81 protein-coding genes, 1 pseudogene and 2 riboswitches are annotated in these 89613 nt (G+C 33.0%); of the genes and pseudogenes, 21 read left to right on the plus strand and 61 right to left on the minus strand.

The window, feature by feature from the left end; translation table 11 throughout:
- Window positions 1–251 precede the first annotated feature (251 nt).
- The 3 genes from CN925_RS01125 to CN925_RS01145 form a co-directional block, all read right to left on the minus strand.
- Entirely contained in the window at window positions 252–746 is a 495-nt protein-coding gene (locus CN925_RS01125; RefSeq protein WP_098843929.1) for a hypothetical protein, read from the minus strand.
- Window positions 743–1330, minus strand: coding sequence for an ATP-binding cassette domain-containing protein (locus CN925_RS01130; protein WP_180232778.1), 588 nt, complete (start codon window positions 1328–1330; stop codon window positions 743–745). The genes CN925_RS01125 and CN925_RS01130 overlap by 4 nt, the downstream gene beginning before the upstream one ends.
- A 1506-nt stretch (window positions 1331–2836) precedes the next feature.
- A complete protein-coding gene (locus CN925_RS01145) occupies window positions 2837–3118 on the minus strand; it encodes an uberolysin/carnocyclin family circular bacteriocin (protein WP_218937211.1) in 282 nt (93 codons plus the stop codon).
- Window positions 3119–4615: 1497 nt separating this feature from the next.
- Between CN925_RS01145 and CN925_RS01155 the strand changes: the two genes are divergently transcribed.
- The 3 genes from CN925_RS01155 (at window position 4616) to CN925_RS01160 (ending at window position 6818) form a co-directional block, all read left to right on the plus strand.
- A complete protein-coding gene (locus tag CN925_RS01155; RefSeq protein WP_098843934.1) occupies window positions 4616–5509 on the plus strand; it encodes a hypothetical protein in 894 nt (297 codons plus the stop codon).
- Window positions 5510–5528: 19 nt separating this feature from the next.
- Window positions 5529–5699: a hypothetical protein gene (locus CN925_RS21140; protein ID WP_180232779.1), complete on the plus strand. Its 171-nt coding sequence runs from the start codon at window positions 5529–5531 to the stop codon at window positions 5697–5699.
- Between the two features lie 870 nt (window positions 5700–6569).
- On the plus strand, window positions 6570–6818 hold the full coding sequence (locus CN925_RS01160) for a hypothetical protein (protein ID WP_098843935.1): 249 nt from the start codon (window positions 6570–6572) through the stop codon (window positions 6816–6818).
- 216 nt (window positions 6819–7034) lie between these two features.
- Here the strand turns inward: CN925_RS01160 and CN925_RS01165 are convergent, their stop codons facing one another.
- Both CN925_RS01165 and CN925_RS01170 read right to left on the minus strand, forming a co-directional pair.
- Window positions 7035–7511, minus strand: a complete 477-nt coding sequence (locus tag CN925_RS01165) for a GNAT family N-acetyltransferase (RefSeq protein ID WP_098843936.1) — start codon at window positions 7509–7511, stop codon at window positions 7035–7037.
- Window positions 7512–7566: 55 nt separating this feature from the next.
- Entirely contained in the window at window positions 7567–7914 is a 348-nt protein-coding gene (locus tag CN925_RS01170) for a DUF6054 family protein (RefSeq protein ID WP_098843937.1), read from the minus strand.
- Between the two features lie 184 nt (window positions 7915–8098).
- Here CN925_RS01170 and CN925_RS01175 point away from each other — a divergent pair, with 184 nt between their 5' ends.
- On the plus strand, window positions 8099–8827 hold the full coding sequence (locus CN925_RS01175) for a YwaF family protein (RefSeq protein WP_098843938.1): 729 nt from the start codon (window positions 8099–8101) through the stop codon (window positions 8825–8827).
- A gap of 96 nt (window positions 8828–8923) precedes the next feature.
- Here CN925_RS01175 and CN925_RS01180 read toward each other — a convergent pair whose 3' ends face one another.
- The 6 genes from CN925_RS01180 to CN925_RS01205 form a co-directional block, all read right to left on the minus strand.
- Window positions 8924–9091 carry a Fur-regulated basic protein FbpA gene (locus CN925_RS01180; protein ID WP_483295154.1) on the minus strand — a complete coding sequence of 56 codons (168 nt, stop codon included), beginning with the start codon at window positions 9089–9091 and terminating at the stop codon, window positions 8924–8926.
- 96 nt (window positions 9092–9187) lie between these two features.
- Window positions 9188–10807: a peptide ABC transporter substrate-binding protein gene (locus CN925_RS01185; protein ID WP_098843940.1), complete on the minus strand. Its 1620-nt coding sequence runs from the start codon at window positions 10805–10807 to the stop codon at window positions 9188–9190.
- Between the two features lie 20 nt (window positions 10808–10827).
- On the minus strand, window positions 10828–11781 hold the full coding sequence (locus CN925_RS01190) for an ABC transporter ATP-binding protein (RefSeq protein WP_098843941.1): 954 nt from the start codon (window positions 11779–11781) through the stop codon (window positions 10828–10830).
- Entirely contained in the window at window positions 11774–12796 is a 1023-nt protein-coding gene (locus CN925_RS01195) for an ABC transporter ATP-binding protein (RefSeq protein ID WP_098843942.1), read from the minus strand. Before CN925_RS01195 ends, CN925_RS01190 begins: the two co-directional genes overlap by 8 nt.
- 13 nt (window positions 12797–12809) lie before the next feature.
- Window positions 12810–13757 (minus strand): ABC transporter permease, encoded by a 948-nt coding sequence (locus CN925_RS01200; protein WP_098843943.1) that lies wholly within the window; start codon window positions 13755–13757, stop codon window positions 12810–12812.
- Window positions 13757–14689, minus strand: coding sequence for an ABC transporter permease (locus CN925_RS01205; protein WP_098843944.1), 933 nt, complete (start codon window positions 14687–14689; stop codon window positions 13757–13759). The genes CN925_RS01200 and CN925_RS01205 overlap by 1 nt, the downstream gene beginning before the upstream one ends.
- Window positions 14690–14905: 216 nt before the next feature.
- Window positions 14906–15004: riboswitch (SAM riboswitch) on the minus strand.
- Window positions 15005–15074: 70 nt separating this feature from the next.
- Window positions 15075–15181: riboswitch (SAM riboswitch) on the minus strand.
- Between the two features lie 499 nt (window positions 15182–15680).
- Between CN925_RS01205 and CN925_RS01210 the strand changes: the two genes are divergently transcribed.
- Window positions 15681–16166 carry a DUF2975 domain-containing protein gene (locus CN925_RS01210; protein ID WP_098843945.1) on the plus strand — a complete coding sequence of 162 codons (486 nt, stop codon included), beginning with the start codon at window positions 15681–15683 and terminating at the stop codon, window positions 16164–16166.
- Window positions 16167–16176: 10 nt separating this feature from the next.
- On the plus strand, window positions 16177–16395 hold the full coding sequence (locus CN925_RS01215) for a helix-turn-helix domain-containing protein (RefSeq protein ID WP_098843946.1): 219 nt from the start codon (window positions 16177–16179) through the stop codon (window positions 16393–16395).
- Window positions 16396–16461: 66 nt separating this feature from the next.
- Here the strand turns inward: CN925_RS01215 and CN925_RS01220 are convergent, their stop codons facing one another.
- The 4 genes from CN925_RS01220 to CN925_RS01240 form a co-directional block, all read right to left on the minus strand.
- A complete protein-coding gene (locus CN925_RS01220) occupies window positions 16462–16911 on the minus strand; it encodes a GNAT family N-acetyltransferase (RefSeq protein WP_098843947.1) in 450 nt (149 codons plus the stop codon).
- A 138-nt stretch (window positions 16912–17049) separates the two neighbouring features.
- The gene (locus CN925_RS01225) at window positions 17050–17946 is read right to left on the minus strand and encodes a LysR family transcriptional regulator (protein ID WP_098843948.1); all 897 of its coding nucleotides are present in this window, start codon (window positions 17944–17946) and stop codon (window positions 17050–17052) included.
- Between the two features lie 323 nt (window positions 17947–18269).
- Window positions 18270–18482: a hypothetical protein gene (locus tag CN925_RS01235; RefSeq protein WP_098843949.1), complete on the minus strand. Its 213-nt coding sequence runs from the start codon at window positions 18480–18482 to the stop codon at window positions 18270–18272.
- Between the two features lie 126 nt (window positions 18483–18608).
- On the minus strand, window positions 18609–19415 hold the full coding sequence (locus CN925_RS01240) for a protein phosphatase 2C domain-containing protein (protein ID WP_098843950.1): 807 nt from the start codon (window positions 19413–19415) through the stop codon (window positions 18609–18611).
- 238 nt (window positions 19416–19653) lie between these two features.
- Here CN925_RS01240 and CN925_RS01245 point away from each other — a divergent pair, with 238 nt between their 5' ends.
- Both CN925_RS01245 and CN925_RS01250 read left to right on the plus strand, forming a co-directional pair.
- Window positions 19654–20766 carry a zinc dependent phospholipase C family protein gene (locus CN925_RS01245; protein WP_098843951.1) on the plus strand — a complete coding sequence of 371 codons (1113 nt, stop codon included), beginning with the start codon at window positions 19654–19656 and terminating at the stop codon, window positions 20764–20766.
- A gap of 310 nt (window positions 20767–21076) precedes the next feature.
- Window positions 21077–21619 (plus strand): DUF1003 domain-containing protein, encoded by a 543-nt coding sequence (locus tag CN925_RS01250; RefSeq protein WP_098843952.1) that lies wholly within the window; start codon window positions 21077–21079, stop codon window positions 21617–21619.
- Window positions 21620–21967: 348 nt separating this feature from the next.
- On the opposite strand, the gene CN925_RS01255 is transcribed toward CN925_RS01250, so the two are convergent.
- The 4 genes from CN925_RS01255 to CN925_RS01270 are packed head-to-tail and all read right to left on the minus strand — an operon-like array spanning window position 21968 to window position 26627.
- Window positions 21968–23548, minus strand: coding sequence for a hydantoinase/oxoprolinase N-terminal domain-containing protein (locus CN925_RS01255; protein WP_098843953.1), 1581 nt, complete (start codon window positions 23546–23548; stop codon window positions 21968–21970).
- Window positions 23548–24642: an S-methyl thiohydantoin desulfurase family protein gene (locus CN925_RS01260; protein ID WP_098843954.1), complete on the minus strand. Its 1095-nt coding sequence runs from the start codon at window positions 24640–24642 to the stop codon at window positions 23548–23550. Before CN925_RS01260 ends, CN925_RS01255 begins: the two co-directional genes overlap by 1 nt.
- Window positions 24643–24671: 29 nt before the next feature.
- Window positions 24672–25991: a purine-cytosine permease family protein gene (locus CN925_RS01265; protein ID WP_098843955.1), complete on the minus strand. Its 1320-nt coding sequence runs from the start codon at window positions 25989–25991 to the stop codon at window positions 24672–24674.
- 45 nt (window positions 25992–26036) lie between these two features.
- Window positions 26037–26627 carry a TetR/AcrR family transcriptional regulator gene (locus CN925_RS01270; protein WP_098843956.1) on the minus strand — a complete coding sequence of 197 codons (591 nt, stop codon included), beginning with the start codon at window positions 26625–26627 and terminating at the stop codon, window positions 26037–26039.
- 479 nt (window positions 26628–27106) lie between these two features.
- Here CN925_RS01270 and CN925_RS01275 point away from each other — a divergent pair, with 479 nt between their 5' ends.
- Complete coding sequence (locus tag CN925_RS01275) at window positions 27107–27289, plus strand: hypothetical protein (RefSeq protein WP_098843957.1); 183 nt, start codon at window positions 27107–27109, stop codon at window positions 27287–27289.
- Window positions 27290–27396: 107 nt separating this feature from the next.
- Here the strand turns inward: CN925_RS01275 and CN925_RS01280 are convergent, their stop codons facing one another.
- Window positions 27397–31158: a S8 family serine peptidase gene (locus tag CN925_RS01280; protein WP_098843958.1), complete on the minus strand. Its 3762-nt coding sequence runs from the start codon at window positions 31156–31158 to the stop codon at window positions 27397–27399.
- Window positions 31159–31204: 46 nt separating this feature from the next.
- On the opposite strand from CN925_RS01280, the gene CN925_RS21145 reads away from it, so the two are divergent.
- A complete protein-coding gene (locus tag CN925_RS21145) occupies window positions 31205–31342 on the plus strand; it encodes a hypothetical protein (protein WP_180232780.1) in 138 nt (45 codons plus the stop codon).
- 175 nt (window positions 31343–31517) lie between these two features.
- On the opposite strand, the gene CN925_RS01285 is transcribed toward CN925_RS21145, so the two are convergent.
- The 5 genes from CN925_RS01285 to CN925_RS01305 all read right to left on the minus strand — a co-directional run bounded on the left by CN925_RS01285 (window position 31518) and on the right by CN925_RS01305 (window position 35544).
- Window positions 31518–32054 (minus strand): hypothetical protein, encoded by a 537-nt coding sequence (locus CN925_RS01285; protein ID WP_098843959.1) that lies wholly within the window; start codon window positions 32052–32054, stop codon window positions 31518–31520.
- A gap of 197 nt (window positions 32055–32251) precedes the next feature.
- Window positions 32252–32995, minus strand: a complete 744-nt coding sequence (locus CN925_RS01290) for an AlbA family DNA-binding domain-containing protein (RefSeq protein WP_180232781.1) — start codon at window positions 32993–32995, stop codon at window positions 32252–32254.
- Window positions 32996–33180: 185 nt separating this feature from the next.
- Window positions 33181–34137, minus strand: coding sequence for a nucleotidyltransferase family protein (locus tag CN925_RS01295; RefSeq protein WP_180232783.1), 957 nt, complete (start codon window positions 34135–34137; stop codon window positions 33181–33183).
- Window positions 34138–34621: 484 nt separating this feature from the next.
- The gene (locus CN925_RS01300; protein ID WP_286138232.1) at window positions 34622–35053 is read right to left on the minus strand and encodes an AbrB/MazE/SpoVT family DNA-binding domain-containing protein; all 432 of its coding nucleotides are present in this window, start codon (window positions 35051–35053) and stop codon (window positions 34622–34624) included.
- A 290-nt stretch (window positions 35054–35343) separates the two neighbouring features.
- Window positions 35344–35544 (minus strand): alpha/beta-type small acid-soluble spore protein, encoded by a 201-nt coding sequence (locus tag CN925_RS01305; RefSeq protein WP_098843962.1) that lies wholly within the window; start codon window positions 35542–35544, stop codon window positions 35344–35346.
- Between the two features lie 306 nt (window positions 35545–35850).
- Here CN925_RS01305 and CN925_RS01310 point away from each other — a divergent pair, with 306 nt between their 5' ends.
- Window positions 35851–36789: a patatin-like phospholipase family protein gene (locus CN925_RS01310; protein WP_098844008.1), complete on the plus strand. Its 939-nt coding sequence runs from the start codon at window positions 35851–35853 to the stop codon at window positions 36787–36789.
- A gap of 555 nt (window positions 36790–37344) precedes the next feature.
- On the opposite strand, the gene CN925_RS01315 is transcribed toward CN925_RS01310, so the two are convergent.
- The 3 genes and pseudogenes from CN925_RS01315 to ftsZ all read right to left on the minus strand — a co-directional run.
- Complete coding sequence (locus CN925_RS01315; protein WP_098843963.1) at window positions 37345–37815, minus strand: hypothetical protein; 471 nt, start codon at window positions 37813–37815, stop codon at window positions 37345–37347.
- A gap of 966 nt (window positions 37816–38781) precedes the next feature.
- Entirely contained in the window at window positions 38782–38931 is a 150-nt protein-coding gene (locus CN925_RS21155; protein ID WP_098843965.1) for a hypothetical protein, read from the minus strand.
- A 559-nt stretch (window positions 38932–39490) separates the two neighbouring features.
- Window positions 39491–40474: pseudogene (gene ftsZ / locus CN925_RS01330) on the minus strand (cell division protein FtsZ); the annotation flags it as partial.
- 608 nt (window positions 40475–41082) lie between these two features.
- On the opposite strand from ftsZ, the gene CN925_RS01335 reads away from it, so the two are divergent.
- Window positions 41083–41316, plus strand: coding sequence for a hypothetical protein (locus CN925_RS01335; RefSeq protein WP_180232785.1), 234 nt, complete (start codon window positions 41083–41085; stop codon window positions 41314–41316).
- 65 nt (window positions 41317–41381) lie between these two features.
- On the opposite strand, the gene CN925_RS01340 is transcribed toward CN925_RS01335, so the two are convergent.
- The 3 genes from CN925_RS01340 to CN925_RS01350 all read right to left on the minus strand — a co-directional run bounded on the left by CN925_RS01340 (window position 41382) and on the right by CN925_RS01350 (window position 45076).
- Window positions 41382–42365, minus strand: a complete 984-nt coding sequence (locus CN925_RS01340; protein ID WP_098843967.1) for a cation diffusion facilitator family transporter — start codon at window positions 42363–42365, stop codon at window positions 41382–41384.
- Between the two features lie 584 nt (window positions 42366–42949).
- The gene (pbp4b, locus tag CN925_RS01345) at window positions 42950–44323 is read right to left on the minus strand and encodes a penicillin binding protein PBP4B (RefSeq protein ID WP_483295155.1); all 1374 of its coding nucleotides are present in this window, start codon (window positions 44321–44323) and stop codon (window positions 42950–42952) included.
- Window positions 44324–44665: 342 nt separating this feature from the next.
- Window positions 44666–45076, minus strand: a complete 411-nt coding sequence (locus tag CN925_RS01350) for a MarR family winged helix-turn-helix transcriptional regulator (RefSeq protein ID WP_098844010.1) — start codon at window positions 45074–45076, stop codon at window positions 44666–44668.
- A gap of 188 nt (window positions 45077–45264) precedes the next feature.
- Here CN925_RS01350 and CN925_RS01355 point away from each other — a divergent pair, with 188 nt between their 5' ends.
- Both CN925_RS01355 and CN925_RS01360 read left to right on the plus strand, forming a co-directional pair.
- Window positions 45265–45876 carry a DUF3238 domain-containing protein gene (locus tag CN925_RS01355; protein WP_098843968.1) on the plus strand — a complete coding sequence of 204 codons (612 nt, stop codon included), beginning with the start codon at window positions 45265–45267 and terminating at the stop codon, window positions 45874–45876.
- Window positions 45876–46502 carry an FMN-dependent NADH-azoreductase gene (locus CN925_RS01360; RefSeq protein ID WP_098843969.1) on the plus strand — a complete coding sequence of 209 codons (627 nt, stop codon included), beginning with the start codon at window positions 45876–45878 and terminating at the stop codon, window positions 46500–46502. The genes CN925_RS01355 and CN925_RS01360 overlap by 1 nt, the downstream gene beginning before the upstream one ends.
- A 223-nt stretch (window positions 46503–46725) precedes the next feature.
- Here CN925_RS01360 and CN925_RS01365 read toward each other — a convergent pair whose 3' ends face one another.
- The 7 genes from CN925_RS01365 to hutU all read right to left on the minus strand — a co-directional run bounded on the left by CN925_RS01365 (window position 46726) and on the right by hutU (window position 54129).
- Window positions 46726–48108 (minus strand): L-cystine transporter, encoded by a 1383-nt coding sequence (locus CN925_RS01365; RefSeq protein ID WP_098843970.1) that lies wholly within the window; start codon window positions 48106–48108, stop codon window positions 46726–46728.
- 141 nt (window positions 48109–48249) lie between these two features.
- Window positions 48250–48717, minus strand: coding sequence for a DUF3291 domain-containing protein (locus CN925_RS01370; RefSeq protein WP_098843971.1), 468 nt, complete (start codon window positions 48715–48717; stop codon window positions 48250–48252).
- 206 nt (window positions 48718–48923) lie between these two features.
- A complete protein-coding gene (locus CN925_RS01375; RefSeq protein ID WP_098843972.1) occupies window positions 48924–49382 on the minus strand; it encodes an SRPBCC family protein in 459 nt (152 codons plus the stop codon).
- On the minus strand, window positions 49375–49692 hold the full coding sequence (locus CN925_RS01380) for an ArsR/SmtB family transcription factor (protein ID WP_098843973.1): 318 nt from the start codon (window positions 49690–49692) through the stop codon (window positions 49375–49377). The genes CN925_RS01375 and CN925_RS01380 overlap by 8 nt, the downstream gene beginning before the upstream one ends.
- 126 nt (window positions 49693–49818) lie before the next feature.
- Window positions 49819–51126: an MFS transporter gene (locus CN925_RS01385; protein WP_098843974.1), complete on the minus strand. Its 1308-nt coding sequence runs from the start codon at window positions 51124–51126 to the stop codon at window positions 49819–49821.
- 70 nt (window positions 51127–51196) lie between these two features.
- Entirely contained in the window at window positions 51197–52453 is a 1257-nt protein-coding gene (hutI, locus tag CN925_RS01390) for an imidazolonepropionase (protein ID WP_098843975.1), read from the minus strand.
- A complete protein-coding gene (hutU, locus tag CN925_RS01395) occupies window positions 52453–54129 on the minus strand; it encodes a urocanate hydratase (protein ID WP_098843976.1) in 1677 nt (558 codons plus the stop codon). The genes hutI and hutU overlap by 1 nt, the downstream gene beginning before the upstream one ends.
- Window positions 54130–54343: 214 nt before the next feature.
- On the opposite strand from hutU, the gene CN925_RS01400 reads away from it, so the two are divergent.
- Entirely contained in the window at window positions 54344–54757 is a 414-nt protein-coding gene (locus tag CN925_RS01400; RefSeq protein ID WP_286138233.1) for a VOC family protein, read from the plus strand.
- A gap of 58 nt (window positions 54758–54815) precedes the next feature.
- Here the strand turns inward: CN925_RS01400 and CN925_RS01405 are convergent, their stop codons facing one another.
- The 6 genes from CN925_RS01405 to CN925_RS01430 all read right to left on the minus strand — a co-directional run bounded on the left by CN925_RS01405 (window position 54816) and on the right by CN925_RS01430 (window position 59017).
- Window positions 54816–55343, minus strand: a complete 528-nt coding sequence (locus tag CN925_RS01405; protein ID WP_098843977.1) for a DinB family protein — start codon at window positions 55341–55343, stop codon at window positions 54816–54818.
- 59 nt (window positions 55344–55402) lie between these two features.
- A complete protein-coding gene (locus tag CN925_RS01410) occupies window positions 55403–55819 on the minus strand; it encodes a tetratricopeptide repeat protein (RefSeq protein WP_098843978.1) in 417 nt (138 codons plus the stop codon).
- A 119-nt stretch (window positions 55820–55938) separates the two neighbouring features.
- Window positions 55939–57408, minus strand: a complete 1470-nt coding sequence (locus tag CN925_RS01415; RefSeq protein WP_098843979.1) for a helix-turn-helix transcriptional regulator — start codon at window positions 57406–57408, stop codon at window positions 55939–55941.
- A gap of 322 nt (window positions 57409–57730) precedes the next feature.
- Entirely contained in the window at window positions 57731–58237 is a 507-nt protein-coding gene (locus CN925_RS01420; RefSeq protein WP_098843980.1) for a protease inhibitor I9 family protein, read from the minus strand.
- Between the two features lie 128 nt (window positions 58238–58365).
- Entirely contained in the window at window positions 58366–58596 is a 231-nt protein-coding gene (locus tag CN925_RS01425) for a hypothetical protein (protein ID WP_098843981.1), read from the minus strand.
- Between the two features lie 238 nt (window positions 58597–58834).
- A complete protein-coding gene (locus CN925_RS01430; protein WP_098843982.1) occupies window positions 58835–59017 on the minus strand; it encodes a hypothetical protein in 183 nt (60 codons plus the stop codon).
- Window positions 59018–59516: 499 nt separating this feature from the next.
- Between CN925_RS01430 and CN925_RS01435 the strand changes: the two genes are divergently transcribed.
- Complete coding sequence (locus tag CN925_RS01435; RefSeq protein ID WP_098843983.1) at window positions 59517–61154, plus strand: M4 family metallopeptidase; 1638 nt, start codon at window positions 59517–59519, stop codon at window positions 61152–61154.
- A gap of 83 nt (window positions 61155–61237) precedes the next feature.
- On the opposite strand, the gene CN925_RS01440 is transcribed toward CN925_RS01435, so the two are convergent.
- The 7 genes from CN925_RS01440 to CN925_RS01470 form a co-directional block, all read right to left on the minus strand.
- Window positions 61238–65338: a S8 family serine peptidase gene (locus tag CN925_RS01440; RefSeq protein ID WP_098843984.1), complete on the minus strand. Its 4101-nt coding sequence runs from the start codon at window positions 65336–65338 to the stop codon at window positions 61238–61240.
- 281 nt (window positions 65339–65619) lie between these two features.
- A complete protein-coding gene (locus CN925_RS01445) occupies window positions 65620–66615 on the minus strand; it encodes an alpha/beta hydrolase (protein ID WP_098843985.1) in 996 nt (331 codons plus the stop codon).
- Window positions 66616–66768: 153 nt separating this feature from the next.
- A complete protein-coding gene (locus CN925_RS01450) occupies window positions 66769–67539 on the minus strand; it encodes a Cof-type HAD-IIB family hydrolase (protein WP_098843986.1) in 771 nt (256 codons plus the stop codon).
- A 41-nt stretch (window positions 67540–67580) separates the two neighbouring features.
- The gene (locus tag CN925_RS01455) at window positions 67581–68528 is read right to left on the minus strand and encodes a LacI family DNA-binding transcriptional regulator (RefSeq protein ID WP_098843987.1); all 948 of its coding nucleotides are present in this window, start codon (window positions 68526–68528) and stop codon (window positions 67581–67583) included.
- A gap of 367 nt (window positions 68529–68895) precedes the next feature.
- Entirely contained in the window at window positions 68896–70614 is a 1719-nt protein-coding gene (locus tag CN925_RS01460; RefSeq protein WP_098843988.1) for an alpha-keto acid decarboxylase family protein, read from the minus strand.
- A gap of 204 nt (window positions 70615–70818) precedes the next feature.
- Window positions 70819–72477 (minus strand): FAD-binding dehydrogenase, encoded by a 1659-nt coding sequence (locus CN925_RS01465; protein WP_098843989.1) that lies wholly within the window; start codon window positions 72475–72477, stop codon window positions 70819–70821.
- Window positions 72478–72661: 184 nt separating this feature from the next.
- Window positions 72662–73540, minus strand: coding sequence for a YitT family protein (locus CN925_RS01470; protein ID WP_098843990.1), 879 nt, complete (start codon window positions 73538–73540; stop codon window positions 72662–72664).
- 173 nt (window positions 73541–73713) lie between these two features.
- On the opposite strand from CN925_RS01470, the gene CN925_RS01475 reads away from it, so the two are divergent.
- Together CN925_RS01475 and CN925_RS01480 are read left to right on the plus strand one after the other, a co-directional pair.
- Window positions 73714–74157 carry a MarR family winged helix-turn-helix transcriptional regulator gene (locus CN925_RS01475; RefSeq protein WP_098843991.1) on the plus strand — a complete coding sequence of 148 codons (444 nt, stop codon included), beginning with the start codon at window positions 73714–73716 and terminating at the stop codon, window positions 74155–74157.
- Window positions 74158–74159: 2 nt separating this feature from the next.
- Window positions 74160–75344: an MFS transporter gene (locus tag CN925_RS01480; RefSeq protein ID WP_098843992.1), complete on the plus strand. Its 1185-nt coding sequence runs from the start codon at window positions 74160–74162 to the stop codon at window positions 75342–75344.
- 36 nt (window positions 75345–75380) lie between these two features.
- Here CN925_RS01480 and CN925_RS01485 read toward each other — a convergent pair whose 3' ends face one another.
- The 3 genes from CN925_RS01485 to CN925_RS01495 are packed head-to-tail and all read right to left on the minus strand — an operon-like array spanning window position 75381 to window position 79073.
- Window positions 75381–76502, minus strand: coding sequence for a Ger(x)C family spore germination protein (locus CN925_RS01485; RefSeq protein WP_098843993.1), 1122 nt, complete (start codon window positions 76500–76502; stop codon window positions 75381–75383).
- The gene (locus CN925_RS01490; RefSeq protein WP_098843994.1) at window positions 76499–77596 is read right to left on the minus strand and encodes a GerAB/ArcD/ProY family transporter; all 1098 of its coding nucleotides are present in this window, start codon (window positions 77594–77596) and stop codon (window positions 76499–76501) included. Before CN925_RS01490 ends, CN925_RS01485 begins: the two co-directional genes overlap by 4 nt.
- A 22-nt stretch (window positions 77597–77618) precedes the next feature.
- Window positions 77619–79073: a spore germination protein gene (locus tag CN925_RS01495; RefSeq protein ID WP_098843995.1), complete on the minus strand. Its 1455-nt coding sequence runs from the start codon at window positions 79071–79073 to the stop codon at window positions 77619–77621.
- A 163-nt stretch (window positions 79074–79236) separates the two neighbouring features.
- Here CN925_RS01495 and CN925_RS01500 point away from each other — a divergent pair, with 163 nt between their 5' ends.
- Window positions 79237–79980: a hypothetical protein gene (locus tag CN925_RS01500; protein ID WP_098843996.1), complete on the plus strand. Its 744-nt coding sequence runs from the start codon at window positions 79237–79239 to the stop codon at window positions 79978–79980.
- A gap of 19 nt (window positions 79981–79999) precedes the next feature.
- The gene (locus CN925_RS01505; protein WP_098843997.1) at window positions 80000–80347 is read left to right on the plus strand and encodes a DUF952 domain-containing protein; all 348 of its coding nucleotides are present in this window, start codon (window positions 80000–80002) and stop codon (window positions 80345–80347) included.
- Between the two features lie 42 nt (window positions 80348–80389).
- Here the strand turns inward: CN925_RS01505 and CN925_RS01510 are convergent, their stop codons facing one another.
- Together CN925_RS01510 and CN925_RS01515 are read right to left on the minus strand one after the other, a co-directional pair.
- The gene (locus CN925_RS01510) at window positions 80390–81118 is read right to left on the minus strand and encodes an AAA family ATPase (RefSeq protein WP_098843998.1); all 729 of its coding nucleotides are present in this window, start codon (window positions 81116–81118) and stop codon (window positions 80390–80392) included.
- Between the two features lie 171 nt (window positions 81119–81289).
- On the minus strand, window positions 81290–81625 hold the full coding sequence (locus CN925_RS01515) for a hypothetical protein (protein ID WP_098843999.1): 336 nt from the start codon (window positions 81623–81625) through the stop codon (window positions 81290–81292).
- A gap of 222 nt (window positions 81626–81847) precedes the next feature.
- Here CN925_RS01515 and CN925_RS01520 point away from each other — a divergent pair, with 222 nt between their 5' ends.
- Entirely contained in the window at window positions 81848–82900 is a 1053-nt protein-coding gene (locus CN925_RS01520; protein ID WP_353616058.1) for a GIY-YIG nuclease family protein, read from the plus strand.
- A 35-nt stretch (window positions 82901–82935) separates the two neighbouring features.
- On the opposite strand, the gene CN925_RS01525 is transcribed toward CN925_RS01520, so the two are convergent.
- From CN925_RS01525 to CN925_RS01545, 5 genes are all read right to left on the minus strand, one after another.
- Window positions 82936–84231, minus strand: coding sequence for a uracil/xanthine transporter (locus tag CN925_RS01525; protein ID WP_098844001.1), 1296 nt, complete (start codon window positions 84229–84231; stop codon window positions 82936–82938).
- A gap of 19 nt (window positions 84232–84250) precedes the next feature.
- Window positions 84251–85156, minus strand: a complete 906-nt coding sequence (locus tag CN925_RS01530) for a DMT family transporter (RefSeq protein WP_098844002.1) — start codon at window positions 85154–85156, stop codon at window positions 84251–84253.
- 305 nt (window positions 85157–85461) lie between these two features.
- Complete coding sequence (locus tag CN925_RS01535) at window positions 85462–86706, minus strand: amidohydrolase (RefSeq protein WP_098844003.1); 1245 nt, start codon at window positions 86704–86706, stop codon at window positions 85462–85464.
- A gap of 33 nt (window positions 86707–86739) precedes the next feature.
- On the minus strand, window positions 86740–87981 hold the full coding sequence (locus tag CN925_RS01540; RefSeq protein WP_098844004.1) for an amidohydrolase: 1242 nt from the start codon (window positions 87979–87981) through the stop codon (window positions 86740–86742).
- Window positions 87982–88004: 23 nt separating this feature from the next.
- Complete coding sequence (locus CN925_RS01545; protein WP_483295153.1) at window positions 88005–89276, minus strand: amidohydrolase family protein; 1272 nt, start codon at window positions 89274–89276, stop codon at window positions 88005–88007.
- Window positions 89277–89613 lie beyond the last annotated feature (337 nt).

The raw sequence follows: 89613 nt of genomic DNA on the forward strand, positions 1-89613 counted from the left end.
TTAATAAAGGGATAGAAGCACTTTCGGAATACTTTTGGAACATATGACTATAGGACAAGATTTTACTTCTATGAACAATGCTTCCAACAATATCTATTCTCATTTTTCACATCACATTTTATATCTTCTATAAAATAAAAAAGCACTGAATAATCAGTACTTTAAGCTTTGATTCATCTTTGAACATTTATTTATTTAATCAAAATTTTTATTTCCACTTATGATTATTATCAACCATAATAATAATTCAATTAAAAGGATTTGATTACTACTAGGAAAAGTTTCTGGGAAATCAAAAGAAAAATATTTGCCGAGATTATCCCGACATTGAAATAAATTATATCTTTAATTTTTAATCCCAATAGAACAGAAAATAATATTGAAAAAATAATAGGTGTAATATATTTATAATCTTGTAATGTAAAGAATAATTGATTATTAAATAGTAATAAAAGATATGTTGTTAAAAATAAGATTTGATTAACTAAGAAAATAGTAATTAAAACTTTTTCTTGATTTTTTTTATAATCTATATTAAACGATGTAAATCTATCTAAAATAAAGTTAAACAAAATATTAATAAAAAGAATACATATTAGCATGACAAATAATATAGCAAATATAGCTATTATTATATTTGATTGTGACCATTGAATTTTATAAAAGTTCTTAATTTCTATAAATACTAGAAAAATGATCCCAAATAAAAGAGAAAAGTTTATAAAAAACATTGATTTTGGATTCATAATACTAACCTCTCAATGTCAGATATTCCACTTAATAAATGTTCTTTGTGATTTATAATAAACACAAAAGATTCGACATTAAAAATTCTGTCCTTAACCAGTTTACATGTAGCCATGTCTAAATGCTCAAAAGGTTCATCCAAGAACAAATATTCCCAAGGATAGTCAGTAAATAAAGCTGAAATGATAATTTTTTGCTTAGTTCCTTTAGATAAGTCTTTGCAAGGAGTATGTCGGTTACTCTCTAGTCCTAGTTGTTTTATTAATTCATCAAGATTGATAAATCGCTTTGGAATTTTCAACATTTTATTAAGGTAAAAATGTAGAAAGTCTTCTAAAAGCATATAGGGTTCGTAAAATGGGGTTGATGGAACAAAAAGGGTTTTACTTTTATTGTAATTTAAATTGCAATCCCCTTCCTTGATCTTGTTAATTCCCAATATAATATTTAATAGCGTAGTTTTTCCTGATCCATTTTTACCTTGTAACCAGTATTTTTTATTATCTAAGAGGGTTAAACTAAAATCTTTAAAGATATAGTTTTCCTCTTGATAGAAAAAATCAATATTTTTTAGTTCAATCAAAAAAAACACCTCTCAGTAGCTTCAATTGTTGCAGATAATAATAAAAGAATAATAGAAAAAAAGATTAATTTAATATAATTAGTATAATTTAATTCTTTTTCTATAAAAATATCTCTGAAAAGAACCCATGACATATATACCCATATTGTCATAGCATATAATTCAAATAAAAAATGGGGAAAAAATAAAAATAATATATTTTCAAAATTATTATGTAGTATGTAGATTTTTAATGATTCCACTGTAATATATAAGTCTATTAATAATTTTCCAACTCCTAGTATTGGTATGATATAAAAGATAACAGCCAATAAATTGTTGGAAAATATTTTAAAAACATTTTCAGGTTTACATGCAATATTCTTATAGACTGAATCAGAATTTATATTAGATGGGACATCCACTAAAATAAAAAATAGAATGAATAAGCAAATTACACATAAAAAATATATATTTAATCTTTTAATAAAAATCACCCAATGTAAATTATGTTAAATGCAATAAAACCAAAAAACAATTCCATGAAAAAAAAGTAAAAGAAATAATTTTTTTGCCCTTTAAATGATTCATACATAACTATTTTATATGTAAATAGTAATAAAAGATAAAAAGCGAAGGCATTTACTGCAATAAAAGTTAAAACGTGTATATGATCAAATCCTTTATTTATTAACAAAAGAATAATTAATATATTCATGCCTATAAAAGAATGGAAAGTATTCTTGTATAAAATTGTTTTCCCATAAATCTTTATAAAAGGAACTCTTAAATATTTGAATTGCATAAACAGTTGTCTGTAGTTAGCATTTGCATATATTAATTCCGAGTAAATAAATAAATTGGCACATAAATAAAACAATGGAATATTTATTACTACGTATAAAGGTATACGTCCAAAGCCAAACAAATTAAAAGTAATAAATATGAGAAACATCCCAAATACAAATAATAAGAAGAAGAGTTTTAAAACTTTCATAAAGTTCATTTGATTTTTATTCTTTATATATACAAGGTACAGTATGTTTAATGTGATAAATAGTAATATAGATACAAGTGAGATTAAAAAACTAGTTAGAGAAATGTAAGAGAAAACGTAGCTTAAAAAAACAAAAATAAGGACAATAATCCCCAAAATAAATACCATAATTTTCTCTTTTAAATAAAAAAATAAAAATAAATATCTATCTCCGTAAAACTTATAGAAATCATATTGTAAAGTTGAAATAATATTCTTGTTCCCGCTAATCATTGTCACCAATGTAAACAAAAATAGTATATTAATATCCAATGATATAAAAATGACATTAAATCTATTAAAAAGATACAATAGCTCAACTGGATAACAAATAATAAGAAAAACACATAGGAATAGTAAAACTATTCCTATGGATTTAACTAATAATTTATTTATTTCAGATTTTATTAACAAGCTATTAAAAATAGTTTTAACCTCTTCAATTTTTAACTTAAAAATAGCTTTTAACATATATCTCTATTTAGCTACTTTTACCAAGTAGTCGCATAACCTTTTCCATATTTTGAGATAATTTTTTTAGCGGAAATAACAAGTGCAGTTGAAATAACTCCATATCCAACAATAATCGCAACAAGACTAATAATCGTTGTAATTGTACTAAATGTATCAATAATAGTTATAACTTTGCCAGCTACTGTAGTCGAGACACCTAAGTTAGCTGCAAGATATGGCAAAGAAATAGTTAAAGTTGAAAGCAATACAGCCATTCCTAATACATATAAAATTGTTTTTTTATTCATCACTAAAGACATGATAATTCCCCCTTTTTTAATTGTTAGAGCCTAATACCCTTGCTAGTAAAGTTGATTCATGTGTAAAAGACTACGTTATCAACTTCACAATTGACAAAATGTGTTCTAAACGAGTTTACTTCTAACCTAAATAGTTAGTTTAAATTTACTTTTCTTATTAAAGAACGATATTTGACCGGTCAATAAGACTAGTAGAAAGATTGAAACAATAATTAATAAAATAATAAATAATATTTTTCTACTATTCATGTGCGTTATTTAAATATATCTTTTATTTTTTAGTAAACGTTTACGAAATTATCTTAACATCTAACTTAACATAATAAAAGGAAAATTTTACTAAATTCAATTGACTAAATTATGATAATTTTCACACTCATCGATCCTACTTCTACTATTACAATTTCTTTGATCAGAAGCTTATAAAAACTCTTCGAAACTATGATTCCATTAACGATATTATTGATACTAAAAACTATATGAATATGGTATATACTTTAGTAAAAACATGTGAAGATTTACTAAAAGTTTCAAAAAATTTCCACTAAATTCATTCACAAGATCACTATAATTAAAGAAATTAATTACATAAAGAGGTGATCAACTTGATAGATTAGGTTTTCTAGTATAGGAATAACACAGAAATTTTTAAAATTTAGGATACAGTATAAGTATTATTTAATTAATAATTATGTTTATAAATCAAACTAAAAAAGGAGTAATTGAAGATTATGGATGAGAAAGATTTTCCTTTCTACAGAATACTTTCTATTTCATCAGGGATGCAGTCTTTACTTTTTATGTTAAATACACGTTTTATGATAGAAAGTATCATAAATATAGTTGTAACATGTTTATTTTTATTAAGTTACTTACTAATATTTATTAAAATGCCTCGAACTAAACGAAATTATCAATATATTATTTTTAGTTTTTTAATATTTATCTGTATATCAATATTTGTTAATAAATACAATAGCGGAGGTCAGCATTGAAGAATTTGATGCTGACCTCCGCTATTTTAATATGTTTCAGTCTAGTAAGATTTTATTAATTTTGTACGCGCTGAATCGCTATATATATTGTGTCTAAGAACTCTTGTTTTTCCAGAGTAATAGAATTATGAACGCTTTCACAATTATTGATTCTACACTACAATTACTTCGATCAAAAGCCTATAAAAACGCATAGAAACTATGATTCCATTAGAATGTTCACTATGGTACTTTCTTTTGTAAAAACATGTAATGATTTATTAAAATTTTCACAAAAATTTCACTGAATATATTCTCCAGATAACTACAATTAAAGACATAAATAAATTATTTTCATAAGAGGTGATAGTTATGGTAGATAATCTAGTAAATTAGTTTTCTAATAAATTTTAAAAAATAAATAGGAAGGAAATTTACTATTCGGTTTTTAAACTTTACTCATTACTTAATTAAAAAATAAAATTATAAATCTTGTAATTTTTTTAAAAAATCGGAGGTCAATATGGTTATCAAACGAAGTAACAAACACAGTTTTTTTTTAGTATTAAGCACACTTTTTTTTGTTGGAGGACTTTCAAATGGCTTTGCTAATGCTGAAGAAATTCAAAATACACCCACCGAAGAAATACATATTTTATCTGAAGAACTAGTAAGTCCAGTTCAATTTAATACTTTAGAGAGAATAAAATTACAAAATTTAGGTTTTTCAACTGAGGAAATTAATAGTATGACAGTTGAAGAATATAATGATTTCAAAGATTTATACGGATCAAATTTAGCTTTAGATGAAAATTACTATAAACTAACACAAGATATCCCTTACTCTGATCCTGCTGTTGAAGAAATCTCAAAAGCTCAAGCAATTAATGAAATTAATACAACAAAGTTAGGTCGAGGTACTAATTCTAAAACAACCGGTTATTTAAAAATGACTACATCCTCTTCAAAGTTAAGTAATGGAAATACTCTAATAAAAAACTCGTTTACATGGCTAAAAACCCCAAATATGAAATTAACTGATGTAGTCGCTATTACCCATTCTACAAGTTCTGTAAAAATACCAAATACCGATAAGTTTAGTTATAAATACACAGATGGTAAAGGGATACATTCAGTTGGAGCAAAAAGTACAACAAAAAATAACAAAGGGATCGCAAAAAAATTCAATTTAAAAGATTTGGGGATTAATATGGCCCCATATAATCACAACGGTTATCTTTCAGTTGAAGTAACTAAAGGTAATAAATATGATATAACTGCTAATGCTTTTGGTCACTACACACATATTACTGCTGGTGTAATATATTCTCTAGACATTAAAACGGGAAGTATAGGAGTCGGGGTAGCTGGTATAAAAAATACTATGGAAAATACTATGATAAAATTTAATTATTAGTATTATAGAGGTTAATTAAATGAAAAATATTCTTATTTTTGCAATCGCTTCACCTATTGTATTTTATTTTTTATCAGTATTATTCATTTTACTTAATTTTGATGAATTAAACTCGTTCTATATTACTCTATCGATCTATTTAGGCGTAATAATAGGACTTTTATACAAAATTTATAAAAACGTGAAATAATTTTCCTTCTATTAAAATTCTAAAAGGACGCAAAATGCGTCCTTTTAAAGTAAATATTCTTTATAAATTATTATCTTACTGTCTCTAATTTAGTATAACTCAAATTTTTCCCAAAAAATTCTTTCAACTCCCCAACCAATTCGTGGAACACAGGGTGCTCATGATACATAAAGTCATTATACTTACCGTAAATGATGTAAAGTTCTTTTGGCTCCGCTGCCTAGAAAAGTAAAAAAGATTGTCCAATAATTAGACAATCTTAAGCACACTATTTAGTACTTCAATATACTAAACTATAAAATAACTCTTTTTTTAAACATTTAATAAAAATGATCCTCTACTATTTTACCATTTTCTTTCACATGGAATTGGTAGTCTTGTCCTTTTAATTTTACTCGAACAATGCACTTGCCTCCGTCTTTTAGAAAATTATAAAATGGCTGAATTTCCTCAATGTTGTTTTTGTTAATACCTTTCGTTTCAATTATAAAAGCTTTTACTTCTTTTTTAGTAATTACAGCTTTAACTTTAAATATGTATAGGGTACTGTAAAAATTATTATGACTATTAATAACTTTATTAATAATTTTTTCATATTTACCTCCACATTTTTATGTTCCTTTATTAAATTAATTAATTTATGTTACTTAAGCGTAATTCTTTTTTATAGCCAAAATCCCCCTAAAAAAAGGCTTTTGGTAAAAAATTAAAACCTTATACTTTATTATCATAGCTTATCAAATGTGGTATATATTTTGGTTATAAAAATTTTGGATAATTCGTGGTATTTTTAAATTAATAGCACAGTATCGTTAAAACATCCTAGACGAAAGTATTGGTTACTTCAAAATAATAAAAGAGGTGAATTAAATGTTAAAAGAAGAAACTAAAAAATCAAATGAAAGAAATAGAAAAAGTTCTAGTAGAGTTAGCGCTTATACAAATAGTTCAACGGGTACTGTAACAGTAACAATTGGTCATCAAACTATTGTTGCAAAAGATAATTCACTAGAAAGTATTATTGGCGAAGTTCGAAAACAACGTCATAATCGATTGGCGCAAAGTAGAATTCAAACAGCAAGATTTATGGAAAAATTAAATAGGATTGGCTGCAAATAGGAGCAATTCTAAAAATTCAATAAGCAAGAAAGCCTGAATCCACGATTATCAAGTAATCAAAGACACAGGCTTTTATTTTTTTACTGAGAAATGATTGTATCATTTTGAGTAAAACATTAATTCCTTCAATAGTACGGTATTTTATGCAGTATTATTCTGCCTTAATAGATAAAAAGAGCCAATTATTAGGCTCTATGTTATGTATATCTCTTTTACTTAACTTAATCGAAACTCCATTTTTCTATTTTTTGTTCCCATTCCAATTGACTCATAAAAATGGATCGCATTTTGATTACTCTCTGAAACTCCTAATTCAATACTATCAACCTTCAATTCTTTCGCGAAGTCAATAACAGATTGCATGAGTTTTCTTCCAATCCCCTTTTTTCTACTTGCAACATCAACACATAAACTATTTACAAGTAAGATTTTCCTTGCATTAACAAAGGAGTTTTCATGTATTTCTTCTTCCTTTAATACTGTTACGCCTACTATTTCAGTATCTAGAGTTGCCACTAGAATATGTTGTGTCTCATCTTTTAATTGGTTATTAAAATCCTCTTTTTTAACTGGAGTTGAGTTCTCTTTGTATAGGTCTGGTCTTTCAAAAACGTGTAAATCGTGAACTTGTCTAAATAATGGTAATAATGATTTGTAGTCTTTTTGATTGGCATTTCGGATTAAAATCTTCATGCAATTTCACCTCGTTCGTTGTTTTAACTTTGTGAGTTAGACTCTCGTACAAATATTAATGATCCTCAATTATTTCCAATATATTAGCTGCCAACCTTAGTCTGATTGGTTTTATAAAACTTTTTCCTGCTCCCCAACCAATATCAAACATTCCTTCCCCATTACCTGAGGAAATGCACTTAACATAGGTAACACCATTAAAGTTATCAATTGTGACTGTCAATGTGGCTGTACTATTATTTCTAAGAAAGAATTTTTGAAATACGAGGATGACAATTTCTTTTTCTTCAGCAACTTTATAATCTTGAAAAATCAAATTAGACTTTAATTCAGTCTCTTCTATAATCATTTGAGATACTTGAACTGGCTTTATGTTAACAGTGAATTCTAAGTAATGTTTCATCCTTATCCTCCTTTAAATGAGATAATTGAATTTATTTCTCTCTAATTTCATATTACTGTAAATGAAATACAATTAACTACTATATTTGCTAGATGAAATGTTAACTCCTGTATAGAACTGCCAGAATTTGCCCTAAACTAACAATACTCAATCCTAAATATAAATCAGATAATGGGGTAATACGTTGGAAAGATTTTTTCAATTTCATTCAAAATTAGGAGCGTTTCGCCTTTTTTCAAAAGACCATCTATTAACAATCGGAATACTATTGATTCTCTGTGTACTTCTATTTGTCTTTAGAAAGCAGATTCAGAGGTCGTGGAAAAAGCGGCTTTTTCGTTTCTCTGTAGCATTTCTCTTATTGGCTTCTGAGATTTTATATCATATATGGCTTGTGTATGAGAATGCTTGGTCGCTTAAAAATGGTTTACCACTTGAACTTAGTGATCTTACTGTCATTTTAGGAATTATAATGCTTCTGACAAATAGTTATAGAATGTTTCAATTCATGTATTTTGCTGGTTTAGCCAGTTCCATTCAAGCGATCATGACACCTGATCTTGGCCATTATTCGTTTTTGCATTTTCGATATTTTGAATTTTTTGTTTCGCACGGAGGAGTGGTTCTTGCCTGTTTAGTTATGGTGGTGGCCAGTAAATTTCGACCGACCATCCCATCGATGTGGGTGACCGTTCTCATTGTTAACCTTTATGCAGCTTGCGTATTTTTCATTAATAAGGCGTTGAACTCTAACTTTATGTATCTTATGAAAAAGCCAGAAAATGCTTCTATTTTAGATTATTTAGGACCTTGGCCATGGTATCTTCTATCGGCAGAAATAGTGATGATTGTAACCTTTTACATTTTGTATAGTCCGTTTTGGATAAAAAGGAAAATAGAAAGAAATCGATAATTGGTGTCACCTGAGTTAAATGAAATAAAAAATAGCCTTATATCATTAGTTACTTGGTATTCTATGATAAAGGCTTTGTTTATTTAATAATATAGGTTAACTTAATTTTTTACTTTTTTTCATACTTATTACACGATTAAATTCATCTTCAAGTTCAGTTAACGTTAAAACAAATAAATGAGAGGACTCTTTTTTATATACTCCAACTTTAATAAGTTTGTTAATGAGATATTGCTTTCTAGTTTCTACCGCTTTTCTCAACATATTTTCCACTTTATTCACCCCTTTGTTCAACTCAATTTTTAAGGATTAATATACTCTCCTTATTAAAAGAAATAATAAAGAGAGCATCCTATTTTCTTACTTTGTTACTTTTGCAAATCGGAAGTCTGGATTGTTCAATGGATCAAAGCGAATACCTTTAATATTTTTCTTCACTAAAGAATTCTGTGATGAGAAGTAAATTGGAATAATTGGCATATCTCCCATTAATACATCCTCTGCTTCATGCAATAACTTATATCGTTTTTCTTCATCTTGTTCAATTAACGATTTCTCCAATAATTGATCAAATTTTAGGTTGCTCCAATTTGTAAAATTACTTGAACTGTTCTTACTATAAAGATTTAAAACAGGATATGGATCAAGGAAATCTCCGCCCCAACCCATTCGGGCAAGTTGGAAATTCTTTTGCTTAAATGTATCAATATAAGTTTTCCATTCTTGATTTTCTAATTTTACTTTTACACCAAGGTTTTCTTTAAACATTTCTTGAAGTGCTTCGGCAATTTTTTTATGGTTTCCTTCTGAATTATATTTGAGTGTTACTTCTGGTAATTTGCTCCATCCCTCTTCCTTCAAACCTTCTGAAAGTAATTTCTTTGCTTCTTCTTTATCAAACTGATAGTATTTATTTGCTTCATTTCTAAAATCCTTTCCTGAAGGAGACTTTACGCCAAAAGGTACATACCCGTAAGCTGGCTCTTCTCCACCTTTAGAAATGTTTTTTGTAATTGCTTCACGATCAATTGCCTCAGCAAATGCTCTTCTAATTTTTGAATTTGTAAAAGGCTTCTCATTTACATTAAAAGAGTATGTATAAACACTAAATTGCTTTGAATTAACATATTCTGGACTATTTTTTTCTTGCTCAATTGCTTCTGTTTGTAGGTTCTTTACGAAATCAAGTTCATTTGATTTTAACATTTGGTACTCAGTTGTTGCATCAGCAACCATTTTAAATTGAACTTTATTAATTGATATATTTTTTCGATCCCAATAAGCATTACTTTTTTCAATTGTTAATTGGTTATTATGCTTCCAGCTTGATAATGTATAAGCACCATTTGTTACAATGGTTTTGGCTTCAGCCGCCCAATTCTTATTACCTTCTACTACATTTTGGTTAACCGGTAAAAATGCTTGTCCAAGTAATACTTTAGGAAAGAATTCGATTGGTGTTTTTAACTCGATTACTAGTGTTTTAGAATCAGTTGCTTTAATACCAACGCTTTCAATTGATCCCTTTCCAGTGTTGTATTCCTCAGCACCTTTAATGTAATAAAAGCTTGAAGGATCATAAGCCGCAGTTTTTGGATTTAAAACTCTTTTCCATGCATATTCAAAATCATTCGCTGTTAAATCATCACCATTAGACCATTTAAGTCCGTCTCGGATTGTAAAAGTATATGTTTTTCCATCTTTGGAAACATCCACGTTACTCGCTACACCTTTTACTACATTGCCTTTCTTATCATAGCGATACAAACCTTCGTATAAGTTATCAATAACCCAGAAAGACGTTGTATCAGATGCAAAGGCAGGGTCTAACGTATAAGGTTCACCTGCTAGGTTCGTTACGATTTCTTGTTTAATATCGTTTCCTTTTTCCTCTGTACTACTAGTAGAATTGCTACCACATCCAGCTAATCCTAGTATAAATATCAATATTGAAATAAGAATGAATGCATTTTTCTTCAATTAGATAACCTCCAATTTGTTTAAAATAAATGACATGAAACCCAATGGTTTTTGCTAGCTTCTTTCCACTCAGGTACTTTATCAGCACAAATATCCATTGCCATTGGACATCTAGTTCTAAAAGGGCATCCTGTAGGGGGATTTAATGGGCTCGGTGGGTCTCCAGAAAGGACGATGCGTTCTTTTGTCCCCCTTAATTTTGGTTCAGACACTGGAATCGCCGATAAAAGTGCTTTAGTGTACGGATGAAGCGGTTCCCTAAATAATGCCGTACTTTCTGCCAATTCCATCATTTTTCCTAAATAGATCACACCGATTCGATCACTAATGTGCTTAACCATTGCAAGATCATGTGCAATAAATAAGTAAGTTAATTGCTCGTGTTTTTGTAAATCCTTAAGTAAATTAATAACTTGAGCTTGAACTGATACATCTAATGCAGAAATGGCTTCATCAGCAACGATAAACGATGGTTTTAGAGCCAATGCTCTAGCGATTCCAATTCTTTGTCGTTGACCTCCACTAAATTCATGTGGATACCGATCTGCATGCTCCCTATGTAAACCAACCTGTTCAAGCAGTTCATATACTCTTTCTTTTCTCTCTTTTCCTTTTAATAATTTATAAGCATCAATCCCTTCTGCGATTATATCTACAACCTTCATCCTTGGGTTAAGAGAACTATTCGGATCTTGAAAAATCATTTGAACTTGTCTGTTAAACTCTTTTTTACCTTTAGAATCCAATTCTGATAGTTTTTTTCCTTCAAACAAGACATTGCCTGTAGTTGCTTCATATAGACCGACAACAGTCCGTCCGAGTGTGGATTTACCACTTCCACTTTCTCCAACAAGCCCAAGCGTTTCTCCCTTTTTTATTCCAAATGATATTCCATCAACCGATTTAACGGTTTTCTTTGGCCCTACTTTAAAATGTTTTTTAATATCACATACCTCTAGTACATACTCAGACAATATTTTCACTCCTTACACCAGTGAGTTCTTTCTGTTTAAATGCTCTTGGATCGTTTAACCAACAACTGACATGATGAGACCCTGTAATTGATTCAGTTTTTGGCATATGTTCCACACAAACTTCCATTGTATAAGGACATCTCTGGGCAAAAGGACATCCTTTTGGCGGTGAAAATAAATCCGGAGGTGCTCCCTCAATTGGTACTAGCCTTTCTGTTTCTTCTATTTCAAGTCTAGGAACAGATTGGAGTAAGCCTAATGTGTATGGATGTATTGGTTTTTCAAAAATCTCATTTACTGTTCCACTTTCAATCACTTTTCCTGCATACATCACTGCAACTCGGTCTGCTACTTCTGCAACTACACCCAAATCATGGGTTATGAGAATAATAGAAGTGTTCCTCTTTGTTTGGATGGTCTTTAACATATCTAAAATTTGTGCCTGTATCGTTACATCAAGTGCGGTCGTCGGTTCATCTGCAATGATTAATTCAGGATCACAAGCTAAAGCCATAGCGATTACTACACGCTGCCTCATACCACCACTAAACTCATGTGGATACTCGGAATAACGGTTAAACGGATCTGGAATACCAACTTGTTGTAGCAACTCGATCGTTTTTTGTTTGGCCTCCTTTTTCGATAGATTTTTATGCTTTATTAACACTTCGTCTATTTGTCTACCAATCTTCATTGTTGGATTTAATGCAGACATAGGGTCCTGAAAAATCATCCCTATTTCAGATCCTCTTATTCTTTGATATTCCTTTTTTGAAAAATTGATTAAGTCTTTTCCTTTAAAGGAAATTTCGCCTTCTTTTATGCTTCCAGCAGTTTTTGGAATCATCCCCATAACAGATTGTGCTGTTACACTTTTTCCACATCCACTTTCACCTACAAGGGCTAAAATTTCTCCACGATCGACATGGAATGAAACACCTCTTACAGCTTTAATCTCTCCACCATTTGTACGAAAAGAGACATGTAAATCATTAACCTTTAATAAATAATTCACTGTTTATCCCTCCTTACTTATTCGACTTAGGATCCAATGCATCTTGTAATCCATCACCAAAAGCATTAAAAGCAAACATCGTTAATGAAATCATTAAACCTGGGAAAAACAATCTCCACCACTGTCCACTTAAAATAACTCCCAATGAATCGTTTGCCATTGTACCCCAGCTTGCTGACGGGGCCTGTACCCCTAATCCTAGAAAACTTAAAAAAGATTCAGCAAATATAGCGTGAGGAATCGTAAAGGTTAAATTTACAATAATAATTCCCATCATATTCGGAATAAGATGTTTTAAAATTATATTCCAATGTGATGTACCAAGCTTTTGTGCAGCGAGTATAAATTCTTGTTGTTTTAATTGTAGGACCTGTCCTCTAACGATTCTTGCCATTCCTACCCAGCCTGTGATTGATAACGCTAAAATTATCGTACCTAGTCCTGGCTTCATAATAACCATTAAGAGGATTACAACTAGTAAATACGGTATCCCATAAAGAATTTCCACAATTCTCATTAAAACACTATCGATTCGATCTCCTATTTTACCTCTGCCAACCATATAGCCTGAAATTCCCCCTACAAATACTCCAATCAATAAATCGATTAAAGCTGCAGAGAATCCGATAATGAGTGATATTCTAGCACCAGCCCAAGTTCTTGCCCAAACATCCCTACCTAAATCATCCGTTCCAAACCAATGTTTGCTTGATAAAGATAAATTGCCTTGAGTTAAAGATTGTTTACTTGGACTATACGGAACCATATGTGGTCCTACAATTGAAAGGATAATAATGAGTGTAAGTAAAATAAATCCAACTACTGCAAGTTTATTTTTAGCTATCTTTCTAAAAATCTCATTCGCATAGGTTTCCTGGGGTCTTGAAATATTTTGTTTCTGTATAGTCGACCGATCGATCTTGCGAAAGAGAGTGTCGAGATTCGTTTCGGGTTGATTCATTATAATTCATCTCCCTTTCCAAATTTTATTCGTGGATCAATCAAACGATAGGATAAATCGATTACAAATAACGTACCGATCAATATAAAACTATAAAAAATAGTAGTACCTAATATAACTGGGTAATCTCGATTGAAAATGCTATCTACAAAATATTTACCAAGACCTGGGATGGCAAATATCTTCTCAATTACAAAAGTTCCAGTAATGACAGCTGCAAATAAGGGACCAATAAAAGAAATAACTGGAATTAACGCGTTTCGTATACCATGCTTTATGACAATCTCAAATGTTGAAAGACCCTTAGCTTCTGCAGTTTTAATGAAATTCTGACTTAAAATCTCGATCATACTAGTACGGACAAATCTAGTAATTATTGCGATTGGACCTACCGTTAAAGCGATTGTCGGTAAGATAGAATGACTCCAGGTCCCCCAAGATGCTACTGGTAAGAGTCCCCATTGAACACTAATATATTTTATTAATAATGGAGCTAATATAAAGCTAGGAACCGAAATTCCAATGATTGCTATAAACATTGATAAATAATCAAGTAACCTATTATGCCTTAACGCTGCAATCGTTCCTAATCCAATACCAACCACGCAAGCTATTAACAATGCTTGAATTCCTAACAATGCTGATGGTCCAAATCCCTCTGCAATTAATGTGTTTACCCCTCTCGATTTCGATTGAATAGATGGACCAAAATCAAAATGTAATAAATCTTTAAGATATAGTAAGTATTGAACATATAGCGGTTCATCTAAATTGTATTTAGCCCGCATATTCCTAACAATTTCCTCAGGTAATGATTTTGCATCCGATGCAAATGGATCACCAGGAATAAGATGCATAATGATAAAAGTAAGCGTGATAATAATCCAAATCGTGAGGATCATAGTTGTTAATCTTTTAAATAAAAATCTCATTTTCAGTATCTTCCCCCTTTTAAAAACTGGTTTATATGTAGAACACCTAATTTGGTGGCAACAACAAATGAAAATATAAAAACCATATTAAACACATAAGAATACTTGGTTATATAATCAAAAAATTTCCAACACTTCTTCTTTAAGCTCCACATTCATAAGATTTATTCTTAAAAACCTCTCAACACAGACAAGTTGAGAGGTTTTTACTAACTCTACTTATCTTTGGGATCTCCCTTGGAATTGGCACGGTATTACAAAGAACCCGCTGCCGAGGTTTCATAGGGCCAGTCCCTCCACCTCTCTGGATAAGAAATTTTATTTTGTTTTAAAGATGAAAAAAATCCCCTTCTAAGATAGAAGAGGACTTGTTTTTCATCTACTCTTCTTATCTTTTCAGGGCTATACCCTGATGGAATTAGCACAGTGTTCATATAGAACCCGCTGCTGAGGTATCATAGGGCCAAGTCCCTCCACCTCTCTGGATAAGAATTATTTGGTATGTACTTTATAAATTGATTGAACCAAGATTAACCGATATAAAAATTCGCGTCAACCCATTTGCTAAATGTTCGATTTTTCAGTATTTTTTGGGAATTAATTCCAAATTATTGTAGAAAACCTTGTTACTCCAAACAATATAATTTATTATCAAATCTAACAAGTAACAATACTTTAGCCATTTACCTTATATATTTATCTTGATTCTTTCTATTAAAACCTTAAATACAACAAATTAACGATTAAAACCAAATCGGTAATTATTATATTAAAAAATTAATTTTGTTTTTTAATTGTTGTAAAAAAACAATTAAATCAATTCACCTATTCTCTTTCATATTCCATTTCAATCTACTCTTTTAATTTATTCTCAGTATTTTTGCGCTTTTATATAACATTCTAAATAAAATAAAAAACAACATATTTTTATTGTTAATCGATAAATAATATGATAAATTCATCTTGTTATTAAAAAAGTGAGGTATATAATATGAATGGTAAAAGAGGTTCAACTACATTCTTAAAAGCAATTATTTTTCTTGTTGGAATTGCAGTGCTTGCTTTATGTATATTTTTGGTCCCAAATATTGCGAATTTCGTATCTAAATTGTATCCAAATATGACTGCAATAAAATATCTCGTTTTCCTCGTAATGTATGGAGCTGCTGTACCTTTTTATTTTGCTCTCTATCAGGCTTTCAATCTTTTACGCTATATTGACGACAACACAGCATTCTCCGAAATTTCTGTAAAGGCGTTAAAGAACATAAAGTACTGTGCGATTGCAATTAGTAGTATCTATTTATTAGGAATGCCACTCATTCATTTTATAGGGAGAAAAGTTGACCCTCCCATCGGTTTATTGGGACTAATTATCATATTTGCTTCGTTAGTTATCGCCGTTTTTGCTGCGATCCTCCAACAGCTTCTACAAGAAGCGATTAACATAAAATCAGAAAATGATTTAACGGTCTGAGGTGGATGGTATGGCAATAATTATTAATATTGATGTGATGTTAGCAAAACGCAAAATGAGCGTAACAGAACTTTCAGAAAGAGTTGGAATTACGATGGCGAATCTTTCCATTCTGAAAAATGGTAAAGCAAAAGCGGTTCGTTTCTCAACATTAGAAGCAATCTGTAAGACATTGGATTGTCAACCAGGTGATATTTTAGAGTACAAAGTTGACGAAGATACTCCGTAAAAGTAGACAATAATTTAGGGATAGCTTACTTGCTATCCCTTCTTTCTTTAGGAACATTCAAAGATGCTATATTTCTATTCTTACTGCTATTTCTTTACCAAATCGATCGCCATGATCAATAAATCCAAGACTTGAATATAAATTATGTGCTCCTAAGTTTTCAGGATGATATCCTACAACAATTCTTTTGGCATTTGTTAGTTTAATCATTTCCTCGATCATTAACTGAGTTGCAATTTTACCAAGTCCTTTTTGTTGAAAATTCTTATCTATCATTATTCTATAAATCCAATATCCATCTAGCTCTTCTTTAGTAGTATTAAACATTAAAAATCCAACCGCCCTACCTTCAAAATAAATAGCATATGGCTTTAGTGAAGTTTCAAATTTCGATTGAGCAATCGAGATTGCATTCGGCTCGATGTGACTTTTTTGATTTTCAGATACCTCTAAGAGACAGCATTCATACCAATTTTCTGCATTTAGTTCCACAAGTTCTACATTTCTTTCCTGCATAGTTTCTCCTTTGTTAAAATCATTTGAGCTTATTTGCCCTATCAATAATTTTAACAAATTTTACCAATATTAATTTAGGCCGTTTATCCTAATTCGACCATTCAATTTATAGATAATAGACAAAAAAATAACCTCTCATCATTGAGTGGCTATTTCTTTCACGATTTCGATAAATTTTTTACTTATAATTGAAAGCTTTTTGTTTTTTGGATAGATTACCCATAAATCCTTCAAAACGTGTTCATTATTTTCTATGTAAGGAATAGATTTTAAGATTCCACTTCGAATGTATGGATGTAATTTAGCGCCTGACTCAGTAGAATAGACAAATACATTATGCTCTTTAACAGTCTCTGTAAGAATATTCATACTGTTTGTTGTTAATCTAATTTTATTTTTATTTTCTTTAATTAACTTAGAATAATAATAATCAGAATAGATTGAATAGCATGCTGTATCCATTTCGAATACATCAGCTTTGGTTACGTAGTCAAGATGATAGAGTGGGGAGTTTTTTCCTACAACAACGTGAATACAATCAGTCCGGATTAATTCATAGTTAATATTTTTTTCACCTTTTAGTATCTCTAAATCTTGAGGGAAAAAGCAAAAATCATATTCAGTATGTTTTATTGTTTCCATTATTTGCGGTGGATCTTTTTCTACGATTTCAATCGTTACATTGGCATGTTCTTCTTTAATTCTGTTCAATGCTCTTTGAAGTACATCTGCAAAAGTAGGCGCAGCGACTATTTTCAAATGAATCTTTTTATTATTTTTGTAATCATATATCTCTTCATTTAACTTACTAATAATTTCTAACACTTCACTAGCTCTATTTATTAAAATCTTTCCTTCTTCTGTTGGAAATGTTCCTTTTCTAGAACGGTTAAAAATACATATTCCCATTTCATGCTCTAATTGGGAAATCGATTGACTTAGTCCTGAACTTGTAATATGCAATTTTTCCGCAGCTTTAATGATTGATTTCTCGCTTGCAACTTTCACGATGTATTCCATTTGCTCGAAATTCATAACTTCTCCTCAAATAAGAGTGTACACACTTATATTTTCTTGTAATTGAATATAGTATTCATTCTATCACGAAAAAGTAGTGCAATTCAAAACGTATCATTTGTGTACTTCAAGTGTAGGATTATTATGACTTACTAAAAAAAGGGATGAGCGACTAATCCCCCTTCATTGGTCAACTAAAGCACTGCTGCGATGTTCACTACCTGATATTCGTACATTATTTTGCTTATACTTACCAGCGTTTTTATTATCTATGTTTTTTAATACAAGGCTGTGAATGTTTTTCAGTGTATAATGACTTAATTCTTCTTTTCTTTACTACATTAAAACCATTTATCAAATTTAGATTCAAAGTATTTCCTTTCTTCATTAGTCATTATCAAAGGGGATATAACCATATAACCCAAGATTGCTGCTGTAATAGAAAAAAAGAAATTCGCCATTAATTCCATATCTTTTTGCCAAAGAAATAAAAATCCGAATACAATCACTCCTATTAAAACACTTAAAATGCCTTTTAAAATACTTTTATTCAATGTAACGCCTCCCCATGTAATAATTCAATTATACTATGCATGTTAAAATCTTCCATTTTTTTTATAAAAGTTTTTCTTTTAACTGATTGCGACAATATCCTCTACATATTCAATCGCATCCACAGTCTAAAAACGAATCATGATCCCAGTCTTATCATCAGAATAAAACTTACTTTTCAACTCTTCCATTTCTAATCGTTTTGAATATTCTTCCAATCCTATCTCTTTCATTACTTTAAAAGTATAGATCAAATCAAATTTCGGATGAAATAATCCATCACTAATTAGTAATATTGATTTTAAATTGTTTAAATCAATAGATCCTAATTGAATATAGTTTCCAACAGCTTCGGTTCCATTTGCAACTGTATACCCATTAACTGTATTCGCCATGCTTCGATTATAGATAAGTTGATTTTTAATAGACTGATAGTATGATTCATCTGGTAAAATCAGCCCTTTCTTCCGATCCTTTTCTCGCCTTATTTTTGCTCTACTACTAATATCCTTTACGGTATCTTTCGTTAGAATTTTAATTTCCCCATTATGGTATTCTGCTAAAATCATACAATCTCCAAGTTGAGCAAATGATAAACTATTTTTTTCAATTTTTATAATGGCAACACATGTTGACCACAGTTCTTCAGGGCGATTTATGTCTATGTTATTTAACTTCATTTCTTCCATCAGTCTTCTATTTGCTAGAATAATTCCTTCTGATAGAGGCATTTCAGCCCTAAAATGATTTTTAAAATACTTACTAAATAAATTCGAAGCAATATATGCACCATTCATACCATCAGCATTCTTAAATGGAGAGATTGGAGTTGCTCCATCAAAAACTCCATATACATTTATTTCACTGTTTACTACCATTGCATCCTCGGATACTTTTTTTGATAGAGATACTCTCGCACTAGTATGAATCTCCATATTTTTCACCTCCGAAAAGATTCACGAATGGGTTTTCAGGTCTTTAAATGAATATGGAATACAAAAAGGATTATGTACTTTTTCTATTTTAATTGTCTAACTAATCACTTCCATGATCAGTAAACAATTACCAAATTTTAACAAATTATCATATAACAGAAATATTTCTTTAACAAAATCTTATTATACTTAATTATTGTTGCTTATATGACAACAAATACAAAAAAGAAGGTGTCTTATGAAAAAACGTATTCAATCAAAAAAGCTATTATCAGTAGTTGCTGGAAGTGCACTTGCAATCACTTCATTATTTTTAAATGATCAGAAAGCATTCGCGTGGTCTGATGAGGACGTTCACAATCAAGCTCATAGCACACATCATTTTATCGTAAATGGCAGTGTCAAACTTATAGCCGATAATACGAACCCTGCAATAAACAAGCCTTCCACATTACTTAATCAGTTTCGCGATCGTTGGGAACAGGGCTTATACGATGCGGATCACATTAATCCTTTTTATGATACGGGTACATTTATGTCTCACTTTTATGATCCAGACACACAAACAAATTATACGGGCGTTTCTTATCCAACGGCTCGTCAATCAGGTTCGAAGTATTTTAATCTAGCATCTGACTACTATAAAAAAGGCGATTTTTACAATGCATTCTATTATTTAGGAGTATCTTTGCATTACTTTACCGATGTAACACAGCCTCTACATGCTTCAAATATTTCCAATCTAGATCATCACGCACCCGGCTATCATTCAAAGTTTGAAACGTATGCCGAAAGTATTCAAAGTCAAATGACGGTGCCCGATTCAGGTCTATATAATTGGATCTCTTCGACTGATCCTGAAGCATGGATTCATCAAGCTGCGATACAAGCAAAATCTGTTTTACCTCAAGTTTGGAATGATACGATTATTAATTTGTTCTGGCAAGCAGCATACAGTAATTATTATTCTGCTATGTGGAAGAACGAGGTGACAAATCCAACACTTGCTCAGTTGAATCAAGCAGAAAGAGAGACTGCTGGATTCATAGATATGTTTTTTCGCGTAAACGGTGTAGAAATGCCTGTGACGGTATATAACGAAAATGATTTTGGCGGTGCATCTGAAATACTAGGTTCTGGTAATTATGATTATGATCAACTTGTAAAAGGTATTGGCAATGATACCATCTCTTCTATTCATATTGCACCAGGATATCAAGTCACTTTATTTTTCGATGCAAATTATAAAGGAGCGTCGATTGTACTTACAAACGATGTAAATGACTTAGGTAACTTTAATGATCAAGTATCAAGCTTAAAAATCTTGAAGACCTCAGCAATTTCTAAGTAATCTCGGACTCTGATTTTTTAACGAAATTGGAAAGATACATAAGATTATATAGAGGAAAAAATGAAATTATTTCAAAATAGTATAGTCCTATCGGATAAGTCATCATATAATAGTAAGGTATAATTTATACAAATAAAGTGAGGTGGAACATTTTTATGGGTAGTCCCAGTATAGGTGAGTCGGATAATTTACCGACAACATCAGAGGAAGTCATACAATTGAATATCCGAGAAGGATTACATCATAAAAATGTAATCCAACTTTTATAAGCTTTTGAAGGCTTCCTCTAGAAAAGAGGAGGTTTAAAAACATGGTACACAACATTTGGAAGCAAATTTATATTAAAAAACAAGTAGAGAAACCAAAAAAAATTCAAGGGTTTGATATTGATTTAAACCAAGAAAATTTATCACGAATTGACCGTTTAGTGGATCGATATGAGTCAGAGATTCTACATCATTTAGATAGTGATTACACTCAAAAAACAAAATGGTCTGATCGAATCGCAGATAAAATTGCGCAATTTGGTGGCAGTTGGAAATTTATTATATGGTTTAGTGGTATACTCGCAGCCTGGATGATTTGGAATAGCTTATCATTCACGAAAGCCTTTCATTTTGACTCAGCTCCTTTTATCTTGTTGAACTTATGTCTATCTTTTATTGCCGCATTTCAAGCACCAGTCATTATGATGAGTCAAAACCGTCAAGCAGTACGTGATAAGCACGAATCCGTTATCGATTTCGCAATCAATTACAAAGCCGAACAAGAGATTGATGACATGCAAAATCGTCTAAACAATATAGAAAAACAATTAGCAGAGATTAAAGATTTACTTAAGCAAAGAAATTAAAGAGATTAAAGAGATTAAAGAAATAGTGTGTATCCCCTTTTAGGAGACAGTCAAAAAAGATTGTTCTGTCCTATGGAGGGGATTTTTTAATGGCAAAATTGGTTTCATTAATATATAAGTGAAATTTCCAATGGATAAATGAGTCGAATAATACCATAACTGGTATGAGAACTTTTTTAATATATTTGCAGTTCACCTCTTATTTGCACAGATGGGCTTTCTTTTTGTAGTACAAACTCTCTATAGCGCTATCTGTACCTTTCACAGCTGGTTTTCAATAAAGTTCACTCTCACTCCAATATTTTCAACACGCAAAAAAAGCACCTCCAAAATGGAAGTGCCTCAAACTTAAACTAATTCATTAACTTCAACCTGCGCCAAATCCCCAGCAGCCTTTACTCTTACACGAGTCGCATTACCAGGCAAATAAGCCAATGGTACATCTTCAATATCAACAATTACAAGATTAGTAGGATCAGCACCCGCTTTAATTGCTTCTTGTTTAGCCTCATCCTTTGCCATTTCCAATGCTTGATCACGGGTTAATTCTACTAATTTATAAATTCGTTCTACTTGACCGCTTACTTGAGAAATAGCTGCACCAATTGCGTTGGCCACTCCTGAATGTTGTGGACGAATAACTTCTGATGCTCCTTTTAAATCTTCAGGAAGAAGAATGCTACCGCCACCGACTAGAATTACTGGCACATCTTCTGCACTTGTTTTCATCTTGTCAATTGCTTCTTCAACTAACTCAACCATTTTCACATAAACTTTATTTAATAAATTTTTATCTAGATGAGCTACCTTTGATGCATCACCTAGCTCGACTTTCCCAAGGGCAACTGCTACGTCTGTCGTCGTTAATGTATCTCCACCGAAAATCAAGCTCTTTTCTGGTAGGCGATACCCTACGCTATCAGGTCCTATTGTGAATTCTCCATTATCCCTGATACGAACAATCGTTCCTCCACCAAGTCCAATTGAAATTAGGTCGGGCATACGGAAGTTTGTTCGCGCTCCACCAATTTCTACTGCAAGGGAGGATTCACGTGGGAATGATTGAATTAAAACGCCAACATCTGAAGTTGTGCCGCCTACGTCGACTACGATCGCATCTGAACTTTTAGTTAAGTATGATGCTCCACGTAAAGAGTTTGTTGGACCGCAAGCGATTGTAAAAATAGGATATTTCACGGCATAATCTACAGACATTAATGTACCATCATTTTGTCCGAAAAAAACTTTTGCTTCAATTCCTTCGTTTTTTAAGGCATTAATGAATCCATCAGCCGCTGTTTTTGCAACATTCACAACTGCAGCATTGATAATCGTAGCATTCTCTCTTTCTAGTAAACCTACTGAACCGATTTCTGATGAAAGTGAAATCGCTACTTCATCACCTAGAACTTCCTTCATAATTTCACTTGCTCTTTCTTCATGCTCCTTCGAAACTGGTGAAAATACAGAAGTAATCGCTACCGAATCAACTTTCCCTTCGATTTCATTTGCAATTTGGTATAAATGTGCTTCATCTAAAGAAACAATCTCTCTTCCATCAAATTCGTGACCACCGCGCACTAAATAGACATATTTTCCAAGCGCTTCACGAAGATCATCAGGTACACCGACTAGAGGTTTCACCGCTAATGTGGCTGGAGCTCCGATTCTAATGGCTGCTATTTTATTTAATCTCTTTCTCTCAACAATTGCATTTGTACAATGTGTAGTTCCTAGCATTGCATATTTAATTTGTTCTCTTGGTACATTCGCATCGCCAATAATTTTCTTCAATGCTGTATAAATTCCTGTCGCAACATCCTCTGTTGTAGGTGTTTTAGTTTCAGACACTACTTGATTATTTTCACCTAAAAGAACTGCATCAGTATGCGTTCCACCAACGTCAATACCAATTCTATATGTACTCATTATAATGTCACTCCTTTTTTAACAAGTTCTTCTACTGGAATATAGTCAACATCGTAGCCAAAGTATTTTGGTCCTACTGTTTCAATTCCTTTTTCTGTTCTCCATTTTGGATGACATGGGATTCCGACTACCACGCATCTTGCACCATATCGAATACCTTCTGTAGTAATTGGAAGTCCTGTTTCTGCATCAAGTACAGCAATTAAATCCGGTGTGACACAAAGTAAACGCTGATCTGTTTGTGCTAGTAAGTGTTCATTTTGGAAACGAACTTCTAATGTTTCCCCTTTATATTCATTAATGCCCTCAAATGTTGCGATCCCTTTTGCAAATCCACTTTCAGTTTTTCTGTTAATATCTGTTACTTTTCCATGGAATAGTTCAAAGCCCTTCGCACATTTTAATGCTTCTTTAACTGGATCTGCATTGTTTTCTTTTGCAAGTCTGATCGCTTTTCCTAACTCTTCTTCGAATTGAAGAATATTACAGATTCCGCTATCTTTTAAATTTTTTCCTGTCATCGGGTAAATGGCAGTCATGACAGAACCACCCATTTCAATTGTTGCTGCACGGGCAATCCGTTCAGTCCAAAGATTGTTAATGGTTGATAGGACAGAATTATTCCCTTTCTCATCGGCAAGAACCATTGGTGTTGCTGAAATGTTGTCTAAGTAAAATGTAACCATTTGTAATTCTGGAAAAGCCCTTCCCATGCCGTCTACATCAACAACAGGTAAACCTAGCTTTGCTGCAAGAGCAAGAGGAATCATCGAATTCAGACCACCAGCCTCGATTGGCATCGTTGCATAAATTTTCTTTCCTAAATACGACTCTAGGTTTTGAAATGCACTAAACATCTCTTCACCACTTGGAACTTTTTCAAGCAATACAGTTGGAGCACCCATCATCGCTGATGGAACAATTAATGCATCATCCGGCACTTCATCTACATCTAATAAAGTAATTTCTCCATATTCTTCAATCGCTTGTAAAGCCATTAGTTTACCTATGTAAGGGTCTCCCCCTCCTCCTGTACCTAGTAAAGCAGCACCTACAGCAATATCTTCAATTTCCTGTTTCCCTATTTTTCTCATTTTTAGAATACCTCCAATATTCAGAAATCTTATACGGTAATTTTTTCATCCACTAATTGCTTATTTTTAATTGCCTTTAAAATTAAAACACCGAAGTAATAAACAATTCCACTTAATACAAGTGAGTTAATTGATGGAATACCAAATTTAACAAAATAACCAGCTGCAAATCCTGCTGCCCATGCAATTAATGTCACTGGATTAATCTTTTCTGGTTCAGCCGGTAAAGTTCCCTTCTCCTTACTTTCATCCAACGCTTTTCGATATGTTTTTAATACAAAGTAATCAATGACCATAATTCCCGCAATTGGTGGAATCATGACACCAAGGAAAACTAGAAAATCTACAAAACGGTCAAGAATACCTAGAATGGATAATAATGAACCGATTAATCCAATTACAAGTGTTACGATTCCACGATTCACTTTAACTTTAAAAATCGTATCGATGATATTCGTAAATCCTAGAGAAGAAGAATATAAGTTCAAGTTATTGATTTTTACAGTAGAGAAAACAACAACTGCTGCGCCAATCCAACCAGATGTTTGTAGCATAATACTCACAACATCATTCGTTTTTGCCGCGTGTGACATCAATACGGCGATCATACTAACACCTAATTCACCCACAAGAGTACCAATTGTAGTCATCCAAAAAACATCTTTACCATTTCTGGCAAATCGACTAAAGTCTGGTGTAATAACAGCACCAATCATAAAACCTCCGGCAACCATTGTTGCACCAACTCCAATTGAAAGTGACTGACCTGGAGGCGGAGTTCCTATTAAACTAATAATCGAATGATCACTAAGAACTTTATAAACCCCGAATCCTACTACAATCAGAAAAGCAGGAACTGCAATTTTTGCTGTTAGGCTTAATAGTTTAAATCCAAAAATAACTAAAATAGTTACGCCTATTCCAGTAATCGCAGCAGCAACAGGAAGAATCAATTTACCATTAGTTGCCTCGACTAAACCATTTGCAAAAACAGAGTTCTGTACGCCAAACCAACCAATACAACATATGGAAACAACAAAGCCAATAATACTGGAACCATATCTACCAAACCCAGTCCAACGGGATAATAGACTAGTAGAAAGACCTTCACGAGCCCCTGCATAACCTAATAGAAAACTTACAATTTGCAACAAAATACTTCCAAACATCGTCGCCCAAAATGCCTGCCAAAAAGTCATGCCATAACCTAATGAAGCACCCAGCATAAACTGAGATAATGTTGCCAAAGCACCCACACGCACAAGCATAATATCCCACATCGGTAGTCTAGCCGATTGCGGAACCCTAGATAGTGAATAATCATCTCCAATATTTGACTTAGTTCCCATTAATCTGACCTCCCAATTATTTTTCATCAGTTAATAAACCTTTATTTATTTAGAAATACCATTCCAAAACTGATTAAATGTTAGATCCAATCTTGTATAAATCTCTTCTTCACTATGTCGATGCATTTGCCAAAATAACCCGTCCATTATGCATTGGAACGACAATGCTAACGCATGGCAATCACTATCCCTAATTTCCCCTTTCTCAATCCCTAGTCTAAAAATTTCAGCAAGAATTTTATACTCATTTTGCTCCATTGTGCCAAATCGATTCATAATATCTTCTTTAATGAACTCTGGTGGAGATGTCATCAGACGTACTAAAATTTTAGCTTTAAGATCCTCTTTATATTGAAAATCAATAGCTGATTTTAAAATAGAATAGAGTTGAACTTTAGTAGACTGATTACTTTTAAACTGCGACTCTACGATTGATAAATGACCATCTAACGTTTCCTTATATACAGCTAGAAAAATATCATCCTTACCTTCAAAAAAAGCATATACAGAAGGTGCCTTAATTCCAACTTCATTTGCAATTTCTCTAAGTGTCATTCCAGAATATCCTTTTTTTGCGAATAACTTTGTTGCTGCTTCTTTAATATTTTCTTTTGTTGATTTTGTTTTAATAATCATCCTTTATACAAATCCCCCTAATTTACCTAACTAATATTTGTTAGGTAATGAGCTAAAAAAAATTATAAAACCTACCTTACACTCGTTAGGTAAATAGATAAAAAAATAATACTTTTTCTAACCTACCTAACACATGTAAGGTAACGAGCTAAAAAAAATATGACCCCCACTTTTACTATTTTTTGAATCCCTCCATTCACTAAAAAATATATTGTAGCTATATTATCACCTCAAAACACAGAATACAATGATTTTTCAGAAAATATTTTAATTAAATATAAAAAAATCACAGGTCATATTTAATGGTTTGTTTCTAATTAAGAAACTCGCTTCTTCTTTCGTACCTATGAGTTGATTCTTCAAACTATTTTATTGCAAATTTTGTGTAATCCTACTTCTTTCACAATGAAATTTGATTTATTTTTCCATATTAGTGATATACTTAAATTATTAAATCCCTATTATAGGAGGAATGCAAAATGAACGAACAAGAATTAAAAGAATATCGTGCAAATGTCATTTCATCACTAGAGGAAGAAATCGCTCACTACCAAAACTTAATCAAACTAACAAGACATAGCAGACTGAAAGAAAGCCATACATATAATCTTAAATTCATGCAAGAATTATTGGAAGCTGAAAAAGCAGATCAAAATAGTTAATCATTAAAAGGTGCCTTCAAATGGAAGGTGCCTTTTCTGTTTTTAAGTCAAATTGTTATTTATAAATTAAGAGGCACCTCCCAAAAGGAAGGTGCCCCATCATTCTTTTACTTCAATCCAAAAGCTTTAATAATATCTTGATTAATACTATTACCTGCATCATCCCAAGCACTTGCTCTTAATGAAACAGAAGTTGCCTTTTTACGGTTTTCAATTCTAGCTTTCCAGCCGTCTTTTTCACGAGTTAAATCGACTAGTTCCCAAGACTTGCCTTCATCATATGAAACTTCTAATGTTGCACCTTTCATTTTACCGTTTCCTGGTGCACCAGCTACTTGGATTGCTTTCATTTCTAGATCGATCCAATGACCTGATTTTGCATTACCATTCATGTCAGTTTCTACATTGTAATCAAGTGAGATTAATGGAAGTTCTGTTTTATCTTCTTCTTGCTCTTTAGACCAGAATGTAAACTCTGTATGTGTTTTTACAGAATTATCGAAGCGTTGTGGATCGCGCCATGCATCAGTCACTACTTTATACTGCGTATTTGCAGTTGGGTATTCGTTAAATGAGTAGATTGCTTGTCCTTGCGCTTCTTTTACTAGTTTTGATCCTTGGTAAAGTTTTATTGTTTGCGAACCTGGATAATTAGTTTCCGAACCTGTGCTTCCTACTCCAGAATCAGCCCATGCAGGAATGTTGATGACTAAGTTGTTACCTGTACGATAAGGTTTCCAGAAACCATCACCTAAACGAGGACGAGCAATTGGTGAGAACCACTCTTCATCTAATGTTTGTCCTGGTTTGTATGTTGCTTTTGGTTGGCGTACTTCCCAAGCAGCATCTAGCATACTAGCTTGATGATACCAAGAAGTGCCTTTTTGTGCAGAAACCCATTCAGTTCGAACTGATGGTAGATTTAATTTAAATTGGAAACCTACGCCATTTGGTCGGTATGATGGAATATCCCAACGGAATTCACCACCTGCTTGAGGCTGGTCTGATTTATATTCAGCATTAATTTTTACAAGCTCGCTTGCTTTAGGTGAATACGTTAAGTCTTTTGGAATTCCATTTTCATGGTTGTCAACAAGATCATAAACGTATTTCGTATTAGGAGTACCTTTTACGTCAAGTTTTGCCTTATTGGACTTCGCAGCTTCAATCAGTTTTTCACCTTCTGTTTGACTGATCGCTACAACTGCGATTGGAGAATCTGAAAGTGACCAATCTTCATTTTCAATTCCAACATATTCACTAATCTCTTCTGGTCCATCATTTACAGTAATAACTAGTTTTGCACCTGCTGCATATGCTGCTGCTGAGCGTTCCATACCAGTTACTTCATCACTTCGATCAACGATAACCGCCTTACCTTTAACATTTAATCCTTTATAATCTGCTTGCGCACCTTTACCTACATAAACTGCGTCTAGTTTGTATTTTCCATCTAGTAATGTGCTTCCAGCTTGTGGGATATCATCTAATTCGGTGCCTTTGAAATTAATTGTCATGAATGGTTCCATCAATCTCCAACGAGTATTAAATGCAAATTTTCCATTTTTCACGTTCTTAATTGGCTCAGCATACATCTTATCAACTGTAACCGGCATCACATAGATGTCACTAACATTGTTGCCATCAATTTCACGGTAATATTCCATTTTTCTAAAACTTGCTTCTGTTTTATTTGGTACGTTTGCTGTAATCTCATTGGCTTTACGTGCATCCAATGTAACAGTTTGTGGACCATTTAAATTAATTTCAGGATTTCCTACAAGTGCAACACCAACGTGGTCAGTATCTGTATCGACATCCATCATTGACACTGCAGAATAAGTTCCTGGCTTTAGACGCAATTCTGTTGTACCGTTAACAGCAATAAATTCAGGAATGCCATCTGGACCGAGTAGATTGATATACGCTAAAGTAGGATTACCATCTCGTCCAATTGCTTTTAGCGTTAATGGATATCTTTCCTCTTCTTTAATCATCGCTAATGCAGTATGCACAACTGTTTTCCCATCAATATTTGCAGAAATCTGACCTTGATAGCGTTGGCCATTAGCACCAACGTTTGGATCAAGTGTAACAGTAACTTTTGCACTACCTTTTGCTGGTACAGTTACCTTGTTCGATGAAAGTTTAAATAAACCTGCAGGTACATCTGCATCATTATTATCAGTAATTTTCGCTGATAGATCTAACGTCACAGGCTGATCACTGTCGTTAGTGTACGTAATTGTTTTCTCTTTCAATCCATCATTTTCATGTGGCCAAGCATAGAAACCAAAATCAAGTGAACCAGTCGCACGCAAATCTCCAAGAGTTGCTGCTACAACATCAAGTCGTCCAGTTCCACCTTCTAACGGCTTAATATCATCTAATTTTTTAGTTGTACTCATTAATGCATCTTTCAGCTGTGCGCCTGTCCAATCAGGATGGCGTTGTGAAAGGATTGCAGCCGCTCCGGCTACATGCGGCGTAGCCATCGACGTACCACTCATCGAAAGATAAGAACCGCTACCTTGCGTTGAATATTGAGAACGTGCGGCTGTAATATTTACACCTGGTGCTGTCAGATCAGGCTTTAATCCTTCACTACCAAAACGTGGTCCTTTTGATGAGAAGTAAGCAAGATAATCTGATTTGTCAACTGCACCAACTGTAAGTGCCGCATCCGCTGACCCAGGAGAACCGATTCCTTCACCCCCTGTATTACCAGCCGCAATAACGAACAGCGAGCCAGTCTCTTCACTTAAATTATTAACTGCTTGTGCCATCGGATCTGTGCCATCACTTGACTCATCGCTTCCTAAACTCATGCTTACAATTTTGGCATTATGTGCAGCCCATTCCATCCCATCAATAATCCACGAATCAAGTCCAAAACCATCATTACTTAACACTTTTCCTACTAATAGACTTGCTCCTGGAGCTACACCTTTATATTTTCCATCTGATGCTGCCCCCGTTCCGAGTACAGTAGATGCAACATGGGTACCGTGTGCATGGTAGTCACGTACATCTTCACCAGGAACAAAGCTTTTTGTTTCTTTTATTTGACCAGCTACATCTGGATGTTCAGCATCGATTCCAGTGTCAAGAACTGCTACTTTTACGCCACTTCCGTTGTAACCAGCATTCCAAGCAGTAGGTGCCCCAATTTGTGGAACACTTTGCTCAAGCGTTGCTTTAACACGTCCATCTAACCAAATTTTTTCTATTCCAGGTGTAACGAATGACTTTGTAGATTTTGTAGAATCTGCAGATTTTATATTTTTCTTAACATCTTGCCAAAACTCTTTTGTATCCTTCTTATCTGCAGAAAGCGCAGCACCATTAATACTTTCAAGTTCATGTGTTTTCGTTGAAGCTTTTAATGCCGGTTTCACGCTTGAGCGAGTTTTTGACTCTGAATATTGTACGATTACAGGTAATGTCTTTTGAGAAGCATCATCATATCCATCTGCAATTAGTGCAGTGATATTGAATAAATCTCGATCTAATGTACCAGAAGCTAAATAAGGCATCGCTTGTTTTGGAATAACATATGTATCCTTATTCACAGTCATGATATGCGAACCACCATCAGCTTTATCCGCTGGCTCGACACTGATCACACTTTGTCCATCCGCAAACTCTGTAACAGTAACTACATCACCTGTAATAAGAGTAATCACATGCTTCCCTGTGCTTGCTTTTGCGTTAATCCCTTGAAGATTCGTTTCTACAGCATTACTATTTGTTAAATTTGAAACATTATTGCCTGTCCCAGCAGCTAACGCTTGAAAAGTTGGAACAGCAATAAGAGCTGTCGTCATCATCGCAGTAACATACTTATTTAACCTAGGCTTTCCTGTCATCTTACACTCCCCTATTCTGATAAAATAAAAAAAAGCGACTTCTCATATGAATCTATTAAAATCGATTTTAATCGTTCATATTCAAACCACTTTAAAAACGCACTCTACATTATCAAAATATAAAGAATATTCAATCATCGGTCAATTGGGTTATTCAAGCCCTGATTTATCAACTTTTTATTAAAACCGACAAATTTTTCAATTATTTTCGAATGATATTAACCCACCTTATTTCACAAAACAAATGGATAGTTGTTTTCTTTTCAAAATCCTTTCTAGTTAGATAAACCTATCAATAAATACTAGAAAAATAGAAAAAATAGAATAAAATACCTATAAGTGCTTTGCTTTCTAGCGAACTACTTTCTTTTATAGCCAAATCCTGTAGTTATTAAACAAGAAAGAAATGCAACGATAGAGACTATTAATCCTAGCATTAATCCCAAATCCCGCATAAACAAATCTTCACCTGGATAAGATGCTTCTAGAGTTAATCTCCAATATAGAAACAAAATTGATAAAAAAACATAAAAACTACTTCCTATGATACTCATTTTAATCCGGTTTACATTCGTACCTTGCCATGCTTTACTGACGATTATCCATAAAAAGAAACTTGCAAAGACAGCCAAAACCATTACCAGCAAATGGAGATATGGGATTTGTAGATCTGTTAATAGATAAAAATAAAGGACTAGACAAGTAGTAAAAAACAGCATTGCATTCATAATAAACAAGAAAATTCCTGACATCAAATGATTTTGAAACCAACTAGCACTTTGCAATTTAAAAACAAGTTTATTATGATCATCAAGCATGAATGATACTTTATCTCTTTTAAATAGAATGGTACAAACTACAATAAAAACGAGCAATAAAAATAAAGTCAATGGCATAATACCTCCACATTCTAAGTCTACTAATTATTATAAAAGAAATATCTTCCAGGAGAGTAACAAATTATGTAATTTATATGAAAAAAGCAATAGAGAAGCCTTGCTAATTAAAATAAAAAAGAATGAAAGATAAACTGATATTCCAGATTTTATCCTCATTCCTATAATTTCTGAATTTTATTCCCGCTTCAAACCAATCACTCAATATTACTGACCTCCAAAACAATTTCAATCTTCCGCTTTTTCTTCTCAATCATTCTAGCAATAAATTCACTAAAATCATCTTTTTGGCTTTTTTGATTTTTATTTGTATCACCGCTAATTGCAGCTATTCGATACAGGATCTTCAATTGTTCCATATGCTCATTTAGACTCATATTTGATAAGTCCTCATACTGTTCAATGAGTCTTTTTCTAAAAATTATTTCTAAGTCATCGTTTGTGGCTGTTTCGTTTGAAGTATTTTTTCGAATATAAATTTTATCTGTAAATAATTTATCGGAGCCTCTTTTAGCAATAAATGGGATATATCGATTTTGCTCGGGGATATAGATGATGAAGAAGGTTTTACCACTAAAATATCCATACATTTCATTCTCGTCGTAATCAATTTGTTGGAGATGATAAGTTAGAATAGAAGGTAAATAGCCATTTAATTTTCTTTGAAAATCGGTTGGATCCTTTAACTCTTCTTTCAGAATTCCGACTGGGTGATTATCATCATTTACGCCAAAAATAATTGACCCTCCACCAGAATTCGCCATTGCAATTATTAATTTTGCAATTTGGTCTTCTCTAACGAAAGTTTCTTTAAAATCCAATGCATTATTTTCGCCAAAAGATTGTTCAATCAGATTTTTAAGAGAAGCAATATCAAAATTCTTGTCTGCATAATTAAATGTATTTAGAAATTCCTGCTTATAAATCGGCCTTTTAACCATAATTCCACCTAGTTTCATATTTTTTATAATCTAAACTAGATCTTGTTATTACATATAATGTTAGGAAAAAAGAAATGGCACCTAAAAAATCGCAGAAATTTTTCTGGTAAAAAACTACAAATTTATCCTTTCTTAATTTGCAAAAAAAGCCAAAGCATAATGCCTTGGCCTCTTTTAACAATTATCTAAAAGTCGCTAGGAAATATTCTTCGTTTAAAGTGATATTCAACTGAGCGATTATTAAAAAGATTACTATAATTTACTTTAATCTTTTTAACTTCTAATTGCTTAATTTTCTCTTCTAACGACTTCTTATCCCCATCAGTTAATTTTCCATCCCCTGACAAACTAGAAATTTCATCTAATAATTCCTGAATCCTTTCATCACGAAATTCTTTTTCTTCGTTTTGTTGATAGATTGTCATCTTTGTATGAAGAATTGAATTGACCAATTCGTCAGCCCCACCAGAAAGCCTATTTAAGATTAAAAGCTGTTCATTTAAAATCTCATTATCTAAATCATAAGGATACCTTAGTTGATGATCAATTTCGCTCCAGCCTTCTTCAAATATTGTTCTCACTTGAATTTCAGCTAAATAATTTACTTTTGTCATTTGCGATTTAATGACATAATGCCATGATCGATATCCGGCATCATGAACTAAAAACTGAAACTTTTCCTCTTCAATATGCTGTTCGCTTGTCATATCACCGAGGCGATGATAAATAGTCGCTTTTTCATGTAGATTCCAATTTTGTCTAATTGTTTTGTCTATATCTGCAGCTTGGTATTTATACAAATGTAATGCTCTTATTCCAATTAGATCCGTGATTTCTGTTTTATAATTCGAAACATTTATTTCATATGATGAGTCTGATTTTTTACCTTTAATCGTCTTTCGAATAATCTTTTCTATTAAATGGTCAGGATATTTTATTCGCGATTTCACAGTATGAATTTCAGGATTTTTACGGAGTATTTCCGAAATAAAGGTAGCTACCGTTTCAAGATTCGGTATTTCTGAAATGTATTCATTATAAATTTCTATATATTTTGACCAGTCTAAACAGTACTTTTCAAAATCCTGTTCATCAATTTTATATTTTTCAAAGAAGTACTTCTGATTCTTTATAAGGCCCATGCGTTTTCTCCTTCTAACTTTTCCATAACCATATCCTACCATATTTTAGGAAGAAACATACTTTTTCAGCACTTTAATCTATTCAAAATATATATTTGTGAGGCACCCCTCAAAACACGAACAAACGACCTGATTATACGTTCGTAAAAAATCCATTTTTTTCAAAAAAACTACTTCCATAAGAACGGGTGTTCGTGTATAATAAAATCATTCAAACAGAACAGAACATACAATCTTAAAAAAAGAACAATTATCGCCTAAAAAAAGTTAAAAAATAGAACAAAGAGGAGATGTAAAAAATGGAAATTATTATTTTATGTAGCGTCTTATTATCATGGTGTATTTTAGAAGGTTTCAACAAATTTGTTGTAAATCGTTAATAACTTTAATGAAATTTTTTATTTTATGATACAAATGACAAACTTTTATAAATAAAAAAGTGCTCTTCTACTTTGAAAAAATAGTGAGCACTTTTTAGAGATTATTATTTAGCTATGTATTCTTGCAATTCCTTAATCAGTATTTCTGCTCCGCTTTTACTTACTACAATCTTTCCACTATCAAATGAGAAATTATTTTCATCAATAACTCCTGTTACCATACAAGCATTATTAGAAACATATTGTTTAAGGATAATCCTTTGTTCCTCAATAAATACTTCAAATGGTTCATATTTATTTAGATTTAACATTTTTCTTAATTCCTTTGGTAAAACAATTCTTCCTAAGTCATCTAGTTTTCTAACAATTCCACTTAGACCGGAATTTTCATCATATTTTGTAAGAATAATCATACCTTCTTCAAAATGAATTTCAAATGGAGCATTGTTCTCTAAATTCATTGTATTTCTTAGTTCTTTCGGTAGAACAATTCTTCCAAGATCGTCTAGTTTTCTAATAATTCCAGTTGATTTCATACTTGCAACTCCCCATGTATTTCAATATCTTTATATACTCAATATAATTCTCTCTATATCTACATTGAGTTTAATTTAATAATACCAAATTATTTTAATTTTCTCTCTACTTATATCGACTCATTTTTAAATATATTAATACAAATTATAAAAATTTTTTTCATACTTCTAAATTAACATTATATTTACTCAATTTGTTTTAGTAAATTATGGAAATAAATCAAAAAAGAGATGAGTTAATCAAATGGTAACGAATTACCTAGAAAAACTCATCTCTTAAAATTAATCTTTTATCTTGAATAACCACCGAGACTTTGTTCAGCCATTTGAACTAAACGTTTAGTAATCTCTCCACCTACTGAACCATTTGCACGAGACGTTGAATCTGGACCTAAGTGTACTCCAAATTCTGTTGCAATTTCATACTTCATCTGTTCGATTGCAGATTCAGCATTTGGTGAAACATATTGATTTGAAGATCTGTTTGCCATGATATGTAGCCCCTTTTAATAAAATTTTCTGATATGAACTATCAGATTGCTGTTAGTATTTCATATTGAATTTAAAATATTCATCATATAAATATTTCTATAACTTTTTTCATAATTCATCCGCAATTTTATAGCAAATAAAGTTTTTCTAGACAACGTTAAATTATACTGCAATAATTGTCATATTATTTCCCAAAAAATTAATTAATTGATAAATATGAATTAACCAATGCTATTCACACTTAAGGAGAACCTCCATATATTATATTGATATAATTCATTTTTTTGAAAGGTAGGTGTATCAAAATAAGAGTAGATGGTATCTTTGAAGGAGGAGGAGTTCGAGGAATCGGACATGTTGGAGCTATTTGTGCTTTAGAAGAAGAAGGTTATGAATGGGCACGTTTGGCAGGTACTTCTGCTGGAGCTATTGTTGCTACTCTTCTAGCATGTGGTTATACAGGTAAAGAATTAAAGGAAATTATGGATCGTCTAGATTATAAAAATTTTATTACAAAAACATGGTTGCACTATATTCCTTTAATCGGATTGGGATTAAATATCTTATTTAAAAATGGGTTATATAAAAATGACTTTGAAGAAGAATGGTTAGAGTCTTTATTATCAAAAAAAGGCATTCGCTATTTCGATGATTTAGAAGAAGGAAAATTGAAAATCATTATTTCTGATATTAGTAATGGAAAAATGGTCGTTTTACCTGATGATTTACCTGATTACGGCTTGTCAGCAAAAGATATAACCATTGCACAAGCAGTAAGAATGAGTGGTACAATACCCTTTTTCTTTCAACCAATTAAACTTAAAACTCCTAATTATAATTATCCAATATTAATTGTTGATGGTGGAATTTTAAGTAATTTTCCAATTTGGATTTTCGATGACCATAAAGAATGGCCGACTTTTGGTTTTCGCTTAATTGATGAAGAAATTAATGCAAAGCCGCTGGATGCTCATAACCCAATCTCATTTTACAAATCAATATTTATAACGATGAGACAAGCACACGACATTCGACATCTTACTACAGAAGTGAATGAACGAACAATAAAAATCCCAACTGGTGAAATATCAAGCACTGATTTCTATTTAACTAAAAAAGAAAAAGAAGCACTTTTCACAAATGGATACCAAGCCGCAAAAAAGTTTCTAGGAACTTGGGATTTTGAAAAGTATAAACATAACTATCCACCTGTACCGAACTGTCATAAAGTGCATAGTCTGTAGTAGCTAAAAAACGCAATCTTTTCTAGCTATTCATAGAAAAGATTGCGCTTTTTTGTTTTGTCTACTTCAGGTTCGTAAGGTTAATTCATTTAACCCTTATTTTAGCATCTCCTTGAATATAAGAAGGATAAAATGACAACTTAAGCTTTAATGGATTAACGTAATCTTTAGTAGAAATTGTTATTCCTACTATTTGCTTACCACCATCATGATATTCAGTTGATTCTGCACTAGTTTCAACTTCTTTGCCATTAGCATCAAAAATTGATTCAACTAATGAGTTAATGACAATTTATGCTCATGCATAATTGACAGAAATGCTTGCTCATCTCCTTTGATAGCCTTTTTCACTATACTATGATCCTGAATGTCAATCCCTCCATCTCGATGTTCTATATATTAGACTTCTGAGAGCCAAAAAAGTTTTAATAATTTCTAATTTTCCTCATAAAAAATCCCCTATTTAATAGACAGTACAGCACCCTTCATTTAACTGTCTACTTTATGGGGATTATTAAAACTTATTGGACATCCTCTATTAACTTTATTTTTTATTTATATCGTTTCTTGCCAATAGGATTTTATCAATTTTATCCTACTAGAATCTGAATAAACATAAACATTATGGCGAATTACTCTGGTTTTTCCAGTATATCTTACTTGCATAATATCTTTTGTATAAAGAATAGGTCTGGATTTTGAAAGAAATGATATAGGAGTAGCAGCAACACCTGCGAATCCTGCTGGAGCAAAATATACTCCTAGTGATATGGATGCGACTGAAGCAATTTGTATAGAAAAATCCACTCCTGATTGGTTTTGTATTTTTCCATAGGCAGTTCCAACATAACTATATTGTGTTCCACCTGTTTCAATAGCAACACTTCGACTAGATTTAGGAGATATTTCTTGTTCAATAGGTGTAATTTGAATGGTGTCACTTGTAGCAGTGGACTCTGCAAATGATGCACTTGCTGAGCTAAGTGTAATAGCAGTTGCTAAAGTTGAAATTAAAAGTTTTTTCATAAGTAACACTCCTTATCTTTTACGGCTTGTTTTTCTTGTTTTAGAAAAAAATTGTTAATTAAATTGCAACTATCCATCTCTTGACCATAAAGAAGATTAACAATCACTTGAATCCCCTTCTAAATTTTTTTGATTGATTCAAAAATAACTTTTTATCTACAAAAACTATCACCTCTTTACATCTATATTAATATCTTAATTATAGTAATCTGAAGAATGAATTCAGTGGAATTTTTGTGAATGTTTTAGTAAAACTTTACAAATTTTTACGTATAAAAGAACTTAGTTGTTTTCAAAAAATATTAGAAGAAGACTTGTTAATAGAATCATAGTTTGTTACTTTTTCATAATTCCATATAGCGTTAAATCCTAATGTCCAAAAAATGAAAAAAAGTTCACAATAAAGACAATGAATTTTAGTGTATCTAACTTTTTAAATGTTAAGATAGTTTCGTAAACGTTTACTAAAAAAGTTAAGAGATAGTTATAAAATTTTAATTTAAATTTAACTTCTACGTGAAATGGTGAGGGAGTGTCACCTATCCTATAAAATTTGACAAATATTTAAATAACTAGTGCTATTAATTTTAGTGTCGTAATAACAACCAATTTGAAACAGGAGGTATATTATGAAATTAGCAAGAAATATCTTAATTATATTTTCCTACATAATGTTTACGTTATTGATCATATTTGGACCCGAATTTCGTGAGTATAAATTGTATGTTTTTTTGTTACAGTTATTATTTTTTTGTACTGGTCCATTTTTATTAATATTTTTAGACTGGAAGAAAAAAAGAAATAAAAAAGGTTCAAAAATCTTTGATAATTCGGAGTGAAAATGGAATGGTTAACGATCATAAATCCATTTCATTCTTATAACCATTCATCGTGTGCTAAGATTTTTTAATTCATTTAAATAAAAAAACATAGGGAGATTTTAGACTTCCTATGTTTTCATTCATATTATTTATCTGTTTGTTTTTGTTTCTTTTTCAAATACTCCGCACGCAATTTTTCAAGTTGCTGCTTTTTATCAAATTTGGCAGGCGTCTGTTTTTCATGAAACTTTGCCACAGCTTGCTGACCTTTAGTATCCAGTTGATATTTTCCCACTTTGTTCACCTACTTTTCTTGTCTTAAAAAAGAACCTATTCAACAAATATAATATACCTTATTTACGAAAGTAAACCTTATAATCAAAAAAGACATGAGCATTAATACTCATGTCCCTTTTACATATCTATCTATTTCTATTTTTTCGATTACGTAAGAATGCCGGTATATATGAAGTTGAATCTTCCTTCTCATTGAAGCGGCCATATTCTTGTTGCTCATTGTAACGTCCGTAATCTTGTTGTTCTGTGAAACGATTATGCTCTTTTTGTTCTGTGAAACGATTATGATCTTGTCGTTCTTGGTAACGGTTATAATCCTGCTGTTCATTATATCGTCCATAATCATTTTGTTCATTGTATCGAGTGAAATCTTGTTGCTCATTATAGCGATTATGCTCTTTTTGTTCATTGTAACGGCCATAATTTGGCTGTTCCGTGTAACGACCGGTTTCTTGATGATCATTATAGCGAGCGTAGTCTTGCTGTTGGTCTACGCGATATCTCTGTTCTTGTTGGAAACGTTGCTCTCTATTATATAAGCTAGGTGCTTCTTCTATTGGTCTAGAAGGAGTTCTTACCATTTTCTCCTCTTTATCCGCAAAACCTGTAGCAATTACCGTTACAATAATTTCATCTTTTAAGTTTTCGTCGATTACTGAACCGAAAATCATATTTAATTCTTCATGCGATGCAGAAGCAACGATATCTGCAGCTTCTTGTACTTCAAACAGACTTAAGTTACGTCCGCCTGTAATATTCATAATGACACCATGCGCTCCATTAATAGAAGTTTCAAGTAACGGAGAATTTAATGCCTTCTGAGCAGCGATCGTAGCGCGGTCTTTACCTTTTGCAATACCGATTCCCATAAGGGCTGTCCCTTTATGAGACATGACTGTTTTAACATCAGCAAAGTCTAGATTGATTAATCCTGGAACTGCGATCAAGTCGGAAATCCCTTGAACCCCTTGTCGAAGTACATTATCCGCTTCACGGAACGCTTCAAGCATCGGTGTTTTTTTGTCAACTAGCTCTAATAAACGATCGTTTGGAATGATAATTAATGTGTCAACTGCTTCTCTAAGTTCCTTAATTCCACCTTCAGCATTTGTTGCACGCTTTTTCCCTTCAAATTTAAAGGGGCGAGTTACAACTCCAATCGTTAAAGCACCAAGCTTACGAGCAATTTTCGCAACTTCAGGTGCTGCCCCAGTTCCTGTTCCGCCGCCCATTCCAGCTGTAACGAATACCATGTCCGCTCCTTGTAGTACTTCCTCAATTTGCGATTTACTTTCTTCTACAGCTCTTTTTCCAATTTCAGGATTTGCACCTGCTCCTAAACCACGCGTCAACGTTGCACCAATTTGCATTGTTATTTCAGCTTTTGATTGTTTTAGCGCTTGCGCATCGGTATTAAAAGCAATGAATTCAACGCCCTCTACTCCATCTTCAATCATTCGATTAACGGCGTTATTTCCTCCACCACCAACTCCAATAACTTTTATTCTTGCAAACTGTTCTATATTTTCAAATTCAAACATGATTATTCCTCCTCGTCATACCGATTACATAATTTCACGTTTTTCAAAGAACCATTATTTTCATTCTAAGATTTATCTTTTTATGTACGTATTAGTAGATTAGAATTATCCAATTCACTTAAAGACATAGAATCGTCCTAATTCCCCTAACACTACTATACAAGAAAACTACTTATTATCTTTTTGATAATTTTCCCTTAATATACCTTTAACTAAAACATTTATTTTAACATCTTAATGTAATATCTCTATCAACTTCGTAACAAACGTTAGAAAAGTATGTACAAATATATAATTCTTTCCTTTTTGGTTGAATCCTTTAAGAATCTATATCGTTTCAAAGAAATCATTACCCAAAATACGATAAAATGTGATACCGTTCACAATTTTTCCACTATATTATCATCCCTACGTATTTTCTACTGGTAATATATTAATATATTAGGATTTTCTTAATAAATAAATTCTGAATTGGAGAGATCATGAAAATATTACTTAAAGGTTTAATTTTTAAAATTTGTTTCTTCATTAGCTTTTCTCTTTTCATCTTTTATTCGCAAAATTTATGTATTCATAATAAAGATACGTCCTTTAAAGTAATAAAAGATATGAAAAGAATTGAAAGTGATACTGATCTAAAAAACTCTACATTTTTCACTAATCAGTTAAAATATCAATCCAATGAAAAAGAAGAATTTGCCAAAGTAAGTATTTTCCTTTTTGGAAACTTTGATCGTCTTGAGGAATTAATGAAAGATTATTCCAATTTAGTCGTAATGGGTACTGTAAAATCCACCGAACCGTATATCATAATGAAAAATGGCGGAATTGAAAAACAATAATGATTTTGTTACAAATTATCAAAATGAAAAAAAAACGACAAACATAGTAGTTGTCGTTTCACGCGTTACTTTTTTTCAATTAATTCTGTTTTGTTATCTTCAATCCAATTTTGAATTCCATCATCTTCGTCCAACTCGATGATGACGTCTGTAACACCTTTTTCTTTCATGATTTTTTCTTCTAATCGGTCTTTTATGTCGTCAGCTTGAGCTACTGTTAAATTTGGATCTAGTTCAATTTCTAATTCAACATGTAAATCTTCACCCTCTTTGACAACTGTAAGAACTTGAATATCTTTGACATCTGGATCTTCCATTACGATTTCGCCGATCTTGTCTTCCATTTCTTCATCGGATTCACCAATTACACCTGCAGCATTATCAAGAAATACTTTTCCAACAACAAAAAACATCAAAATTCCAATGATGACAGAAGCAACACCTTCAGCTTGGTGAAAAGGTGTAAAGTAAGCAATGATTACAGCAATCATCGCTAATAATCCACCTAGAGTTGCTACTGTATCTTCTAAGAAAACTAATTTCGTAGCTGGTTTCGCTTTTCCTAAATTCGAAATTGCCTCGGTAACCACTCCGAAACCACTTGTAGCTATTCCTAATTCATGACTAATTTCTTTCATTGCTTTGAAAAGTACAAATGCTTCAAGGACTACCGAAGCACCTAAAATAGTAAGAGTAATAGTCAGTCCTGAAGATTGGGTTGGATGTGCAATATGATGGATTCCTTCTACAATCGTTTCATACGCCATAATTCCTACAATTAATACTGCTCCAAGTAAAACTAAATTTACAAGTCGACCAAATCCATTTGGAAAGCGATCTGTTGGGGCTTTTTTACTTAAAGCTGAACCGCTAAAAACAAAAAGTTGGTTTGCAGTATCGGCCGCACTATGCATCATTTCTGCAAAAAGTGCAACACTTCCTGTCATACCAAAACCTATTCCTTTTATGATTGCTATTACAGCGTTAACAATCGCTGCTAATAATGCAGATTTATTACCTTTTTTTAAAAGCAAAAAAAACTCTTTCATCCTATACTCCTCTTCACTAGTATTTTTATATTATGTATTTTTTTAATTATTATTAGCTGTTACTCATTTGGAAATATATGTAATTTAATTTTACCATAAGTTTTCTTGATTCTTTTGTCTGTTCAAAAAAATATTTTTGATCAGCAAAATATAAACTCTTCCTAAGTAAAAGAAGGTGCTTCTAAAGATGAAAAAACAAATAGAAATCTAAAAGATAAATCGTGATAATCAAGATGGTTATTCCCAATAAGAAGTAAAGTATCTTCTTTAATAGAAAAATTTTTTTATTGAAAATTGAAACCCATAAACAAAAGAATGATAATAATAAAATTGGTATCGTTAGTAACACAATCAACATCAACTTTCACATCCTTTAAATGATAGATGCAATTTTTTTTAACTTAAAAAAGCTATCTAAAAAAGACAGCTCTTACTAATTTATATTCGGTTGTTGAAATGGACTAGTTCTAATTTTATTTTTTTAAAACATATTTTACTTTTTTTGTTTATTCTGAGCTTTTCATTAATGATAAAAAAAGAGAAAAATCATCCTATCTAGAAGATTTTTCTCTTTCCTTATACTATTACTTTATCAATGCTTCATAAACAGCAGTTGCCACGGCTTTATATTGTCCAGTCGCAAAGTCATCTCCAATAAATTTGTTCGGATTAATTAGTGGATTAATGACAGGTGAATGTTTTTTATTGGTTAATAAGACAATCCCTAAATTATGATCTGGATCAATGATGGTTAGAGTGCCTACCCAACCAGTATGTCCAATCGCATTTGGACTTGCATATAATCCAAATGTAGACGACATACTTAAAGAGCCATTTCTTCTCCAGCCTAAGCCATATGTTGGGTTTAGATCGGAAGGTGCTGAAAACTGATCAATCGTTTTTTGATCAAATAGTTTTACTTTGCCATACCCACCGCCGTTTAACATTACTTGTAATAGAACCGCTAAATCGCTTGTCGTTGAAAAAAGGCCCGCATGGCCAGATACGCCACCCATCGAGTAATATGCCTTTTCATCGTGCACTTCTCCTTGAATTGTGTATGTACGGATATTCGGAAAGGATACCATACCGTCTCGGGAATTCCCCATTAACTCGGTTGCTGCGAAATCTTTTGGTTTGAATCCTTTTTGCAAAGGATTAAACATCGTATGTTTAAGACCTAATGGCTTATAAATTGTATTTTCTACATAGTCGTCTAACCGTTTTCCAGTTACTTTCTCGATAATAAAACCAAGGATCATATAGTCTACGTCACTATAAATGTTTTTTGTACCTGGTACGTATTCTAATGGTGTTTCAGCGATTTTCTCAAATGTTTCATTACGGTTTTGTGTATACAAGGAACCTGCTATTGTAGGATTGTGATATTGTGGATCTGCAGGAAAACCAGCAGTGTGGTGTAAAATATCAATTAAACGCAGGGTATCCTTCCCTTTAATCATATCAGTTGATTTATCTTTAAAATTTGGAAAGTATGATTGTACAGTGGAATTCAAGTCTATTTTCCCTATACTAACAAGATGTTGCAAAGCGAAGTTAACTGCATACATTTTAGTGTTTGATGCCAAATCAAACATTGTATTAGTCTTCATTTTCTGAGGATGTTTAAGTGCTGTCAGCCCATCGTATTTTTTTGAGTACCCATAAGCAGTGTTTTTTACAATTTTCCCATCTTTGATAATCATTAGAACTGCACCTGGAAAACCATTATTTACGTCTTGCTGGATTAATTCATCTACAGCTTTTAGTTTTTCAGATGAAAAGCCAACCTCTTCAGGATGTTTTACTTTACCTAAAAGAGGGTAGTTTTCACTATGTTTGTTTTGTTTCATTGTATTCACCTCAGATTGGAGTGAGGTTTTCTCCGATGTTGATTGTGCATAGCTGACTGAACCTGTTGTAGTAACTAAAGCAATTGATAAGGATGATGATACGATACTACGAATCATTCTAGTCAATTATGTTCGCCTCCCATTAAAATAAGCTATCCAAATAATCAATGAACTATTTGTAAAAAGTTTGATTCACTTGATTGAAAATTAATTTCAAAAACTACTTATTTTAAATTGAAATAATATTCCAACTATTATAAGTATAAAATTGTTTTGTACAGTTTGTAAAGATTGAAAATTCAATAAATTAATTGAAGTACCGAAAAAGTTAAACAATTTACTATTTAATTAAGTTAATAATCTCCTATTCAAAACCTTTCATTCTTCTTAGTAAATCATTAAAAGCATAAAAAAAGAAAGCCCTGTAGCTTTCTATTCAGATCTTATTTACCAAACAGGTCTAATTCTTGCAGTCGGTTTCTGTTCATCAGCTATTTCAACAACTTTTCTCAAATCTTCTTTAAGATTATCCATTCGTTTGGAACCAATTTTTTGAATGAAGCTTTTTTCTAGTTCAGCTACAATTTCCTCCTTCTCCTTTATAGCAAGCTGACCTCTTTCACTTATAACAATCGTTTTTCCACGCTTGTCGGTTGGATGAGAGTGTCGCTTTACGTAACCTCTTTCTTCAAGATAGTCAACCATTTTACTGACAGCTTGTTTAGTAATCCCTAATTTATCAGCTAATTCATTACCAGTTGCCCCATTTGGCAAAATACACTTAAACAAAAATCCATGAGTAGGTTTTAGATCATCAAATCCTCTTTCACTTAATTTTTGATGTAGTTCAGTTAACATTGTATTTAGGGCAATTGATAAAAGTGAAGTAAGATCAGTCTCTTGTTGTATTTTCAATATTTAACCTCCTTTTAAAGTCAATTAAGTTGACTATATATATTTTACATTGTACATTATGATATATGGTCAATCAAATTGACTAAATACCCATTGCTTAGATTCAATAATTCGATTTAAGGGGGATCGAAATGGTTAAACTCGTTAAGATTAGAGCAAGTGTATTTATTCCAATGCCTTGGACTGAACCTAGGTTAGATAATGAATCAGGAAATATCATTGAATTTGAAGGTGACTCACGTGAGTTTACACCTTTTGCCGTAAACACTATGCGCTCTAGAATTGAACAAGAAGTAATTGTGGATTTTTATAAAAAGAAAATTTTCACATATGCAAATACTGGTATCACAACAATGAGAGTTACAGCATCAAACGGTTCTATTTCTAAAGCAACTGGCAAAGCAAGTTCAGAGCAGATTTTATGTAAAAATATTAAATGGAGTAACGATGAAGTTAGTTTCCAAATGAGTGCAAGTGCTAGTAACCCTTTGAATGTAAATGCACCGACTGCAGACTTTCTTTTAAATGTACAAGCAAAAAGCGATGGTAGTCTTACAATTCAAGGAGAGCATGATGGATTTCCATGTTACGAGTTTTATAAACAAGTAGATTTTGGACCATTTGAGGATATTTACCTGCATGACTTTAGACGATCAGGTGATACGGCTGAAGCTCTCGGAGGAGAAATGGAGTATTCATTTACTAAAACTTATAAAAAAATGAAACAGTTGGAGGAAAAATAATGTCAACAGTACTATTTATAAAAGCGAATAACCGCCCAGCGGAACAATCAGTAAGTGTGAAACTATATGAAACGTTTTTAACAAGTTATAAAGCATCTCACCCACATGATCATGTAATCGAACTAGATTTATACGAAGAAAATTTACCTTATGTTGGCGTTGACATGATTAATGGTACTTTTAAGTCAAGTAAAGGGATGAAGTTAACTGAAGAAGAAGCAAAAGCTGTAGAAATTGCAGACAAATACTTAAATCAATTTCTTGAAGCTGATAAAGTAGTCTTTGCATTCCCATTATGGAACTTAACGGTACCCGCTGTACTTCACACATATATTGATTACTTAAATCGAGCAGGTAAAACATTTAAATACACACCTGAGGGACCAGTTGGATTAATTGGTGATAAAAAAATCGTCTTGTTAAACGCACGTGGTGGTGTCTATTCTGAAGGACCTGCTGCTAATGTAGAGATGGCTGTTAAATTTGTTTCAAGTATGATGCACTTCTTTGGTGCAAAAGATATTGAGACAGTTGTGATTGAAGGACATAACCAATTCCCAGAACAAGCAGAAGAAATCATTACAAAGGGTCTTGAAAAAGCTGATCAATTAGCCCTTTCATTTTAACTTACTAACTGCAATAGATTAAAAAACAAGTCCTAACGTTAATGATTAGGACTTGTTTTTTATCTCCTTTTCTATTAGACTAGCCACTATAGTTTTCCCATTCTCAGTTGATTTTGGGTTAGTTTGATGAGCAACAGTTTGTAGATAATGTTTCATTAGTTTGATAAAAAAAGAGTCCCTAGTAAATAATTTTATTAGGGACTCTTTTTATTAGACTTTTAAATTATGCCTCTACAACATCCGCTTGCTGATAAACTTCTTTTTCGAATTCTCCAGTTGCTTTACTTGTTAGGATACCTGATGTCATTGCTCCACTAACGTTTAGAGCTGTACGGCCCATGTCGATTAGAGGTTCAACTGAAATTAGTAATCCAACGATCGCGATTGGAAGATTCATAACTGAAAGGACGATAAGAGCTGCAAAAGTTGCTCCTCCACCGACACCAGCTACACCGAATGAACTGATTGCTACGATTAGAATTAGAGAGATAATAAATGATACACTTGTTGGATCTATACCAGCTGATGGAGCTACCATTACAGCTAACATTGCTGGGTAAATACCAGCACATCCATTTTGACCGATTGAAAGTCCAAACGAACCAGCGAAGTTTGCAATACCTTCTGAAACACCAAAATCTTTTGTTTGTGTTTTGATTGTCATTGGTAATGTTCCCGCACTTGTACGTGATGTAAATGCAAATGTTAAAGTTGGTAAGGCTTTTTTCACATAACTTACTGGGCTTAGTTTTGCAAATGATAATAATAATAAATGCACAATAAACATTAAGATTAAAGCCACATAGGATGCAATTACAAACTTACCTAATTTTACGATTGCATCATAATCACTTGTTGCTGCTACTTTTGTAATGATTGCTAAGATTCCATATGGTGTTAAACGAAGAATTAATGATACGACTCTCATCGTAATTGAATATAGTGTATCAATTATTTTAGCAAAAAACTCTGCAGTTTCAGGCTCTTTTCGTTTTACTCCTAAGTATGCAATTCCCACAATAGCTGCAAAAATAACAACTGCAATTGTTGAAGTTGCACGTGCACCAGTTAAATCTAAAAATGGATTACTTGGAAATAATTCAAGGATTTGTTTAGGGATTGTCAACGATTCTACAGTTGGCACTCGACCTTGTAATTCTGTAATTCTAGCAGTCTCTTGAGCACCTTCTGATAGTTTGATTCCATCAAGTCCAAATCCTAAAGCGGAACCAATTCCGATAGCTGCTGAAATAGCTGTTGTACCAAGAAGGATCCCAATAACAAGGACACTAATTTTACCGATATTCTTTGTTAATTTTAATTTTGTAAACGCACCGACAATTGAAACGAATACTAGTGGCATGACAATCATTTGTAATAGTTTTACATAACCACTACCAACAATGCTAAACCAGTCGATTGTTCCAACTGTAACATCATGTTCAGTTCCATAGATTAAATGAATAATATAACCAAAAATAAGACCTAAACCTAAACCTGCGAATACACGCTTTGAAAAAGATACATGCTTTTTTTGCAAAAGATACAATCCATACATAAGTACTAATAAGATCGCAACATTTACGCAGATAAGAAATGTATTCATTTTTCTCCCCCTTTTCTTTTAATAATTTAATTTACGAAAATATTAATACAAGTATTCCTATAAATCAAGTAGGAATTGTTTGTTTTTCGAAAAATTCCTACTTATTCCTCATTATGATGCAATCTATCTAGAAACCTATTACTACTTAATGAATAGCAATTCACCATATTGATCAAATGCATGCTTAAAATCAAAAGCAGTAGGAGTCGGTCCATTTTGAATATAATAGTCATATCTTTTAAAGGCCTCTTCCCACGAAACATCACTTTGTTTCTCGGTCCACCATATAACATATGAAAGATGCTTCTCCTTATAAGATTCCATCCATTTACCTCGATCTTTCAATGCTTGTTTATGGTGTCCGGAGTACGTAAAACGATATAGGGATTCTAAGTTCTTCCAAACGGTTAGTGTAAGTATAGGAGCGCCTTCCCCCTTATTAGCTTCTTTAGGGAGAGAAATTCCATCAGATGAAAACGCATCAATCATATGTCCTGATTTTATAGCCTGACGAAAGACATCATTTCCTACAGAAAAAAATTGACGAGAGGCAGAGTGGTCATATGGGTGTTTTAGCCTACCAACTGTATAAATTGCAACAAAAGCCATAAATAGTCCTCCGTAGACAGGTTTTATTAAATTTATATTCAAGTACGCTTTTATTTCATAACTAATTCTTTTTTTCAATATTTTTATATTTTGTAGATAATTGGGTTAAGTTGGACATTTTGTGGACGGTATAGAAATTAAATGTAGATAAAAAAAGAGACCTCCCTTTGTCAGTTATCCTGACTTACGGAATAGCCTCTTTTAAATTATGAAATAGAAATAGGTGGCAATGTCTTACCTGTTTCTAGCAAACTCTTTAAGTTACTTAATATCGCTGGCCAGCCATTGTTTAATCCTTCAAACGTATCATCACGATCCACAAAATCAGTCGTTTCAAGATTTTCATGTTTCAGCGTTAATCTAACAGTCGATTCTAATTCTTTTAACACAAATGTGACGATTGATGGTTCTTTACGATTCGTCGGATCATTTGTATGATTCCATGTAAACGAAAGTAAACGATATGGCTCACATTTTAAAATCGTTCCATAATCTGTCACTTCACCATTTCGTAAATAAGAAACCGTTGAGCCTACTTGCCAATCAGATTCAATGGCAGTACCGAAAAAGTATTTTTCAGTAAATTGAGTACTCGTTAATGCTTCCCATAGTTTTTCGGGTGTTGTTGCGATATATGTAACATAAACAAATTGTGGTTTATTCATTGTTGAAATCCTCCTCAAGTTTATTTAATTCACTTAATGCATCTAAACGATTATGTTCGTACTTGTTGATCCATCGCTTTGAAATTTCGCTAATCGGTACAGGATTAAGATAGTGAAGTTTATTTCGACCATGCCATTCTATGACAACTAGGTTTGCTTCTTCTAAAATCATTAGGTGTTTAGTTACTGCTTGTCTACTCATATCAAGATGTTGACATAATTCAGATAATGTTTGACCGTTATATACAAATAATTCATCAAGCAATTTTCTACGATTTGAATCGGCAAGTGCTTTAAAAACTTTATCGATTGCTTTCGCCTCCTCATTGCTTACATATTAAGCAACCAATTAGTTGCATGTCAAGTTAAATTATGCTCTATTTGAAGATAGGAAAAAAAAAAGAAATTGCCGAAACAATTTCTCTTTTTCATATGATTAACCCGCAAGATTATTTGAAGGTCTAGCCGTTTTTTCACGTTTTCCTGGTTTCACAAAGATCATAGCAACCATCCCTAACGTTACAGCAATTGATGCTGCAATAAACATTGCACTGTAACCGTGTTTTGCTACTAAGCTACCAGTTAAGGTTGGCGCAATGATTGTAGCTAGGTTTGCGATGAAATGTGTTACTCCCCCAAATGTTCCAGCTTTTTTAGGTTCCGTATCCAATACTACTGTCCAATAAATCGAGTTTGGTAAATAGTTAAATGCATTACCTATACACATTAAAATCAAGACTGCAGTTGCACTTTGAACGGTTGGAATTAGCATGAAACAAATTGCTGTAAAGAATAATGAAATGACTGTGAACCAAGATCTAGCAATACGTAAATTGCCTGTTTTTCTAAGAAGTGAATCTGATATTTTACCTCCTAGTAAACCAGTAAAAATAGCTCCAATCCATGGAATCATTCCAACAAATCCTAGTGATGCTAATGAAAATCCAAATTCATCTTGTAAATATTTTGGCGTCCAAGTAAGCAATAATATATTTACATATAAAAAGGCAAAATAACCAATTGCATTCATTACTAGAGTAGGATTTTTGAAAAAATAGTACCATGGTGTAGATTCTTGCTCACTTTTTCCGCTAATCGGATTATTTAATCGGATTAACTCAAGTTCTTGTTTTGTGACTTTTGGATTATCTTCTGGCAAGTTTGTAAATACTTTAGACCAAATAAATGCCCAAATTAAACCTACTACCCCTAGAATAATAAATGTTACTTTCCAACTTGCAACTGATAATAAAGCAACTACGATTGGTGCAGTGATCAATGCTCCTACTGGTGTACCTACTAAACCAAGCGCAACTGCAAACCCTCTTTCTTTTGGAGAAACCCAGTTAGCCATTGTTTTATTCATTGTTGAGAATGTAGGTCCTTCTGCAAGTCCAAATAATACGCGGAAAACTGCAAATCCAGCTAAAGCTGAGCCACCAAATAAGGTCGCACCTAAATTACCTGCAAATATAGTGCCTAATTCAAAAATTGACCAGGCAGTTGCGGCAAGTAACCACATAAATTTTGGACCTTTTTTGTCAGCGAAAGCCCCTCCAAATAATGCTCCAAATATATAGCCGTATCCAAAGTAACCTAAAATTTCACCCCAACTTACTGGACTTAATCCAAACTCTTTAATAATCTCTGCCTGTGCATATGCAATTGCACCTCGATCGATATAATTAACAATCGTGATGATGATGATCATAAAAATGATAAAGAATCGATAATTATTTTTCATTAAAGATTGTTCCTCCTATATAATTTTTATCAGAAGGGACCCCCATATATTTATCATTATCTGTTGCTAATTACACAATCTTTATACCCTTTTTCCAAACGGATTTCACATGGTTAACGCCAAATAAATATTGTAATTCTTGATAGTTTTTAACATTCCACAATACGATATCTGCTTGTTTTCCAACTTCAAGTGATCCAATTTGATCTTGGCGATTAATTGCACACGCAGCGTTGTATGTTGCTGCCGTTAAGCTTTCAGCTGGAGTAAGTCGCATTGATATACAAGCTAAATTCATTACAAGCGGCATCGACGTAGTCGGTGAAGAACCCGGATTACAGTCAGTTGAAATTGCCACAGCTACTCCTTCATCAATCATTTTTCTTCCTTTTGCAGCATCTTCACGTAAATAAAGTGCAGTTGCAGGTAGAAGACAAGCAATTGTTCCTGATTTTGCCATTGCAGAAATACCTTCATCAGAAGCTTTTAATAAATGCTCAGCTGAAATAGCACCAATTTTTGCTGCTAATTCCGCTCCACCATAAGGTTCAATTTCATCAGCATGAATTTTTGGGATTAAATCATATTTTTTACCTGCTTCTAAAATTCTCTCTGATTGTTCTGGTGTAAATACACCTTTTTCACAGAATACGTCATTAAATTCAGCTAATTTTTCTTCTGCGATAATTGGTAGCATGTCGTTAATTAAGTGATCAACAAATTCATCTTCTCGTCCTTTAAACTCTTTCGGCACTGCATGAGCACCCATAAAAGTAGGAACTAATTCAACTGCATGCATGTATTTTAATTTTTTCATAACTCTTAACTGCTTTAGCTCGGTTTCTAAATCCATACCATAACCGCTTTTACTTTCTACAGTCGTCACGCCATGTGCAATAAAAGAATCTAGACGTCGCATCGTTTGTGCCATCAATTCTTCTTCAGTTGCTTCACGAGTCATGCCGGCAGTCGCATGAATTCCGCCACCCGCATTCATAATATCCATATATGTTGCAACTTCAAGACGCATTTCAAATTCACGCTCACGGCTTCCACCATACACAACATGTGTATGTGGATCCACTAGACCAGGAGTAACAAGTTGATTTGATGCATCAACTACTTGTGCTTCATGAATTTTTTTTGCATAGCGATCTTGAATTTCTTTTGTTGTTCCAACAGCTTGGATCACTCCATCTTCAATCCATAAGCTACCGTCTTCAATTAAACCAAGCTCTGACATTGCTTCCTTTGAGCGAGGTCCTTTCACGTTTGAAGCAAGCGTTGCTAATTGAGCAGCATTTTTAATCCAAATTGGTTTAGTCATTACTTATCAGTCCCTTTATCAAGCATTGGAATATTTACTCCTCTTTCACGAGCAGTTTGTTTAGCTAGCTCATAACCTGCATCAGCGTGACGAACTACACCCATTCCAGGGTCTGTTGTTAATACGCGCTCAATACGTGCTTCTGCTTCTTTTGTACCATCTGCAACAATTACGACACCAGCGTGTAAAGAGTAACCCATTCCTACTCCACCACCGTGATGGACTGATACCCAAGTTGCTCCACCAACTGCGTTAATCATTGCATTTAAGATTGGCCAGTCTGCTACTGCATCTGATCCATCCATCATGCTTTCAGTTTCACGATTTGGAGATGCTACAGAACCTGAATCTAAGTGGTCTCTTCCAATTACGATTGGAGCTTTTAATTCACCACTTGCAACCATGTCATTTAAAATTTTACCGAAACGAGCGCGCTCGCCGTATCCTAACCAGCAAATACGAGAAGGTAGACCTTGGAATTCTACTTTTTCACCGGCCATACGAATCCAGTTACATAAATGCTCATTATCAGCAAATTCACGTAAAATAGCTTGGTCAGTTTTGTAAATATCCTCAGGATCACCTGATAATGCTACCCAACGGAAAGGTCCTTTCCCTTCACAGAATTGTGGGCGGATATATGCTGGAACGAATCCTGGGAAATCAAATGCATTCTCTACGCCTTCATCCTTCGCAACTTGACGAATGTTATTACCGTAATCAAATGTGACAGAACCTTTTTCCATCATTTCAAGCATTGCTTTAACATGAGTTGCCATTGAAGCTTTTGAACGAGCAACATAAAGTTCTGGGTTTGAAGCTCTTAATTCTGCAGCTTCTTCTAATGACATTCCAGATGGAGTATAACCGTTTAATGGATCGTGCGCAGATGTTTGGTCAGTTAATACTTCTGGAATAAAGTTTCTAGCAATCATTTCTGGTAAAATTTCAGATGCATTTCCGATTAGGCCGATTGATAATGCTTTACCTTCTTTTTTCGCTTCCTCAGCAAGACGAATTGCCTCATCTAAAGAATCTGTTTTTACATCCGTATATCTAGTTTCGATACGACGATCGATTCTAGTTTCATCTACATCGATCCCAATGCATACTCCACCATTCATTGTAACAGCTAGTGGTTGAGCTCCACCCATTCCACCAAGACCAGCTGTAACAGTAATTGTACCTTGAAGTGTGCCATTGAAATGTTGTTTTGCTAATTCAGCAAATGTTTCGTATGTTCCTTGAACAATACCTTGAGAACCAATATAGATCCAGCTACCAGCTGTCATTTGTCCGTACATCATTAAACCTTTTTTATCTAATTCGTGGAAAGTATCCCAATTAGCAAAAGCAGGTACTAGATTTGAGTTAGCAATTAAAACACGTGGTGCATCCGTATGAGATTTAAAAATCGCAACTGGTTTACCAGATTGAACTAATAATGTTTCATCATTTTCTAAATTCTTTAATGATTCAACAATCGCATCGAAGCACTCCCAGTTACGAGCTGCTTTACCAATTCCACCATATACAACAAGATCCTCTGGACGCTCTGCTACATCTGGATCTAAATTATTCATTAACATACGAAGAACTGCTTCTTGTTGCCAACCTTTTGTATTTAATTCCGTACCTCTATATCTAACTACTTTATCAACTGTAACCGTATTCATAATTTAATACCCCCTAGATTTGATGTTTTCAGTCTAACACGAATTTTTAGAAATTTTATTATAAAATGATGATTATTTTATAATACATTTCACTATACTTATCTTTTAATTATATTTTTATAATCTATCTCAAAATCTATTAATTAATTAGACTATTTTAAAAAATACGATGAAAATAATAGAGGTTTATCATCATTCACGTTGAAATCATATATTGATTAAATCGAAGGGTGGAATCATTATCAAATCAATCATTTCTCCAATTACAAACAAAGTTAACTACGTTTTTATTCACGTTAAGGAACTAAAAAAGTCAGTTGAATGGTATTGTAAACTCCTTGGCATTACAACCGATCTTAGTCAAATAGAATCCCCTGTATTTAATATCCCTGTAACAGGTACAACTGGATTAACTTTAGACGACCACACTTTTGATCCGGATTACAAATTTCAACCTTCAAAAAATGTGTTATTTAATTTCTACTCAGATGACATAGACCAAGCTTACCTATTTATGAAAGAAAATCATATTACGATCGTAAAAGAGATTGAACGCATTGGAGAATTTGCTTATTTTAACTTTGAGGATTTGGATGGAAATGTACTAATGATTTGTAATAGTAAATAAAAAAACAAAATTTAAGCCTGTATCATCGATTACCATTAATCTTAGATACAGGCCATTTTTAACTATTTTTATACAATTTACGAATCATTCTTATTTGACCACGATGATTGATTTCATCCTCAAACACATGAAACCATTTAAAGTAGTTTGTAGCTTTTGTATTTCCAAATTCAGTCTGCTCATGTAACCACTCATCTGAAAGTGTATTAAATTTTGTATATGTATCTTCTCGAATCGAATTTAAGAGATTAATATAATAGTTTGCATCATTACCTTTAATACGTTCCCTAGCTGCTTCATCTAAATCTAAACCTGGTAACCATTTCTTTTCTTCTTCTGAATTTAAATCTCGATTTTCAAATGTATTAAGTTGATACCAATACTCAACCCCTGCCATGTGAGTAAGTAGCATCCCAATCGAATTGCTTGCTTTAGAATGCAAATAATCTAGTTCCTCTACTGTAATATCTTTAATTGCTTCTAGAGTTGTATATCTTACATAATTCATCATTGAAATTAATGTATTAAAATCTCCTTTTACACCATCTTGTTCTCCGACTAAAAATAATTTATTCCATTCGTTCATAGTTGTAACTCCTTTTATTAACTCACAATCATTTTCACAGACAATATCTATTCTTTCTCCTAAATTATCGCAAGTATGAGTTTTAAATATTTTGGATCTTCCTCTTTAAAAATCTCCCCAGCCTTCAACAAATATGCTCTCAATAAATATTCCTTTGCTTTTTCTTCATCATGTGTTTCAAATAAAACCTGCCCCAATCTCAATAATATATATGGGTTGTTCAATCCCCCAGGACAATTAAATGCATCGTAAAAATAATTCTTTGCTTTAGAATAATCGTTTAAATAAAAATAAACGTCTCCGATTGATGTTAGAATCCAAGCACTAGCTTCCCACGTAAATTTAGGCTTAGGTATTAATTCTAAAGCCTCTTTATACTTTTTAATGGCGCCATCAAAATTTTGTGCTTCAAATAAAGCATTAGCTTCCTCAGAAAGTTCTACGATATGTTCATAAGTTACTTCTTTAAGTTCCATAAGCTCTCCTTTATTTTTGTATTATAGTTTGATGGTCGTTGATTACAGTTTTCCTAAAAGAAATACTATAACAATCTAGCGTTTTCCCCTTACTGCTTCTAATAAAAGACTTTCTAGTCCTACAAACCAGATCGATAAACTAAAGGTGTACATCCTTCTAGCATTTTGAACTTTGCATTAAAATATGATTGGTGAGAATAGCCACTTAATCTTGAAATCTCATCTAATGGCAGGTCCGTTTCATCTAATAATCGTTTAGCTTCTCTTATTCGTACTTCATGGAGAGTGGCTCTAAACGATTGATTTGATTCAGCTGCAAATCGACGACTTAGTGTACTTTTATTGATTCGAAGTGTATCCGCGCAATCTGTTAAACTCCATCCCGCATCCCAGTAATTCGATTCAATTAACTCCCTTGTTTTTTCGACTAGTGTACGGTGGCCTTCTTGTAAAGCATCATGCCCCTGTAATAATAGACTTGTTGTAAAATCTAACAATTCTTGAACAATTTGATAAATGATTGGGCCATGAACAATTTTTTGGAAAATATCATAATAAATTCCTTCCCATGATGCATTTTGGAGATTATTCGATTTCATATATCTTCTTATTTGTGCAAGTACGCTTGTTAATCTGATTCGAACAATTTCCGGATCTGGATAAGGCTGTTGAATTGTTAAAAATTCTCGTTCCATCCAATCTCGAATTGCTTTTGCGTCTCTTTTTTCTAACATTTCAATCCAATGACGTTGCTCTAATGGTGTAAGGAATGGGTCCTTTTCTTGAAAGGGCATCGGATCATTTTCCGCCAAAATAATATCATAACCTTCAAAGAAGATTCTTCGTGTTAGCTGAAGTGTTTGTTCGTATATATTTTTTAATGTTTCCTCCGGAGCACCAACTTTCATAACGATTGCGAGTGGCTCATCCATCATTTCCTTCCACCGAGTAAGAAATGCATTATATTCGTCCTGTAATAACACTTCTTCATCAGCTTCATGCACACTTAATATAAATCCTGATAATACGAATATACGATTTTTCCCCGTAAATGGATTTCGTTCCAATGCTTTATACACAAGTGGAAGTGTTCCTGAGTTTGGTGTCAAAAAAGCAACCATAGTAATTGGGCCATCGTACTTTCGATCATTCAGAAAAAGGTCCGGATAATCTATGTTAAATGAGTTAATTTCTTCGTTAATATTTCTAGTAAAGGATCTTTCTTTATTACGAATTTGATAACGTAATTGTTGTATATGCTTAATTAAATCAGTAGGCGAAAAAGGACGAAATAATACATCCTCTGCTCGATACTGTAATGCAAGATAGGCAGTTTGAAAGATTCGTTCAGATGAGATGCCTAACCAGCGAATAGAAAATTTTTGAATTAAATCCCCAAATCTTTCACTTTCATTTTTCCAATTGTCCATATCAAATATGACCAGTTCGGGCTGCTGTTTTTGAATAGCCTTTTCAAATTCTCCCATTGTTTTCCATGAAACAAGGGTAATACCAGTAAAGTGCGATTCCACGACCCATCGAATCCCTGAAGCCTCTAGCTCATCTTTTGCAACTAAATGAATTTCCATCGTGTTTTTCACCTTCACTTTTAGCTTTTTTCTAACATAATAGCAAATTTATTTTGTTTTTGCAGAACAAAAACTATTAAAAATTCAAAATTTTTTTAAATATATTCTAGGTAGTTTTTTTGAGTTTATAAAAAAATAGACTATACACATGGTAATAGTCTACAAGCATTAAACAAACTGATTTACGATTAGCTTCCATGTAAAACCAAAACATTCCCATACAACCAAAACCAATCTCAGAAACGAATGAACCATTTTGTCCAACTTTCCTTTTTTAATAACTCTCCTCCAAAACTCTCTTTTTCTATACTTATCATTAAATTTATTTTTGATTATTTGGTGTAACTGGAGGCATAATATGCACTTTTTTATTCGGATAAATTCTTGCAATTACAGTCGATTTGGATAATCTTTTAATATCTTTTCCCGGTAATTCCATAGACACTCCATTCAGTGCTGACTTATAAACATGCCTAATCATATATGGTACATGTTGGTCCTCCAGGAGAGTTTTTAATTCCTCTTGAAATTTCGCATGGCTTTCCTCTACTTGCTTAGTCGCTTCTTCTAAAGTAAGTTCTTTTCCAGCTGCCTCTGCTTCCTTAACAGCTACTACAGCAGGCTTTGTTTTGAACTCAATAATAATTGAAGTCATTGCATTCGTTGTAAAATCAATTGATGGATCCACATAAAAAGAAGGGTTCATTGTTTCCTCTGCCACCTTTGTCTCATCTTTATTTTTAGTCGTATTAATTGCATTCCCATTACATCCAGCCATGATAAAAAGCATGACAAGAAAGAAAATACTTCCTCTATAAAAATTCTTCATGTTTACTACATCCCCTTCAAATACTGAATAATAAAAAAAGACAATCTATCAGGATTCTATCCTTTAGAGTGCCCTTTCAAACATTACTTTGTGCAGCTAAACTAAACTTAGAAGAATTCAACATTTCTTTACATCCTATAATGATCGTTCAAAAATTCAATATGATAATTAATCGTCCTTAAATATTGTTTTGTTGTATCTTTTGAAAGACTTTTAATCCTCTTTAACATATGAACGCTTAATACTTTTTCATTGTTATATATTCTATATTTTTTTAAAGTTGATAGTCTATGATTATATTGACTCGCTTTTACTTCATTAAGATTTTTTACATTTATTAGATAATCTGTAAAGTTCATAATTGCCCCTCCTACTTATATAGAACAACGATTTTTCGTAAAAAGAACTAGTCCTATTTATTAAACCTACTAAAGGACTAGTTCTTTTTATCATTCTATTTAGCATGTCTATTAATTATACCTTTAAGGTTTTATTTGTTTGATCCAATAAATAAATTTCAGTTTTTTATATGGTTCCATCTATTTTTAGGACAAAACAAAAGACCTTTCCAAAATGGACAGGTCTTTTGTTAATACACTAATTTAATTCATTCATCGTCACAGAAAAGACATAACTCTGATACTTATCACAGCCTTCATAACTAAATCTTTTTCCGTCTTTTTTAAATGCTCTACCATCTTCCTTAAAACCTAAATCGTGTAAAACGTCTTTAATTGAACCATTTTCGTAATCCTTTCCGACCTCGAATTCGATACTCAAATTAATCATCCTTTTGTTAGTGTTATTATTATTTTGGTAATTTTAGGGTGTTTTTATACTGGGTTACGACTGTATACGGGAATATGAAGTAATAAGTGAAAAACGCTTCCAGAGACTATTAAGAACAGGAAAGTAGGATTATATTTTCTGCTTTTTTTGGATTTCTTATTTTATCTTCTAATTTAAATAAGAAATAATTATTCACAAATAATTATTTTCATACTTTTTCTCTCTTTATACATCGTTTTCTCGAGTTAATTTTAACCAAAAATATACATATTCTTAATAAAATTCGATTTTTTATTTACCAGTTTTTAACTTAAAATGATTCTTTTTAACTATTTTAAAGATTCTGAATTATTTTTACCTCGATATTTCCGCTTATTTTTACATCATAAAACGCAAGAATTGTCGATTTTTGTAGTTTGATAAACCAGTTTTTCAGGTGATACGATGAATTCCTCAATACCACATTGTTAACCAAGGGGAGGAATTTTTAATGAACAAAAAAGTTTTAGCGGTTGGATTATCTGTAGGATTGGCGGCAAGTAGTTTAGCAGTAACTAATACATATGCTGCACCAAAAAATGTAATGTCGAATTACAAGTACAACAAATCAGTGGGATCTCCTGAATTCATTTCTGGCCATCTGACAAAACCATCATCTAAAAATGCTGAAGATGTTGTAAAAGCTTATGTAAACTCTAATAAGGACAAGTTCAAACTTGGTTCGAAGTCTGCAAAAGATTCATTCATTGTTGAGTCTAGTAAAAAAGATATTTACGGTACTTCACTTCACTTGCAACAAGTTTATAACGGTGTTCCTGTATGGGGTTCAACTCAAACGGCAGTAGTTGGAGATAATGGAGAGCTAACTGTTTTCTCTGGTACTGTAATTCCAAACTTAGATACTAAAAAAGGGCTAAAATCGACTAAAAAAGTTAACGCTAATAAATCAATCAAAATCGCAGAAGCAGACCTAGGATATACTCCTGACTATGAAAAAGACCCAACAGCTCAACTAGTAGTTTATACAAATGGTGATGATGCAACGTATGCTTATCTAGTAAACTTAAACTTCCTTTCTCCAAAACCTGGAAACTATAATTATTTCATCGAAGCCTCAACTGGTAAAATTTTAAATAGCTATAATAGTATTGATTCAGCTGCTAGCAAACCTACTGTTACTGGGACAAACGTAACTGCAACAGGTAAAGGTGTACTTGGTGATACAAAAACCTTTAATATGACTCAATCTGGTTCAACATATTATTTACAAGACAATACTAGAGGAAATGGTATTTTCACATATAATGCAAGTAATCGTACAAGCCTACCAGGTACGCTTTTGTCAAGTGCTGACACACTTCTAAATAGTACAGCTGAAGCTGCAGCAGTTGATGCTCATTATTATGCTGGAAAAACATTTGACTATTATAAAACTGTGTTTGGACGCAATTCATATGATAATAAAGGTGCTGCTTTAAAATCAACTGTCCATTATAGCCGCAACTATAACAATGCATTCTGGAACGGTTCACAAATGGTTTATGGTGATGGTGATGGAACAACATTCACTTACTTATCGGGTGGACTTGACGTAGTAGCGCATGAGTTAACTCACGCTGTTACAGAAAGAAGTTCGAACTTAATCTATCAAAATGAGTCTGGTGCATTAAACGAAGCTATTTCGGATATTTTTGGAACTGTTATTGAGTTCTATACTAATAACAATCCAGATTACGAGATTGGTGAAGATATCTACACACCAAATGTTGCTGGTGACTCACTTCGTTCAATGAGTAATCCAGCTAAATATGGCGATCCAGATCACTACTCAAAACGTTACACTGGGACTAGTGATAATGGAGGCGTTCATACAAATAGCGGTATCATCAATAAAGCTGCTTACTTAATTGCTGTAGGTGGAACTCATTACGGTGTATCTGTTACAGGCATCGGTAATGATAAATTAGCGAAAATTTTCTATCGCGCAAATACTGTTTACTTAACTTCTTCAGCAACATTTAGTCAAGCTCGTGCAGCACTTGCACAATCTGCTGCTGACCTATACGGTGCAGGCTCTGCTGAAGTAACGACTGTTAATAAAGCATTTGATGCAGTTGGTGTATATTAATTTTATTTACAGTTTAAGTTAGATAAAAAGCCGATTTCCTTAATAGAAGGAAATCGGTTTTTATAATTTTCAAGACTAGTAGATTATAATCCTAACTCACTCTTTACAATCTCTAAAGTCTTCATTTTATATTTACTTTTTGGTTTTGGCGCATTTTCAACAGAAGGATTTTGCATTAAATAGTTCTTTTCTACGAATGCAAGGTCTTTTACATCAACGTTTCCATCTATATTAATATCTGCACTTCGTTTGTTTGTTCCCCAATATGTTTGAATAAATAATGCATCCAATACGTCAATTACATCGTCACCGTTTACATCTCCACCAAGTAGTAAAGGTAGATCGATTTTTTTAAATTGACCGATCAATTCACCTTTTTCATTTAGCATACCAATTTTGAAATTATAATGACTTCTAAAATGTCCTGGAAGTTTTATAGTCATTTGGAGTGGTTGATCAGTAAGTGCTAAATGTGAAGCTTCAATTTTTCCAAACTGATTAAAGATTTGATTATATCGATTTCCTTTGGCATCTTGTATTAATACATCTGCACCAACTTTACTGTAATCCCTTCTACTATCAAACGCCCCACCACTAGTTAATAAACCTTCAGCATATAAAAGAGATTTGATTTTCGAATAAGTAGGAACTAAATCAACATATGGTGAATTTGTAATCAGAGAATTCGTTTTACCTGATCTGTTAACATATGAACCAAATGTAAATATACCAGAACAATCTGGTCTTATTTCAAAATTATAATCTTTTACTTTAAAAGTAGCTTCCACTAAAGGAATATCCCCATTAAGAGTTTGCGTATTACTATCAGCAGTTTCTACAGTTACAATATTTGCTGAAGTGTTGGTAAATTTAATTTCTCCTAGTTTACTAGAATCTGGGTGTAATCCAACGTTTTCGATATTTAAGAAATCTGAAGATGCACCTATGTCTACAGTACCTTTTTTAAAATCGACAGCGTTCTTTAATACGACTTTCACATTTACTACATCACCCGGTTTTGCAGTCTCTTTATCCACAATTGCAGTCAAGTATGGTGTACCTTTTTTTACGATTTTAATTGTCTTAGGTGCAACACTACCATTTCCTGCAGGATCAACTACAACTAATTTAACAACCTTTACTCCACTTCCAATAGGTACGTCATATTTGAATGTGCCATTTTTATCAACAGGTATTTCTACTGGCTGTTCTCCTTTTGCTAAATCATAGACTTTGTTTGCAGACTGATCAATCTTCATACCTGCTGCTTTATGCCCTTCAATATCTTGATCAAATACTGAACCGGTAATGGTAACTGATTTTTGACCTTCCTCGTATTCAATGATATCTCCTACTGGTCCATCGATCGTATATTTAGGCTTTCTATTATCAATTACTAAATCACGATATGCTGTGAACTGTTTACCAGTATCAGTTGTCGCAAGGAGTTTGATCTTGTAAAAACCATCATCTGCCACAACACGGGATGTACTAATACCGTTAGGGGATGCGTTATCAAACGGGTAATACGTACCATTAAAGAGATTCAAATTAACTAAATCACCTTCATTTAAACTAAATCCATTCACTGCACCAAGATACCCTATTTCCTGACTCGTCTTTCCATCTTCCAATATGAAATCAATATTTCTAACATTTGATTTCATTTGAACTTGAGCAGTTATTGTCTTAATCGTGTTAGGACTTGTATATCCATCTCTATAGCGGTCTTCTGATAAGCCAAGTGATGATGTTTCAAAAACGCCTATTCCTTCTTCAACAACGTGTACACCAAAAGGAATTTTATATGTTTCTCTCGGATCATTTTGATTTGTGTAAACGATATACCCTTCATAATTACCTTTTTCAGCTGTTTTTGGTATAAAGATTGAAGCATTCATATTTTTTTGAGAATTAGCAGCTAGTTTAATAGTCGGTAAAATTGAAATTTTTACTCCGTTTTTATCAACATCTTTAGATCCACGTAAACCTGTTTGATATTTAACTGCTACATCAAATGTTTTTGTTTCATTTCCAGAATTTTTAAGAACAACTTTACGCTCTTCATTTACATCAGCACTTAGATCGACTGAACCAAAGCTTAATGCACCTGTTTCATCTTTTATTTTCTTTTCTTTCCCATTTTTTAAAATAGGTGTTTCATTTTGAACTTTCATTTCAATCGATGAATGCACTGCTTTATATATATCTACTCTACCTGCTCCTGATTCAAAAACACTATAATCCCTACTTAAAGGAGTAGCAGTATTCATTAGGATTGACTTGACATCACTCGGTTTTAAACTTGATTTTGCTTGGAGTAAAAGTGCAGCCATACCTGCAACATTTGGCGTTGCCATAGATGTACCCGAAAGTCGTTCATAAGCGTATTCATAATCGTTTGGCTTATTTTTATTAATCATATAAGCTGGCACAGTAGAGAAAACACCAACACCTGGAGCAGTAATTTCTGGCTTAATATCGTATGTCACACGAGCTGGTCCACGTGAACTAAAATCCGCTAACTCGTCTGCTTTTGTTTGAATTTCTCCAAGTTCATTAAAAGTAAACGTACTTGCTGTATTAACTTTTGATTTCAAAGCTAGGCCTTGCGCATTTGTTAACGTGAATGTAGGAATATATTCTAATCCTTCACCTAAATAAGACGGTATAAGACCTTCATCTGGATTATTATTGAAAAGTAGCGCTGCTTGTGCACCATTTAATTTTGCATATTTTACTTTATCTGCCAAAGTAATATTGTTCCCACGACTTATTAATACAACTTTCCCTTTTACATCTTTATTTTTATAGTCAGTTGATCCGCCATACCCAACATCAATTATTGAATAGGATTGGCCATTCAATTGCTCAACATGATCTGTGTAACCTTTCGCCATTTCTTGCAAGTCAGCAGAAGTTGTTTCTGTACCTGATTGAAGTACACTCTTATATGTATGTAAATTATTTGGTTCATTACTTGCTCCTACTGTCAAAGCCAGTGCTGCAGTACCTGGAGAACCTAATGTATACATATCATTTCCGCTGTTTCCAGCAGCAATTATTGCTGTAACTCCACTTAATACTGCTTGGTTAATCGCTATACTCGTAGAATATAGTGGATTATTAATCCCTGCACCTAATGAAAGATTAATGACGTCCATCCCATCGGCAACAGCTTGATCAATCCCTGCTATAACACTAGAATCTGTACCCGAACCGTAATGTCCCAATACACGATAAGCATGTAACTCGACATCTGGAGCAATTCCCTTCATTTTAATATCCCCGTCATTTTTTCCTTGTCCAGCAATGATTCCTGCGACGTGTGTACCATGTTCAGTATAGTATGGTGCGCCTGTTGCCCAGAAAAACTCAGCAAATCCAGACTTTTTCCAGTCTTCATATGTAGTTTCCATCGGATCATTGTCATTATCGATAAAATCGTATCCACCCTTATATACATCCTTTAAATCTGGATGATTATAGTCGATACCAGTATCAATAACTCCTACTTTAACCCCTTTTCCAGTAATACCTTCCTGATGGAGCTTGTCTACCCCTAAAAACGAAAGAGCTGATTGATTACTTGATCCCCCAGTTTGTATTTCTTCTTGATTGTTTTCGATTTCAGCATGAATTTCTTCATTACTCCAAACTGCTTTAACAGCATTTGATTTTAAAAGGTTTTTAATTTGATTTGCTGGTAGACTCATTGAAACACCATTAAAAGCATGCTTAAATGAACGGTTTACTTTATAGTTTACTTTCCTATTATTACCTTCTGATAATACTTGTCCTAAATCCTTTGAAAAAGTTGCATGGTCTTGATCAACAAGGTTTGATGCTTCTGTCTTTGTGAGCTGTTTACCATTTATTGCTGATTCTAGTTGCGCAACTTTTGCTGGTTTATTATTAAATTCAACAATAACGCTCGTTTGTGTTGTAGCATCTAAATCAATATCTCGATTAACTTGCAAACCAGTCTCATTACTCGTTGTAAACTGATGTAGTGCTGCCCTCTCGGCTGATGATAAATTTGCCAGCAACTTATCTACTTTAGAGTATGTTGCAGCTTTTGAAGAAATTGATACATAACTTAAAGATCCAAGAATAAAGCTAGATGACAATGCTAACACAGAAATCCTTTTGGCAAGCTTACTTCTAGAAATATGTTTTCCCATTTTCTACCTCCTAAAATTCAGAAACAAAAATCACTTTTATTATTTATTATTCTGAACATTCGGTCAATTGGGTTATTTATCCGCTATTAAATCAACTTCTAAGGGATTTTCGACGAAATACAACAAAAAAATTTAGGAAAGTTGTTTAATTATCCTTTTTTATTTACTTTGACCACGATAAAAAGAGAATTCAAAATTCGAATTCTCTTCACTTTAAGATGTAATTTATTTTTTTATTCAATCCACGATAAAAAATGAATATCGTCTATAAGATTGCTTTTTTATTGAGAAACTTTCGTACCATTTAAGAAATTGAGTAATTCATTAAATGTATTTTGTGCAGCCTTCGTGTTCATTTGGAACTGGTATTCGTGACCTAGTGTGCCATATGATTTACGATAAAAGACTTGTTTAACACCTGTTCTTTTTTCTAGTAAAGCTGCAAATTTTTTACCTTGTGATTCAAAGGACCCTGTATTACCGTCAGTTATAAATGTTGAAACAAATTTTTCTGGTACATTTCTTAAAAGGGATGTTTCTTTTGTCACCTTTTCATCTTCCCAATTGTATTTTCCAAAATAGGCCCAGCCCACTCGCTTAAATACAAATTTAGTCAATTTTGATGAAGCGTTTGCCTTAGCTTCTTTCATATCATAAGGGCCACAAAGAAGAATCGCACCACGAATTGTATTTGGATTAACGCTTTGAGCTATTTTAGCTGTATCTGAATAGTGTTTATTCATTTGAATGCTTACAAATTGTGCTGTAAGCTGAGCTCCCGCTGAATCGCCAGCTATATAAATATTGTTTAAATCCAGTCCATATTTACCAGCATTTTTTTTGACAAATTTGTAAGCTTGATCAATTTGTTGTAAAGGTATTGGATAAGCAACACTTGGAGCTAAAGGATAATTTATATTCACTACATTATACCCATGACTCGCTATATATGTTGCATATTTCCGAACATCCTCTTTATCTCCTGCTACAAATGCGCCACCATGAATCCAAAAGATCGTTGGAATGTATTTCAAGTCACCTTTATACTTAATCAAATCAAATGTACTGCTTCTATATTTTGATGAATACTCGATATTAGTTTCCATTGTTGTTTTTTGTTTTGCTATCCCATAATCAGCTGCCTCTACTTCCATCCCACCAGCAAATGACTTCTTCAAAAACCAAGTTACAGGTCTTGGGGATAGAAAGATCGATCCAACACCAACTATGATCAATAAAAGCAAACATATTCCAATTAGTTTAATTGTACGCTTCATTTTTGTCCTCCAGATAAAGAGTCAACTGAAGCTTATTATTCGATATTCCAAAAATTATCATACATTATGATATTTCAGTGTGTACACAAAGTACAAAAAACTCCGATCTCACAAAGGGAGCGCTTTTTTAGATTGATCTATTTCGTTTCCATCTTAAATTAATAACATTTTCTTAAGTGCATTGTAAATTCCATCTTCATTACAACTATCTGTGATTAAATTTGCTTTCTCTTTAACCACCGTTTCAGCATTTCCCATTGCAACACCGATTCCTGAAAGTTCCATTAGTTCTATGTCGTTCATTCCGTCACCGAAGAAGACGATATCTTCTTGCTTAAATCCATTTTCTTTAGCAATTTTCAAAATTGTCTTAGCTTTTGAACCTTCTTTAGGGATGACATCTGAGCCAAATTGATGCCAACTAACATATCGGAATTCGTTTATATCATATTTGTGGAGATCTTCTTTGTTGCAAAAAAGCATCGCCTGAATAATCGAATTTTCTTTCCAATACAATTCATCAAAGTCTGGGATCATCAATCCTAGACTTTCATAAGCTTTTGTTAATGACTCTCCAGGTTCCTCAAAATGTCTTTTTACCCCGTTCATAGTTTGAAACACAATCTGGTCATTGTTTTCCATCGCTATTTCAATTAGTTTCATAATTGATTCTTTAGAAAATAGTTCCTCATGAGCAATTTCATGACGGACAAATCCTACAGATCCATTGCATAAAACATAAGTATCAATTTCTAGTTCGTCGATGATGGATATTGCAGAAGTGTAGTCTCTTCCTGTCGCGATGACGATTTCATGTCCATTTTCTTTAAGAGAAACCAAAGCTTGTTTCGTACTGTCTAAAAATTTCATTTCAGTCGTTAGTAATGTTCCATCAATGTCAAAAACAATAAATTTTTTACTCATTTTCTTTCCCCACATTTTTCTCTATTTTTTATCTTTGTTTATTAAACGGAATCTCTTTCGACAATGCGATAAGGTATTTTTACTTTTTCTCTAGATTTCTTTATTACAAGACTACAAGCTTGTTCGCCGACTTTCGTTAATTGGTGATCTACTGTAGAAATTCCCATACCGACACCAATTGGTTGATTTTCTTGACCAATAATGGCTAAATCAGTCGGGATTTTCAATTGTTGCGATTTTGCGTATAAATAGATTCCACCAGCCACTTCATCTCCATTTGCATAGATAGCAGTTGGCTTTTTTTGTAAATGCAGGAATTTCTTTGCTGCTTCATATCCGTCTTCTAAACAATGACATTCTGAAAGATGATATTCAGGTTGAAGTCCACCAAATATTTCAATATAAGCATCAATTATTTGCTTTGTGCTATTGCTTTTGAGCCTAGCAGTTGTGAATGCGACCACATCATGCCCTTTGTTCTTTAATAACTGAAAGGCATCTACATAAGAAGAATAGCGGTCCATATAGGAACAACCGATTTCCTTGTGTTGCGTATATTCACAAGCTACGATTGGACCATATTCGCTAAACGGAATGATTGTTTCCCAATCGTTTGCTCGTGACGTGATAATGATGCCATCATACAACTTGCTTTTTAATTTTTGCAAATACTCTATTTCTTTTTCTTTATGATAATTTGAAGGAAGTACCGTTATTAAAAAATCCTTCTCTAAAGCCTTGTTCAGTATACCGTTTAATAGTTGATCAAATGCTGGATTGTTGTTATATGGGAGAATAACACCGATTGTCCTTGTTTCCCCTCGTATTAAATCAATTGCATTTTTATTTGGTGTATAATTCATTTCTTCAATAACTTTCAAAACTGCCTCTCGTTTATCACTAGCAACATACTTATAATTATTTAGAACTCTAGAAACAGTAGAGACAGATACACCTGCTAATCTTGCAATATCGTTAATATTTGCCATCACACACCTCCAACACATATGACTTATCAAGGAATTTTATGCATTAATAGTTTATTGCTTATACTATATAATCTTTTATTCATTAAAAACAAATCTTCAAAGGGTATATTTTGGGTTCTAGCACAGATTTCCAATCCCCCCGTAATGGTAGACAATAGATTGTTCATCTTTTTTCTCCCTCGTTATAAATCTGCTTACTTTCAATCTAATTTATGAAATGGATTTCAAGTCAAGCGAAAAAATCAAATTAAATTTCAGGAAACACCATCACTCGGTTTAATGATCTCATAAATTTATATATAGCAATTAACATGAAAAAAGTTGGAATCATCTGTATAGCTGATTCCAACTTTTTTATTTCTACTGACTACTCTTGACTACGTTGCTTTGCCTGTTTCTCCAAATACTTATACATCTTTTTCAAATTTTCTGGTGCGTCCAATGGATCTTTTACGATCATTTCAATCATACAGAGCCTTTTTGAACATTCGATTTCAGCTTGATTTATTGCTTGTTCAAGTTCTCCATGGGTACGAACAATAGCAGTAAATGCATTGCCTCCAAAGGCATCAGCAAGCTTTGTGTAAGACCACCTAGGGATTTTATTGTATGTTTGATTTTTGGTTTTTACATTTAAGTATTTTTCGATTGTATAACCGTCATTGTTTAAGACGAAAATGATCGGTTTACAGCCGTAATAAAGCATAGAACTGATTTCTTGTGCAGTTAGCTGTAGTGAGCCATCACCTGTAAATAACATCACCCGCCGTTTTGGGGCTGCGATACATGCACCGAACGTCGAAGGGGTGGCGTATCCGATGGAGCCCCAGCCTCCTTGTCCAATATAGGTAATATTGCTTTGCAGTCTAACCTCCGCCATGCCATTGTAGAATGTACCGATCTCAACGATCACAATGTCGTCTTTTTTCAGCATACGTTGAAAAAGTGGATAATAGCCGGCTGCCTTTAGTGCTTCATCACGACTCACATTGTATTGATCGTATGGAAATGACACTTTTTTAAGTAATCCTTGTCCTTTATAACCCACATTTTGTATTGCTTGAAGCATGTCTTTTGCAAAAATATTCGGATAAACTGCTTCAGCAATTTTAACATGATCCGATTGGATATTAATGGTCATCATTGAATTTAGTTTTGCAGTGAAATTCGCTGTATTGGTGTCTGCAAATACCAATCCAATCGTAATGATACAGTCTGCATTTTCTACCGTACTTTGAACTTCAGAACATCCAAACGAGCCTAAGTACATTCCGATATAATTAGGGTGGGTTTCATCGAATGCTCCTTTACCAAACATCAGCGACGCAACTGGTATATTCATATCGTCTGCCAGCTGCCAAACTGCTTCCTGAAGGCCAAAACGTATCGTCTTTACATCAACTAGGATTACTGGCCGCTTTGCACAATCTAACAGCTGACGTACATGATTTGTTGCAGCCTGAAGTGATTTTAAGTTTGATGTTTTTAGTTGTGGTATTGGCTCTAAGCGATCCAAAATCGGCTGATCCACTACATCATCCGCTACAACTAGGTAAACTGGCTGTTTCTTTTCTTTGGCAATGCGAATAGCGGCTGGAATTTCAATCATGGCATTTTCAGGTGTGAGGACTGCATGATAGACAGTAATATGTTTATACATATTTTTGAATACATTAAAATCCCCATCCATTAGAGTATGGTGCATCAGCTTGTGTTCTTTTTGATCTTTTTCTTTCGGGGAACCAACAATGTGAATGATCGGAACATGTTCACTAAATGCTCCAGCTATCGGATTGCATGCATTCAATTCCCCAACTCCAAACGTAGTAATAAGAGCTGCGATTCCATTGATTCTTGCGTAACCATCTGAAGCATAACCCGCGTTTAGTTCATTTCTTCCTTCTATAAACTGTATTCCTTTATATCGTTCCAACGTATCAAGTAGTGAAAAATTATAGTCCCCTGCGACGCCGAAAATTTCTGTAATGCCTTCTAGCTTCAAGCAATCAAACAAAAACTGCCCAACTGTTTTTTTGGTCATTCCAGCATGGGTGCCGGAACTGACTGTATTCTTCATTTTATCCATACACATTCACTCCTTTTCTAATATAAATAGCTTGTCGGAGTTTCTAGTACCCTTTTTATTCGTACCCTATGATAGAACAAGCTATACGGTTATTTAGAATAAGAAATAATGTAGGGCAAATCCAATGCAAAAAAGGACAAATTCGAATGAACGAATTTGCCCAAGTTTAGTCGACAAAGTTATTTAATATAGAAGATTACGATTTTATTCTAAATCTCTACTAATCGCTCTTCCTGCTTGTCTACCTGAAAATAAGCAACCACCTAAAAATGTTCCTTCCATTGCACGATAACCGTGTACACCGCCGCCTCCAAATCCAGCAACCTCACCTGCTGCATATAGTCCAGCAATTGCATTACCTGAAGAATTTAATACATTACCATCTAAATTTGTTTGAAGTCCCCCAAGTGTTTTACGACTTACAATATTTAAACGAACAGCAATTAACGGACCATTTTTTCGGTCTAAAATTTTATGAGGAGATGCAACACGAATTAATTTATCACCGATATAATTACGTGCTCCTCTTAAGGCAGTGATTTGTAAGTCTTTTGTAAATTTATTATCCATTTCACGATCACGTGCGATCAGTTGACGTTCGATTACATCATAGTTTAGTAAATTTTCCCCGGTTATCTTATTCATCCCTTCTACAAGCTCTTTTAACGAGTCTGCAACGATAAAGTCCTCTCCTTTTTCCATAAAAGCTTTTACAGGTGCCGGTATGCCTGATGTTGCCCTTTTCATCACTTGTTTTATGCTTTTTCCAGTTAAATCAGGATTTTGTTCCGAACCAGAAAGTGCAAACTCTTTTTGAATAATTTTTTTCGTTAATATAAACCAAGAGTAATCATATCCAGTTTGTTGAATGGCTTGTAATGTACCTAAAGTATCAAAACCAGGAAAATTTGGTGCACCAAAGCGTTGTCCACGTGCATCTAACCAAATTGATGATGGTCCAGGTAGAATACGGATTCCATGATTGCTCCATACCGGATTCCAATTTTTTATGCCTTCAGTATAATGCCACATTCGATCACGATTAACAATTCGACCACCAGCATTTTCAGTTATAGCAAGCATTCGACCATCAACATGTGCCGGAACTCCAGATATCATCCTTTTTGGAGGGGTACCTAGTCGACTTGGCCAATTTTGACGGATTAAATCAAAGTTCGCTCCAATACCGCCAGTTGATACTAAAACGGCCTTTGACCCATATTGAAAGTGACCAATCACTTCACGAGAGCTATCTTCTCCTCGTTCTGATTTACTTGGCTCTAATAATGATCCACTTACTCCTACTACAGCTCCATCTTTTGTTAGTAGTTGATCTACCCGATGACGGGACCTAAATTCTACTAAACCTTTTTTCATATGCTCGCGAACTCTTCGCTCGAAAGGAGCAACAATTCCTGGACCCGTACCCCATACTACGTGAAATCGAGGCACTGAATTCCCATGTCCTTCTGCAAGATAGCCACCACGTTCAGCCCAACCGACGATTGGAAAAAATCTCACTCCCATATCATAAAGCCATTGCCTCTTCTCACCAGATGCAAACTCAACATATGCCTCTGCCCATTTCTTTCCCCAATAATCCTCGTCATCTTCTCGATCAAACCCTGCTGTTCCAAGCCAATCCTGCCAAGCTAATTCCTTCGAATCCTTAATTCCTAATCTACGTTGCTCAGGAGTATCGACTAAAAATAACCCGCCAAATGACCACCAAGCTTGGCCACCTATTGATGCTTTCGGTTCCTGATCTAATAACAGTACACTTTTCCCAGCATCTGCCATCTCAGCAGTTGCTACTAAACCAGCTAATCCCGCTCCAACAACAATCACATCGAACTTTTCCATCTAGCTTCTCCCTCCTTTTTAGCCTTTTAATCTATCAAATAATGAGTTTATCTACAATTATATAGTTTTCTAAATTTTCAGTTATCAATTAAATAATACAGCAAATAGCAAAAGAATAAAAGGAAAGAAGGTCCAACGATGCTGAACCTTCTTCCCTATTTCAGTACTCTTGATGAGTATGATCCTAATGTACATTTTTCTTTTTAAATCTTCCGCCACGTACTTCTGCTATATCTGAAATTGCTAAAAAGGCAGTTGGATCAATGTCATCAACAATTGTTTTTAATTCAGCTTCTTCTAATCGAGTGATAACACAATAAATAACCTTTGTCGTTTCACCTGAGTATGCACCTTTTCCATTTATATATGTAACACCACGGCCCATTCTAAAAAGAATTGCTTCTCCAATATCATCACTTTTATCACTAATGATCCATGCTGATTTTGATTGTTCTAATCCTTCAACAACGATATCAATTGTTTTAAATGCGACTAAATACGCAATAATTGAGTACATTGCTCGATCCCAAGAAAAAATGAATCCAGCAGCTCCTAAAATAAATAAGTTGAAAACCATTATAATTTCACCAACGGAAAAAGGAATCTTACTATTAATAATAATCGCTAGAATCTCAATACCGTCTAGTGCTCCACCAAATCGTATGGCTAATCCTACTCCAACCCCTAAAACCATCCCTCCAAAGATCGTTGCAAGTAATATATCTTCTGTAAAAGCAGGGATATGATGAAACATACTTGTTAAATAGGAAAGTACAGTGATGCCAAGAATGGTGGAAATTGCAAATGTTTTCCCAATTTGCTTATAGCCTAAATAAAAAAAAGGTAGGTTTAGTACAAATAAAAATACCCCTAGAGGAAGTCCTGTAAGATGGGAAATCATAATCGAAATGCCTGTTATTCCACCATCAATAACATCATTTGGTACTAAGAAAATTTCAAGTCCAGTTGCTACAAGCAAAGCACCTACTAGCATAGCGATTGTTCTTTGTAGTATCTTCATTTTATGAGATTTTCCACTTGCTGAATGTATTGCTTCTGCCATCTCCAATACCGTCCTAACTGTTTGTAAAATTTTTCTATATTTAATATTTACTCTTATGCGCAATTTATACTAAATAAATTAATTTGCTGGACATTCACAATTTGTTTAAATATAATTAGCTAGACAACTATTTTATTTAGCTAGCTAACTAATTTTATCGAGGAGACTTTTTCATGCACAAAAAGCAGTCTTTCTTTTTTTTATTAAATCAAACGACACGTCAGTTTTCGAAATCATTTAATGAGCATCTCGTTCCTACTGGATTGTATTTGGCACAATGGTCCGTTATTCATTATATTTATTTACATGGACCTTGTACTCAACGTACAATCTGTTCGAATTTGAATATTGAGCCACCAACATTGACGCGAACGCTATGTAGAATGGAAACTTTAGACTTAATTGTTCGCAAAGAAGGTACGGACAAAAGAGAAAAAATGATTCATTTAACTGATAAAGCTCTAAATCAATTTGATCGTTGGAAAGAACAAATTATTTCATTTGAAAATGATGTTATTAAAGATATACCCGATGAAGAGCTTACTATTGCACTTCAAGTTTTTCAAAAAATGATGAACAATATGACATCGACAGAGGTTACTAAACAGGGGGAATAAGCTTGAAAAACGAGCGTTTATGGACAAAGGATTTTCTAAGTGTTAACTTAAGTGGATTTTTTGTGTTTTTAGTATTTTATACATTGATGGCAACATTGCCGATTTTTGTGATTGATAATTTAGGTCAAGAAGATAGTAAAGTTGGTCTAGTTGTAACATCGTTTCTGATCGCTTCAGTTGCCATTCGTCCTTTTGCTGGAATTTGGCTTGATACAATAGGTCGCAGAAAAATACTAATCATCTCATTAGTTTTCTTTACATTGACAACATTTTTATATCCTTTTATAAATAATTTTACATTATTACTGTTATTGCGTTTTGCACAAGGGATTGCTTTTGGTCTAGGCACAACAGCAACCGGTACGATTGTTGCTGAAATAGTTCCTGCAACACGTAGAGGAGAAGGTATGAGTTATTATAGTTCATCCATGATCCTTGCCATGGTTTTTGGTCCTTTTCTTGGTATCAATTTAATGAATCATTTCACCTTCCATATGTTGTTTTTTGTTTCTGGTTTCTTCGCAATTCTATCACTGATTTTCGGTCTATTCATTGCGATTCCAAAACAAACATTAAAAGCAAAAACTCGAATGGAACCATCACAATTAATTGAGCGTTCAGCATTACCAATCTCAATTACTGCAGCAATCATCTCTTTTGGTTACAGTGGTATCATTTCATTTATCACTTTATACGCAAAGAATTTAGGTTTTGTAGATGTTGCTAGTTTCTTTTTTATTGTTTATGCAGTTTTCATTTTAGGATCAAGACCTTTCACTGGTAAACTATTTGATCGTAAAGGAGCGAACATAATCGTTTACCCTGGGATCATTTTATTTTCAATTGGTCTAGTTGTCTTGAGCTTTTCAACGGTACCAACAATCTTTTTATTTTCCGCTGCATTAATCGGTCTAGGCTATGGCTCAATCGTACCTAGTTTTCAAACTTTAGCGATTAATACTGCTGCTCCTGCTAAAAAAGGAATGGCAACAGCGACATTTTTTATGTTTTTTGATATTGGTATGGGAATTGGCTCTTACGTCCTCGGAATCGTAACGGCCAAAACATCTTTCCATATTATGTACGTAATCACTGCAATTGTTGTATTATCAACGACTGTCATTTACTATTTATTGCATGATCGCAAACAAAGAAAAGAGATAGCGATTGAAAAAGCAGCCGCATAAACTAAAAAACCCACCAATTGGTGGGTTTTTTCTTGTTTACATCATTATCCCTTTATCTATAACGATAATTTTAACTTTTACTTTTATATTCGATTTTTGATATGTATCAAGCCAGTGTTTCTCATGTTTTTCCCAATCAGAGTATTGAAATGAATGAGCAAGTATGCCAAATCCAACTGGATCTACTTTATCTTTCTGAAAAGATTGGACTAAATCATTTAAATCTTTTTCTAATTTTTTTTGTACTGCATTTTTTAATGTTTTTTCAGATGAATTCGTCAATTTTATTGGGGATTCTGTAAACATTATCGGCAAAGTCAAGTTTACATTAAAACTATATCGTCCATTAGAATATTTTTTATCGATTTTCCGCTTTACATCTTTAATGTAAAAACTAGTTTCTACATTAGTAAAAATATCATCTTCATCTTTTTTAAATTTTTTAAGTTCCATCGCAATAACTAATTGCCCTGCTAAATGATCTTTTAAAATTTTTAACAGCTGTGTTTCATTCATTGATAAGGTACGATTATACAAATTATTGTTAGTTAATAAAGCTGTCCCATTTACTACTAAATGATCTCCTTGTACTGCCAGTTCAGGTGCAAAAGGTGTAATTCCCATTTCATAATACATTTGATGAAACATTCGTACAGATGTTCTAAAAGCAACATTTCGATAATCAGCGGTTTCTAATAATTGAGGAATATAGATTGGTAACTCTGGTTTATCCTTTGCTTTTAAATTAAAAACATCGGAAAGTGGACCGTCTACAAAAATAAGATCTGCATTTAATCGAAACTTTGGATCCCGAAAAAACATATCCATTATTGAAAACCAATTTTTATGTTCAAGTACTTTTGACCCAATTAAGATTGCTTGAATTTTACCTCCACCAGTTACTCCACTAGCACGTGTATCAAAATAATTTCTAGATTCTTTAAGTGATAAGGTTTGAACATTAAAATAATTCGTTTTCGCTTTTGTTTCTCCACTAAAAATCGGGCTTGCCATATAAATTTCTACTTTATTTTCATCGTTTACATCGATTCCTACAATCATCGCCAAAGTGACATCTTCTATGTTAACCTTCCCTTTGCAACCTGAAACACCGATTACTAAAAAAATACTAAGCAAACATACTTGAAAATATTTCAATTGATTTTCACCTTACTTAACCTATTTTTTATTAAACCACTGACCAATAACAGTATAGGGATACCGATCGTGATGGATAATCCAGAAATCATCACAATATGTAAATGATTAGCTGTATTTGTAAAGGTCGGAACTTGAATAAATGTAAGGATGGTAATGATGATAAAAAGAATAATAATGATAATAGGTGATAGTCTAAATTTAAATAACTCTGATAACCCATTCATACTAGCCCAAATATACGTAACCCATGTTTTTGAAATAATCATTAAAAATAATGAGAATAAAATGAAATCTAATCTCTCAACATATTGGAATTCTACTACACTTAAAATATCGATAACGGGCTCATATATTTTTTTGATTTCATAAGGACTATAAATAACAAAACAAATCATTGTGACAAAAACGTAGGTAAAAGTTGTTAAAGCATTTCCAATAATAACGCCTTTGATCGCCTTTTCCTTTGATTTTAAATATGGATAAAAAACTAGCGTTAATTCAATCCCTAGAAATGAGGTCGTCGTTAATGGAATTGTTTTAAAAATTGGCATCCAACCATTCTTTACAATTGGTAAAATAAAATTTAGATCAGCGTCTTTAAGTGTGAATAGCAGCATGAATAAGGTAAAAACAGCAATTGGAAAAATGGCCTCTATATATTTAGCTATTAAATGAACTCCCCCCCTGATCAGCTGGTAAGTTGGAAATAGAAATAACAATAATAAAATAGAACTTTTTGTTTCTTGAAGTACGTAGCCTTGAGTATATAAAATCGCTCGAACTAATACGAGATACCCTGCATATAGGAAATAAATTGCTTGTAACAAAACTACAATAGATCCAAAAATTTTTCCTAGATAAAACGTAAAAAAACCGATGTAGTTTAAATTGGGAGCCTTCTCTCTTAATTTAACAAATATAATGCTTATTACAGTAGAAATGATCCCCCCAAAAAGAATGGCAATCCAACTACTTGTCCCTCCTTTAAGAGCTAGTTCGCTAGGAAGTGACAACATTCCAATCCCTACTTGAATACCAAAAATCATTAAAACAAATTGAAATTGTGTAATTTTTGACTTCGTAATTATCATGAAAGAATCCCTTCTAACCTATTCATTCTTCATTTCGTTTATCTTGTTTTTTCCAAAGATATTTTAAAGGTATTCTTATAATTGTATCTTTAAATGCATCACGATTGAGGGGGGAAAACGGTAAAGTATATGGTTTGTTGTAACTAGATAAGCTCAATCCATGGATCATAAGAACCATTGTACTTACAACTAAACCGATTAATCCAAATAATGAAGCCATAATCATAAATGGAAATCGAATGACCCGTAAACTTGATGCCATTTCATAGTTTGGAATAATAAATGATGAAATAGCAGTTAAAGCTACGACGATTACCATAATATTACTAACAATTCCTGCTTGTACTGCTGCTTGGCCGATTACAATCCCGCCTACAATGCCAACTGTTGTACTAATAGGCGCAGGTAGCCTAATCGCTGCTTCTCTTAACATTTCTAAAGTAATCTCCATTACAATGGCTTCAAATAAAGGATCAAATGGAACCTTTGCCCTGGATTCCCCAATTGATAGTAGTAATTTTAAAGGGACAATCTCATAATTGAATGAAATAATGGCAATATAGATTCCTGGCAAAAAGATCGTTAAAAAAAATGCAACGACTCTAAGTATACGGTTAAATGAAGCCACCCACGCTCTTGCTGAATAATCATCAATCGTTTTAAAAAATATGGCAAAATTTATCGGTAAAATAATAACCTCAGAGGATCGGTCTAAAATTAAAACTACTTTTCCTTCCAGTAATGTCGTAGCTGCAACATCTGGTCTTTCCGTTGTAAAATATTGCGGAAAAGGCGAAAACGGGTTCCTTTCAATCAATTGTGCTAGATGGCTTGCACTTATAATCGAATCAAGTTTTATCTTTGAAATCGTTTCTTCTACACCAGCTAGTAAATCTTCATCCACTAACCCGTCGATATACGCCATTGATACTTTGCATTTATTCTCATTCCCAATTTCAACTTGCTTAATTTGAAAATCTCGACTTTTAATAAATCTTCGAAGCAAAGCGATATTAGCTTGTTCAGTCTCAACGAAGGATATCTTTGTACCTCTTAAAGAATTATCAATACTAGGAGGCGTATACGGTCTTTGTAGAACTTTTCCAGTCGAATAAACAAATCCTACTGGATCGCCTTCTACTAGTAAAATACTATTACCATTCAGTATTGCTGTTTCAATTTCCAAGATTTGATTAGAACGAACAGTATTATTCGTTATAAACAATTCTGTTTCATCTGTATATGAACTGATCGTATTAATAAATTGAGCTATTTTATCTTCATCGGCTACACTAGACAAATAGCAAAGTACAGCCTTCTGATTTTGTATTATCAAGTCTCTTTTTACTAAATCAGAGGTAGGAAAGATTCTCTGAATAATGTTAAAGTTTTCTATTAAATTTCCTTCAGTATGAAGAATGGAAGAACGTAAATTAAATTTTCTTAAACGCTTTTTTTGTTCATTTGTATAATGCACTTAATCTTCCAGTCCTTTCATACAATTTCAAGCTCGCTTTCAGCTATTCAGTTTTATCAAAAACACCTTATTTTATACTTGAAAGGCTAGCTCGAAGATCGTTGGATTTCTAAGTAGACTTTCGATACAATATACTATAATACGGTTGTGGCGGAGGGAAAGTATGGCAATCTTAGCTAACGCAAAATTTAACCAATATAAAAAGTTAATATCTTCTTTATCTCCTTCACTTGAAACTAGTACTTTAAAAAGTGAAAAATTTCTAGTAGATAAAGATGAAAAAAAAAATTTAGAAATTTATTATGCTCCTTTTGAGTACATTAATGAGCGAGCTAAAGTCATCATTGTAGGGATTACACCTGGTTTACATCAAATGAAACAATCTTATTCTACTGTAATCAGGCTCAAGGATCAGGAGATAGATGACGAAGAAATTTTACATGAGGTTAAAAAGAATTCTAGCTTTGAAGGACCGATGCGAAAGAATTTAATTGCTATGTTAGACGAATTAGAATTACATCAATATCTTGGATTAAATTCTACTAGCGAACTTTTTAGTACAGCAAGTCATTTAGTCCAAACGACATCCGTAATTAAATACCCTGTTTTTTATAAAGGAAAAAACTATAATGGTTCAACTCCAAATATTTTAAGAACTGATTTATTTAAAAAGTATATTGTTCATACCTTTGCGAAGGAAATCATAAGACTAGAAGATCCCCTCATTATCCCGTTAGGAGTTAATGTTTCAAAAGTGTTAACCTATCTAACAACAAATGATTATTTAAACTCGGACTCAATTTTATACGGATTTCCCCATACATCTGGCGGTAATGGACATCGACATAAACAATTTGCAGAAAATAAAGAAGACATGAAAAGAAAAATTAAATTATACTTTGAGTAATGATTAAAGGAGAAGCAAAATGATTTTACATATTATTGGGAACAAAGACTGGCAAAATGCAAAAAATTCTGGTGAATATTCACCAGATAGTTTAAACAAAGAAGGCTTTATCCATTGTTCAACCCTCAAACAAACTGTTGAAATTGCAAATTTATTCTTTAAAGGTGCAACTGATTTAAAATTATTATGCATCGATGAAGAGAAAACAAAATCTAAAATCGTCTATGAAGATACTGAAAACTTCGGGCAAGTATTCCCGCATATATATGGACCACTAAATTTAGATGCTGTTTTTAAAGTTGCTGATCTTCACGCTGATGAAAATGGACTATTTTTATTACCTAAAGAATTAAAAGAACAGGAATAACAAAAAACTCAGTTTCACATAGGTGAACTGAGTTTTTTAGTTTCACTCATCATCACGTAATAAATCACTTAAAAACTTTTCTCTGTTTTGTAAAAAGTATTTAGTAATTTGGTAGTGGTCCGTATTTTCGTAATCAACTCTAGTAATTTTCCCATGATCAAAGCTCAGAATATCTGCATTTGGATAACCAAGTAGGATGGGAGAATGTGTTGCAATAATAAACTGTGAATTTTCGTTTTCTACTAAATCATGTATTATTTTTAAAAATGATAATTGCCTAGCTGGAGACAACGCTGCCTCAGGCTCATCTAACAAATAGATTGCGGTTTCGTTAAATCGATTTAAAAACAGGGATAAAAATGATTCCCCATGTGATTGATTATGGAGAGACTGTCCGCCATATCTTTCATATTTTCTTGGGTCCTCTAATTCATCTAAATAAGTAGCAAAATGATAAAATGATTCCGCTCGTAAGAAAAATCCATTCGAAATTTTCGGCAACCAAGACAGTCTTATGTAATTTCCTAGCTGTGACTCTGATGCATAAACTTCATAATTATTATTACGTCCGCCACCTGCTGTATTAAAATCACATTTATCAGCAATTGCTTCCAATAATGTAGACTTTCCAGAACCATTTTCACCTACAAAGAAAGTTACATTTTTTCTTAGGTTTAATTCATCAAAGGATTTAATCGAAGGAATTGAAAACGGATAATGCCTAAAGGATTTTATATCATCGCGCAAAAGTGTAATTTTTTTTAAAAACATTTTCATCACCTATGAAAATTATACAGTAATTATGATCTTTATCTAGAAAGAAATACATAGATGAACTCCTAAATTGCGATTCTATTTGTCACACTTTTTTCATTAAAATAAAAAAATAGGGTTCTCCTAAGAATGTAATGTTAGGATACCCTCTTTTTTTAGTGGAGGTATTTAAAATACAGTACTAAGAACATCTCTATAAATCACGATCGCTCTGACGACATGAAATATTGCTACAATAATAATCGTTACTTCATAAGCAGATACATTAATTAAATCGAATTTTTTCCGGAGTACAAATCTCCGAAAAAGTGCTGGGAATCCTTCATTTAGTTTTAAACAAATAAGATAGAAAACTAGAATGACAAAGTATAAAAAGAATCCCATGTCAACATACTTCCAGTTAACTAATTCAGCAAATAAACTACATAACCAAATGATGAATCCATTAACAATACAAGCTAGAACCCAATTGGAGAAAGAGGATGTCGTATAGATCGTTTTCATCAAAATCACTTCTCCTTTAAATCTACTGTAGTCAATTTTTACGCGTTTAGTCGTTCTTTTATGCGTGTATTATAGACTTTAAATTTTGTTTTTTTATTAAGTTTTGATGAAGTTATTCCACATAAATGTGCTGACTTTTTATTCAATACTCATGTTAAAATGAATTTATACTTACTAGAAAAGGGATGAACTACTATTAATCTACAAGAAAAAGTAAAAAATCTGCCATTATCCCCTGGCGTTTATTTAATGAAGGATTCAAAAGGTCAAATCCTATATGTAGGAAAAGCAAAAAGCTTAAAAAAAAGAGTTCAATCTTATTTTCAAAATTCAAAAGGACATACACCAAAAGTAAAGAAACTGGTAACCCATTTAAAAGATTTTGACTATTTATTGACAGATACTGAATTCGATGCTTTTATGCTTGAGTGTCATTTAATTAAAGAGATTAAACCTATGTATAATCGTATGATGAAAAATCCGCAATCATTTATTTACTTAGTCATCAACTTAAATAAAAAAGTTCCTACATTTGAAATTAGCTATGACCCTATCGAAGGAGAAAATGTATTCATCTTTGGTCCTTTTACAAGTAGAAGTACTGTTGAAAGAGCAGTTAATGGCATTAAGGAATGCTTTAAAATTAATTGTGGCCATTCATCCATTAAAAATAGCGCTTGTTTAAATTATTCGTTAGGGACATGTAATGGAGTTTGTCTAGGTGGTTCTGCACTTAAAGAATACAATATGATCATTGATAAAGTTATTGGCTTTCTTAATCGTACTGATATGAGCCTGCTTGAAGAAATGGAAAAGCTTATGTTAAGTGCGTCTGAACAATTCGACTTTGAAGCTGCAGCAAAATACAGGGATTGGATTGAAATGGTAAAGTCATTAACTAATAAAGAAAAACTAATTGATTTTACTGAACAAAACCACAATATTATTACAGTTGAACAATTAGAAAAAAACAAATTTAAATACTTTCTGATCCATCGGACACAAATATTGCATTGTGAATTGATAGAAATTAAAGACGATTCATATGATCAATTAATTAAACAAATCTATTTAAATTCAATTGATTACTTCAAGAATATGCATGATCAATCCTCCAAAGATGTAAGCCGTGATGAAATCGATGAAGCTCAAATTATTTACAGCTATTTAAATAGTAAAAATTGCAAGCATTTAATTGTTCCGAAAAGATGGCTTCATCATACAAGTACTAAATTAACAAAAGAGCTTCAAAAATTAATGAATTTCTCGAAATAAAAATAGGCCCGAGGATATTTTCCTCGAGCTTATTTTTATCCTTTTACTTTTTCAAACTGATTCCAGTTAATCGATTTCTCTAATACAATTGAAAGAATTACACCCATAATTAGTCCATTTGTTAAAAATGGTTGAACAATCATTGGTAAATTTCCAAATGTTCCAGGAGTCATATTCATTAAGCTTACTCCAACTAAAACCGGGGCTGCTAGTCTAAAAATTGTATTTGATGTAAATACTTTCCCATTTGTACTACTAAATGCTGTTCCAAACAATTGAAGGTATGCAACAAATAACACTGCATTTCCAACTGTTACAGGCATCGTAGCTAAAAATGAAATGAAAGGTGGAAGAAAGCCAATTATAGCTAGTAGTGCTCCACCATATATAAATGGTTTTCTTTCATATATTTGTGTACTTTGCAAAAATCCAAGTGATGATGTAAATGGAGTGTATGGAACAATTCCAAATAATGCAGCAATAATTGTGAAGCTACCTGTGATCAATAGTGAAAAACGATATTGTTTTGTATTCGCTTCTTCTTTTAGTAAATCAGACGCAGCTTTAATTGATGCAAATGTATTACTTAAATTCATAATTCCAGCAAAAAATGAGATTGTGATTATACCTATTTCTAAATTTGGTGCTCCTAATGGGAATATAGAAAAATGCGCACTTTGTGCCCCTACTTCTTTTGCATCTGCTCCAAATAAAATTGAGTAGAATAACCACCCTACGATAATGCCAATTAAAATTGAAAAATTGCTGATCATACGAGAACCTTTTAATTTTAAAATACTAACAAATAATACGATGCATACAGAAAGTACACTGATTGAAATACTGATTTCACCTTTACTCGTAATTCCAAGCATTCCTTTAAAAAATACAAATATAAGCTGAAATGAAAGTAGAAACAAATAAACTGTCATTACCATTGGAGTAAAGATTTTTTGAAGAAATGAAATTAGATTGAATGCAGATAAAAGTAATGTAACAATACCTGCTGCAATAAATCCTGTTGCCATTCCTCCTCCAATCTCTGTATAACTTAACCCAAATGCAGAGGCTGATAATCCTAGATTCAGCATAACTCCCCATAATAAACCAGAATGCCCCTCCATGACCGGATATTTATGACCAATCCATCCTTGTAAAAGAGATGCAATACCAGTAAAGATTAGTGAACTTCTAATCGTACTTTCAATCACATCTGAGGGCAAATGAAATGCAGCACCTATTGATATAGGGACTACAATTGTATTTGCAAAAATAAAAAATAACCATTGAACTGATGAAAAAAGAGTAGTAGAAACTCTTACGTTTTTCATAGTTTCCTCCTCCTCTTGCTTAAAAATGCTTTGTGTCTTTTATATAGACTGGGTGTTTAATGGCCCTTTTCCATTTTAATGAAGTTGAAAGAAAAACACCAATAATAATGAGTGCTCCACCAAATAATTGTGATAAAGTAATATTATTTTTTAAAACAATCAATCCAACTAACATTGCAATAAAAGGTTCTAAGTTAAGAAACATAGCCGCTTTTGATGCTCCGACTATTTGAATTTGATGATTCCAAATTAAAGTACAAATCCCATGCATAACGATCGCTGTTACAATTAATAGGATCCAAGGCATCGCTTCCTTGCTCAATTCTCCAGTTGTTTTTGAAAAAAGTACAACCGGTAATAAGCCTCCAAAACCAATAAAATTCGAGTAAAGCGTGATTGTTGTGGATTCATATCTTACTGTAAGCTTTTTAATCATAATAATTGAGATTGAAAACGTGAGCATCGTTAAAAAAATCCAAATCAACCCAATTGTAATTTGAAGCTTTTGTCCATTTGTTATGACAAAAAAGACGCCTATAAACGCGATAATTGAACCTAATACAAAACCTTTTGTTAGTCTTTCTTTTAAAACGATTGAAGCTAAAAAAGATGTAGTAAGAGGAGCAAGTGCAAGTATTAATGCAGAAGTTGTAGGATGGGTTGTTTCTAAAGCGGCATAAAATGACCATTGATTAATACAAGTACCAATTAACCCTAGTAAAACAATCATAATCCAATCTTTCGTCTTAATTTTTTTCCATTTTTTCTTCATTAATGCATAAAAAGCCATAAATAGTAATATAAAGCACAATCTTAAAGCTGACAATAAAATTGGTGGAAATTCTTTTACTAGTATTGAACCAAAAATAAAATTACTTCCCCAACAGATTACACAAAAAAGTAATAATAGATAAGAACGAACCATATTACAGCCTGCTTTCTCGAATTTTTTAAAAGTAAACTCGGTCGACATAACAAATGCGTTGTTGCACTTATACGTAATTCCTAAAATTGACTACAACTTCTACCAATTAATCCCTTTCTAAATGTGAAAAAAATGAAAAAGGAAATCTAGAAAATTCTAGAGATCCTTTTTCTTCTAATTCTTAGGCTTTTTACAAAGCTTTGTTTACGGACAGGATAGATTTATGCGGATGTTTATTTTCCTTGGGGAGGCTTTTTCATCCTTTTTTTAACCTTAGTCCTATCCCAATCTTTCAATTTCTCTATTTATTTACGAATCAATCTTTCTTCACTTAAGGAACCACTAACGACTTTCCCATTATAAATTACTGCTTTACGATTGGCGCGTCTAGCTATAGCCTCGGCCGAACAGCTTGCATCTACCAATACTAGATTTGCAAAATCTCCTACTTTTGGCCACACTTGGTTCCCATTTGTATCTAATGGCGTTTTTCCACCTGTAATATATTTTAATGTTTGCGCTAATGATACTTCATCCATCCATCTAAAGCGTTCAGCTAGTCTTCCTGCTCTTTCAAGAATATCACCTGTACCAAGTGGAGACCAAACATCAAAGATATTATCATTACCGACTGCTACTTCGACTCCGCGTTCATTTAGTAAATCAACTGGAGGCATTTGTCTATTAATCGGAACACTTGTGACAATCGAAATTCCTGCGTCTCTAAAACTGTTCGCTAGATCAACTGCCTCTTCCCTAGGCACATCTCCGATCCCAAATGCATGACTGATTGCTACTCTTCCTTCCCATCCCGCTTGTTTCGTAAACTCTACTATACGCTTCATCGTAAAAGTGCCTAGATGACCTGGATCGTGTAAATGGATATCAATATCTGCATCAGCTTCAACTGCTAAATTATAAAGCTGATATAATGACTCTTCAATATTTTGATCTACAATAGCAGGATCAACTGAGCCAACAATTCCTGCTCCATTTCTTAGTGCTTCTCTGACATAATTATATGCATTTGACCTTAATAATCCATGTTGAGCAAATGCAACAACGTCAGAGCTAAGACGATTTGAATAATTTGTTAAGGCTTGTTCAACTTGCTCTAAATTTCTTATTCCAATCTCTGGGTAAATATCTACATGCGTTCTCACATGTGTAGAGCCTGAGGCTAAAAGGATTTCAAGCAAAGCTTCTGCTCGCTCCTTTGTACTAGAAGCAATTGTTGGTAAAACCATTTTTTCATTTTCAAATCGCTCAATCACACTAGAAGTTGGCGTACAAGCCCTCCATACATCTCCCATTAACGTTTTATCAAGATGTACATGTTTTTCAATAAAAGATGGTAGAAGTAGTAATCCTTCTGCATCTTGAACTGTAAACTCATTCGTAATATCCGTTTCTTCTTTCGTTATTCGAGTGATCTTTCCGTTTTCAATAAAAAGATGAAATAATTCAGTAGCAGTACCGATCACTTTTCCGTCTTCTTTTTCAAAGCCAATTTCTAATCGAGCATTTTTTAACCAATAGCTAGATTTCATGAATTTCGCCCCTTTTTGTAATCTATTGTTACTTTATTTCAAAGCTGATTCGTAATTCAGTCCACCATAAACAATCTTTCCATTAGCAATAACAGCAGCACGTTTTGCTCGTCTTGCAACAGCTTCTGCAGAACATGCTGCATCGACTAAAACCATACTTGCTTCATCTCCAACCTTTGGCCATAACAGATTACCCTTTTCATCAAGAGTCTTTATACCACCAGTTATAAATTGCAATGTTTGAGATAGCCCGTATTCATCTTTCCAATTGTATCTCTCAGCTAATCTTCCAGCTTTTTCTAACATATCCCCTGTTCCATGTGGAGACCAAGAATCATAGAAACCATCACATCCTAAAGCAACTTGTACACCTTTTGAATGTAGTAAATCAACAGGAGGCATTACCCTGTTAATCGGAACAGTCGACATAATTGATACGCCTAAGCTTGCTAGTTTGCTAGCCATTTCAACTGATTCATTTTTCGGTACGTCACCTAGCGCAAATGCATGGCTTACTGCTACGCGATTATACCAACCGGCTTGTTCAATAAACGAAACAAGTTTTTGGATTGTATAAAAACCAAGATGACCTGGGTCATGAATATGAATATCGATATCAGCATCAAACTGGACTGCTAAATCAACCATTTCAAATAAAGAAAGTTCAATATTTTGATCAATACCACCAGGATCTAATCCTCCGACAATCGTCGCTCCCTCTCTCATCGCTTTTTTCATCAATGATTTACTATTTGTACGAAGCAATCCATGCTGAGGAAAGGCAACGATTTCGTGAGTCATTTTATCTTTATACGTATAAAGTGCTTTTTGAATTTCTTCTAAATTTTTCAAGCCAATATACGGATCAATATTAACATGTGTTCGAACATGGGTTGCGCCACCTTTTAATAATAGATGAAGCATTTGCTGGGCACGATGTTGACCTGTTTCGGCTAGTTCTACAAGTTCGGCTGCTTCTAAATTTAATCTCTCTACTAAATTTGCAGCAGGAATACACGCCTTCCATGGAAGTCCAAGATAAGTCTTATCTAAATGATTATGCATTTCTTTAAAAGCAGGTAATGCTAGTAAATTTTTTGCATCCTCAACTGGTAAATCTGTTTGTAATGGAAAATTAGCTGATTGTAATTGTTCAATTTTCCCATCATTAATTAGTAAATTGTAAAGAGTAGTCTCAGTACGATCAATTTTTCCATCTTCAAATACAAATCCGCTATCAAGTTTTACATTTTTAAGCCAATATGATTGATTCATCTCATCACTCTCTTTTATAAAACTTAAACTGTTGTTGATTCAAGATTTGAAATTGAACCACTTACAACATTCCCTTTAAAAATAACAGCAGCTCGTTTTGCTCGTCTTGCAACTGCCTCAGCTGAGCAAGTAGCTTCAACAAGTACGATATTTGCTTCATCTCCAACATTTGGCCATGCTCTTTCTCCTTCTGTGTTTAAAGGAGTCACTCCACCTGTAATAAATCCAAGACTATTAGCAAGTGTTTTTTCTTCAATTAATCTAAATCTTTCAGCAAGTCGCCCAACTTTTTCAAGATTATCTCCAATCCCAAATGGCGTCCAATGATCCGTAATACTGTCATTGCCTAGTTCGACTTTTACACCTTTTTCACTTAGTAAAGGAATTGGGATTGTTCTAAAAATCGGAACCGTAGAAGTAATCGAAATTCCTAAATCTGCAAATCTCTCAGCAATCGCAGTAGCATCTGGAACTGATAAATCTGCTAAACCACTTGCATGACTTACTGTAACTCTTCCCTGCCAACCTGCTTTTTCAGTTAATGTTGCTAATCTTTGCATTGTAAATAATCCAAGATGATCTGGGTCATGTAAATGAACATCGATATCAGAATTAGATTCAACAGCTATTTCCATAATCGTCTCAAGGGAGCGTTCGATGTTTTCATCAATTGTAGCTGGGTCAACTCCACCTACTAGATTTGCTCCATATTTCATCGCTTCTCTTACTAGTTCGACAGAGTTACTTCTTAATAATCCGTGTTGCGGAAATGCAACAATTTCATGTGTTAATTTATCTTTATATCCTTCTAAAGCTTGCATAGTTGCTTCTAAGTTTTTTAATCCGATAACTGGATCAATATTACAATGTGTTCGAACGTGAGTTGTACCGTAACTTAATAAAAGATCTAGCATCTTTTCTGCTCTTTCTTTAGCAGTTGGTAACAATTTTGGTAATAAAATTTGTTCTTCTTCAATACGTGTTTTCACACCATTAGTTGCTGGCATACATGCTTTCCATGGTCCACCATAATAAGTTTTATCAATATGAATATGCATTTCTTTAAATGAAGGAACCATTAGAAGGCCTTGCACATCATATTGAGGCAATTGATCTGTAATTAAATCACTAACTATTTGAATAGAAGTAATTTTTCCATTTTCAATTTTAACATTGTACTTTCCAGTTGCAGTTCCGTTGATCACTTCATTGTCATTATAAGTAAAACCATTTTCCAGAGTTACATTTGTTAACCAATACGATTTTGACAATATACTCACCCTTCCATCCCACATTAAATTTTGATTCTATTCTAATTATAAGTCTGTTTGAAATATTTTGATTTTAGAATATTTACCTATTTTTAAGGTATTTTTACTTGTTGCAATTTCGTTTTTAGAGTTGATATTAAATAAGGGTTCGGTGGTTGTTTTGACTACATGATCTCGCTTTCGATGGGCTATTCTTCCTCATGAGTTATTTATGAGGAAGGATTTTTCTAATTTTTGCGGTTTTACTTCCTCATGAGTTATTTATGAGGAAGGATTTTTCTTCTTTTTGCGGTTTTACTTCCTCATGAGCCCTTTATGAGGAAGGATTTTTCTAATTTTTGCGGTTTTACTTCCTCATGAG

The sequence above is a fragment of the Bacillus sp. AFS055030 genome (assembly GCF_002574545.1).
Classification (GTDB): domain Bacteria; phylum Bacillota; class Bacilli; order Bacillales; family Bacillaceae_G; genus Gottfriedia.

Coding starts and splice junctions, on each gene's coding strand:
- CN925_RS01440 (WP_098843984.1), bottom strand. CDS start 65,338: ATGGGAAAACATATTTCTAGAAGTAAGCTTGCCAAAAGGATTTCTGTG.
- CN925_RS01210 (WP_098843945.1), top strand. CDS start 15,681: ATGAATGGTAAAAGAGGTTCAACTACATTCTTAAAAGCAATTATTTTT.
- CN925_RS01275 (WP_098843957.1), top strand. CDS start 27,107: ATGAACGAACAAGAATTAAAAGAATATCGTGCAAATGTCATTTCATCA.
- CN925_RS01155 (WP_098843934.1), top strand. CDS start 4,616: ATGGTTATCAAACGAAGTAACAAACACAGTTTTTTTTTAGTATTAAGC.
- CN925_RS01370 (WP_098843971.1), bottom strand. CDS start 48,717: ATGGCTTTTGTTGCAATTTATACAGTTGGTAGGCTAAAACACCCATAT.
- CN925_RS01225 (WP_098843948.1), bottom strand. CDS start 17,946: ATGAATTTCGAGCAAATGGAATACATCGTGAAAGTTGCAAGCGAGAAA.
- CN925_RS01375 (WP_098843972.1), bottom strand. CDS start 49,382: ATGAATAAACCACAATTTGTTTATGTTACATATATCGCAACAACACCC.
- CN925_RS21140 (WP_180232779.1), top strand. CDS start 5,529: ATGAAAAATATTCTTATTTTTGCAATCGCTTCACCTATTGTATTTTAT.
- CN925_RS01305 (WP_098843962.1), bottom strand. CDS start 35,544: ATGGCAAACAGATCTTCAAATCAATATGTTTCACCAAATGCTGAATCT.
- CN925_RS01435 (WP_098843983.1), top strand. CDS start 59,517: ATGAACAAAAAAGTTTTAGCGGTTGGATTATCTGTAGGATTGGCGGCA.
- CN925_RS01245 (WP_098843951.1), top strand. CDS start 19,654: ATGAAAAAACGTATTCAATCAAAAAAGCTATTATCAGTAGTTGCTGGA.
- CN925_RS01405 (WP_098843977.1), bottom strand. CDS start 55,343: ATGAACGAATGGAATAAATTATTTTTAGTCGGAGAACAAGATGGTGTA.
- CN925_RS01250 (WP_098843952.1), top strand. CDS start 21,077: ATGGTACACAACATTTGGAAGCAAATTTATATTAAAAAACAAGTAGAG.
- CN925_RS01280 (WP_098843958.1), bottom strand. CDS start 31,158: ATGACAGGAAAGCCTAGGTTAAATAAGTATGTTACTGCGATGATGACG.
- CN925_RS01525 (WP_098844001.1), bottom strand. CDS start 84,231: ATGAAAAACGTAAGAGTTTCTACTACTCTTTTTTCATCAGTTCAATGG.
- CN925_RS01510 (WP_098843998.1), bottom strand. CDS start 81,118: ATGTTTTTAAAAAAAATTACACTTTTGCGCGATGATATAAAATCCTTT.
- CN925_RS01460 (WP_098843988.1), bottom strand. CDS start 70,614: ATGGATAAAATGAAGAATACAGTCAGTTCCGGCACCCATGCTGGAATG.
- CN925_RS01200 (WP_098843943.1), bottom strand. CDS start 13,757: ATGAATCAACCCGAAACGAATCTCGACACTCTCTTTCGCAAGATCGAT.
- CN925_RS01530 (WP_098844002.1), bottom strand. CDS start 85,156: ATGGTTCGTTCTTATCTATTATTACTTTTTTGTGTAATCTGTTGGGGA.
- CN925_RS01340 (WP_098843967.1), bottom strand. CDS start 42,365: ATGAAAGAGTTTTTTTTGCTTTTAAAAAAAGGTAATAAATCTGCATTA.
- CN925_RS01205 (WP_098843944.1), bottom strand. CDS start 14,689: ATGAGATTTTTATTTAAAAGATTAACAACTATGATCCTCACGATTTGG.
- CN925_RS01535 (WP_098844003.1), bottom strand. CDS start 86,706: ATGAAATCTAGCTATTGGTTAAAAAATGCTCGATTAGAAATTGGCTTT.
- hutI (WP_098843975.1), bottom strand. CDS start 52,453: ATGACTAAACCAATTTGGATTAAAAATGCTGCTCAATTAGCAACGCTT.
- CN925_RS01295 (WP_180232783.1), bottom strand. CDS start 34,137: ATGGGCCTTATAAAGAATCAGAAGTACTTCTTTGAAAAATATAAAATT.
- CN925_RS01255 (WP_098843953.1), bottom strand. CDS start 23,548: ATGAGTACATATAGAATTGGTATTGACGTTGGTGGAACGCATACTGAT.
- CN925_RS01505 (WP_098843997.1), top strand. CDS start 80,000: ATGATTTTACATATTATTGGGAACAAAGACTGGCAAAATGCAAAAAAT.
- CN925_RS01475 (WP_098843991.1), top strand. CDS start 73,714: ATGCACAAAAAGCAGTCTTTCTTTTTTTTATTAAATCAAACGACACGT.
- CN925_RS01385 (WP_098843974.1), bottom strand. CDS start 51,126: ATGAAAAATAATTATCGATTCTTTATCATTTTTATGATCATCATCATC.
- CN925_RS01500 (WP_098843996.1), top strand. CDS start 79,237: ATGGCAATCTTAGCTAACGCAAAATTTAACCAATATAAAAAGTTAATA.
- CN925_RS01220 (WP_098843947.1), bottom strand. CDS start 16,911: ATGCAGGAAAGAAATGTAGAACTTGTGGAACTAAATGCAGAAAATTGG.
- CN925_RS01315 (WP_098843963.1), bottom strand. CDS start 37,815: ATGAAAAAACTTTTAATTTCAACTTTAGCAACTGCTATTACACTTAGC.
- CN925_RS01215 (WP_098843946.1), top strand. CDS start 16,177: ATGGCAATAATTATTAATATTGATGTGATGTTAGCAAAACGCAAAATG.
- CN925_RS01425 (WP_098843981.1), bottom strand. CDS start 58,596: ATGAACTTTACAGATTATCTAATAAATGTAAAAAATCTTAATGAAGTA.
- CN925_RS01165 (WP_098843936.1), bottom strand. CDS start 7,511: ATGAAGATTTTAATCCGAAATGCCAATCAAAAAGACTACAAATCATTA.
- CN925_RS01290 (WP_180232781.1), bottom strand. CDS start 32,995: ATGGTTAAAAGGCCGATTTATAAGCAGGAATTTCTAAATACATTTAAT.
- CN925_RS01350 (WP_098844010.1), bottom strand. CDS start 45,076: ATGTTAACTGAACTACATCAAAAATTAAGTGAAAGAGGATTTGATGAT.
- CN925_RS01170 (WP_098843937.1), bottom strand. CDS start 7,914: ATGAAACATTACTTAGAATTCACTGTTAACATAAAGCCAGTTCAAGTA.
- CN925_RS01455 (WP_098843987.1), bottom strand. CDS start 68,528: ATGGCAAATATTAACGATATTGCAAGATTAGCAGGTGTATCTGTCTCT.
- CN925_RS01415 (WP_098843979.1), bottom strand. CDS start 57,408: ATGGAAATTCATTTAGTTGCAAAAGATGAGCTAGAGGCTTCAGGGATT.
- CN925_RS01360 (WP_098843969.1), top strand. CDS start 45,876: ATGTCAACAGTACTATTTATAAAAGCGAATAACCGCCCAGCGGAACAA.
- CN925_RS01240 (WP_098843950.1), bottom strand. CDS start 19,415: ATGGAGATTCATACTAGTGCGAGAGTATCTCTATCAAAAAAAGTATCC.
- CN925_RS21145 (WP_180232780.1), top strand. CDS start 31,205: ATGAATCTATTAAAATCGATTTTAATCGTTCATATTCAAACCACTTTA.
- CN925_RS01125 (WP_098843929.1), bottom strand. CDS start 746: ATGAATCCAAAATCAATGTTTTTTATAAACTTTTCTCTTTTATTTGGG.
- CN925_RS01335 (WP_180232785.1), top strand. CDS start 41,083: ATGAAAAGAATTGAAAGTGATACTGATCTAAAAAACTCTACATTTTTC.
- CN925_RS01180 (WP_483295154.1), bottom strand. CDS start 9,091: ATGTTGAGAAAAGCGGTAGAAACTAGAAAGCAATATCTCATTAACAAA.
- CN925_RS01515 (WP_098843999.1), bottom strand. CDS start 81,625: ATGAAAACGATCTATACGACATCCTCTTTCTCCAATTGGGTTCTAGCT.
- CN925_RS01410 (WP_098843978.1), bottom strand. CDS start 55,819: ATGGAACTTAAAGAAGTAACTTATGAACATATCGTAGAACTTTCTGAG.
- CN925_RS01490 (WP_098843994.1), bottom strand. CDS start 77,596: ATGATAATTACGAAGTCAAAAATTACACAATTTCAATTTGTTTTAATG.
- hutU (WP_098843976.1), bottom strand. CDS start 54,129: ATGAATACGGTTACAGTTGATAAAGTAGTTAGATATAGAGGTACGGAA.
- CN925_RS01540 (WP_098844004.1), bottom strand. CDS start 87,981: ATGAATCAATCATATTGGCTTAAAAATGTAAAACTTGATAGCGGATTT.
- CN925_RS01545 (WP_483295153.1), bottom strand. CDS start 89,276: ATGTGGGATGGAAGGGTGAGTATATTGTCAAAATCGTATTGGTTAACA.
- CN925_RS01300 (WP_286138232.1), bottom strand. CDS start 35,053: ATGAAATCAACTGGAATTATTAGAAAACTAGACGATCTTGGAAGAATT.
- CN925_RS01355 (WP_098843968.1), top strand. CDS start 45,265: ATGGTTAAACTCGTTAAGATTAGAGCAAGTGTATTTATTCCAATGCCT.
- CN925_RS01420 (WP_098843980.1), bottom strand. CDS start 58,237: ATGAAGAATTTTTATAGAGGAAGTATTTTCTTTCTTGTCATGCTTTTT.
- CN925_RS01145 (WP_218937211.1), bottom strand. CDS start 3,118: ATGTCTTTAGTGATGAATAAAAAAACAATTTTATATGTATTAGGAATG.
- CN925_RS01270 (WP_098843956.1), bottom strand. CDS start 26,627: ATGATTATTAAAACAAAATCAACAAAAGAAAATATTAAAGAAGCAGCA.
- CN925_RS01365 (WP_098843970.1), bottom strand. CDS start 48,108: ATGAATACATTTCTTATCTGCGTAAATGTTGCGATCTTATTAGTACTT.
- CN925_RS01160 (WP_098843935.1), top strand. CDS start 6,570: ATGTTAAAAGAAGAAACTAAAAAATCAAATGAAAGAAATAGAAAAAGT.
- CN925_RS01265 (WP_098843955.1), bottom strand. CDS start 25,991: ATGGGAACTAAGTCAAATATTGGAGATGATTATTCACTATCTAGGGTT.
- CN925_RS01445 (WP_098843985.1), bottom strand. CDS start 66,615: ATGAAGCGTACAATTAAACTAATTGGAATATGTTTGCTTTTATTGATC.
- CN925_RS01260 (WP_098843954.1), bottom strand. CDS start 24,642: ATGAGAAAAATAGGGAAACAGGAAATTGAAGATATTGCTGTAGGTGCT.
- CN925_RS01470 (WP_098843990.1), bottom strand. CDS start 73,540: ATGGCAGAAGCAATACATTCAGCAAGTGGAAAATCTCATAAAATGAAG.
- CN925_RS01450 (WP_098843986.1), bottom strand. CDS start 67,539: ATGAGTAAAAAATTTATTGTTTTTGACATTGATGGAACATTACTAACG.
- CN925_RS01285 (WP_098843959.1), bottom strand. CDS start 32,054: ATGCCATTGACTTTATTTTTATTGCTCGTTTTTATTGTAGTTTGTACC.
- CN925_RS01465 (WP_098843989.1), bottom strand. CDS start 72,477: ATGGAAAAGTTCGATGTGATTGTTGTTGGAGCGGGATTAGCTGGTTTA.